105 protein-coding genes and 2 riboswitches (2 of these 107 cut by a window edge) are annotated in these 114559 nt (G+C 68.0%); of the genes, 59 read left to right on the forward strand and 46 right to left on the reverse strand.

Features of this window, described 5'->3' with window-relative positions:
- A protein-coding gene (locus QFZ53_RS08040; protein ID WP_307295268.1) for an NCS2 family permease crosses the window boundary here: on the reverse strand, positions 1-96 show its 5' end (the start). Its footprint begins 1326 nt before the window's first position; the window shows 96 of its 1422 coding nt (coding positions 1-96); it begins with the start codon at positions 94-96; the stop codon falls past the left edge of the window.
- 92 nt (positions 97-188) lie between these two features.
- Here QFZ53_RS08040 and QFZ53_RS08045 point away from each other — a divergent pair, with 92 nt between their 5' ends.
- The 9 genes from QFZ53_RS08045 (at position 189) to QFZ53_RS08085 (ending at position 11855) form a co-directional block, all read left to right on the forward strand.
- A complete protein-coding gene (locus QFZ53_RS08045) occupies positions 189-1541 on the forward strand; it encodes a cell division protein PerM (RefSeq protein WP_307295270.1) in 1353 nt (450 codons plus the stop codon).
- 43 nt (positions 1542-1584) lie between these two features.
- Complete coding sequence (gene purN / locus QFZ53_RS08050) at positions 1585-2172, forward strand: phosphoribosylglycinamide formyltransferase (RefSeq protein WP_292910351.1); 588 nt, start codon at positions 1585-1587, stop codon at positions 2170-2172.
- 28 nt (positions 2173-2200) lie between these two features.
- A complete protein-coding gene (gene purH, locus QFZ53_RS08055; protein WP_307295273.1) occupies positions 2201-3808 on the forward strand; it encodes a bifunctional phosphoribosylaminoimidazolecarboxamide formyltransferase/IMP cyclohydrolase in 1608 nt (535 codons plus the stop codon).
- A gap of 82 nt (positions 3809-3890) precedes the next feature.
- Complete coding sequence (locus tag QFZ53_RS08060) at positions 3891-4811, forward strand: class I SAM-dependent methyltransferase (protein WP_307295274.1); 921 nt, start codon at positions 3891-3893, stop codon at positions 4809-4811.
- Positions 4812-4896: 85 nt separating this feature from the next.
- The gene (locus tag QFZ53_RS08065; RefSeq protein ID WP_307295276.1) at positions 4897-6423 is read left to right on the forward strand and encodes a DNA-3-methyladenine glycosylase 2 family protein; all 1527 of its coding nucleotides are present in this window, start codon (positions 4897-4899) and stop codon (positions 6421-6423) included.
- Positions 6420-6917 carry a methylated-DNA--[protein]-cysteine S-methyltransferase gene (locus QFZ53_RS08070; protein ID WP_307295278.1) on the forward strand — a complete coding sequence of 166 codons (498 nt, stop codon included), beginning with the start codon at positions 6420-6422 and terminating at the stop codon, positions 6915-6917. The genes QFZ53_RS08065 and QFZ53_RS08070 overlap by 4 nt, the downstream gene beginning before the upstream one ends.
- A gap of 321 nt (positions 6918-7238) precedes the next feature.
- Positions 7239-9137 carry an ABC transporter ATP-binding protein gene (locus tag QFZ53_RS08075; RefSeq protein WP_307295280.1) on the forward strand — a complete coding sequence of 633 codons (1899 nt, stop codon included), beginning with the start codon at positions 7239-7241 and terminating at the stop codon, positions 9135-9137.
- Positions 9134-10948 (forward strand): ABC transporter ATP-binding protein, encoded by a 1815-nt coding sequence (locus tag QFZ53_RS08080; protein WP_307295282.1) that lies wholly within the window; start codon positions 9134-9136, stop codon positions 10946-10948. Before QFZ53_RS08075 ends, QFZ53_RS08080 begins: the two co-directional genes overlap by 4 nt.
- A gap of 97 nt (positions 10949-11045) precedes the next feature.
- Positions 11046-11855, forward strand: coding sequence for a hypothetical protein (locus tag QFZ53_RS08085; RefSeq protein WP_307295285.1), 810 nt, complete (start codon positions 11046-11048; stop codon positions 11853-11855).
- A 128-nt stretch (positions 11856-11983) separates the two neighbouring features.
- Here the strand turns inward: QFZ53_RS08085 and yicI are convergent, their stop codons facing one another.
- The 6 genes from yicI to QFZ53_RS08115 form a co-directional block, all read right to left on the reverse strand.
- Positions 11984-14215, reverse strand: a complete 2232-nt coding sequence (yicI, locus tag QFZ53_RS08090) for an alpha-xylosidase (RefSeq protein WP_307295287.1) — start codon at positions 14213-14215, stop codon at positions 11984-11986.
- Positions 14215-15096, reverse strand: coding sequence for a carbohydrate ABC transporter permease (locus QFZ53_RS08095; RefSeq protein ID WP_307295289.1), 882 nt, complete (start codon positions 15094-15096; stop codon positions 14215-14217). Before QFZ53_RS08095 ends, yicI begins: the two co-directional genes overlap by 1 nt.
- Positions 15096-16058 carry a carbohydrate ABC transporter permease gene (locus QFZ53_RS08100; protein WP_292910368.1) on the reverse strand — a complete coding sequence of 321 codons (963 nt, stop codon included), beginning with the start codon at positions 16056-16058 and terminating at the stop codon, positions 15096-15098. The genes QFZ53_RS08095 and QFZ53_RS08100 overlap by 1 nt, the downstream gene beginning before the upstream one ends.
- Positions 16059-16118: 60 nt before the next feature.
- Entirely contained in the window at positions 16119-17426 is a 1308-nt protein-coding gene (locus QFZ53_RS08105; protein WP_307295293.1) for an ABC transporter substrate-binding protein, read from the reverse strand.
- A gap of 123 nt (positions 17427-17549) precedes the next feature.
- Complete coding sequence (locus QFZ53_RS08110) at positions 17550-18560, reverse strand: LacI family DNA-binding transcriptional regulator (protein WP_292910372.1); 1011 nt, start codon at positions 18558-18560, stop codon at positions 17550-17552.
- Between the two features lie 212 nt (positions 18561-18772).
- Entirely contained in the window at positions 18773-19231 is a 459-nt protein-coding gene (locus QFZ53_RS08115; RefSeq protein WP_292910374.1) for a GNAT family N-acetyltransferase, read from the reverse strand.
- Between the two features lie 162 nt (positions 19232-19393).
- On the opposite strand from QFZ53_RS08115, the gene QFZ53_RS08120 reads away from it, so the two are divergent.
- Positions 19394-21613, forward strand: a complete 2220-nt coding sequence (locus QFZ53_RS08120) for an NADP-dependent isocitrate dehydrogenase (RefSeq protein WP_307295298.1) — start codon at positions 19394-19396, stop codon at positions 21611-21613.
- Positions 21614-21747: 134 nt separating this feature from the next.
- Here the strand turns inward: QFZ53_RS08120 and QFZ53_RS08125 are convergent, their stop codons facing one another.
- Both QFZ53_RS08125 and QFZ53_RS08130 read right to left on the reverse strand, forming a co-directional pair.
- Complete coding sequence (locus QFZ53_RS08125; RefSeq protein WP_307295300.1) at positions 21748-23238, reverse strand: L,D-transpeptidase family protein; 1491 nt, start codon at positions 23236-23238, stop codon at positions 21748-21750.
- Positions 23239-23342: 104 nt separating this feature from the next.
- The gene (locus QFZ53_RS08130) at positions 23343-23747 is read right to left on the reverse strand and encodes a RidA family protein (protein WP_307295302.1); all 405 of its coding nucleotides are present in this window, start codon (positions 23745-23747) and stop codon (positions 23343-23345) included.
- Between the two features lie 81 nt (positions 23748-23828).
- Between QFZ53_RS08130 and QFZ53_RS08135 the strand changes: the two genes are divergently transcribed.
- From QFZ53_RS08135 to nagB, 4 genes are all read left to right on the forward strand, one after another.
- On the forward strand, positions 23829-27074 hold the full coding sequence (locus QFZ53_RS08135; RefSeq protein ID WP_307295304.1) for a family 20 glycosylhydrolase: 3246 nt from the start codon (positions 23829-23831) through the stop codon (positions 27072-27074).
- A 75-nt stretch (positions 27075-27149) separates the two neighbouring features.
- On the forward strand, positions 27150-28337 hold the full coding sequence (locus tag QFZ53_RS08140) for an ROK family transcriptional regulator (RefSeq protein ID WP_307295306.1): 1188 nt from the start codon (positions 27150-27152) through the stop codon (positions 28335-28337).
- A complete protein-coding gene (locus tag QFZ53_RS08145) occupies positions 28334-29275 on the forward strand; it encodes an ROK family protein (RefSeq protein WP_307295308.1) in 942 nt (313 codons plus the stop codon). The genes QFZ53_RS08140 and QFZ53_RS08145 overlap by 4 nt, the downstream gene beginning before the upstream one ends.
- A complete protein-coding gene (gene nagB, locus QFZ53_RS08150; RefSeq protein ID WP_307295310.1) occupies positions 29268-30047 on the forward strand; it encodes a glucosamine-6-phosphate deaminase in 780 nt (259 codons plus the stop codon). Before QFZ53_RS08145 ends, nagB begins: the two co-directional genes overlap by 8 nt.
- A gap of 9 nt (positions 30048-30056) precedes the next feature.
- On the opposite strand, the gene QFZ53_RS08155 is transcribed toward nagB, so the two are convergent.
- The 6 genes from QFZ53_RS08155 to QFZ53_RS08180 all read right to left on the reverse strand — a co-directional run bounded on the left by QFZ53_RS08155 (position 30057) and on the right by QFZ53_RS08180 (position 37359).
- Positions 30057-30455: an NUDIX hydrolase gene (locus tag QFZ53_RS08155; protein WP_307295312.1), complete on the reverse strand. Its 399-nt coding sequence runs from the start codon at positions 30453-30455 to the stop codon at positions 30057-30059.
- Complete coding sequence (locus QFZ53_RS08160; RefSeq protein ID WP_292910392.1) at positions 30448-31812, reverse strand: FAD-binding oxidoreductase; 1365 nt, start codon at positions 31810-31812, stop codon at positions 30448-30450. Before QFZ53_RS08160 ends, QFZ53_RS08155 begins: the two co-directional genes overlap by 8 nt.
- Complete coding sequence (locus QFZ53_RS08165; protein WP_292910394.1) at positions 31809-32180, reverse strand: YrdB family protein; 372 nt, start codon at positions 32178-32180, stop codon at positions 31809-31811. Before QFZ53_RS08165 ends, QFZ53_RS08160 begins: the two co-directional genes overlap by 4 nt.
- 27 nt (positions 32181-32207) lie before the next feature.
- Complete coding sequence (locus QFZ53_RS08170) at positions 32208-34190, reverse strand: sigma-70 family RNA polymerase sigma factor (protein WP_307295316.1); 1983 nt, start codon at positions 34188-34190, stop codon at positions 32208-32210.
- Positions 34191-34678: 488 nt separating this feature from the next.
- Complete coding sequence (gene nagA, locus QFZ53_RS08175) at positions 34679-35851, reverse strand: N-acetylglucosamine-6-phosphate deacetylase (protein ID WP_307295319.1); 1173 nt, start codon at positions 35849-35851, stop codon at positions 34679-34681.
- Positions 35848-37359 carry a beta-N-acetylhexosaminidase gene (locus QFZ53_RS08180; protein WP_307295321.1) on the reverse strand — a complete coding sequence of 504 codons (1512 nt, stop codon included), beginning with the start codon at positions 37357-37359 and terminating at the stop codon, positions 35848-35850. Before QFZ53_RS08180 ends, nagA begins: the two co-directional genes overlap by 4 nt.
- 83 nt (positions 37360-37442) lie before the next feature.
- A riboswitch (ZMP/ZTP riboswitch) is annotated at positions 37443-37527 on the forward strand.
- 40 nt (positions 37528-37567) lie between these two features.
- Between QFZ53_RS08180 and glyA the strand changes: the two genes are divergently transcribed.
- Positions 37568-38842, forward strand: coding sequence for a serine hydroxymethyltransferase (gene glyA / locus QFZ53_RS08185; protein WP_307295323.1), 1275 nt, complete (start codon positions 37568-37570; stop codon positions 38840-38842).
- Positions 38843-38985: 143 nt separating this feature from the next.
- Positions 38986-39864: a bifunctional methylenetetrahydrofolate dehydrogenase/methenyltetrahydrofolate cyclohydrolase gene (locus QFZ53_RS08190; protein WP_307295325.1), complete on the forward strand. Its 879-nt coding sequence runs from the start codon at positions 38986-38988 to the stop codon at positions 39862-39864.
- Positions 39865-39888: 24 nt separating this feature from the next.
- Here QFZ53_RS08190 and QFZ53_RS08195 read toward each other — a convergent pair whose 3' ends face one another.
- The 4 genes from QFZ53_RS08195 to QFZ53_RS08210 all read right to left on the reverse strand — a co-directional run bounded on the left by QFZ53_RS08195 (position 39889) and on the right by QFZ53_RS08210 (position 43591).
- Entirely contained in the window at positions 39889-40440 is a 552-nt protein-coding gene (locus QFZ53_RS08195; RefSeq protein ID WP_307295327.1) for a hypothetical protein, read from the reverse strand.
- Positions 40441-40486: 46 nt separating this feature from the next.
- On the reverse strand, positions 40487-41209 hold the full coding sequence (locus QFZ53_RS08200) for a DUF6882 domain-containing protein (RefSeq protein ID WP_307295329.1): 723 nt from the start codon (positions 41207-41209) through the stop codon (positions 40487-40489).
- A gap of 42 nt (positions 41210-41251) precedes the next feature.
- A complete protein-coding gene (locus QFZ53_RS08205; protein WP_307295331.1) occupies positions 41252-42475 on the reverse strand; it encodes an MFS transporter in 1224 nt (407 codons plus the stop codon).
- Between the two features lie 117 nt (positions 42476-42592).
- Complete coding sequence (locus QFZ53_RS08210; RefSeq protein WP_307295334.1) at positions 42593-43591, reverse strand: LacI family DNA-binding transcriptional regulator; 999 nt, start codon at positions 43589-43591, stop codon at positions 42593-42595.
- 148 nt (positions 43592-43739) lie between these two features.
- Here QFZ53_RS08210 and QFZ53_RS08215 point away from each other — a divergent pair, with 148 nt between their 5' ends.
- The 5 genes from QFZ53_RS08215 to QFZ53_RS08235 are packed head-to-tail and all read left to right on the forward strand — an operon-like array spanning position 43740 to position 50816.
- Positions 43740-45032 (forward strand): ABC transporter substrate-binding protein, encoded by a 1293-nt coding sequence (locus tag QFZ53_RS08215; protein WP_292910412.1) that lies wholly within the window; start codon positions 43740-43742, stop codon positions 45030-45032.
- 29 nt (positions 45033-45061) lie between these two features.
- On the forward strand, positions 45062-46057 hold the full coding sequence (locus QFZ53_RS08220; RefSeq protein WP_307299373.1) for a carbohydrate ABC transporter permease: 996 nt from the start codon (positions 45062-45064) through the stop codon (positions 46055-46057).
- On the forward strand, positions 46054-46941 hold the full coding sequence (locus tag QFZ53_RS08225; protein WP_292910414.1) for a carbohydrate ABC transporter permease: 888 nt from the start codon (positions 46054-46056) through the stop codon (positions 46939-46941). Before QFZ53_RS08220 ends, QFZ53_RS08225 begins: the two co-directional genes overlap by 4 nt.
- Positions 46942-46944: 3 nt before the next feature.
- On the forward strand, positions 46945-49272 hold the full coding sequence (locus QFZ53_RS08230; RefSeq protein ID WP_307295337.1) for a beta-xylosidase/alpha-l-arabinosidase: 2328 nt from the start codon (positions 46945-46947) through the stop codon (positions 49270-49272).
- Positions 49269-50816 carry a glycoside hydrolase family 43 protein gene (locus QFZ53_RS08235; protein ID WP_307295338.1) on the forward strand — a complete coding sequence of 516 codons (1548 nt, stop codon included), beginning with the start codon at positions 49269-49271 and terminating at the stop codon, positions 50814-50816. Before QFZ53_RS08230 ends, QFZ53_RS08235 begins: the two co-directional genes overlap by 4 nt.
- A gap of 7 nt (positions 50817-50823) precedes the next feature.
- Here the strand turns inward: QFZ53_RS08235 and thiE are convergent, their stop codons facing one another.
- Positions 50824-51507 (reverse strand): thiamine phosphate synthase, encoded by a 684-nt coding sequence (thiE, locus tag QFZ53_RS08240; protein WP_292910420.1) that lies wholly within the window; start codon positions 51505-51507, stop codon positions 50824-50826.
- Between the two features lie 11 nt (positions 51508-51518).
- A riboswitch (TPP riboswitch) is annotated at positions 51519-51619 on the forward strand.
- Between thiE and thiO the strand changes: the two genes are divergently transcribed.
- The 4 genes from thiO (at position 51611) to QFZ53_RS08260 (ending at position 55080) form a co-directional block, all read left to right on the forward strand.
- On the forward strand, positions 51611-52798 hold the full coding sequence (thiO, locus tag QFZ53_RS08245) for a glycine oxidase ThiO (protein ID WP_307295341.1): 1188 nt from the start codon (positions 51611-51613) through the stop codon (positions 52796-52798). (Overlaps the previous riboswitch by 9 nt.)
- The gene (gene thiS / locus QFZ53_RS08250) at positions 52798-53046 is read left to right on the forward strand and encodes a sulfur carrier protein ThiS (RefSeq protein ID WP_307295343.1); all 249 of its coding nucleotides are present in this window, start codon (positions 52798-52800) and stop codon (positions 53044-53046) included. Before thiO ends, thiS begins: the two co-directional genes overlap by 1 nt.
- A 28-nt stretch (positions 53047-53074) precedes the next feature.
- A complete protein-coding gene (locus QFZ53_RS08255; RefSeq protein ID WP_307295345.1) occupies positions 53075-53890 on the forward strand; it encodes a thiazole synthase in 816 nt (271 codons plus the stop codon).
- Complete coding sequence (locus QFZ53_RS08260) at positions 53887-55080, forward strand: ThiF family adenylyltransferase (RefSeq protein WP_307295347.1); 1194 nt, start codon at positions 53887-53889, stop codon at positions 55078-55080. Before QFZ53_RS08255 ends, QFZ53_RS08260 begins: the two co-directional genes overlap by 4 nt.
- On the opposite strand, the gene QFZ53_RS08265 is transcribed toward QFZ53_RS08260, so the two are convergent.
- On the reverse strand, positions 55054-56304 hold the full coding sequence (locus QFZ53_RS08265; protein ID WP_307295349.1) for an MFS transporter: 1251 nt from the start codon (positions 56302-56304) through the stop codon (positions 55054-55056). The genes QFZ53_RS08260 and QFZ53_RS08265 overlap by 27 nt on opposite strands.
- 133 nt (positions 56305-56437) lie before the next feature.
- Between QFZ53_RS08265 and QFZ53_RS08270 the strand changes: the two genes are divergently transcribed.
- Positions 56438-57316, forward strand: coding sequence for a winged helix-turn-helix transcriptional regulator (locus QFZ53_RS08270; RefSeq protein WP_307295351.1), 879 nt, complete (start codon positions 56438-56440; stop codon positions 57314-57316).
- A 67-nt stretch (positions 57317-57383) separates the two neighbouring features.
- Here QFZ53_RS08270 and QFZ53_RS08275 read toward each other — a convergent pair whose 3' ends face one another.
- The 6 genes from QFZ53_RS08275 to QFZ53_RS08300 all read right to left on the reverse strand — a co-directional run bounded on the left by QFZ53_RS08275 (position 57384) and on the right by QFZ53_RS08300 (position 64027).
- Positions 57384-58187, reverse strand: coding sequence for an HpcH/HpaI aldolase family protein (locus tag QFZ53_RS08275; RefSeq protein WP_307295353.1), 804 nt, complete (start codon positions 58185-58187; stop codon positions 57384-57386).
- On the reverse strand, positions 58172-58957 hold the full coding sequence (locus QFZ53_RS08280) for a fumarylacetoacetate hydrolase family protein (protein ID WP_307295355.1): 786 nt from the start codon (positions 58955-58957) through the stop codon (positions 58172-58174). Before QFZ53_RS08280 ends, QFZ53_RS08275 begins: the two co-directional genes overlap by 16 nt.
- 142 nt (positions 58958-59099) lie before the next feature.
- Positions 59100-60236, reverse strand: coding sequence for a 3,4-dihydroxyphenylacetate 2,3-dioxygenase (gene hpaD / locus QFZ53_RS08285; RefSeq protein WP_307295357.1), 1137 nt, complete (start codon positions 60234-60236; stop codon positions 59100-59102).
- A gap of 133 nt (positions 60237-60369) precedes the next feature.
- Positions 60370-61866: a 5-carboxymethyl-2-hydroxymuconate semialdehyde dehydrogenase gene (gene hpaE, locus QFZ53_RS08290; RefSeq protein ID WP_292910435.1), complete on the reverse strand. Its 1497-nt coding sequence runs from the start codon at positions 61864-61866 to the stop codon at positions 60370-60372.
- Positions 61863-62549 (reverse strand): GntR family transcriptional regulator, encoded by a 687-nt coding sequence (locus QFZ53_RS08295; protein WP_307295361.1) that lies wholly within the window; start codon positions 62547-62549, stop codon positions 61863-61865. Before QFZ53_RS08295 ends, hpaE begins: the two co-directional genes overlap by 4 nt.
- Positions 62546-64027 (reverse strand): fumarylacetoacetate hydrolase family protein, encoded by a 1482-nt coding sequence (locus QFZ53_RS08300; RefSeq protein ID WP_307295363.1) that lies wholly within the window; start codon positions 64025-64027, stop codon positions 62546-62548. The genes QFZ53_RS08295 and QFZ53_RS08300 overlap by 4 nt, the downstream gene beginning before the upstream one ends.
- Before the next feature lie 142 nt (positions 64028-64169).
- On the opposite strand from QFZ53_RS08300, the gene QFZ53_RS08305 reads away from it, so the two are divergent.
- Positions 64170-65549, forward strand: a complete 1380-nt coding sequence (locus QFZ53_RS08305; RefSeq protein ID WP_307295365.1) for an MFS transporter — start codon at positions 64170-64172, stop codon at positions 65547-65549.
- Between the two features lie 184 nt (positions 65550-65733).
- Here the strand turns inward: QFZ53_RS08305 and QFZ53_RS08310 are convergent, their stop codons facing one another.
- Positions 65734-66456, reverse strand: coding sequence for a TetR/AcrR family transcriptional regulator (locus QFZ53_RS08310; RefSeq protein ID WP_307295367.1), 723 nt, complete (start codon positions 66454-66456; stop codon positions 65734-65736).
- Between the two features lie 86 nt (positions 66457-66542).
- Between QFZ53_RS08310 and QFZ53_RS08315 the strand changes: the two genes are divergently transcribed.
- Positions 66543-67724: an FAD-dependent monooxygenase gene (locus tag QFZ53_RS08315; RefSeq protein WP_307295369.1), complete on the forward strand. Its 1182-nt coding sequence runs from the start codon at positions 66543-66545 to the stop codon at positions 67722-67724.
- Here the strand turns inward: QFZ53_RS08315 and QFZ53_RS08320 are convergent, their stop codons facing one another.
- Entirely contained in the window at positions 67725-68429 is a 705-nt protein-coding gene (locus QFZ53_RS08320; RefSeq protein WP_307295371.1) for an IclR family transcriptional regulator, read from the reverse strand.
- Between the two features lie 131 nt (positions 68430-68560).
- Here QFZ53_RS08320 and QFZ53_RS08325 point away from each other — a divergent pair, with 131 nt between their 5' ends.
- From QFZ53_RS08325 to QFZ53_RS08355, 7 genes are all read left to right on the forward strand, one after another.
- Positions 68561-70408: an FAD-dependent monooxygenase gene (locus tag QFZ53_RS08325; protein ID WP_307295373.1), complete on the forward strand. Its 1848-nt coding sequence runs from the start codon at positions 68561-68563 to the stop codon at positions 70406-70408.
- Between the two features lie 90 nt (positions 70409-70498).
- Positions 70499-71422: an ABC transporter ATP-binding protein gene (locus QFZ53_RS08330; protein WP_307295375.1), complete on the forward strand. Its 924-nt coding sequence runs from the start codon at positions 70499-70501 to the stop codon at positions 71420-71422.
- Positions 71423-71425: 3 nt separating this feature from the next.
- The gene (locus QFZ53_RS08335; protein WP_307295377.1) at positions 71426-72181 is read left to right on the forward strand and encodes an ABC transporter permease; all 756 of its coding nucleotides are present in this window, start codon (positions 71426-71428) and stop codon (positions 72179-72181) included.
- 9 nt (positions 72182-72190) lie between these two features.
- Positions 72191-72898, forward strand: a complete 708-nt coding sequence (locus tag QFZ53_RS08340) for a hypothetical protein (protein ID WP_307295379.1) — start codon at positions 72191-72193, stop codon at positions 72896-72898.
- Positions 72898-73347: a sensor histidine kinase gene (locus tag QFZ53_RS08345; protein ID WP_307295381.1), complete on the forward strand. Its 450-nt coding sequence runs from the start codon at positions 72898-72900 to the stop codon at positions 73345-73347. The genes QFZ53_RS08340 and QFZ53_RS08345 overlap by 1 nt, the downstream gene beginning before the upstream one ends.
- Positions 73341-73958 (forward strand): response regulator transcription factor, encoded by a 618-nt coding sequence (locus QFZ53_RS08350; protein WP_307295384.1) that lies wholly within the window; start codon positions 73341-73343, stop codon positions 73956-73958. The genes QFZ53_RS08345 and QFZ53_RS08350 overlap by 7 nt, the downstream gene beginning before the upstream one ends.
- A gap of 97 nt (positions 73959-74055) precedes the next feature.
- The gene (locus QFZ53_RS08355; RefSeq protein ID WP_292906466.1) at positions 74056-74445 is read left to right on the forward strand and encodes a VOC family protein; all 390 of its coding nucleotides are present in this window, start codon (positions 74056-74058) and stop codon (positions 74443-74445) included.
- A gap of 24 nt (positions 74446-74469) precedes the next feature.
- On the opposite strand, the gene QFZ53_RS08360 is transcribed toward QFZ53_RS08355, so the two are convergent.
- Together QFZ53_RS08360 and QFZ53_RS08365 are read right to left on the reverse strand one after the other, a co-directional pair.
- Entirely contained in the window at positions 74470-75324 is an 855-nt protein-coding gene (locus tag QFZ53_RS08360) for a PhzF family phenazine biosynthesis protein (protein WP_307295387.1), read from the reverse strand.
- Positions 75325-75349: 25 nt separating this feature from the next.
- Entirely contained in the window at positions 75350-77068 is a 1719-nt protein-coding gene (locus QFZ53_RS08365) for a thiamine pyrophosphate-binding protein (protein ID WP_307295389.1), read from the reverse strand.
- 205 nt (positions 77069-77273) lie between these two features.
- Here QFZ53_RS08365 and QFZ53_RS08370 point away from each other — a divergent pair, with 205 nt between their 5' ends.
- The 4 genes from QFZ53_RS08370 to QFZ53_RS08385 are packed head-to-tail and all read left to right on the forward strand — an operon-like array spanning position 77274 to position 81274.
- Positions 77274-78953: a circularly permuted type 2 ATP-grasp protein gene (locus QFZ53_RS08370; protein WP_307295391.1), complete on the forward strand. Its 1680-nt coding sequence runs from the start codon at positions 77274-77276 to the stop codon at positions 78951-78953.
- Positions 78947-79873 (forward strand): alpha-E domain-containing protein, encoded by a 927-nt coding sequence (locus QFZ53_RS08375; RefSeq protein ID WP_292906474.1) that lies wholly within the window; start codon positions 78947-78949, stop codon positions 79871-79873. The genes QFZ53_RS08370 and QFZ53_RS08375 overlap by 7 nt, the downstream gene beginning before the upstream one ends.
- A complete protein-coding gene (locus QFZ53_RS08380; protein WP_292906475.1) occupies positions 79870-80715 on the forward strand; it encodes a transglutaminase family protein in 846 nt (281 codons plus the stop codon). The genes QFZ53_RS08375 and QFZ53_RS08380 overlap by 4 nt, the downstream gene beginning before the upstream one ends.
- 49 nt (positions 80716-80764) lie before the next feature.
- Complete coding sequence (locus QFZ53_RS08385) at positions 80765-81274, forward strand: phosphoribosyltransferase (RefSeq protein ID WP_307295394.1); 510 nt, start codon at positions 80765-80767, stop codon at positions 81272-81274.
- A gap of 137 nt (positions 81275-81411) precedes the next feature.
- On the opposite strand, the gene QFZ53_RS08390 is transcribed toward QFZ53_RS08385, so the two are convergent.
- The 14 genes from QFZ53_RS08390 to QFZ53_RS08455 form a co-directional block, all read right to left on the reverse strand.
- Entirely contained in the window at positions 81412-82935 is a 1524-nt protein-coding gene (locus tag QFZ53_RS08390; protein WP_307295395.1) for an ATP-dependent DNA ligase, read from the reverse strand.
- Between the two features lie 181 nt (positions 82936-83116).
- On the reverse strand, positions 83117-83887 hold the full coding sequence (locus QFZ53_RS08395; RefSeq protein ID WP_307295396.1) for an enoyl-CoA hydratase/isomerase family protein: 771 nt from the start codon (positions 83885-83887) through the stop codon (positions 83117-83119).
- Positions 83888-83896: 9 nt separating this feature from the next.
- Positions 83897-85057 (reverse strand): 1,2-phenylacetyl-CoA epoxidase subunit PaaE, encoded by a 1161-nt coding sequence (gene paaE, locus QFZ53_RS08400; protein ID WP_307295398.1) that lies wholly within the window; start codon positions 85055-85057, stop codon positions 83897-83899.
- Between the two features lies 1 nt (position 85058).
- On the reverse strand, positions 85059-85574 hold the full coding sequence (paaD, locus tag QFZ53_RS08405; protein ID WP_307295400.1) for a 1,2-phenylacetyl-CoA epoxidase subunit PaaD: 516 nt from the start codon (positions 85572-85574) through the stop codon (positions 85059-85061).
- Positions 85568-86389, reverse strand: coding sequence for a 1,2-phenylacetyl-CoA epoxidase subunit PaaC (gene paaC / locus QFZ53_RS08410; protein WP_307295403.1), 822 nt, complete (start codon positions 86387-86389; stop codon positions 85568-85570). Before paaC ends, paaD begins: the two co-directional genes overlap by 7 nt.
- Positions 86386-86712 carry a 1,2-phenylacetyl-CoA epoxidase subunit PaaB gene (gene paaB / locus QFZ53_RS08415; RefSeq protein ID WP_292906485.1) on the reverse strand — a complete coding sequence of 109 codons (327 nt, stop codon included), beginning with the start codon at positions 86710-86712 and terminating at the stop codon, positions 86386-86388. Before paaB ends, paaC begins: the two co-directional genes overlap by 4 nt.
- The gene (gene paaA / locus QFZ53_RS08420) at positions 86712-87683 is read right to left on the reverse strand and encodes a 1,2-phenylacetyl-CoA epoxidase subunit PaaA (RefSeq protein WP_307295405.1); all 972 of its coding nucleotides are present in this window, start codon (positions 87681-87683) and stop codon (positions 86712-86714) included. The genes paaB and paaA overlap by 1 nt, the downstream gene beginning before the upstream one ends.
- Before the next feature lie 85 nt (positions 87684-87768).
- The gene (locus tag QFZ53_RS08425; RefSeq protein ID WP_307295408.1) at positions 87769-88188 is read right to left on the reverse strand and encodes a pilus assembly protein CpaE; all 420 of its coding nucleotides are present in this window, start codon (positions 88186-88188) and stop codon (positions 87769-87771) included.
- 39 nt (positions 88189-88227) lie between these two features.
- Positions 88228-88773, reverse strand: coding sequence for a hypothetical protein (locus QFZ53_RS08430; protein ID WP_045258051.1), 546 nt, complete (start codon positions 88771-88773; stop codon positions 88228-88230).
- Positions 88770-92705 carry a type VII secretion protein EccCa gene (eccCa, locus tag QFZ53_RS08435; protein WP_307295412.1) on the reverse strand — a complete coding sequence of 1312 codons (3936 nt, stop codon included), beginning with the start codon at positions 92703-92705 and terminating at the stop codon, positions 88770-88772. The genes QFZ53_RS08430 and eccCa overlap by 4 nt, the downstream gene beginning before the upstream one ends.
- A complete protein-coding gene (locus QFZ53_RS08440) occupies positions 92702-93394 on the reverse strand; it encodes a hypothetical protein (RefSeq protein ID WP_307295414.1) in 693 nt (230 codons plus the stop codon). The genes eccCa and QFZ53_RS08440 overlap by 4 nt, the downstream gene beginning before the upstream one ends.
- Positions 93391-94704 carry a type VII secretion integral membrane protein EccD gene (gene eccD / locus QFZ53_RS08445; RefSeq protein WP_307295415.1) on the reverse strand — a complete coding sequence of 438 codons (1314 nt, stop codon included), beginning with the start codon at positions 94702-94704 and terminating at the stop codon, positions 93391-93393. Before eccD ends, QFZ53_RS08440 begins: the two co-directional genes overlap by 4 nt.
- Positions 94701-95222 (reverse strand): hypothetical protein, encoded by a 522-nt coding sequence (locus tag QFZ53_RS08450; RefSeq protein ID WP_307295418.1) that lies wholly within the window; start codon positions 95220-95222, stop codon positions 94701-94703. Before QFZ53_RS08450 ends, eccD begins: the two co-directional genes overlap by 4 nt.
- Positions 95219-95923: an FHA domain-containing protein gene (locus tag QFZ53_RS08455; RefSeq protein ID WP_307295420.1), complete on the reverse strand. Its 705-nt coding sequence runs from the start codon at positions 95921-95923 to the stop codon at positions 95219-95221. The genes QFZ53_RS08450 and QFZ53_RS08455 overlap by 4 nt, the downstream gene beginning before the upstream one ends.
- 184 nt (positions 95924-96107) lie before the next feature.
- On the opposite strand from QFZ53_RS08455, the gene QFZ53_RS08460 reads away from it, so the two are divergent.
- The 19 genes from QFZ53_RS08460 to QFZ53_RS08550 all read left to right on the forward strand — a co-directional run bounded on the left by QFZ53_RS08460 (position 96108) and on the right by QFZ53_RS08550 (position 111781).
- Positions 96108-96449 carry a hypothetical protein gene (locus tag QFZ53_RS08460; protein ID WP_307295422.1) on the forward strand — a complete coding sequence of 114 codons (342 nt, stop codon included), beginning with the start codon at positions 96108-96110 and terminating at the stop codon, positions 96447-96449.
- Between the two features lie 34 nt (positions 96450-96483).
- Positions 96484-96792 carry a pore-forming ESAT-6 family protein gene (locus QFZ53_RS08465; RefSeq protein ID WP_045258057.1) on the forward strand — a complete coding sequence of 103 codons (309 nt, stop codon included), beginning with the start codon at positions 96484-96486 and terminating at the stop codon, positions 96790-96792.
- Positions 96792-97169: a DUF6507 family protein gene (locus QFZ53_RS08470; RefSeq protein WP_307295428.1), complete on the forward strand. Its 378-nt coding sequence runs from the start codon at positions 96792-96794 to the stop codon at positions 97167-97169. The genes QFZ53_RS08465 and QFZ53_RS08470 overlap by 1 nt, the downstream gene beginning before the upstream one ends.
- A 200-nt stretch (positions 97170-97369) precedes the next feature.
- Entirely contained in the window at positions 97370-99118 is a 1749-nt protein-coding gene (locus tag QFZ53_RS08475; protein WP_307295429.1) for an alpha/beta hydrolase, read from the forward strand.
- Positions 99115-99768, forward strand: coding sequence for a hypothetical protein (locus QFZ53_RS08480; RefSeq protein WP_307295431.1), 654 nt, complete (start codon positions 99115-99117; stop codon positions 99766-99768). Before QFZ53_RS08475 ends, QFZ53_RS08480 begins: the two co-directional genes overlap by 4 nt.
- Before the next feature lie 92 nt (positions 99769-99860).
- Complete coding sequence (locus QFZ53_RS08485) at positions 99861-100415, forward strand: hypothetical protein (RefSeq protein ID WP_307295434.1); 555 nt, start codon at positions 99861-99863, stop codon at positions 100413-100415.
- 89 nt (positions 100416-100504) lie between these two features.
- Entirely contained in the window at positions 100505-101074 is a 570-nt protein-coding gene (locus tag QFZ53_RS08490) for a hypothetical protein (RefSeq protein WP_307295435.1), read from the forward strand.
- 692 nt (positions 101075-101766) lie between these two features.
- Entirely contained in the window at positions 101767-102108 is a 342-nt protein-coding gene (locus tag QFZ53_RS08495) for a hypothetical protein (RefSeq protein WP_307295437.1), read from the forward strand.
- A 34-nt stretch (positions 102109-102142) separates the two neighbouring features.
- The gene (locus QFZ53_RS08500; RefSeq protein ID WP_307295438.1) at positions 102143-102451 is read left to right on the forward strand and encodes a pore-forming ESAT-6 family protein; all 309 of its coding nucleotides are present in this window, start codon (positions 102143-102145) and stop codon (positions 102449-102451) included.
- Complete coding sequence (locus QFZ53_RS08505) at positions 102451-103497, forward strand: DUF6177 family protein (protein ID WP_307295439.1); 1047 nt, start codon at positions 102451-102453, stop codon at positions 103495-103497. Before QFZ53_RS08500 ends, QFZ53_RS08505 begins: the two co-directional genes overlap by 1 nt.
- Positions 103497-103832 carry a hypothetical protein gene (locus tag QFZ53_RS08510; RefSeq protein WP_307295440.1) on the forward strand — a complete coding sequence of 112 codons (336 nt, stop codon included), beginning with the start codon at positions 103497-103499 and terminating at the stop codon, positions 103830-103832. The genes QFZ53_RS08505 and QFZ53_RS08510 overlap by 1 nt, the downstream gene beginning before the upstream one ends.
- A gap of 26 nt (positions 103833-103858) precedes the next feature.
- Positions 103859-104230 carry a DUF6507 family protein gene (locus QFZ53_RS08515; RefSeq protein WP_307295441.1) on the forward strand — a complete coding sequence of 124 codons (372 nt, stop codon included), beginning with the start codon at positions 103859-103861 and terminating at the stop codon, positions 104228-104230.
- A 3-nt stretch (positions 104231-104233) separates the two neighbouring features.
- Positions 104234-106555 carry a hypothetical protein gene (locus QFZ53_RS08520; RefSeq protein WP_307295443.1) on the forward strand — a complete coding sequence of 774 codons (2322 nt, stop codon included), beginning with the start codon at positions 104234-104236 and terminating at the stop codon, positions 106553-106555.
- A 5-nt stretch (positions 106556-106560) separates the two neighbouring features.
- The gene (locus QFZ53_RS08525) at positions 106561-107274 is read left to right on the forward strand and encodes a hypothetical protein (RefSeq protein WP_307295444.1); all 714 of its coding nucleotides are present in this window, start codon (positions 106561-106563) and stop codon (positions 107272-107274) included.
- Positions 107275-107979: 705 nt separating this feature from the next.
- Positions 107980-108690, forward strand: a complete 711-nt coding sequence (locus tag QFZ53_RS08530; RefSeq protein ID WP_307295446.1) for a hypothetical protein — start codon at positions 107980-107982, stop codon at positions 108688-108690.
- Between the two features lie 91 nt (positions 108691-108781).
- Positions 108782-109321, forward strand: coding sequence for a hypothetical protein (locus QFZ53_RS08535; protein WP_307295448.1), 540 nt, complete (start codon positions 108782-108784; stop codon positions 109319-109321).
- Between the two features lie 99 nt (positions 109322-109420).
- A complete protein-coding gene (locus QFZ53_RS08540; protein ID WP_307295450.1) occupies positions 109421-110716 on the forward strand; it encodes a GH-E family nuclease in 1296 nt (431 codons plus the stop codon).
- The gene (locus QFZ53_RS08545; RefSeq protein WP_307295452.1) at positions 110716-111342 is read left to right on the forward strand and encodes a hypothetical protein; all 627 of its coding nucleotides are present in this window, start codon (positions 110716-110718) and stop codon (positions 111340-111342) included. Before QFZ53_RS08540 ends, QFZ53_RS08545 begins: the two co-directional genes overlap by 1 nt.
- Before the next feature lie 37 nt (positions 111343-111379).
- Complete coding sequence (locus QFZ53_RS08550; protein ID WP_307295454.1) at positions 111380-111781, forward strand: immunity protein Imm33 domain-containing protein; 402 nt, start codon at positions 111380-111382, stop codon at positions 111779-111781.
- A 539-nt stretch (positions 111782-112320) separates the two neighbouring features.
- Here the strand turns inward: QFZ53_RS08550 and QFZ53_RS08555 are convergent.
- A complete protein-coding gene (locus QFZ53_RS08555) occupies positions 112321-113268 on the reverse strand; it encodes a hypothetical protein (protein ID WP_307295456.1) in 948 nt (315 codons plus the stop codon).
- A gap of 108 nt (positions 113269-113376) precedes the next feature.
- Here QFZ53_RS08555 and QFZ53_RS08560 point away from each other — a divergent pair, with 108 nt between their 5' ends.
- A protein-coding gene (locus QFZ53_RS08560; RefSeq protein ID WP_307295457.1) for a RecQ family ATP-dependent DNA helicase crosses the window boundary here: on the forward strand, positions 113377-114559 show its 5' portion. Its footprint extends 923 nt past the window's final position; 1183 of the gene's 2106 nt are visible here — the first part of the coding sequence; its start codon is at positions 113377-113379; the stop codon falls past the right edge of the window.

The raw sequence follows: 114559 nt of genomic DNA on the forward strand, positions 1-114559 counted from the left end.
GATCGTGGACCCGCGGCGGCTGATCTCGAAGAAGCGATCCAGGGCGTTCACGGGCTCGGCAGTCGGTGCGGGAGCGGGGGACGGGGCAGTTGTCATCGGGGGAACCTCCGCAGGAGACGATATCGTGTCGCGCGTGCCGCGCGCGTCCCCAGGAAAGCCGCCGCCCCAGGTCGTAGTCTCGATTCGATATGCAACGCCTCCTCGTCGCGCTCCTCGCGGCCTTCGACGCCGCCATCGCGGCTGCGGTCGGACTCGCCGTGCTGCTCGCGCCCCTCACCCTGCTGTGGATGCTCGCCTTCGGCGTCACGGCGGACTGGGGTGCGCTCTGGCCGCTCACCGGCACGCTCTGGCAGTTCGGCCACGGCGTCCCGATCGACATCTCGCTGCCCACCGAGACGCTCTCGACGGTCGGCCTGGCGCCGGAAGCCGCCGTCTTCACACTCTCGGTGACCCCGCTCGCCTTCCTCGTGTTCACGCTGCTGTTCGCGGCGCGTTCGGGTGCCCGCGCTGCGCGCGCCGGGGCCTGGCTGCTCGGACCGCTCGTGGGAGCCGGGTCCTTCGCGCTGATCGCGGTCGGAATCGCGCTCACGTCCCGCATCGAGGCGGCACAGACCTCCCTGCCGCTCTCCATCGCGCTTCCCGCGGCGGTCTACCTCGTCGGATCCCTCTGCGGAGCGGTGCGCGTGGCCTGGGAGGACGGCGACGGCGGGCTCCTCGACCGCCTGCACGACGTGGTCGACGGCTGGGGCGACTGGGGCCCTGTGCCGGCGTCCGCTGTGCGTGGTGCGGCCGTCGCCCTCGTCGGAGTGATCGCGGTCTCCGCGGTCGCCGTCGCCGTGATGGTGGCGCTGCGCGCGGGCGAAGCAGTGGCCCTCTTCGAGGCGGCGCGCGTGGACGTGCTGGGCGGCGCCATGATCACCCTGGGACATCTCGCGTACCTTCCCACGCTCATCGTGTGGGCGGCGTCCTGGATAGCCGGTCCCGGCTTCGCGGTAGGCGCCGGCACCGCCGTCTCACCGGCGGGAACTCAATTGGGCGTCGTGCCTGGGCTTCCCGTGTTCGGACTTCTGCCGGAACACGCCTCGATCTGGATGCTGATCGTCGTGCTCCTGCCCATCGCAGCCGGAGCGTTCGCCGGCTGGACCGTCCGTTCGCGGCTGGTCTGGGAAGGCACACCGCTCGGCGTCGCCGCCCGTGCCGTGATCGCACTCGGCATCGGCGTGCTCACAGCGGCGGTGGCCGCGATCGCCGCCGTCCTCGTGAGCGGATCGATCGGCCCGGGCCGGTTGGCGGATGCCGGACCCTCCGTCCTGCCGTTCGCTCTCGCTCTCGGCGGGGAGGTCCTGCTCGGGGCCGCGATCCTGCTGCTGTCTCCTCGGCATCGCGACGAACTGGCGGAGGAGCGCACCGACCGCTGGATCGCCGAGATGGCGGCATCCGATCTCCCGCTGATCGATGCACCTGCGGCCTTCCCCACAGGTGGGGACACGAATGACACGGCACCGCTCGAGGACCTTCCGCCGCGGGGCCGTGGCGCCTGACATGCGGCTCAGGTCGGCCTTTCCTCCCCGGTAGACTGGGCGCGTGCTCACGGTCGCCGTTCTCATCTCGGGCACCGGCTCGAATCTTCGTGCCCTCCTCGAGGCAGCTCGCCATCCCGATTTCCCCGCGCGGGTCGTCGTGGTCGGCGCCGACCGCGACGCGGACGGCCTCGCGCATGCCGAGGAGTTCGGAATCCCGAGCTTCACAGTGCCGTGGCATCTGCACGAGAGCCGCGAGACGTGGGGCGAAGAGGTGAGCGCGCAGCTCGCCGTCTGGAAGCCCGACCTCGTCGTGCTCAGCGGTCTCATGCGGCTGCTGCCGCCGGCGCTCGTCGCGGAGTACTCGCCGCGGCTCATCAACACCCACCCCGCGTACCTTCCCGAGTTCCCCGGCGCACACGGCGTTCGCGATGCGCTCGCCGCGGGCGCGTCGCAGACCGGCGCCAGCGTGATCGTGGTCGACGACGGCGTCGACACCGGGCCGGTTCTCGCGCAGGAGCGGGTGCCGATCGTCGAGGGCGACACCGAGCACAGCCTGCACGACCGCATCAAGCCCGTCGAACGCCGTCTGCTCATCGACGTGGTGCGCCGCATCGCGACCGGCGAGCTCGAGCTGTCCGCCGCATCCTGAACCAAACCCCGCCACGAAGGAGCCCACCATGGCCGGCCCCCGCCACGACCCCTCCCTGTACCGCGATCGCGACTCGGTCCCCGTCCGTCGCGCGCTCGTCTCGGTGAGCGACAAGACCGGCCTGCTCGAACTCGCCGCAGCCCTCGCCGACGCCGGGGCGGAGATCGTCTCGACGGGGTCGACGGCGGCCACCATCCGCGACGCGGGCTTCGCCGTGACCGACGTCGCGACCGTGACGGGCGTCGCCGAGATGCTCGACGGTCGTGTGAAGACCCTGCACCCGAAGATCCACGGCGGTCTGCTGGCCGACCTGCGGCTCGAGGACCACGAGGGCCAGCTCGAGCACCTCGGCATCGAGCCGTTCGAGCTCGTCGTCGTGAACCTGTACCCCTTCGTCGAGACCGTCGCCTCGGGCGCCCTCGGCGACGATGTCGTCGAGCAGATCGACATCGGTGGCCCCGCCATGGTGCGCGCCGCTGCGAAGAACCACGCGAACGTGGCGATCGTCGTCTCTCCCGAGTCCTACCCGTCGATCATCAGCGCCGTGCGCGAGGGCGGGACCACGCTGTCGCAGCGCCGTGAACTGGCAGCCCGCGCATTCGCGCACACCGCAGCCTACGATGCGGCCGTCGCGTCGTGGTTCGCCGAGGGCACCCTGATCGACGAGGGCGATCTGCCCGCGCATCTCACCATCCAGGCCGAGCGTCTTGCCACGCTGCGCTACGGCGAGAACTCCCACCAGCGCGGCGCGATCTACACGCGCGCCGGCGGGCACGGCATCGCTCAGGCCACGCAGCTGCAGGGCAAGGAGATGTCGTACAACAACTACGTCGACGCCGACGCCGCCCTGCGTGCCGCCTACGACATGGTGCTGCCGGCCGTCGCGATCATCAAGCACGCGAACCCGTGCGGCATCGCGACGACGGCGCCGAACGCACTCGACCCGATCGCCAGCGCTCACCTGCGCGCGCACGAGTGCGACCCGGTGTCGGCCTACGGTGGCGTGATCGCCGCGAACGGCACGGTCACGCTCAAGATGGCTGAGAACCTCAAGGACATCTTCACCGAGGTCATCGTCGCCCCCGCCTTCGAGCCGGCGGCGCTCGAGGTCTTCAAAGCCAAGAAGAACCTGCGTCTGCTGCAGCTGCCCGAGGACTGGCAGCAGGAGCGGATGGACGTGCGCCTGGTCTCGGGCGGACTGCTGCTGCAGGATGCCGACCGCTTCCCCGACGACATCGAATCCGTCGCGAAGAACTGGGAGCTCGTCTCGGGCGACCGCCCCAGCGAGGAGGAGATGACGAACCTCATCTTCGCCTGGAAGGCCTGCCGCGCCGTGAAGTCGAACGCCATCGTGCTCGCGAAGGACAACGCGACGGTCGGCGTCGGCATGGGCCAGGTCAATCGTGTCGACTCGTGCCGCCTCGCCGTGGAGCGCGCCGGAGAGCGGGCGGCCGGGTCGGTCGCGGCATCCGACGCCTTCTTCCCGTTCGCGGACGGCGCCCAGGTTCTCATCGACGCCGGCGTCAAGGCGATCGTGCAGCCCGGCGGGTCGGTGCGGGACGAGGAAGTGGTGGATGCTGCGCGTAAGGCGGGCGTCACCATGTTCTTCACCGGAGAGCGCCACTTCTTCCACTGAGTTCGCCGCGCCTCGGCCATTCGCATCATGCCTCGCCACGGATACCTATACTTGACGGAATCTGGGGCGATGGAGCGAAGGCATGACGCGGACGAGTGTGGGGCCGGGCGATGACACGCCTGTGGCCTCGTGGTTGAGCCCTACGGCGTACTGGCTGCCGACGCATCTCGTTGACTCGGCCTGGCTGACCCACGGATCATTCGCAGCGTGGATCATCGACGTGCTTCGTCCGCGTGATGTCGTGGAGCTCGGCACGCACAACGGATTCTCGTGCTTCGCCTTCGCCGAGGCGGCCCAGCGCCTCGGGCACTCGCTCACGATCAACGCCCTCGACAGCTGGGAGGGCGACGATCAGGCGGGGTTCTACGGGGATGCCGTGTACGAGTCCGTCCGCGACATCGCGGCTCGAGACTACAGCTCGTCGGTCGTCCTGCATCGTGGATACTTCACGAACACGCGTGCTGATTTCTCACCGGCATCCGTCGATCTCCTTCACATCGACGGACGTCATGGCTACGACGATGCTCGCGAGGACTACGAGCAGTGGCGTGACACGGTGCGCGACGGGGGAGTGATCCTCTTTCACGACATCGCGGAGCGCAGCGAGGGCTTCGGCGTCTGGCGTCTCTGGAACGAAGTCGCTGAACCGGGGCGCTCCTTCGCCTTCGAGCACGGCCACGGGCTGGGGGTGCTCGCGGTCGGTGATGTCGCGCGAGAGCCGCTTCGCGTGCTGTTCGAGGCGGATGAAGCGGTCGCGAACCGTATCCGTGCCGATTTCGAGCGGTTGGGCGGGGTCATCGCGGACTTGGCGCGTATCCCGCATTTCGAAGCCGAGGTCCGTTCGCTGCACGAGGTCGTGGACATGCTGCAAGCGGAGAGGGCGCGTTTGACGCAAGAGATCGTCGCCCGCGACGCGCTCGTCGAGTCCGTGCGCAACAGCTCGAGCTGGACGCTCACGGCCCCGCTGCGCGCCATGGGCCGCCTGCTCCGGCGCCGCCGCTGAGTCCGGCGACAACGAACGGATTCGCGGTCACAGCCGTGTCCGATTTCCGCCAGCCGGTGTCGGCGCCTGGTGGCAGAGTGGAGTCATGAGCTTCCCCGTGATCGACTTCGACGAGCGCTATCGCGCGATCAGCGCACGCGACACCCGCTTCGACGGGCAGTTCGTCACCGCCGTCCGCTCGACCAGGATCTATTGCCGGCCGAGCTGCCCCGCTCGCACGCCCAAGCCAGAGAACGTCACGTTCTTCCCGACCAGCGCGGCCGCGCACGAGGCCGGGTACCGCGCGTGCAAGCGGTGTCTTCCGGAAGCGGCGCCCGGCTCGCCTGCGTGGGATCTGCGCAGTGACACCGCGGCGCGAGCGATGCGATTGATCGCGAACGGCGTCGTCGAGCGCGAAGGCGTACCGGGCCTGGCCGCGCGGCTCGGTTACTCGAGCAGGCACCTGACCCGGCTTCTCACCGCTGAGTTGGGCGCGGGTCCGCTCGCCCTCGCCAGAGCGCACCGCGCGCACACGGCCCGGATGCTCCTGGTCGGCACCGACCTGGCCGTCTCCGATGTCGCGTTCTCGGCAGGATTCTCCAGCATCCGCCAGTGCAACGACACGGTCCGTGAGGTCTTCGGCATGGCCCCCGGCGAGCTGAGGCTGCGTCGTTCCTCGACCGGCGCGGGGGCCAGGGGCCCCGCGCCGACCGTCCCGGGGACGATCGATCTGGTGCTGCCGTACCGGGGCCCGCTCGACGCCGACGGGATCTTCGCGTGGATGGCGGGGCGCGCCGTGCCCGGGGTGGAGCATGCCACGACGACGTCGTTCTCGCGTCATCTGCGGATGCCCGGGGGGCCTGTCTGGTTCGAGGTGAGCCAGGACGCCGCGTCGCGCCTGCACCTGCGCGCCACCGTCACCGCCCTCGGCGACCTCGCCCCGCTCGTGGCGATCGTTCGTCGCATCTTCGATCTCGACGCCGATCCTCTCGCGATCGACGCCGCGCTGAGCATGCACCCGGAACTCGTCCCTCTCGTGGCCAAGACTCCCGGCATCCGCGTACCCGGCTCCGCCGACCCGCATGAGATGCTCATCCGCGCGATGGTCGGACAGCAGATCACCGTGGTGGCCGCGCGCACGGCGTTGACCTCGCTCACCGAGGCGCTGGGGGAGCGCCTCGCCATGCCCCCGCACCTCGGAGAGGGCCTCTCCGAGGGTGGCCTGCTGTTCCCGACGATGTCGGCCATCGCCGAGCGCGGGGCCGAGGTGCTCCGGGGGCCGGCGGCGCGCATCCGGGCCATCACCGGCGCCGCCGCGGCGCTCGCCGACGGGTCGCTGACGCTCACGGTCGGCGATGACGGCATGGCGCAGCGCGAAGCTCTGCTCGCCATGCCCGGCATCGGTCCGTGGACGGCCGACTACGTGCGCATGCGCGTGCTCGGAGACCCCGACATCCTGCTCCCGGGCGACGTGGCGCTGCGTGCGGGAGCGGCGGCATCCGGTCTACCAGGCGACGCACGGCCTCTCACCGAATGGGCCGCACGCACGGCGCCATGGCGCAGTTATCTCAGCGCCCATCTGTGGCGCGCCGCGCCCCTCCGGCCCTCACGAATCACGAAGGAGAAATCATGAACGCCATCATCCAGACCATCGACACCCCAGACGGCGCCTTCACGATCCTCGCCGACGACCGTCAGCGGGTGCTGGCGTCCGGATGGACCGACGACCACGAGGCGATCCTGAACCGCCTCGCCGTCGGGCGGCGCCCCGAGTCGGTCGTCGAGCGGGAGACGGATGCCGCGGCATCCGCCCTGGCGTACTACGCCGGAGAGCTCTCGGCCATCGACGACGTCGCCGTGACGCAGACCGGCACGGCGCTGCAGCTCTCGGGCTGGGCGGCGCTGCGCCGCATCGAACCGGGGGAGCCGCTCACGTACACGTCGTTCGCGGCGCGGCTCGACAACCCGAGGGCGGTGCGGGCGGCCGCCTCGATCTGCGCTCGCAACGCACCGGCCCTGTTCGTGCCGTGCCACCGCGTGCTCCGCACCGACGGCACCCTCGGCGGCTTCGCCTGGGGGCTCGGCGTCAAGGAGAGCCTGTTGGCACGGGAGGCCGCGCCGGTGTGAGCCGGTCTCTCGACGAGACAAGAAGCGGATGCCCGTGGCATCCGCTTCTTCTCGTTCGGGAATTCCTCTTGCCTTCAGCTGGTTCACAGGAATAGGCTGGAGGGCTGTCGCGCCGACCGGTCGACACCACCGAGCCCCTGAGGAGGACACCATGACCACGATCGCCACCGCGCGGATCGCAGCTCTCGGCTCGACCCCGGCGCGCCCGCTCTTCTTCTAGAGCCACCCGCCTCATCCGCATCGGATGCCGGGCTCTCAGAGCCCGCTCTCGCATCCGCCTCGTTCAGCAACCGCTTTCCATACGAAACTCGTCTGAGAGACATGTCTTCCTCGCCCTCATCGCAGAACTCCGATTCCTCCTCCTCGCTCTCCACCCCCGCCGCTCTGTGGCGGCTCAAGCCCTTCGTGAAACCGGTCATCTGGCGTCTCGCCGGGGGCGCCGCGAGCGCGCTCGTCGCGGCGATCATCGCGCTGATGATCCCGCTCGTGCTCGAGCAGATCATCCGCGGTCCGGTGAAGTCCGGTGAGTTCGGCGCCATCGCCTGGGGCGCTCTGGCCGTCTTCGGGCTCGCGGTCGGCGAGGCGGTGATGGTGTGGCTGCGGCGTCAGTTCGTGCTCAACCCCGCGACCGAGGTCGAGTACCAGATGCGCACGCAGCTCTATGCGCGACTGCAGACCCTTCCGGTCGCCTTCCACGACCGCTGGCAATCCGGCCAGCTGCTCAGCCGCATGATGCAGGACATCGGCCTCATCCGCCGCTGGCTCGCGTTCGGCCTCGTGCTGCTCGTCGTGAACATCCTCACGATCATCATCGGATCGGTTCTGCTGTTCCGCTGGCACTGGCTGCTGGGTGCGATCTTCCTCGTCACCGCGATTCCCCTCTGGATCCGCGGCTACCTGTTCGAGAAGCGCTATGGCGCGCTCACCCGGCGCAGCCAGGATCAGGCCGGCGACCTCGCCACCAGCGTCGAGGAGAGCGTGCACGGCATCCGCGTGCTCAAGGCGTTCGGCCGCGGCAAGCACGCGCTCAGCCGCTTCAGCCGTCAGGCCGAGACTCTGCGCGAGACCGAGATGAGCAAGGCCGGCGCGATCGCGTCGATCTGGTTCTGGCTCGACCTGATGCCGCAGATCGCCTTCGGGCTGAGCCTGATGTCGGGCATCTGGCTGATCTCCCAGGGCGCGATCGAGGTACCGGAGCTCTTCGCGTTCTTCGCGATGGCTGTCGTGCTGCGGTGGCCGATCGAGTCGATCGGGTTCCTGTTCTCGTTCATGCTCGATGCGCGTACGGCCACAGACCGCGTGTTCGACATCTTCTCCGAGACGAACACGATCACGGACCCCGAGAACCCGGTGCGCATCGCCGCGCCCCGAGGCGAGCTCGTCTTCGAGAATGCGCACTTCCGCTATCAGGACGCCGGTGCTTCCGAGCGCGACCTGCTCGACGGCATCGATCTCGTGCTGCGTCCGGGTGAGACCATGGCGCTCGTCGGACTCACCGGTTCGGGCAAGACCACTCTGACCACGCTGCCGGCGCGGTTGTACGACGTCACCGGCGGGCGAGTCACGCTCGACGGCGTCGACGTGCGCGACCTCACGCTCTCCGAGCTGCGGCAGCACATCGCCATGGCGTTCGAGGATGCGACGCTGTTCTCGGCATCCGTCCGGGAGAACGTCCTGCTGGGTCGCGCCGATCTCGATGTGCACAGCGAGGAGGCCGAGCGGGTGCTGCGCGAGGCACTCGACGTCGCGCAGGCGGCGTTCGTCGACTCGCTGCCCGACGGCGTGGAGACGATCATCGGCGAGGAAGGCCTGAGCCTCTCCGGTGGCCAGCGTCAGCGACTCGCTCTCGCCCGAGCCGTGGCGGCGAATCCGAGGGTGCTCGTGCTCGACGACCCGCTGTCGGCCCTCGACGTCGACACCGAGGCGCTCGTCGAGGAGGCGCTGCGTCATGTGCTCGCCGACACGACAGCGATGATCGTCGCCCACCGTCCGTCGACCGTCGCACTCGCAGACCGCGTCGCCCTGCTCGAAGCAGGGCGGATCACCGCGGTCGGCACGCACAGCGAACTGCTGAAGTCCAGCCGGCACTACCGGCACGTCATCTCGAGCCTCGAGGCGGAGGAGGCTGCTCGCACCGGCGCGATCCCGGTGATCCGAGAGGATCCTGACGACGACGACCGAGACGATATGCGCGAAGACATGAAGGAGGTGCAGGCATGAGCTCCGCGATCACCGGAACACAGAACGAGGACCGCTCGAACTACACCCGTGAGGAGAGCCGCGAGATCAGGCAGCGCTCGCTGCGTCTGCTGGGATCGCTGGTGCGCCCGCTGAAGGCGCAGGTCATCCTCGCGGCCGTGGTGCTCGTGGTGTCCACGGCGCTGCAGGTGGCAGGCCCGATCCTCATCAGCATCGGTCTGGACAGGGCGCTGCCGGAGGTGATCGAGCACGCGAACTGGATGCCGACGCTCGTGGTCGGCTTCGTGTATCTGTTCGCCGGCGCGGCGGCAGCCGCACTCATCGCGTGGTACGTGATGATCGCCGCCCGAATCACCCAGGCGGTGCTGCTCGACCTGCGCAAGCGCATCTTCCTGCACACCCAGAAGCTGAGCCTCGAATTCCACGAGTCGTACACGTCCGGCCGAATCATCTCGCGTCAGACCAGCGACCTGGACTCCATCAAGGAGCTGCTCGACGGCGGGCTCAACGAGCTCGTCTCCGGTGTGCTGTTCGGCCTGTTCACCTTCATCGCGCTGTGCGTGTGGGACTGGCAGTCCGGTGTGATCCTCGCGCTCGCCGGCGTGCCGCTGTTCTTCCTGATGCGGTGGTTCTACACGCGGTCGCAGCTGGTCTACCGCGAGTCCCGTGTGATCAGCGCGAAGGTGATCGTGCAGTTCGTCGAGACGATGACGGGCATCCGTGCGGTCAAGGCCTTCCGCAAGGAGCCGCGCAACGACGAGGCCTTCCAGAAGGTGGCAGGCGACTACCGCGACGTCAACCGCCGTTCCATGCTGCTGTTCGGCACGTTCGAGCCCGGACTCATGGGGGTGGCCGCGCTCACCTTGGGGCTCGTCGTGCTGTGGGGCGGGATCCGCGTCTCGACGGAGGTGCTCAGCGTCGGCGTGCTGCTGTCGGCCGTGCTGTACGTGCGCAACTTCTTCGCGCCGATGCAGGAGATCGCGATGTTCCTGAACTCCTACCAGTCCGCCACTGCGGCTCTGGAGAAGGTGTCCGGCGTGCTCGAGGAGGTTCCGACGGTTCCCGACCCCGAGAAGCCCGTCGACCTCTGGGAGTCGCGCGGCCACATCGAATTCGACGAGGTCACCTTCGGGTACAACGGCGAGAAGACGATCCTGCCGAACTTCTCGCTCGACATCCCGGCCGGTCAGACGATCGCCCTGGTCGGCACCACCGGCGCGGGCAAGTCCACTCTCGCGAAGCTCATCTCACGCTTCTACGATCCCTCGAAGGGTCGCGTCACGCTGGATGGCGTCGACCTGCGCAGACTGCACCCGAAGGATCTGCGCCGCGCGATCGTGATGGTCACGCAGGAGGCGTACCTGTTCAGCGGCACCGTCGCGGACAACATCGCGCTCGGCAAGCCCGACGCGACGCTCGACGAGATCAGGGCCGCCGCACGTGCGGTGGGCGCCGACGGGTTCATCGAGTCGCTGCCCGACGGCTACGGCACCGATGTGAACAAGCGCGGCGGCCGAGTGTCGGCGGGGCAGCGACAGCTGATCTCGTTCGCCCGGGCGTTCCTCGCCGACCCGGCGGTTCTGATCCTGGATGAGGCGACGGCGTCGCTCGACATCCCGTCCGAGCGGTTGATCCAGGACGCCCTGCAGACGCTGCTGAAGGACCGCACCGCGATCATCATCGCGCACCGGCTTTCGACGGTCGCGATCGCCGACCGCGTGCTGGTGATGGAGCACGGACGCATCATCGAGGACGACTCGCCTGACGCGCTGATCGGCGGCAGCGGCAAGTTCGCCCAACTGCACGCCGCGTGGCAGGAGACGCTCGTCTGATCCGTCGTGCACGCCGCGAGCGGCGACCGGCGCTCCCTCCGGAGCTCGGCCGCCGCTCGTCTCGGCGCGCTCGGCCTCGACTGGATAGCATCGAGACATGGACCCCCTGCTGATCGTCGCCGAATGGTGGTGGCTCGCGCCGACCGCTGCGGCGGCAGGCGCTGCGGGGGCCGTCGGGGCGGCAGGGCTGCGTCGTCGCGCTCGGCGGTCGGGGAGGCGCCTCGCTGTCGACGCCGCGCGCCACGACCTCAAGACGGCGCAGCAGACGGTGGCCGAACGCCGCCTGGAGCTCAAGGTGGCCCGAGCCGAGTTCGCGCGGATCGCGGCCGAGCGCGATGCGGGCAGGGTGAGCGCGGACCGCGTCGCCGGAGCTCGCCGCATGCTGCGAGAGCGGGAGCGCGACATGAAGGCGGTGCACGCCGAGGTCCGGGTCAGAAGAGTGCGGCTCAGCGCAGCGAAGGCCGCCCTGCCTCAGGGATCCGCTCCGCGCCCGCTCGAGCGTCTGCGGGCCGAGCACGAGACGATCACCGCCCGGTGGATGCGGTACGAGACGGACCCGGCTCTGCAGATCTCCTACCCGGCGATGACGGACGTGCGTCAGCCGGCCACCGCCGCCTATCTGCGGGCCGCCGGTCGCGCCAACGACCTGCGTCGGGAAGCCGAGCACACTCCGACCCCGGCCGCGTTCTCGGCGTACCGCGACGCGGTCGCGGACCTCGAGGGCGCGCTCGAAACGGCGGAGCACCGGGCCCGGGTGCTCGCGGGTGAAGCGCCGCCGACGGCATGGCAGGAGGCGGCACAGGACGTCCTGTCGAAGTCTGCCGAGGCCATCGACCAGGCCGCCGGGGCCGTGTCTGCGGCGTTCGCCGCCTGGTCCGCGCGCAAGCGCCCGCGCGACGACCGCTGAGGGCTGCCGGCATCCGAGTACCCGATGGGACGGACGCCGAGACCCCCGCTTGTCGGCGAGACCCCCTGCTGCTGCAGGGGGTCTCGCCAGTGGGCGGGGGTCTCGGCGATCGCGACCTCAGAACCGCATCACTCCGTGGGCGTCTCCAGGTCGGCCGTGTAGGTGCGCGCCACGCCGTCGGGGGAGGTCACGACGACGGATGCGTCGCCGCTCCCACCGGGGAACACCCGCAGCACGAGACCCTCGTGGTAGTCGTAGTCAGGGCGATCTGTGCGTGCTCCCCAGGGCAGGAGCGTGCCCGCGCGCACATAGAGCGGCAGCGAATCGAACCCGTGCGTCTCGCGTCGCCAGCCCCCGCCCGTCACGGTCTCGCCGCTGAGAAGGGACGTCCACTCGCCGGCCGGCAGGTAGAACTCCACATCACCGCCGGCGCTGAAGACCGGGGCGACGAGCAGCGAGGAGCCCAGCATGTACTGCCGGTCGAGATAGCCGGTGGCCGGATCGTCGGGGAACTCGAGCACCATCGGACGCATCAGCGGAATGCCCGTCTCGACGGCATCGAGTCCCTGCTGGTAGAGATACGGCATCAGCCGCATCTTGAGGTGAGTGAAACGACGCGTCACCTCGACGGCTTCCTCGTCGAACGCCCACGGCACCCGATACGAGCTCGAACCGTGGAACCGCGAGTGCGAGCCGAGCAGGCCGAAGGCCGTCCAGCGCTTGAACACCCCGGCATCCGGCGTGCCCTCGAATCCGCCGATGTCGTGGCTCCAGAACGCGAAACCGCTCAGCGCGAGCGAGAGCCCTCCGCGCAACGTCTCGGCCATCGACACGTACGTGGAGGTCGAGTCACCGCCCCAGTGCACCGGCATGCTCTGGCCGCCGGCCGTCGCCGATCGTGCGAACAGCACCGCGTCGCCCTCGCCCCTCGCCTCGACGAGCACGTCGTGCACCGCCCGGTTGTACAGCTGCGTGTAGAGGTTGTGCATGCGCTCGGGGTCGCTGCCATCCGCCCACTCGACATCCGTGGGGATGCGCTCGCCGAAGTCGGTCTTGAAGCAGTCGACGCCCTGATCCACGAGCGCACGGAGCTTCGACTGGTACCAGGCCGTGGCATCGGGATTCGTGAAGTCGACAAGGCCCATGCCCGACTGCCACTGGTCCCACTGCCACACCGAGCCATCGGGGCGCGTGACCAGGTACCCTAGGTCGGCTCCCTCGCGGAACAGCGCCGAACGCTGGGCGATGTAGGGGTTGATCCACACGCACACGCGCAGATCCTTGTCGTGCAGACGCGCCAGCATGCCGTCGGGATCCGGGAACACGCGGGAATCCCACTCGAAGTCGCTCCAGTTGAACTCGCGCATCCAGAAGCAGTCGAAGTGGAACACCGAGACGGGGAGTTCCCGGGCGGCCATCTCGTCGATGAACGAGTTCACGGTCTGCTCGTCGTAGTCGGTCGTGAAGCTGGTCGACAGCCACAGGCCGTACGACCAGGCGGGCACGACGGGAGGGCGACCGGTCAGCGCGGTGTAGCGGCGCAGCACGTCCTTCGGGGTGGGGCCCGCGATGACGAAGTACTCGAGCGCCTCGCCCGTGACCGAGAACTGGACGCGCTCGACGGCCTCCGAGCCGATCTCGTACGACACGTGACCCGGGTCGTTCACGAGCACGCCGTAGCCGTGGCTCGACACGTGGAACGGCACGCTCTTGTAGGCCTGTTCGCTCGAGGTGCCGCCGTCGGCGTTCCAGATGTCGACGGTCTGCCCGTTCTTCACCAGCGGACCGAAGCGCTCGCCGAGACCGTAGACGAGCTCGCCCACTGCCAACTCCAGCTGCTCGTGCACGTAGGTCGACGCGGCGGGGATGCCGGCGTCGTACTGCGTGTTGCTCACGACGCCCGCGTCGACCGCGGCGTCCGCCGAGAGGCGCACGTACCCCTGAGAGCGGTGGCCGCTGCCGGTGACGCGGCGCCCGTCGACCTCGAACGAGAGGTTCCACGGTGCGCCGGGTGCGATCCGGGCGACCAGCGAGCCGGCATCCAGTACGCCTCCGGCATCCGACACCGAAGCGGATGCCGTCGCCGAGCCCGCACCGGGCAGATCGAACCCGCCGTGCCCGACGGCCCCCTCGTGGTGCACGATGCGCACCCGGATGACGCCCTCGGCGGGGGAGGAGAGCGTCGTGGTCAGCACCGCCCTGTTGAGCGTGTCGCCGCGCCCTGAGATGACCTTGGTCGGAGCGGTGATGACGAGACCGTCTCCATCAGGCGTCGTCGTCCGGTCGATGTCGTACGCCTCCTGCGCGTACAGCGCGTCGACGCCGGGTCGGAGCTGCCAGAAACCATCGGTGAACTTCATTACTTGACTGCTCCTGCGGTGATGCCGCGCGTGAGGGTGCGCTGGAAGATGAGGAAGAAGATGAGCGTCGGGATGATGCCCAGCAGAGCCGAGGCGCTCGTCGTCGTGACGTCCATCAGCCGATCGCCCTGCAGCACGCTGATGGCCACGGGGACGGTCTGATTGTCGTTCGACGCGAGGAACGTCAGCGGGATGAGGAACTCGTTCCACGTCCAGATGAAGAAGAAGATGAGCAGCACCGACAGGGTCGGGCGGCTGATCGGGAAGACGACCCGCCACAGGATCTGCCAGCGGCTCGCCCCGTCGAGGGACGCAGCCTCGAGGACCTCCTTGGGGAAAGTCCCGTACACGCTGGAGAGCAGGTACGTGCCGAACGCGGCCTGGATCACCGTGAAGATGATGATCACGGAGAGCACGTTGTCGTACAGTCCGACCGACTTGAACATGTAGTACAGCGGGTACAGCAGCGCCTCCTGCGGGAGCAGGTTCGCGAGCAGGAACAGCAGCACGATCCAGGTGCGTCCGCGCACGCGTCCGATGCCGATCGCGAAGGCGTTCAGCATCGAGATGACCACGGCGAGCACCGCGACCGCACCCGAGATCAGGATCGAGTTCCACACCTTCTGGGGGAAGTCCACCCGCTCCCAGAACTTGACGATGCCGGTGAAGTCGAGTTCGTGCGGCAGCGCCAGGGGGCCCGAGGTCGCGTAATCGGTCGGCGACTTGAACGAGTTCACGATCACCAGGTAGAAGGGCGCGACGACCAGCACGGCGCCGATGACGACGAGGGCGAGCATGAGCCAGTCGATGCCGCGCTTCTTGGTCATGCCGCCTCGGGCCCTCTTGGCCTTGCCGGTGACGATCAGAGTGGTGGCGCTCATCACAGGCCCGCCCTTTCCTTGCGTTCGATCGAGTTCTGCACGCGGATGAACACGATCGACACGATGACCACGACGATCGTGAGCACGGTGGCGATGGTGGCGCCGTAGCCGACGTTCCGCTTCGTGAAGAACTCCTGGTACGCGTAGAACGCGGGGACCAGGGTGGAGCCCGCGGGGCCGCCGCGGGTGATGATGTAGACGGGGCCGAACACCTTGAGGGCCGCGATCGTGCAGGTCAGGGTGACGACGAAGATCTCCGGGCGGATGATGCTCATCGTGATGGCGGAGAAGCGCTGGAACCAGTTGGCGCCGTCGAGCTCGGCCGCCTCGTACAGCTCGGGGTCGACCCGCTGGAGCGCCGCCATGAACACGACGACCGGATAGCCGAGCTGCACCCAGACCATGACGACCATCAGCACGATCAGGGCCGACGGCATCTGGCCGAGCCAGTCGTAGGCGGGCATGCCGAACCAGCTGAGGATCTGGTTCAGGGCGCCGTCCTTGCCAGGGCGCACGATCCAGCCGATCACGATGCCGGCGACCGCGATCGGCAGGATCTGCGGGAGGTAGTACGTGGCGCGCAGGAAGCTGCCGACCTTGCCGCCGAACTTGCGGCCGATCACGTCGAACAGGAGCGCTGCGACGATGAGTCCGACGATCGTCGGCACGACGACCATCGCGATGATCATCCACACCGAGTTCTGGAACGACGTCCAGAAGTCCTCGTCGGTGAACAGCTTCTGCCAGTTCTCCAGGCCGATGAACTCCGGGGTGCGCACGCCCTTCCACTTGGTGAAGGTGAGGTACACGTTCCAGAGGAGGGGGACGATCACGACGATCAGCAGCAGGGCGAAGCCGGGGAGCAGGTAGAGCCAGTAGGCCCCCGTCCCGCCTCTGCGCTGCGGGATCAGCGGCTCTTCGGGCGGCAGCGCGGTGCGGCCCGATCGTGTTGCAGATGACATGTTCATGCTCCAGGAGGGGAAGGGGCGGCATCCGGTCGGACACCGCCCCCGATCAGCGGATCAGCGGAAGTCCGCGGTTCCTTCGTCGTAGGCCTTGCCGAGGTTGTCGTCCGTGGTCTCCACGTCCTGGCTGCCGGTGATGAGACCCTGCAGCTCCTGCACGATCACGTCGTAGAAGCCCGGTGCGGGCCAGTCCGGATAGAAGGACAGACCGTCCTGGTCGAGGATGCCGTTGAACGTCTCGATCAGCTCGGAGCTCTTCGGGTCGGTGATGTCGGCGGGGTCGGCCGCGACCGGGAGGCCGCCGTTGTTGCCGATGATCGCCTGGATCTCGGGGCGCATCGTGATGTCGATGAACTTGTAGGCGAGTTCCTTGTTCGCGGCGTTCTCGGGGACGACCCAGAGGTTGCCGGAGGACCCGAGCGAGAGGTCCGCTCCAGGGAATGCCGTCATGGTCCAGTCGAAGCCGGTGGCCTCGTTGACGAAGCGGCCGTACCACCATGAACCCGAGACGAAGATCGGCGAGGTGCCGTTGATGAAGGAGACTCCGGCGTCCTCCGCCTTGATCGACGAGACGTCGGAGGCGATGTACCCCTTGTCGACGTACTCCTTGAGCGTCTGGGTGGCCGAGGTGATCTCAGGGCCCTGCCAGTCGACCGGATCCTTGTACAGCTGGTAGTCGTCGACGAAGCCGCGGTCGCCCTCCATCAGGGCGAGCTGGTACCAGAGCTGGCCTAGCGGATACTCTGCGCCGGCTTCGGCCAGAGGAGTGATGCCCTTCGCGACGAACGCGTCGAGCACGTCGACGAACTCGTCGTAGGACGTGGGGATCTCGAGGCCGGCCGCGGCGAAGGCGTCCTTGTTGTAGTACACCCCGACGAACTCGCCGTAGTTCGGGATGCCGTACCAGGCGTCGCCGCCCATCACGCCGTCGTCGGAGTACTTGGCGGTCGTCTGCAGCGACGGAGCCAGCTTGTCGGCCCAGCCGTACTCGTCGACGGCGTCGGAGATGTCGGTGATGAGGCCGGTCGAGGCGAGGAAGCCCGCTGTCGCGTTGCCCTTGTTGAACTCCATGAGGTCGGGGGCGGCGTCTGTGTCGAGCACCTGGCTCGCGGTCTTCTGGATCTGCTCGAAGGACTTCTCTTCGAACTCGACCTTGGCGCCGGTCTCCTCCTCGAAGATCTTGATGGCCTCGGTCCAGGCCTTGCCCATCGCGCTGTCTTCGCTCTCGTAGTGCCAGAGCTTCAGGGTCTGGCCGTCGCCGCCCTCGTCGGATCCTCCCGGCGTGCAGCCGGCCAGGGCGAGTCCTGTCGCGGTGAGCGCGGCCAGCGCGGCGAGCGTCTTGGTCCTGCGTGTGTTGCGTGCCATCGTCGGCACTCCTTTCTCGGTGGCCCTGGGGCCGGACACTGCGTTGTGGTTCGGGTGTTCAGTTGGTCTTTGTCGAAGCGTTTCGATAGCGCAGACGTCGATGCGCCGTTGCGGAGTCGCCGTCTATCCCGGGGGAGCGACAGAGCCGGCGGTGCGGTACTCGGGCGGAAGAAGGTGGATGCCGGTCGAGGATGGTCCGTCCTCGAGGTGCCGCACGGCGAGTTCGACGGCGAGCTCGCACGACTGCTGCGGGATCAGCGGAATCGTGTCGATGGGGGCGGACAGCGTGGACGTGTCGAAGGACGCCGCCGCCGAGACGATCGACACGTCGTGGCCGACGCGCAGCTCCCGCTCGGCGAGGACCGACAGGAGCGCCTCGTGCACGTCGTCGACGGCGTGCACGATGAAGGCGCGGTGGCCGCGATCGAGAGCGGATGCCGCCGCCTCTCGGACGGCGGCGACGTCGGTTGCGGCCGTGCCCGTCGTGACCCAGTCGACAGCGACGCCCCGCTCGAGGGCCCGATCCTCCACTCCGTGCAGGAGGCGGCGGGGGAAGTTGGACTTGCGGTACGCGACCTCGGTCTGGCCCAGCAGGGTGATGCGCTCGTGCCCGGCGTCGGCGAGGCGGTCGACCGCGATGCTTCCCGCCGCCTCGAAGTCCAGGTCGACGCAGGTGAGTCCCTGCGCGTCGTCGGGGATGCCGATGAAGATCGTCGGGGTGCGCATCGTGCGAGCGATCGCGGCCCGTTCATCGTCGGGGGCCACATCGAGCACGAGGATGGCGTCGACGAGGTTGCTCGCCGTGACTCTGTTCATCCCCTCCGAGGTCTGCTCGTCCGTGAGAAGCAGGATGTCGTACCCGCGACGGCGCGCGGCGACCGCGGTGGCGAGGACGAACGCCATGTGCGTCGGCGCGTGCGTGTCGGCGCGCAGCGGCTCGGTGAGGGCGAAGATGTGCGTGCGGCGGCCCGCCAGCATCCGCGCGCCCGCGTCGGGCTGATACCCCAGCGACTGGGCAGCCTCTTCGATACGGCGACGCGTCTTCTCGGAGATCGGCCTTTTGCCGCTCAGCGCGTACGACACGGTGCTGATCGATACGCCGGCGGCCTGGGCCACCTCGTGGATCGTCGTCATCGGGACTCCGTCGTCGCTTCGCTCACTGGTCGTCGAAGCGCTTCGCCTGCGCCTCTTCAGTGATGATAGATCGACGGCGACGCCGAGCGCAAGGCTTTTGTGGTCCATTCCAACAAATCACCGGGCGGGCGGCGTGCAACTGCCGAGGGTGGACCAGCGGAGAGGGCGACGAGGTCTCGATGGGGGAGGGGATTCGAGACCCCGCCGCCGGTCTAGGAAGAGACTCGGATCTCGGCGATGACTTCGCCGTAGGCGGTCTCGCCGACAGGCGTGAATCCCACGCGGCGGAAGAAGTTCTCGGGGCCGCCATCGCCGGCCTCGTAGATGACGTTGACGTGCTCGACGCCGCGTTCGTGCGCCTCGGCGATGAGAGCCTCGACCGCGAAACGGCCCACGCCACGACCCTGGTCGTCGGCATCGACGTTGATGCGCCACAGCACGGAGCGGAAGTGCTCCTCCGGCGCCTCGGGGTCGAAGTTCGCGCTCACGAAGCCGACCACCTCATTGCGATCGAGGATGACGCGCTGCCACGAGGTCTTCGGGTTCACCACGGTCGCGGCGATGCCATACGACACGGGAGCGAGGAACTGTTCCTGCCCGGGCTTGAGCGACAGGTTGTTCACGGCGACGATCGTCGCGGCGGAGAGTTCGACCAAGCGCAGTTCGGACATGATCCCAGGCTAACCCCTTGCGAGCACCTGCACACGCAGCAGCGACATAATTCGCGGGGGCGATGCCGGGGACCGCGACGGGGCTCGCCGGCCCAGCGGGGGTCGAGCCGCTCAGGTATCTTGGTATCGAGACAAATCACCCCGCGAACGGAGAACCTCCCGGTGACCGACGACGCCATCATCTACACCTACACCGACGAGGCTCCGGCTCTCGCCACCGCCTCCTTCCTCCCGATCATCCAGGCCTACACCGGCCAGGCGGGCATCGAGGTGGAGACGCGCGACATCTCGCTCGCGGGCCGCATCCTCGCCGCCTTCCCGCAGAAGCTCACGCCCGAGCAGCAGGTCGGCGACGCGCTCGCCGAACTCGGCGGTCTCGCCACCCTTCCCGAGGCGAACATCATCAAGCTGCCGAACATCTCGGCATCCATCCCTCAGCTGAAGGGCGCGATCGCCGAGCTGCAGGCGGCGGGCTACGACATCCCCGACTTCCCCGACGAGCCGAACTCGCTCGAGGAGAAGGATGTCCGTGCGCGCTACGACCGCATCAAGGGTTCCGCCGTGAACCCGGTGCTGCGCGAGGGCAACAGCGACCGTCGTGCTCCGCTCGCCGTGAAGAACTACGCCCGCAAGCACCCGCACCGCAACAAGGCCTTCGCCGAGGGCTCGAAGACTCGCGTCGCCACTCTCGGTCATGACGACTTCAAGAGCAACGAGCGCTCATGGGTCGCGGCCCACGACGACGTGCTGAGCTTCCGCCACACGGCGGCCGACGGCACCGTCACCGTGCTCAAGGAGGGACTGAAGGTCCTGCCGCGCGAGATCATCGATGCCACGTTCCTGTCGGCGTCCGCGCTCGACGCGTTCCTCACCGAGACCCTCGAGACCGCCAAGGCCGACGACGTGCTGTACTCGGTGCACCTCAAGGCGACGATGATGAAGGTCAGCGACCCGATCATCTTCGGTCACGTGGTGAAGGCGTTCTTCAAAGACGTCTTCGACCAGTACGGCGCCCAGCTCGCGGAGGCGGGTCTCAGCGCGAACGACGGCCTCGGCTCGATCCTCGCGGGGCTCGTCAACGTCACCGGCGGCGCCGAGATCGCGGCGGCCTTCGACAAGGCCATCGCTGCAGGGCCTCGCCTCTCCTACGTGAACTCCGACAAGGGAACCACGAACCTGCACGTGCCCAGCGACGTGATCGTCGACGCCTCGATGCCCGCATTGGTCCGCAACGGCGGCAAGCTGTGGGGCAAGGAGGGCGAAGAGGCTGACACGCTCGCCGTCATCCCCGATTCGTCCTATGCCGGCGTCTATCAGGCTGTGATCGACGACGTGATCGCGAACGGCCCACTCGACCCGGCCACGATCGGCACCGTTCCGAACGTCGGGCTCATGGCGCAGGCCGCCGAAGAGTACGGCAGCCACGACAAGACCTTCGAGATCGCATCGGCCGGCACCGTGCAGGTGCTCGACAGCGAAGGCACCGTGCTCATCGAGCACGAGGTCGGAGCAGGCGACATCTGGCGCGCGACGCAGACCAAGCACATCCCCGTCATGGACTGGGTGAAGCTCGCGGTCGGCCGTGCCCGTGCGACCGGCGACCCCGCAGTGTTCTGGCTCGATGCGAATCGCTCGCACGACGCGCAGATCATCGCCAAGGTGCACCAGGGTCTCGCGACCCTCGACACCAAGGGCCTCACGATCACGATCCTCGCGCCGGAGGAGGCCACCCGCTACACGCTCGCGCGCATGCGACACGGCCTCGACACCATCTCGGTGACGGGCAACGTTCTGCGTGACTACCTCACCGACCTGTTCCCGATCCTCGAGGTCGGCACATCGGCGAAGATGCTCTCGATCGTCCCGCTGCTCGCGGGCGGAGGCCTGTTCGAGACCGGCGCGGGCGGATCCGCGCCGAAGCACGTGCAGCAGCTCGTCGAGGAGAACTACCTGCGCTGGGACTCGCTCGGCGAGTTCTTCGCGCTCGCAGCCTCGCTCGAGCACTTCGCCGACCGCACCGGCAACGAGAAGGCCCGAGTCCTCGCGGAGACGCTCGACGCCGCGACCGGCATCTTCCTCGAGGAGGATCGTTCGCCCGGCCGCGCGCTCGGCATGATCGACAACCGCGGCAGCCACTTCTATCTGAGCCTGTACTGGGCGCAGGAGCTGGCGAAGCAGACGAAGGACGCCGATCTCGCCGCAGCTTTCGCACCGGTGGCCGCGACTCTCGCCGAGAACGAGGAGAAGATCGTCTCCGAGCTCAACTCGGTGCAGGGTCACAAGGTGGAGATCGGCGGATACTACCGCCCGGACGATGCTCTCGTCACCGCCGTGATGCGCCCCTCGGCGACGCTGAACGGCATCATCGACGCGCTCGCGTGATCTGATGTGACGAAGGGACCGGATGCCGACGGCATCCGGTCCCTTTTCCGTGCGTCCGGTTGTACGGGGTCTGGGTAGACGCCGAAGGCGCCCGCCGGCACGAGGTCGGCGGGCGCCTTCGGCGAATCCGTGGATCAGTAGTGGACGGAGACCTCGACGCCGTCCGGCGCCCAGTCGTAGACCCACTTCGCGGCCGAGATCGGCATGTTCACGCAACCGTGGCTCATGACATGACCGAAGTTGCTGTGCCAGTACGTGCCGTGGAAGGCCTGGTCGCCGTTGAAGTACGTCACCCACGGGACGTCCTTGGTGATGTAGTCGGCGCCCTTCATGTCCTGGATGCGCACGTGCGCGCGGATCGTGAAGTTGCCCGTCTGGGTCGCGTGGCCGGCGGCACCGGACGAGATCTTCCACGAGTTGACCAACTGGCCGTTCTCGTAGAAGCTCGCGGTCTGAGTGCTGAGGTTCACATCGGCGGTGCGGACGAGGTTGACCGATGCGAACGGCGTCTCCGTCACGGTGATGTCGTAGATGCCGTCGCCGTTCTCGAGCTGGGCGGCGAAGTCCTCGGCGATGTTCGACGTGTCGCCGATCGTCCGCCCGTTGACGCCCTCGGTCTCGGCGCGGAGAACCTTGCCGGAGGAGTTGACGACGTTCGCCGCGTTCACCGGTGCGCGGTCCACCAGGGCGGGCAGGGTATCGACCGTGGCCTGGATCGCGGCCTGGTCGGCGACGATGCCGAGCTCGCCGTCGGTGTCGACGACCGTGAGCCAACCCGCGGCCGTGGCGGCATCGACGGGCACGGTGCGCTCGTCGCCGATGTAGAAGCCGATGCTGCCGAGCATCGTGTTGAGCGAGGTCGCTACGGTCGTGGCGTCTTCGTCGGAGACCGAGGCGATGGCCGGACTCGGGTCCCCTGAGAACTCGAGGCTCTTGCCGCCGTCGGCGATGGTCTCGGTGATCGCGTCGGTCAGCTCGGCGACGTTGATCGCTGTGCCGGTCTCCGAGGGGACGACGACATAGGCGCCGGTCGCCGCGTCGAAGGTGACGGCGGCATCGACGGGGTCGTCGAAGCTTGTGGGAACGGCGTCACGCAATGCCTCATCGGCCTTCGCCGGGTCGAGCGTGATGCCACCGGGCAGGGCTGTTCCCCATGCGCTGACGTTCCACATCGGGTTCGAGGCGAAGGCCTCATCAGCCAGGGCGCGCGAGTCGATCGAGGCGCCGAGATCGGCACCGGTCAGCACGACGTCGTCGCCGGCGCCCGTGAGTGTGACCGTGGTCCCTGCGAGGTGGTTGCTGATGGCGTCGGCTGCGGCACCGGGAGTCATCCAGCCGACCGGGACGCCCGCGACAGTGGTTCCCGGTGCGATGAGTACCATCGAGGCGGCACCCGCGCCGAGCGCGATGACGCCGAGACCCAGGCCGATCCACAGTCCCAATCGCTTCTTCTTGGGTGCGGGCTCGATGGGGGCCCACGCCAGGGGCTGCTCGCCGTCGACCGGCGGCATCGCCGCGGTGTCGGCGTCGTTCGCGAGCACAGCAGTCGCGGACGCGTCAGCCGGAGACGACGCCTCAGCGGTCTTCTCGGTCGCAGCGTCCGGTGCAGAAATCAGATCAGTCACGAACTTCACCCCCCGGCGATCAACGTGTTTGGTATATCAATCGTACGCGATAGCAGGTAACGAGGAGGCAACGGAGTGAAGTTGCCCCGCGCGTCGGCCCCGGCTCAGTCGACGACGGCGATGCCGTCGATCTCGACGAGCATCTCCTCACGGGGCAGACCCGTGAACACGGTCGTACGCGAAGGCAGGACTCCGCTGGGGGTGTGGGCGGTCACGAAGGCGCCGTAAGCCTCGTTCATGGTCGCGAAATCCTCGCGCGCCGTCAGATACACGCGCAGCATGACGACGTCATCGAAGGTGGCCCCCGATGCTTCGACGATCGCCTTGACGTTCTCGAGCGTTCTGATGGTCTGGGCGGCGACATCTCCGATGTGCAGATACTCGCCGGTCACCGGGTCGACCGGACCCTGGCCGGAGACCTGCACGAACGGCCCCTTGCGCACGCCCTGCGAGAAGGTGTGGGCCGGAGCGGGGGCGGCGTCGGTCGATACGCGGGTCTTCACAGTCATGCGGCAAGCCTAGTAGCGTTGTTAGGTGCCTGTACTAATTGCGGATGCCGCAGATTCCCTCGACACGCGGGCGGTGCGCTCGTGCGACTGAGCTCGGAGAAGCCCGTCCGGGTGTACCGCGGAGCGACGGTCGTCGACGGCACGGGAGCCGAGAGGTTCGTCGCCGACGTGGCCGTCGAAGGCGCGCGGATCGTCGCCGTCCTGCGTGCGGCGGATCGCACCGAGCTCGAACTTCCCGCCGCAGCGGCGGAGATCGATGCGGCAGGGCTCGTGCTGGCCCCCGGATTCATCGACATGCACGCCCACAGCGAGCTCGCCGTCCTCACCGGTGCTGCACATGACGCGAAGATCATGCAGGGCGTCACGACCGAGGTCCTCGGCCAGGACGGCCTCGGCTACGCACCGCTCGATGACGCTTCGGCATCCGTGATCCCCGCTCAGATCGCGGGCTGGAACGGCACGCCCGCCGATGTTCCGTGGCGCACGATGGACGACCTCCTGGCGGCCGTCGATGCGGCGACGGTCGCGAACGCGGCTCTGCTCGTGCCTCAGGGGAACCTGCGGATGATGGCGGTCGGTCACGAGAACCGTGCGGCGACTCCCGCCGAGATGGCCGAGATGTGCGAGTCGCTCGGGGCCGCCCTCGACGCCGGCGCGTTCGGGATGTCGAGCGGTCTCACCTACACGCCCGGAATGTACGCCGACACGGCCGAACCGGAAGCGCTCTGCCGGATCGTCGCGGAGCGCGGCGGGTACTGGGCTCCGCACACGCGCGGTTACGGAGGGGCAGCCCTCGACGCGTATCGCGAGGCGATCGAGATCGGACGGCGCACCGGGTGCGCCGTGCACCTCACGCACGCGACCATGAACTTCGCCCCGAACCGTGGCCGCGCCGCTGAACTGCTCGCGCTCGTCGATGAGGCGCTCGCCGCCGGTGTCGACGTCTCGCTCGACAGCTATCCCTACCTGCCGGGCGCCACCACGCTCGCCGCGCTCCTGCCCTCGCGGCTCGCGGAGACGGGAGATCTGATCGCGGCGATCTCGGCGCTCGATGCCGAAGGACGCGAGGGTGTGCGCATCGAGCTCGAGGAGCGCGGCTGCGACGGCTTCCACGGCGAGAAGGCCGACTGGAGTGCGATCCAGATCTCCGGGGTCGCGAACCCGCAGCTCGAGGGTCTGGTCGGTAGAACGATCGCCGACATCGCAGCCGACACAGGTCGCCGCGCGGTCGACCTGGTGCTCGACACGATCGTCGCGGATGCGGCGGCCACCGGCGTCCTCATGCACATCGGCCACGAGGAGAACGTTCGGGCGATCATGAGGCATCCGCGGCACAGCGGCGGGAGCGACGGCATCCTGGTCGGCACGCGCCCGCACCCGCGCGGCCGGGGGACCTTCGCGCGCTACCTCGGCCACTACTCCCGTGATCTCGGCATCCTGTCCCTGGAAGAGGCCGTGCGTCATCTGTCGGCCAACCCGGCGGCGCGCCTGGGACTGGATCTCGGCGATGCTCCCCGCGGGGTGATCAGGGAGGGGGCGACCGCCGATCTCGTGCTGTTCGACCCGGAGACGGTCGCGGCGGGCGCCACGTTCGAGTCGCCCTTCGAGCGGCCGATCGGCATCGTGGAGGTTCTCGTCTCGGGTGTGCCCGTCGTGGCAGGCGGAATGGTCACGGGCTCCACGCCGGGCGCCGCATTGCGCAAGCCGCCGCCTGCTCACCGCGCGGTCGTTCCGCATGTTCGAAGCGAGATCGACCCGGGCGCCGAGCCGTTCCTCTGGCGGGCGTCGACCCCGGTCATCGGCGAGGGCGAGGCCTTCGGCCGGCTGTCCGACGGCCGCGCGGATCCCGCGCTGCCGCCCATCCGTCTCACGGTCGACGAGTCGCTGGCCGCAGAAGCGCGTGCCGCGGGGCGCGTCGGCGACGAGGCGTTCCGGGTGACCGTCGCAGCGTCTGGCATCGAGGTGCGAGGGGCGAGCGCCGCGGGCGTGTTCCGAGGCGCCACCGTTCTTCGTCAGCTCAGGGTGCCCGGGGCGGTGGAGTCCCGAGTCCCCGCCGGCACGTGGGCGGGGGCACCGGCGTACGCCTGGCGAGGGGTGATGCTCGACGTCGCACGGCACTTCCACCCGGCCGATGACCTGCGCCGGCTCGTCGATCTTCTCGCCGACCACCAGCTGAACGTTCTGCATCTGCATCTCACCGACGATCAGGGCTGGAGATTCGAGGTCCCCGGCTATCCGCGGCTCACCGAGATCGGCTCCCGACGGTCGGCGACGCAGCTCGGTCACGGCCCTCTCTCGACCGTCGAGCCGGGGGTGCACGAGGGCTTCTACACCGCTGCAGAGCTGCGCGAGCTGGTCGCCTACGCGAGAGCCCGCTTCGTGACGATCGTGCCGGAGGTCGAGCTGCCGGGGCACGTGCAGGCGGCACTGGCCGCGTACCCCGAGCTCGGAAACGTCGATGTCGGCGAGGCGCCGGAGGGGCCGTGGGAGCGCTTCGGGGTGAACCCGCGCACCTTGGCGCCCACCGAGGCGTCGCTCGCCTTCGGCTGCGCCGCGATCGACGCCCTGGTCGAGATCTTCGACTCTCCGTGGATCGGAATCGGCGGGGATGAGGTGCCCGTGACGGAATGGGCTCTGAGCGCCGCCGCGGGCGAACGCATGCGTGCTCTCGGTCTCGCGACGGCGCGAGACGTGCAGCCGTGGTTCACGAGGAAGTTCGTCGAGCGGGTGCGCAGCCATGGGCGCACGGCGCTCGCCTGGGACGAGGTGCTCGAGGGAGACGTGCCCGACGGCGTCGAGATCCTCGCGTGGAGGGGGCCGGTCGCGATGCGCGAGGCGCTGCGGCGGGGCATCCCGGTGATCGCCTGCCCCGATCTCGAGGCGTACCTGGACTACCCCCAGTCGGATTCCGAGGAGGAGCCGATCAGGGTGGGGCCACCGCTGACGATCGAACGCGCCTATTCTCTGCGCGTCGAGCCCGGTGCGCTGGGAGGCCAGGCGAACGTCTGGACGGAGCATCTGCCCACACGCGACCGGGTGGATTTCGCGATGTTCCCTCGGCTCGCGGCGATCGCCGAGCGGCTCTGGGACGGGGGAGGCCCCGGCGTGGTCGCGGATCTGCTGCGCCGCCTTCCGACGCATCTTCGTCGGCTGGCCGAGGCCGGCGTGCGATATCGTCCTCTCGACGGTCCTGCCCCCGCGCAGCGGAGGCCGGGGATCCCCGGCAAGCCGCTCACGATCGAGCAGCGCGAGGAGATCGTGGCCGGCCTCGTCGAACATCTTCTCCGGCGGTCGGATGCCGGGGTCGTGGCGTCGCAGGTAAGATAACGTTTCGGTAACCCTGACCCTCCGTCTCCGCGCGGAGGGTTGCATTAATTTTGTTCGTAAGGTCTACTAACAAACATGTCCGCATCGGATGGAACGCGTACCGCATCGTCGCCAGATTACGCCGGGGCGAACACGCACGCCTTCGGGCCCGGACGTCATCTGCGTTCGCGCGCCAAGGTGCTCCCAGAGCACGCACGCGGGCACAACCGCGCGCTGGTTCTGCAGACCCTGTACCACGCCGGTGCGATGAGCCGAGCCGACCTCTCACGCGAGACCGGTCTCACGCGAGTGACCATCTCGGATCTCGTCGCCGAGTTCATCGCCGACGGCATCGTCGTCGAGATGGGAGTACGCGAGACGGTCGGCCCCGGCAAGCCGCCGATCCTCATCGACATCGACCGCGTCGGCCACCAGATCGTGGGCATCGACCTGTCCGGACCCCGTGACTTCGTCGGCGCGGTTCTGAGCCTCGACGGGGAGGTGCTCGAACGGCGCGAGGTGCCGAGACCCGACACAGCCGACGGCGACGCCGTCTACGCCGCGACGCTCGAGCTCGCGCGAACGCTCGTCGGCTCGGCGACTCAGCCGGTGCTCGGCGTTGGCCTCGGCACTCCCGGGGTCGTGCGGCCGGACGGCTACGTGATCAGCTCGCCGAACCTCGGCTGGAGCAACCTGCCTCTCGAGGCGAAGCTCGCCGTCGATCTCGACCTTCCGGTGCTGGTGCGCAACGACGCCAACGCGGCCGTGCTCGCCGAGTACACGTTCGGCGAGGCGAAGGCCGACTTCATGCTCATCAAGATCGGACGAGGTGTCGGCGCCGGCCTCATCACCGGCAGCCAGCCGCTCGTCGGCAGCCGATTCGCTGCAGGTGAGATCGGTCACGTCGTCGTCGGCACCGACGGAGGGCCTCGTTGCGCCTGCGGCAAGGAAGGCTGCCTCGAGGCCTGGCTGAGCGTCAGCCGTCTGAGCGCCTCGATCGACGCCGCACCCGATTCGCGAGACGAGATCCTCCGCGACGCCGGAACTCGCATGGCCATCGGGATCGCACCGATCGTGGCGGCGCTCGACCTGTCCGAGGTCGTGTTGTCAGGGCCGGCGGAGCTGCTCGACGGCATCCTCATCGAGTCGGCCATCGCCACGCTGCACGCGCGCACCCTGGAAGGGGTCTTCGAAGACGTGCAGATCCGTCTCACGCGACAGAACGACATCGTGCTGCGCGGCGCTGCGGTCATGGTGCTCTCGAGCCAGCTCGGCGTCTCGTGAGCGGCCGACGCATCCGCGTCGGCCTCGACGTCGGCGGCACCAAGATCGACGCCGTCGCGGTCGACGACGCCGACGAGATCGTCGGGCGACTGCGTCGGGAGAGCGGTTGGGGAGAGCGAGAGGTCGTCGCGAACATCGTCGCCGCCGTGCGAGCGCTGGCGCACGAAGCCGAGTTCGAGATCGACGAGGTGGACTCTGTCGGAGTCGGCATCCCCGGACTCGTGGACGCCGACGCCGGACGGGTGATCCACGCCGTGAATCTCGGGGTGGAGTCGCTCGATCTCGCCGATCTCGGTCGCGCGCAGCTCGGCATCGCGTTCCGTGTCGAGAACGACGTCAAGGCGGCAGCGCTCGGCGCTGCGGTCCTGCGCGGCATCACGGGGTCGATGGCCTATCTGAATCTCGGTACCGGCGTCGCCGCGGGCATCGTCGTCGACGGACGCATCTGGCGCGGGTCCCACGGAACGGCCGGCGAGATCGGGCATCTCTCCGTCGATCCGAACGGTCGTGTCTGCGGCTGCGGTCAAGTCGGGTGCATCGAGACCCTCTGCGGCGGGGGAGCCCTCGCCAGAGCCTGGGGTCGCCCCGGTTCGCTGCCGGTGCGCGACATCCTCGACGCTGCGGAAATCGGCGACGCGGATGCCGTGGCGCTGCGCGCCGACCTCTTCCGCGGTGCTGCTGCCGCGACGCGCGCGCTCGTGCTGTCAGCCGACGTCGAACGCGTCGTCATCGGGGGCGGTCTCACCGCACTCGGCGACCGCCTCGACTCGGGGATCCGCGAGGCCCTCAGGCAGGATGCCGCGACGTCGGCGTTCATGCGCTCGCTGCGTCTCGATGAGAGAATCGAGGCGCTTCCCGCCGGATCCCCGGCGGCCGCTTTCGGGGCCGCGCTCGTCGGCGCCTCCGAATCATCGAAGGAGATCGTGTCACATGGCTGAAGTCGTCATCGTCGAGAACAAGGATGCCGCCGGTGCGCTGGTCGCCGAGGAGATCATCGCACTGATCGAGAGCCGGCCGGACGCTGTTCTGGGGCTCGCCACAGGCTCGACCCCGCTGCCGGTCTACCAGGCGCTGCGCACGCGGATCTCCGGAGTCGACGTCTCCCGCGTGCGCGGATTCGCGCTCGACGAGTACGTGGGAATCGATCCTGCGCATCCCGAGAGCTACCGCTCGGTGATCACGCGCGAGGTCGTCGAACCGCTGGGACTCGACCCGCAGCGCATCCACGTGCCCAACGGGGCAGAGGCGACGATCCAGCATGCCGGTGAGGACTATGAGGCGGCGATCGCCGAGGCTGGGGGAGTCGACCTGCAGATCCTCGGCATCGGCACCGACGGCCACATCGGCTTCAACGAGCCGGGCTCGTCGTTCGCCTCGATCACCCGTGTCAAGACGCTCACCGAGCAGACCCGCGAGGACAACGCGCGCTTCTTCGACTCGATCGACGACGTGCCCATGCACTGCATCACGCAGGGCCTCGGCACGATCCTGCGGGCGCGGCATCTGGTGCTCCTCGCCTTCGGCGAAGGCAAGGCGCAGGCCGTGGCGGATGCTGTGGAAGGGCCGCTGTCGGCGATCCTGCCGGGCTCGGCGATCCAGCTGCACCCGCATGCGACCGTCGTCGTCGATGAGGCTGCAGCATCGAAGCTGAAGCTCGCGGACTACTACCGCTATACGTTCGCCAACAAGCCGTCGTGGCAGGGCATCTGAGCCCTCAGATCAGCGGGACCAGGCGATCGGCAGCAGATGCTCCGTGCTCAACGGAGCGAGCGGAAGGTCGATGGCATCCGCGCGAGTGATCCAGCGCAGTTCGGCGAGCTCTGCCTGCACGGTCACCGCGGTGGGCGCGATCGAGGTCGCGAACGCCTGAGCGACGACGCGATGACCGGGTTCGTTCGCCGCCTCCGAGATGAAGGTGCCGAGCGGCTCGAGGTCCGCTTCGTCGAGCACGACGCCGAGCTCTTCGTGCAGCTCCCGGATCAGCGTCTGCGCGGCCGTCTCCCCGACCTCCGGCTTTCCTCCCGGCTGCATGAACCTGACGGTGTCCTTCTTCCGGACGACGAGGACCCGTCCTTCGTCGTCGACGATCACGGCCGCGCTCACGTGGATGTCAGGCATGTGCAGCGAACACCTTTCCCTGGTTCAGGATGCCGAGCGGGTCGAACACACGAGCGACCTGCCGCTGGATCTCCCATTGATCCGCCCCCAGTTCCTCGGCCAGCCAGCGGCTCTTGAGGGTGCCGATGCCGTGCTCGCCGGTGAGGGTTCCACCGAGCGCGATGGCCGCTCGGAACAGCGCATCGGCCGCCGCCCACACGTGCGGCGGGGTCTCGGGACCTTCGAAGATGAAGTTCGGATGCAGATTGCCGTCTCCCGCGTGTGCGACCGTGGGAATCGTCAGCGCGTACTCGCGCTCGATTCGCGCGATCTCATCGAACATGGCTGGCATCGCGCTGCGGGGGACCGACACGTCTTCGATCAGCGTCGTGCCGAGCGCGGCCATCGCGGGGTGCATCGAGCGCCGGATCGTCAGCAGCCGCTCGCCCTCCTCGCGATCGTGCGAGACCTGAACGACTCCGTCGTGGGCTGTGAGCACGGCGACCACGGCATCCGCTTCGGCGGCGGCCGCAGGTCCGTCGGTCTGGATCGTGAGCTGCGCGGTGCCGGACGGAGGAGAGGGAAGACCGAGCAGCGACGCGACGGCGGCGAGGCTCGCCGCGTCCATCAGCTCCATGATGGCGGGCTGGATGCCTGCGGCGGTGACCGCGGCGGATGCTGCGGCCGCTGTCCGCACACCGGGAAAGGTCGCCGCGATCGTGCACGTCGTGCCCTCGACGAGACGGCGCAGCTTCAGAGTCGCACCGACGATCACGCCCAGGACGCCCTCCGACCCGATCACCAACGAGGTGAGGTCGAGGCCGGTCACGCCTTTGACGCTGCGATGGCCGAGATGCAGGAGCCGTCCGTCGGCGAGGACGAGGTCGACGCCGAGCACCGCGTCTCGCACGACGCCGTACTTTGCGCAGAGCAAGCCGCCGGCGCCGGTGGCGATGTTGCCGCCGACCGTCGAGATGCTGCGGCTCGCGGGATCCGGCGCCCACCAGAGGCCGTGCGGAGCGAGCATGTCGTTGAGGTCGGCGTTGAGGATGCCCGGCTCGACGACCGCGAGCAGATCGTCGGTGCGGATCTCATGCACCGCCGTCATCCGGGCTGTGGACAGCACGATCTCGCCGGATCCGGCGTTCGCGCCCCCGGCGAGACCTGTCCCCGCTCCGCGGACCACGATCGGCGTGCGGGTCTCCGTGGCGATACGGCATACCTGCTGCACGTGTTCGACGGTCAGTGCATGCACGATTGCGAGCGGGGCTCCCGATGCCATGTGACCGGATCGGTCGCCGCGGCAGGCCTCGAGCGCTGCGGAGTCGGTGTCGACGATGTCGCCGAGAGCGGCACGCAGCTGCTCGATCACGGTCATGACAGGCTGCGACGCCCGCTGACGACTCCTGCGCCGACGGCGACGATCGCGAATGCGAGGCCGATGAAGGGCTGGTCCATGAGCCACCAGGCGATCGTCACGCCGACGTAGATCAGCAACTCGACCGCCGCACGCAGGAACGGGTGCAGTCGCAGCACCGCTTTCGGCGAGAGGAAGAGCGCCCAGACGAGGAGCACGACGACCGGCGCCCCGATGCCGAGGACGATGTTCCACGGCATCGGCCATGTGGCGAAGCCCCAGAGAGCCAGCGTCCCGATCGCGACCACCAGGACGATGGCGCGGATGACGTCGAGAACGGTGACGTTCGGACGGTCGACGCCGGGTACGGGTGCGGATTGCTGGGACATGCTCCCAGTCTATTCGCCGCCCGGAGGCTACTCGGTCGGTGTCGCAGCGGGGTCGAGGACGCCGGTGGTCGCGTCGACGACCGGCTCGACGGGGCCCTGCTGCTCGGGGGCGGCGGGCTCGGTCGGGGCGGGGACCGTCTCGACTGCGGGTGCAGGCTCGACGAGTACCGGTTCGGTGGGTGCAGACTCGATCGGTGCGGTGTCGTCGGCGACGCTATCGACGGGGGCCGGGTCGGTGACTGCTGGAACGACCGGCTCGGCGGGTGCGGTTGCCGGGACGTCAGCCAACAGGCAGAACAGGTCCCCTGGATAGAAGCTGTTCAGGTCCTGCAGTGTGGTGGAGACCGCGGTGCCGTTCAATCCGTCGGCGGTGTAGAAGAAGTCGACGGTCGCGTTGCTGCAGATCTGCGCGAGAGTGGGTCGCAGATCGATGGTGCCGTAGCCGATGGTGGGATCGGCTTCCGTCTCGACGAGCTCGGTCTCGCCGTTGCCCCCCGTGCCGCCGTCGATCAACGTCGTCACGGTCATTCCCGGCGTGCCCGAGACGGGAACGGTGTAGTGCGTGACGAGGCCTTCGAACCGCACATCTGCGTCGGCCACAGTCGGCGTCCCTGCGGGGGGTGCCGGGTCCACCGGATCTACCGGATCCACCGGGTCCACCGGCTTCTCCGGGTCGACGGGCTTCTCCGGATCGGTCGGCTTCTCCGGCGCCACCGGGGGAGTGGTCGGCGCGGTCGTGACCGGCGCCTCCTCGACGAGCGGCTGCTCCTCGGCGGGATCGGTCGCAGGCGGAGTCGGCTCCTCCGCAGGCGGCGTCTCGATGACGAGAGGCGATTCCGTCGTCATCGAGTCGTCGGGAGCGATGTCGGTCGAGATCGACGATGACGAGTCGGCTGCCGCGGCATCCGGCAGCGACGTTGCCGGGCTGGCGCCCGAGAGCGCAGGCAGGATCGTCGACGCGGCGACGACGCCCGCCACGATGAGAACCGCCGACCCGGCGCCCACCAGGGCGCCGATTCCGGTGAGCGCTCCACCGGCCGTGCTGCCGGCTGCTCCCGCGGAGCCGCCGGCCCCCGCGGAACCGGCGCCGCTGCCTCCGGTCGATCCGCTGCCGGCCGAGACTCCGCCGACCGTCGCGCCGCCGGCGACGACGCCGCCCTGGATGACGCTCGACGGCATCGCGGCGAGTGCGACGATCGGCGTGCCGCCGCCCTGCAGCGTTGCGAGATAGCCGGCCGAGCCGGCGATCCCGAGGACGAGGGGGAGCAGTACGAGGGCGAGACGAGTGGAGACGTCCTTCGCCTCGGCCGCGACGATCATGCAGCGGGCGCACTCGTCGAGGTGCTGTTCCAGGCGCTTGTGATCGCGCGTGCCGAGGTTGCCGCGAGAGTAGGCGCCGAGGTGCTCGATGGTCCACTGGCATTCTGAGCCGGGCTCCGCGCTGCGCAGATGAGCCTGGATCCATGCCTCGCGCAGACCTTCACGTGCGCGGAAGGCGAGCTGAGACACGGCACCGGCCTTCATGCCCAGCAGCGGCGCCACCTCGTTCGGCTTCATCTGCTCGATCTCGGTGTACCAGAGCACCTCCTGCCAGCGGGAGGGAAGACTGCGGAACGCCTGAGCAGTCAGGCTGCGATCGAGCGCCTCGTTCGACGCCTGCTCGGTGCTGTCGGGATCGGCGACCGAGTCGAGCTCGTCGATGGCGGATTCCCGTCGCGAGCGACCCCAGGCGGCAGCGGTGTTGCGGATGCTGGTGAACAGATAGGCGCGGAAGGACCCGTTCGGACCGCCGCCCTTGATGATCGCCTGGTAGATGCGGGTGTACGACTCCTGCACGAGATCGTCGGCGTCGATCGACGAGGTGATCGATCGCGCGACCGACATGCCAGAGGGGTAGTGACGTCGCCAGAGTTCGCCGAACGCCTCCGCATCACCCGAGCGGGTGCGCAGAACCAGTTCGGCATCGGCGATCGTGTCGTCGTGCAGGGTGTTCTCGTCGTCCACAGCCATCCATCTGTCGTGAAAGGCGGATGCGCCTTCACAAGAAGAGACGCGCAAGCGTCGTCTTCATCACGCGTCTTTCCATTCTCACCCGAAATTCTCAGCCTGGCCACCCCTCAACCCAATTGACCCGAAATCCGCAGGATCGGGAGAATCCCTGTTCGCGAGGGAAACTGAGCCGGCGGCGAGCTGGAGTTCGGAAGATTCTCGAAAAACTTCTGAGAACTCGCGTAATGAATCGAGTGGCGCGTCGTCTCATCATGCAGAGACAGCTGATGGAACGCCACCGGGGGGCGGGGTTCCTAGGCGCTGGTGCGAGGGGTAACAGCACCGGCAGGGCGGGTCGGGAGCCTCGGGGGAGGAGTTCCCGGCCGCCCTCTCTGAAAAACGGGGATGTGGGGATGAGGCCGCCGATCTGGGGACCGGTGGCCTCCCACTCCCGCAGAACAGAATGATCGGAGTGCGCAGAGCTGCGCGTCGCTGCGCGAGGCGTGGTTTCAGAGAGTCGGCCGCTCTCCCACCCATACGTGCACGACGCGCAGCTCCGCATCCATGAGCACGGCATCGCCGCAGCATCCGATCTGCAGCGATCCGAACGCATCACCGACGCCGATCGCCCGTGCCGGCGTCTCCGTCAGGGCGCGTACGACCTGGGGCAGTGCCACACCTGCGCCGACGGCGCGCTGCAGCGCCACGTCCTGGGTGAGGGTCGAACCGGCGATCGACCCGGTGTCGTCAGCGCGGGCGATGCCGTTCTCGACGGTGACGCTCACCGCTCCCAGGTCGTAGTGCCCGTCGGAGCTGCCCGCGGCGGCCATCGCATCCGTGATCAGGGCCACCCGACCCGGTGCCGAGTCGAACAGAAGCTTGATCACGAACGGATCGAGGTGGACGTCGTCGGCGATGCCTTCGAGGACAACCCGGTGGTCTGCGGCCGCGGCCAGGACAGGGCCGGGTGCGCGGTGATGGATGCCGGGCATCGCGTTGAAGGCGTGCGTGAGAATCGACGCACCCGCTTCGAAGGCCGCGTTCGCCGTTGCGGCATCGGCGTTCGTGTGCCCGACAGCCGCGGCGGCTCCGGCGGCGACGATCTGCCTGACGGCGTCGAGGCCGCCGGGCAGCTCGGGGGCGACGGTGACCTGGCGCACGGTGCCGCGCCCGGCCTCGAGCAGGCGAGCGACGTCGGCCGCCGCCGGTTCGCGCAGCAGCGAGGGCTCATGCGCGCCGTGGTGCCCCGGATCGAGGAAAGGCCCCTCGAGATGCGAACCGAGGATGTCGGAGTCGGTCTTCATCAGGTCGGCGATGGCGGATACGCTGCGGGCGAGATCGTCGAGCGACGCGGTGACCAGCGAGACGACCGCGCGCGTCGTGCCATGGGCGCGATGAAGTTCGCGGCCGGTGCGGATCGCGTCGACGCCGTCGTCGAAAGCGGCGCCGGCGCCGCCGTGTCCGTGGATGTCGACGAAACCGGGCGTGAGTACGGCATCCGCTCCGGCGAGCTCCCGCGCATCGACGACCACGTCCGCAGGCGACCAGGTCGCGCCCGTGCCGCGAGCGGCAACGACGCCCTTCTCGATGCGCACCCAGCCGTCTTCGACGATCTCTCCGCGGTCGACGATGCGGGCGGAGTGGATGACGAGCGAGCCCGTCGTGGTGCGGTGAACCGTCATCGTTCGCTCCAGGAGACCTCGGCGCTGCGGTGGAAGGCGATGCCCTCAGCATTCCACAGGGGAGCGAGAGTGCCCAGACGCGAGCGGAACGACTCCCAGGTGCGCGCAGGGCTCTCCCGCGGCGACCACCCGATCTCGGCGTGCGCAGCGGCGCGCGGGAAGACCAGTTGCTCGACATCGGAGTAGTTCGGGGTCGTCTCGCTCCACAGCGGGGTCTCGATTCCGAGGATCGCCGCGGCGGGCACGTCGAGGACGGCGGTCGGGTCCCATTCGTATGCGGTCCGCACATCGATGATCCCGGCCCAGTCGAGGCCGAGGGGGAAGTCGGGCGCGTACTTCATGTCGAGATAGGCGGCGTCGGACGGCGACATGATCAGTGCGCCGCCACGATCGACGAAGCGGGCGGCCTCATCGGCATGCGTGCCCTGCGGCGAGATCGAGCCCCAGTACTGTCCGACGGTTCCCTGGGCGATGTTCTCGGCGGAGCCCATCTCGTGCCAGGCGACGGGTGTCTTGCCCGCTTCGACGACGATCGCGGTCGCTCGCGACGCGAACAGATCGAAGTCCGCCTGGGGTGTGCCGAGCGATTCGTCTCCGCCGACATGGATGTACGGTCCGGGAGTCATCTCCGCGAGCTCTCGTACGACGTCGCGCACGAAGTCGTAGGTGCGCTCCTCGTGGATGCGGACGCTGGAGTGGCCGACGCCCCACCCCGTGTACGTCTCGCCAGCGACGGGCAGCGGCTGCCCGAGGCGTGCGGAGTCGGCGATCAGGTCGTCGTTGAGCACCGGCGCCTCCACGAGCTCGGGATAGGCGACGCCGATCGCGTGCGTGTGACCGGGCAGGTCGATCTCGGGGATCACGATCATGTGGCGCGATGCCGCGTAGGCGACGATCTCGCGGTAGTCGTCCTTCGAATAGAAGCCGCCGGGGTCGCCGTCGGCGGATGTCGACGACGACAGTTCGGTGAGTCGGGGCCAGGAATCGATATGGATGCGCCATCCCTGGTCGTCGCTGAGGTGCAGATGCAGGTGGTTGAACTTGAGGGCGCTCGTGCTGTCGATGAACCGCTTCACATCGTCGACCCCGAAGAAATGGCGGGCCACGTCGAGCATCACGCCGCGGCGGGGGAACCGTGGAGCGTCCGTGATCTGCACGCGGAGGAATCCCCAGGTGCCGTCCTCGTCTTCGCGCAGCAGCTGCAGGAGCGTCTGCACGCCATAGAAAAGCCCTGCCTCGTCGGCGCCGACGATCTCGGCGGAGTCGGCGATCGCGAGGGAGTATCCCTCGGGCGAGCCGTTCGCCGGATCGATGCGAAGGGTGATCTCCGCCGGGCCGTCGGTGGACGGCAGGCGGATGCCGCTGCGCCGCTCGACCGCATCGATCAACTGCGTGGTTGCGTCTGCCGGCCCGGTGACACGGAGGGCCCGGGTGACCGGCATCCGTCCTTCCCCTGCGGTCGCGGACACGGGTGCCGGCACGAGCGGCAGGGGATGGGGAAAGACCATGAACAAAACCTATCGTGCGGGTGTACGGCCTGAACAGGGCGGATGTCATCCAGGGCGCTTCGCGCTGCAGCATCCGCTATGCTCGTAACCGTCGCGACTGGCGTCTGGGTGGACTACCACCGGGGAGCGACTGACCACGGAATTCGACCGCGCGCCTGGGCCGATGGAAGCACCCCCTTTCGAATCCGTTGTCAGAGGAGCACGTCACATGACCGACCGTTACTTCAACGCCCCGCTCGCCGAAGTCGATCCGGAGATCGCTCAGGTCCTCGACCGCGAACTCAAGCGCCAGCAGACGTTCCTCGAGATGATCGCATCCGAGAACTTCGTGCCCGTCTCCGTGCTGCAGTCGCAGGGCTCTGTGCTCACGAACAAGTACGCCGAGGGCTACCCCGGCCGCCGCTACTACGGCGGCTGCGAAGAGGTCGACGTCGCTGAGGAGCTCGCGATCCAGCGCGCGAAGGATCTCTTCGGCGCCGAGTTCGCCAACGTCCAGCCGCATTCGGGCGCCTCCGCGAACGCCGCAGTGCTGCATGCGATCGCCCGCCCCGGCGACACGCTGCTCGGCCTCTCGCTCGACCAGGGCGGTCACCTCACGCACGGCATGAAGATCAACTTCTCGGGCCGTCTCTACGACATCGTCGCCTATGGCGTGAACCCCGAGACCTCGACCATCGACATGGATGAGGTCCGCCGTCTCGCGATCGAGCACAAGCCGAAGGTCATCATCGCCGGCTGGTCGGCCTACCCTCGCACGCTCGACTTCGCCGCCTTCCGTGCGATCGCCGACGAGGTCGGTGCGCTCCTGTGGGTCGACATGGCGCACTTCGCCGGTCTGGTCGCCGCGGGGCTGCACCCGAACCCGGTGCCGCACGCGCACGTGGTCTCCTCGACCGTGCACAAGACGATCGGCGGCCCGCGCTCGGGCTTCATCCTCACCAACGACGCCGACATCGCGAAGAAGATCAACTCCGCGGTCTTCCCCGGCCAGCAGGGCGGGCCGCTCATGCACGTGATCGCGGCGAAGGCGACCGCGTTCAAGCTCGCGGGCACCCCCGAGTTCAAGGAGCGCCAGGAGCGCGTGCTGCGCGGCGCCGCGATCCTCGCCGAGCGCCTCTCGAAGCAGGACGTGAAGGATGCCGGCATCGGCGTGCGTTCGGGAGGCACCGACGTGCACCTCGTGCTCGTCGACCTGCGCGACGCCGCGATCGACGGCAAGCAGGCGGAAGACCTGCTGCACGACATCCACATCACGGTGAACCGCAACGCCGTGCCGAACGACCCTCGTCCGCCGATGGTCACCTCCGGCCTGCGCATCGGCACCCCGGCTCTCGCCACCCGCGGCTTCGGCGACGCCGAGTTCACCGAGGTCGCCGACGTGATCGCACTCGCGCTTCTGCCGGGTGCTGACGTCGAAGGCCTGCGCGCCCGCGTCGACGCGCTCGCCGCAGCCTTCCCGCTGTACCCCGACCTGCAGCAGTAAGCCCGTCCGCCGTCGCGCCGCGTCGAGTGCACGGGCTCTCGGCGAGTGCACGGCTTCTCGACGTGAAGAAGCCGTGCACTCGGTGCGAATCCGTGCATTCGACGAGTGACGATGCACGTAGGACAAGTAGGAAGAGAAACGACATGACCGCGAAGATCCTCGACGGCAAGACCGCCGCAGCATCCATCAAGGCCGAGCTCACCGAGCGCGTCGCCGTGCTCAAGGACAAGGGGATCGTGCCCGGCATCGCCACGGTGCTCGTGGGCGCCGATCCGGCGTCGCAGCTGTACGTCGGCATGAAGCATCGTCAGTCCGAGGCGATCGGCATGAACTCGATCCAGCGCGAGCTCCCGGCCGATGCCACGCAGGAGCAGGTCGAGGCGCTGATCGACGAGCTCAACGCCGACCCCGACTGCCACGGCTACATCGTGCAGCTGCCGCTGCCCAAGCACCTCGACACCGACGCCATCCTCGAGCGGATCGACCCGGCGAAGGATGCCGACGGCCTGCACCCGACCAACCTCGGACGCCTCGTGCTGAACGTGAACAACCCGATCACGACGCCGCTGCCGTGCACGCCGCGCGGGGTCATCGAGCTGCTTCTGCGTAACGACTACGACCTCAAGGGCAAGCACGTCGTGGTCGTCGGGCGGGGCGTCACGATCGGACGCCCCATGGGGCTGCTGCTGACGCGTCGCGACATCAACGCCACGGTCACGCAGGTGCACACTGGCACGCCCGACATGTCGCCGTACCTGCGTCAGGCCGACGTGATCGTCGCCGGCGCCGGGGTCAAGCACCTCATCACGGCGGCTGACGTCAAGCCCGGCGCTGCGGTGCTCGACGTCGGCGTGACCCGCGAGTCCGACCCCGAGACGGGCAAGAGCCGGGTGTTCGGAGACGTGCACCCCGACGTCGCCGAGGTCGCCGGCTTCCTCTCTCCGAATCCGGGCGGAGTCGGCCCGATGACCGTCGCACTGCTGATGACGAACGTGGTCGAGGCGGCAGAACGGCTCGTCTGAGCGAGCCTCGTCGGGTCGGGGAGATCAGCCGAGTTCGTCGAGCATGCGACGCTGCTCTGCGGTGAGACCGTCGTTCAGCTCGCGGCGCGCCTCGGCGGTGGCCGGAGAGTCGGACGCGGGGGAGGATGCCGCCGCATCCGGCTTCCTGGAGATCCTCGCCGATACCGAGTCGTAGACCTCTGACGCCTTGGCGTGCAGCCGATCATCGATCCGGTCGTAGATCACCCAGCCGATGAGAAGGATCAGGGGCGGCAGGGCGAAGGCCCAGAATCCCGACGCGCGCACGGCGCTCAACCACACCGTGAGCACCCAGATGATGAGTTCCACGACATAGACGAGCGCGTACTGCACGGTCTTCTCGCCGACCCTGGTGCGGTCGGCCGCAGACTTCGCCGCGGAGCGGGCGAACGCGGCCCGGAGCGCCGGTTTCACGAACAGCGCAGCGAGTGTGAGGATCACGGCCGCCCAGAGCGCGTGGAGTCCGACGCTGACCCTGCTGAATACGATGCCGATGAGCAGCAGCACGACGACGTTGAATACGTAGAGCGCTGCGAACCGGACGATTCCGTTCTTCATAAGTCCAGAATTCCACATCCGCACGGCGCGCGGCATCCGTTCGTGTTCACCCCTGTGCGCCGAGCGATCCCTCGAAACCGATGATGCGCGCCTGCTCGTCGAAGCGGAAGGTGGCCGACCCCGACGCGTCGACGACGGACGCCCCGGTGTAGTTCTCGTCCGCCCAGGTCAGACTCCACCCGGCCAGGCGGGCGAGATCCCACACGGCGGTCCGTGCGTCGGCCAGGGCCAGGCCCGAGAGGATGCGGGGGAGGGCGATGACGGCCGCGGCCACGGTGAGATCGGGGATCGGCGCGTCGAGCAGGAAGACCGCGCGGGTGCCGCCGCCGATCGGTGCGGAGTAATACGGTGAACGCCCGGTGATCTCGATCGCGGCTCCGCCGACCGTGTGGGCGGCCGCAGCGATCCAGGATTCGTCTCCGGGCGCATCGGCGGGGAACGGAAGCTCAGGGTCGAACAGCTCGGCGATGCCCTGCTCGAGTCCGTGCGCGCGCAGCTGCGCCGCGAGTCCCTGGGCGTCGCCCTGAGGATGCGCCCATGCCCACAGCAGCGAGCGCGGGCCCGGTGCGATCGTCGCGATCAGCTGGGCGCGCGTGACGACCTGTCGCGAGGGGTCCGCATTCGCCGTGAAGGTGATCGTGCCGGCGTTCATGTCGGCGTCCCAGCGGTGGTCGCCGAGGTCGTCGGTCGCGCTGACCAGGGCATCCTGACGGAGAGCGGTGAACAGGGCGGCGCGGTCGGCGAGCGACTGGAGGGCGGCGAAGGTCATGCGCTCAGTCTTATCGGGGATGCTATGAATCCGCCACTTCCGTCAGCTCGTGAGCGCCCCCTCGATGCGGCCCATCCGCCACACGCTCGGCACCAGCATCGTGCCCAGCGCGATCGCCGCGTAGACGATCGCAGAGCCGATGAGCAGCGACGACACGTCGACGTGCCCGATCAGCCAGCCGAAGGCGAGAGTGCCCAAGGGCATCGCGACGAAGCTCGCCAGCATGTCGTAGCTCGCGACACGCGACAGCTTGTCACCGGGGATCTGCTCCATCTCGGTCACGTTCCAGCCTGTGTTGAACACCTCGACGCCTGCGCCCGCGACGAAAGCGGCGATCGCCACGATGAGAGCCTGCGGATAGAGCCCCATCACCGCCAGCGGGATCGCGAGGGCGCTGACGGCCAGCATGCCCCACCGCAGGGGTCTGCGCAGCGGAAGCCACATCATCACCAGGGTCATCAGGAGGATGCCGGCGCCTTCCGCGCTGAGCACCCATCCCCAGCCCGTGATACCCAGGCGCGGGTCGTTCTTCGCGATGAACGGACCGGCGACTCCCCATGCGCCGATGTGGAACGCGTTCATCACCATGAACGCCAGGCAGATGCTCCACATCCAGGTGCGCGACCAGAACTCGTGCCACCCGGTGCGCAGATCGCGGAAGAAGCTCGACCTCGACGGGTCGGGCGCGGGCAGCTTCACCAGCGCCAGGAGCACGATCGCGACGATCCAAGCCCCGGCCTGGATCACCATGACCCAGGCCGGCCCTGCTGACGCGACGAGGGCGCCGGCGATGATCGGGCCGCCGATCGTCGTCGCCGAGCGCACGAACGAGAGCATCGCGTTCGCCTGTTGCAGATGCTCCGGCGTCGTGAGCTGCGGGATGATGCCCTGCATGGCAGGCATCACGAAGGCGGATGCCGCGCCGTTCACCGCCGACAGCGCAGCGAGCAGCGGGATGGTCGCGGTGCCGCTGAACAGGAGAGCCGCCGTGGTGCCGATCGAGAGGATGTCGATCACGTAGCAGCTCTGGATCACGAGTGCGCGCGGCAGTCGGTCGGCGACCACGCCGCCGAAGATCAGGAACACGACGTTCGACAACGTGAACACCGTCAGCACGATCGCGAGGGACTCCGGGGCGTTGTCGATCCCCAGCACGGCGAAGGCCAGGGCGATCGACGACATCGAACCGGCGATCATCGTGATCGCCCGCGAGAGGAAGAACCAGCGGAAGCCGGTGTCGCGCATCGCCGCCAGGCCGCGAGTCATCGGCTGGCTCCGCGTCTGTGCATCCGTTCATCCTGCCACGCCCGCGCGCTCGGTCGAATCGTGCAGACCCGCCGTCGGGACGTGGATCGGCCCGTCACCCGATTCGAAAGCAGGGAATCAGGACGCCGGGGCCGCGGTCGAGGAGCGGACGACGAGCTCGGCGGGCATCCGCACGTGCTCGGCGTCGCCGCCGTCGAGCATCGAGAGAAGCACGCGGACGGCGGAGGCGCCCATCTCGATGAGCGGCTGACGCACAGTGGTGAGCTGAGGGATGCTCGAGGCGGCTTGCGGCACATCGTCGAACCCCACGACCGACAGATCGCCGGGCGTCGTGAGACCGCGTTCGGCGGCGACGCGGATCATCTCGATCGCGCTGAGATCGTTCGCGGCGAACACCGCGGTGGGGGGATCGGACAGCTCGAGCAGAGCGTTCGCGCCGGCTGTCGCGGAGGCCGCGCGGTAGCCGCCGTCGGCGATGAGCGCAGGGTCGACGGGCAGCCCCGCATCCTCGAGGGCCCGTCGGTAGCCCGCCTCGCGCTGATGCGCCGACTCGAGGTCGGTGCGTCCTCGCAGATGGCCGATGCGGCGGTGGCCCAGCGAGATCAGGTGCTCTGTGGCCGCTCGGGCGCCGTCGACGTTCTGCACGGCCACGGTCGCAGGCCCGTCGGGTCCCGTGTGCGGGTCGACGGCGACGATGGGCACGGGGGAATGCGCAGGCGTCGTGGTCGGTGTCACGAGGATCGCGCCGTCTATCAGAGTGCCGCCCAGTCGTGACAGGGAGCGGCGTTCCCAGCCGACGTGCTCTCCGGCCGAGACGGTGCCGGCATAGGCGAGCACGTCGTAGGGCGTGTCCTGCAGCGCGGTCGAGACGCCCTGCAGCAGCTGCAGCGCGAAAGGCTCGAACTCGGCGACGAGCACGCCGATCACGTGTGTGCGGCCCCGTCGCATGGAAGTGGCGACCAGCGAGCTCTCGTAGCCGAGCTCCGCGACGACCTTGAGCACATGGGCATGGGTCGATGCCGAGACGCCGTCGCGGTCGTTGATCGCCTTCGACACGGTGGCGACGGAGACCCCGGCTGCACGGGCGACGTCGGTGATCGTCGGTCTGCGGTTCATGGGATCCAGTCTACGTTTGGAAAACGTTATCGATATCGTTTGACACGCTCGGGTGGGGAGTGTCAGAGTGGGCGGAGCACATTTGGTGTGGGCGGCAACAAATCAAGGCGGATGCCGCGCGAGAACTCGACGAAGAGGAGAACACAGCATGAAGATGCGCAGAGCATGGGCGACCGGCGTGAGCGTCGTCGCACTGGGGTCGCTCGGCCTGACCGGGTGCACCGCCGGCGGATCCGACGCCGCAGATGACGGCACCGTGACGTTGACGGTCTGGCAGAACTCCACGACGGGTGACGGCAAGCAGTTCTGGGAGGATGCGGCCGCGGCATTCCACGAGGAGAACCCGGACGTGACCGTGAAGGTCACCTCGATCCAGAACGAGGACATGGACGGCAAGCTGCAGACCGCCGTCAACTCCGGCGACATGCCGGACGTCTTCATGGCGCGCGGCGGAGGCAAGCTCGCCGACATCGTGAGCGCAGGCAAGGTCAAGGACCTCACCGACCTCATCGACGACGACGTGAAGACCGCGTTCGGCGACGCGCCGTTCAGCGCGTTCACGATCGACGGCAAGATCTATGGCATGCCGAGCGCCGTCCTTCCGGGCGGGATCTTCTACAGCAAGGACCTGTTCGCCCAGGCCGGCATCACGGAGGAGCCGAAGACGCTCGACGACCTCGAAGCCGCGGTCGACAAGCTCAAGGCCGCCGGCGTCGCTCCCATCGCGCTCGGCGCGAAGGACGCCTGGCCTGCAGCACACTGGTTCTACTTCTTCGCGGTGCGCGCCTGCAGCCAGGACATCGTGCAGAGCCTCTCGACCGACCCCGACTTCTCGGACCCGTGCTGGCTGGACGCGGCCGAGAACCTCGCCGACTTCGCGGCGGTCGAGCCGTTCAACGACGGCTTCCTCACCACGACGGCGCAGCAGGGCGCGAACTCCTCCGCGGGCCTCCTCGCCAACCACCAGGCGGCCATGGAGCTCATGGGCGCGTGGGACGTGGGCGTGATCGCCAGCCTGACCCCCGACGAGAAGCCGCTGCCCGATCTCGGCTGGTTCCCGTTCCCAGAGGTCGACGGCGGTGACGGCGACGCAGGGGCGATGATGGGCGGCGTCGACGGCTACTCGTGCGCGGTCGATTCGCCGAAGGAGTGCGAGGAGTTCCTCAACTTCATCTCGTCGAAGACGTGGCAGGAGAACTACGCCACCGCATTCCAGACGATCCCGGCCAGCCAGGATGCGAAGGGCGCCGTGACCGACCCGTCGCTGACCCCGCTGATGGAGGCGTACAGCTCCGCCCCGTACGTGTCGCTGTGGCTCGACACCGCCCTCGGGCAGAACGTCGGCAACGCGCTCAACGCGGGTGTCGTCGAGATGCTCGCAGGGCAGGGCGACCCGCAGAAGCTCGTCGACGGCATCGCCAACGCGGCAGCGCGAGGCTGATCCGCGACATGATCGACACACAGACGCAGATGGAATCCTCCGCGTCTGAGAAGAGCACCCGTACCGGAGCCGACCGCACGTCGGCTCCGGTACGGAGACCGCCGCGGGCCGACTGGCGCAAGCGCGGCGAGATCGCGCTCCTCTCAGGCCCCGCACTTCTCGTGTTCCTCGGCTTCGTCATCTTCCCGGTGATGATGGCCGCGTTCTACGGCTTCTTCAAGTGGAACGGCTTCGGCTGGCCCACCGAGTTCGTCGGACTCGACAACTACGTACTGATGCTGCAGGATCAGACCTTCCGCGACGCGGTGGCGCACAACTTCGCGATCGTCGTGCTGTCCCTGGTCATGCAGGGGCCGATCGCCATCCTGTTCGCGCTCCTGCTGAATCAGAAGATCCGCGGACGCTCGCTGATCCGCGTGCTGATCTTCACCCCGTACGTGATCGCCGAGGTGGTCGTCGGCACCGGGTGGAGCCTGATGCTCCAGGATGCCGGCGCGCTGAACTCCCTGCTCGAGAAGTGGGGCCTCGGCGCCCTGCAGAACTCGTGGATCGCCGATCCGTCGATCGCGATCTGGTCGCTCATGATCATCATCACCTGGAAGTACATCGGCTTCGCCGTGATCCTCATGCTCGCGGGCATGCAGTCGATTCCGGAGGAGCTCTACGAGGCGGCCGCGATCGACGGCGCCGGGTTCTGGAAGACCCAGTGGAGCATCACGATGCCGCTGCTCGGACCCACGATCCGGATCTGGGCGTTCCTGTCGGTCATCGGCTCGCTGCAACTGTTCGACCTCGTCAACATCATCTGGGGTCAGTACATCGCGGCCACCGCCGGAACGTCGACCATGGCCACCTACATGTATCAGAACGGGCACCTGGCGGGGAACTACGGCTACGGAAACGCCGTCGCCGTCATGCTCTTCCTCATCTCGCTCGTCGTGGCGCTGGTGTACCAGCGGTTCGTGCTGCGTCGAGACACCGAAGGCGCCCTCACGGGCGACAGCGGAAAGGCGCGCAGGCGATGACCGACACCCTCAAGACCTCGGTCGCGATCCCGGTCGCGACGATCCGCGGGCGGCGCAACGCCGCCGGCATCCGCTGGGGGAGCCCCGGCGTCTACCTGCTCGCTCTCGTCCTCATCACGATCTGCATCACGCCCGTGCTGTACATCGTGGTCGGAGGCTTCCGCACCAACTCGCAGATCACCGCCGACCCCTCGGCATGGCCGTCGCCGTGGGTGATCGCGAACTACACCGACGTGCTCGGCAGCGAGGCGTTCTGGAACGCGATGCGCAACTCGGTGATCTCCGGCGTCGGCACGACGCTCGGCGCGGTCGTGCTCGGGGTGATGGCGAGCTATGTCATCGCCCGCTACGAGTTCAGCGGCAAGGCGGTGATGTACTCGCTGTTCGCGGCCGGACTGATGTTCCCTGTGACCGTCGCCATCACGCCGCTGTACCTGCTGATCCGCAATCTCGGACTCGTGAACAATCTGGCCGGCATCATCCTGCCCCAGATCGCGTTCGCGCTGCCGACCACGATCATCATCCTCGTGCCGTTCCTGAAGGCGATCCCGAAGGAGCTCGAAGAGGCGGCCTCGATCGACGGCGCATCGCGCCTCGGGTTCTTCTGGCGCATGGTGATCCCGCTGAGCCTGCCAGGTGTGATCACGGTCGGAATCCTCGCGTTCATCGGCGCGTGGAACGGCTACATGCTGCCGTTGTTCATCCTGAACGACCAGAGCCTGCTCACGCTGCCGCTGGGCGTGCAGAACTTCGCATCGCAGTACTCGGTCGACACGGCGCGCGTGCTCGCATACACCTCGCTGTCGATGCTGCCCGCGCTGGTCTTCTTCAGCCTGTTCGAGCGACGCATCGTCGGCGGACTGACCGGAGCCGTCAAGGGCTGACCCATGCAGACATACACGGAGAAGACAGTGATCCCCGCTTTCCCCCAGGCATCGGCTCGGGTACAGGCGCTCCTGGCGCAGATGACGATCGAGGAGAAGGCCGCGCAGCTCGTCGGCTACTGGCTCGACCAAGGCGGCGAGGTCGTCGCTCCCATGCAGAGCGAGATGAGCGGATCCGCCCCCTCGGGCGCGCTGGCCGACATCACCAGGCATGGCATCGGCCACTTCACGCGGGTGTACGGCACAAGGCCGGTGGACCCTGCCGAGCGCGCGGCATGGCTGTGGTCAGAGCAACGACGCCTGCAGACCGAGACGCGTCTGGGCATCCCCGCCCTCGTGCACGAGGAGTGCCTCACGGGTCTCGCGGCGTGGAAGGCCGCGACCTTCCCGACACCGCTCGCGTGGGGCGCCTCCTTCGACTCGGGCCTGGTGGAGGAGATGGCGCTCTCGATCGGCGACTCGATGCGCGAGCTCGGCATCCACCAAGGGCTCGCCCCGGTTCTCGACGTGATCCGCGATCCCCGTTGGGGCCGCGTCGACGAGTGCATCGCAGAAGATCCCTACGTGGTCGGCGTGCTCGGCACGGCCTATGTGAAGGGCCTCCAAGCGGCCGGCGTGCACGCGACCCTCAAGCACTTCGTCGGTTACGCCGGTTCGCGTGCGGGGCGCAACCACGCCCCGGTCTCGGCCGGACCCCGCGAAGTCGCCGATGTCTTCCTGCCGCCCTTCGAGATGGCGGTCATCGACGGGGGAGTGCGCTCCGTCATGAACTCTTACGCGGAGATCGACGGCGTGCCGCTCGGCTCGAGCGCCGAGTACCTCACCGAGCTGCTGCGGGAGCGCTGGGGCTTCGACGGCGTCGTGGTCGCCGACTACTTCGCCGTCGCCTTCCTCGAGATCATGCACCGCATCGCCTCCGACCGGGGTGAGGCGGCTCAGGCGGCGCTCACGGCGGGCATCGACGTCGAACTTCCCACCGGGGACGCCTATCTCGAGCCGCTGATCGAGCGGGTCGGAGCAGGACTCTTCGACGAGGCCTTCATCGATCGCGCGGTTCTGCGCGTGCTCACGCAGAAAGAGGACCTCGGACTCCTCGAGGCGGGTGCCTTCGCGCAGGGCCCTCCCGCCGAGATCGACCTCGACTCGCCTCGTCATCGCGATATCGCGCGACGGCTCGCAGAGGAATCGGTCGTGCTGCTGTCGAACGACGGCGTGCTGCCGCTCACGGGAACCTCATCGACCGTCGCCGTGATCGGACCGAATGCCGATCGCGCCGAGGCGCTGATGGGCTGCTACTCGTTCGCGAACCATGTTCTCGCACATCATCCGGAGTACCCGATCGGCTTCGAGATCCCAACCGTCGCCGACGCCCTCACCGCGGAGATGCCGGACGCGCGAGTGATCGGCGCCCGCGGCTGCGACGTCGAGGGTGACGACCGGTCGGGTTTCGCGGAGGCCGTGGATGCTGCCCGCGCCGCCGATGTCGCGATCGTCGTCGTGGGCGATCAGGCCGGACTGTTCGGTCGTGGCACGGTGGGTGAGGGCAACGACTCCGAGTCGCTCGAGCTGCCGGGCGTGCAGCGCGAACTGGTCGAGACGCTCATCGCCACCGGCACCCCGGTCGTCGTGGTCGCCCTCACCGGCCGCCCTTATGCGATCGGATGGGCGCTCGACGGCGAGCATCGTGCCGCTGCCGTGCTGCAGGCGTTCTTCCCCGGCGAGGAAGGGGGGTCCGCGCTCGCCGGAGTCATCACGGGCCGGGTGAATCCTTCGGGCCGGCTCCCGGTCTCGCTGCCGCGCTCCGCCGGCGCCCAGCCGTACTCCTACCTGCATCCGCGCCTTGGTGGGCCCTCGGACGTCACCGCGACCGATCCCACACCCGTGCGCCCGTTCGGTTTCGGCCTGTCTTACACGACGTTCGTCCACGACCTGCTCGCGGTCGATGAAGAGGTCTCTGCGGGCGATGCCTTCCGCGCGGTCGTGCGCGTGACCAACACCGGCTCCGTGCCGGCTGATCACGTGCTCCAGCTGTACGGGCACGACGTCGTGGCATCCGTCACCCGCCCTGACGCGCAGCTGCTCGCGTTCCACCGTCTCACGCTCGACGCGGGCGAATCCGCCGACGTCGCGTTCAGCGTGCCGACACAGCGTTTCGCGTTCAGCGACCGATCGATGGTGCGCATCGTCGAGCCCGGCGATGTGCAGGTGTGGGTCGGTGCGGATGCCGCGACGGATGTCACTCGCCGCGCGGCCGTGCGGATCACGGGGGCCGCCCATGCGCTGACGCCCGTGGACCCGCGGTCGGTGAGCTCCGAGGTCATCCCGGGATGACCCTGGTCCGCAACCCGATCCTGCCGGGCTGCCATCCCGATCCCTCGATCTGCCGGGTGGACGGCGAGTACTTCGTGGTCACCTCGTCGTTCGAGTACCTGCCAGGGCTCCCCATCCATCGGAGCACCGACCTCGCCCGCTGGGAGTTGATCGGTCACGCCGTCGACAGGCCGGGGATGCTCGACATGGCGGGCATGGCGTCGTCGAGCGGGCTCTACGCGCCCACGCTGCGCCACCATGACGGCCTCTTCTGGGTGATCTGCACGCTCGTCGACCAGAACGATCCGGCACGCGGTGGGAACTTCGTGATCACGGCGACCGACCCCGCAGGTCCCTGGAGCGAGCCGACGTGGCTGGGCGCCGACGGCATCGACCCCTCGCTCTTCTTCGACGACGACGGGAGGGCGTGGGTGCAGGGGACAAGGCTCGCCCGAAGTCCGCAGTGGCACGATCAGACCGAGATCTGGCTGCGCGAGTTCGATCCCGAGGCCAGGGCGCTCACCGGTCCCGAGCATGTGATCTGGCGGGGCGCGCTGATCGGGGCCGTCTGGGCCGAGGGGCCGCACCTGTACAAGGTCGACGGGCGTTATCACCTCGTCGCGGCGGAGGGCGGCACGGAGATGCATCATGCGGTCTCGGTGGCGCGGGCGGATGCCGTGACCGGACCTTACGTCGGGAACCCGGCGAATCCGGTGCTCAGCCACCGCCAGCTCGGTCGCACGGCGGACGTCGTCGCGGTCGGCCACGCCGATCTCGTGCAGGCTGCTGACGACAGCTGGTGGGCCGTGCTTCTCGGCATGCGGCCGTATGGCGGGCTCCATGCGAATCTCGGGCGCGAGACGTTCCTGGTTCCGGTCGAGTGGGAAGACGGCTGGCCGGTCTTCGCGCCGGGAGAGGGGCGCGTACCGGACCAGGTCGAGGTGCCTTTCGCGGGCGAGGGGCGTCAGGAGCGCTCTGCGACGATCGCCCCGGACGACGGACGCTGGACCTCGGTGCGCGCGCTGCCGGGTGAGGTCGCCGATGCGGTGGACGGCGAGTGGCTGCTGCCGATCCGTCCGGAGGGGCCGACGGACCCGCAGCCGTTCGCGTTCCTCGGCGTCAGGCAGCAGCATCCGGATCTCGACTTCACTCTGAGGCTGTCCGGACGGCTGGCCCCCGGCGAGGAGACCGGCTTGCTGATCCGGCAATCCGAGCGCGATCACGTGCGCCTGGCTGTACTCGGCGGGGGAGAAGCGGATGCTGCACGGATCACGGCGACCCTAGTGCGTGCAGGCGAGTCGGCCGAGCAGGGGACGATCACGCTGACGGGTCCTCTGGCCGAGGGCGTCGAGCTGACGTGCCGGGCACGAGGACAGGACTACGAACTGCTCGCAGGCGTCGAAGGATCACAGCCGTTGCGCGTCGCGACGGTCGACGGCACGAGCCTCGACTCCTTCTCGTCCGGAGGATTCCTCGGTCTGTGGCTCGGCGCGTACGCCACGAGCGTCGCAGCGGAGACCGACAGCGTCATCCGTGTCGCGCGCGTCGAGTACCACCCGCGCTGAGCGGGCGTCAGCGCAGCCGCGCGCGCAGCGATGCGGCCGCCCCGGCGGGATCGAGTGCCTCGGTCACCGCCCGCACGACGACGATGCGTGACGAACCGGCCTCGACGACCTCGTCGAGGCGAGGACCTTCGTCGATGCCGCCGATAGCGAACCAGGGCCGGCTCGTCCCGGATGCGGCGACCGCGCGCAGGGGACCCGTGCCGATCGCCGCGCGTCCGGGCTTCGTCGGCGTCTCCCACACCGGGCCGACGCAGAAGTAGTCGAGGGCGGTGTCGGCGTCCGCCTCCGCGGCCTGTGCGATCGAATGCGTCGACCGCCCGATGATCACGTCGTCGCCGAGCAGCCGCCGTGCCTGCGCGGTGGTCAGATCGCCCTGACCGATGTGGAACACGTCGGCGCCGACGAGAGCGGCGACGTCGGCGCGGTCGTTCACCGAGAACAGCTTTCCGTGTCTGCGCGCGACGGCGGCGAGGATCTCGAGCGCCTCGATCTCGGCGCGGGCTTCGAGGTCCTTGTCACGCAGCTGGATGATGTCGACCCCGCCCGCGTAGGCCGCATCGAGGAACTCCTCGAGGTCGCCGGTCGCCGTGCGAGCGGTCGTGCAGACGTACAGCCGTGCTGCGTCGAGCAGGGCGAGGCGCTCCTCGCGGGTCGGGCGGGGTGCGTCGACGAGGGGGAGAAGCGCGGTCATAGCCCTAGAGTAGAGGGGTCCGCGGGAGCCCACAGGGGCTGAGAGGGCCACGTGCCGACCGCTGAACCTGAAACGGATAATGCCGTCGTAGGAAAGGGCACGCATGCGCATCGCTGTGATCGGCGCCGGGATCATCGGTCTGGCGACCGCCGAGGAACTGGTCGTGCGGGGCCACGAGGTGACGGTCTTCGACCCTGAACCTGCCCGCGGCGCGAGCCTCGCCGCCGCCGGGATGCTCGCTCATGCCGCCGAGATGGCATGGGGGCAGGACGCGCTGACTCCGCTCATGCAGGCATCGGCCGAGAAGTACCCGTCTTTCGTCGAGCGTCTGTCGGCGACGAGCGGGCGATCGCTCGGGCACCGCACGGACGGGACGCTCTCGGTCGGCGTGGATGGCGCGGACCGTGAGGCGCTCGGCGCCGCGGCCGAGCTTCAGCGCACGCAGGGGCACCGGGCTGAACGGCTGACGGGCACGGCCGCTCGCGACCTCGAACCGGCGCTCGGCCCCGCCGTCACCTCTGCCGTGTTCACTCCGGACGACCATCAGATCGATCCGCGGCAGCTCGCAGCGGCGCTCCTCGACCTCCTCGGCGACCGCGTCCGCAGAGAGGCCGTGACCGCGGTGACCCGGACGCTCGAGGGAGCCAGCGGTCTGCTGTCGGCATCCGGCGAGCATCACCGCGCGGACGTCGTCATCGTGGCCGCCGGCCTCGGGGCGGCCCTGATCGGCGGCATCCCCGCGCTCCCGCTCCGGCCCGTGTGGGGCGACGTCCTCCGCCTGCGCGTCCCGCCGGCGCTGCGTCCGCTGATCACGCGCACCGTCCGTGCGCAGGTGCGGAGGCGTGCTGTGTACCTCGTCCCGCGGGACGACGGCACGATCGTGCTCGGAGCCTCCGTGCGGGAGGGCGGCGTCGAGGGAGTGCACGCGGGGTCCGTGCTCGCCCTGCTTCGCGACGCCGACACGGTCGTCCCCGGCGTGAGCGAGTGCGAGATCGTCGAGATGCTCGCACGTCCTCGCCCGGGGAGCCCCGATGCCGTGCCGCTTCTCGGCGTCGTCGAGGAAGGCGTGCTCGTCGCCACGGGGTTCGACCGGCACGGAGTGCTGCTCGCTCCTCTGGCGGCGGCGGTCGCATCGGATCTGGCCGAGGGGCGCCCGATCGACGAGAACCTCCGGTCCGCCATGAACCCGTGGCGCTTCACGGCCGCCACGGCGGGCGGACCGCGAGAGGCCGCCGCCTGGACACCTCCCGCTGTCGTCGACCTCGTCGGCGCCCGACCGAAAGGCTCATGATGACGACTCTGCAGACCGTTCGCCTGAACGGCGCCGACCGCGAGGTGGCCGCGGGCTCCACACTGCGCGATCTCGTCTCGGACCTCACCGGACACGTGCTGCGAGACGACGGCTCTCGCGTCGACGGCGGCCGACTGGGTGTCGCCGCAGCTCTCGGCGGTGCCGTGGTCCCGCGCAGCCGGTGGGCCGTCTGCACGGTCGCCGACGGCGACGAGGTCGAGATCGTCACGGCCGTCCAAGGCGGCTGAGCCGCCCGCACACGAATCGGAGCACATCATGAGCCTCACCGCACAGGCCGCCGTCGTCGACCCGTTCATCGTCGCAGGGGAGCAGTTCTCCTCGCGACTGATCATGGGAACCGGCGGTGCCACGAGCCTCTCGCTGCTGGAGAACGCGCTGGTCGAGTCGGCGACGGAGATCACCACGGTCGCCATCCGCCGCTTCGCCCCGGAGGCGCGGGACTCGGTGTTCGCGATGCTCGATCGGCTCGGCATCCGTGCCCTGCCGAACACCGCCGGCTGCTACACGGCCCGAGACGCGGTTCTCACCGCGCAGCTGGCGCGGGAGGCCCTCGAGACCGACTGGGTCAAGCTCGAGGTGATCGCGGACGAGGAGACGTTGCTGCCCGATCCGGTCGAGCTCTTCCGGGCCTCCGAAGAGCTGGTGGCCTCCGGCTTCCGCGTGTTCGCCTACACGAACGACGATCCCGCCCTCGCCCGGCGCCTGGAGGACGTGGGCGTGACCGCCGTCATGCCGGCCGGTTCGCCGATCGGCAGCGGTCTCGGCATCCTCAATCCGCACAACATCGAGACGATCGTCTCCCGCGCTGCGGTGCCGGTGATCCTCGACGCAGGCGTGGGCACCGCCTCGGATGCTGCCTTGGCGATGGAGCTCGGAGTGGACGCCGTGCTGCTCGCGAGCGCCGTCACACGGGCGCAGGATCCGGCGAGAATGGCCCGAGCGATGCGTGCCGCGGTCGACGCCGGCCGTCTCGCTCGTGCGGCGGGACGCATCCCGCGGCGTCCGCTGGCACTCGCCTCGTCGGCGGCCGACGGACTGATCTCCGCGCGGCCGTCCGAGGCCGACCTGTGAGCCTGCCCGCGCTCGTCGACCCCGGCCCGCCTCTGGCACCGCACCGGGCGGCACGGTTCGCGCGCCACCTCACACTCCCCGGTGTGGGGGATCACGGTCAGCGGCGCCTCGCAGCGGCTCGGGTGCTCGTTATCGGCGCCGGCGGCCTGGGCGCCCCCGCCATCCAATACCTCGCGGCGGCGGGCGTGGGTCGGCTCACCGTGATCGACGACGACCGTGTCGAGCTCTCGAACCTGCAGCGACAGGTGCTGCACACCGAAGGCGATCTCGGTCGCCCGAAGGCGCAATCGGCACGCTCGGCAGTCGCGCTGCGCGACCCAGAAGTCGTCGTCACGGCCATGGCCGCGCGGCTGGATCCGAGCAACGCCCTCGCGCTCTTCCGAGAGCACGATCTCGTGCTCGACGGCAGCGACAACTTCGCCACTCGCTATCTCAGCAACGACGCCGCCGAGCTCACCGGCACGCCGGTCGTGTGGGGCAGCATCCATCAGTTCGCCGGCCAGGTCAGCGTGTTCTGGCCTGGTCGCGGACCGATGCTTCGAGACCTCTTCCCCGACATCCCTGACGCCGATTCGATCGAGTCGTGCGCGACCGGCGGCGTGTTCGGCGTGCTGTGCGGTGCGGTCGGCTCCGCCATGGCGGCGGAGGCGCTCAAGCTGCTCTGCGGAATCGGAGAGCCGCTCATCGGGCGGCTCGCCCGCTACGACGCGCTCTCAGCTCGGTGGGACGAACTGCGCTTCCACGCCGACCCGGACCGCCCACCGGTGCTCGATCTGGAGGAGGTCGCGGTCGCGTGCCGGGCGCAGTGGCCGCACGGCAGAGCCGACGACATCTCCGCCGGAGAGGTCGCAGCGCGGCTCGAGCGCGGGTCTGCCGGGCTCGTGGTGGTGGATGTGCGCAGCACCGCCGAGCGTGAGGCCTCCCGCATCGACGGATCCTTTCACGTGCCTCTCGAGCGGATCCTCGCCCGTGGGTGGGCGGCGGTCGCCGAGGTGCTGGCGGAACGAGCCGTCGACGGACGCGACATCGTCATCGCCTGCCAGGCCGGCATCCGCTCGGCGCGTGCGATCGACGCGCTCACCGCGTCCGCACCGGCAGGGCTGCCGGTGCGCAACCTGGCGGGCGGGATGAACGCCTACCTCGCGCTGGCGCCAGCCCGCTGGTCAACCCGCCGCGATCTCCACCGATGAATCGAAGTCCTCTAGATCGCGCAACCGACGCACGACGCTGAACCTGATGACGACGGGACCGATCAGCAGCACGAACGCCGAGGCGAGCAGCACGGCGCGACTTCCCACGTGTGCGGCGAGGATCCCGGCAGCGAGCGATCCGAGCGGGATCATGCTCCACGACGCGAACCGCACGGTGGCCATGACGCGGGAGAGCAGTTCGGGAGGGCTGGCCACCTGCCGGTAGGTGCGTGTCACGACGCTTCCCGGTACCACCGACGCTGCGAAGACCATCGTGCCGACGGCGAAGCACATCCACCCCGTCGCCCCCTCGCCAGCAGGGATGAGCAGTGCTCCGACGAAGCCGACGAGGCCGCCGAACAGCAGTATTCTCGCGGAGCCGAACCGACGCACCAACCACGGAGTGGCCGCCGCCGCGAGCAGCGAGCCGACGCCATCGGCCGCGAGCAGCACACCGACCATGGCTGGTGGGGCGTCGAGGTCGCGAACCAGGTAGAGGGCGAACAGTCCAGCCTGAACGCCGCACACCAGGTTGACGACGCAGGCCCACCACATACCGGGTGCCATCACGGGGTGCCGCACCACGAACCGCCAGCCCTCTGCGATCATCTGCCCCATCCCCGGACGAGCATCGGCGTCACCGAGAGCAGGCTCGCGACGTTCGGGGAGTCGTCGAAGCAGCACGGCCGACACGACGTACGACACAGCGTCGACCAGCAACGCGGGGACAGCGCCCACGGCCTGCACCAGCAGGCCGGCGACGGACGGTCCGCCGAGCTGAGTGGCGGCCTGGGTTCCGGACACCAGGCTGTTGCGATTCGTCAGCTCGTGCTTCGGCACGACGGACGGCAGGAAGGTGGTGTTGGCGGTGAAGAAGAACACCTCCGCGACGTTGACCACGAGCGCAGCCACTACGAGGTGGACGAGTTTCAGCTCTCCAAGCCACCAGATGAGCGGGACGGCGAGCATCGCTGCGGCCCGCACCAGGTCGGCGGCCACCTGAGTGGCGCGCAGTGGCAACCTGTGCACGATCGCTCCGGCGGGCAGACCGAGCAGCGCCCAGGCGAGGTATGACGATGCGGCCAGCAGCCCGGTCTCGATAGGACCCACGTCCAGCACGGTCACGGCCGCCAGCGGCAGCGCGACCGTCGTGACGGCGGTGCCGACGCCGCTCGTGGTGCTCGCAGCCCAGTATGTCCAGAACGGGTGTGCGCTCGTGGCCACCGGCCACCTCCTCCGCTGGTGTGACGACGCCGCGAATAGTCGGAGAGGCGTCGTCGTGATGTAAGTTCCAGAATGGAACTTACATCACGAGCCGGGGTGGACGCACCCCTGGGCTCTGCGAGAGGATGACCTCATGCGTCGTGAGGACCTTGCTGACAGCGACTGCGGCATCGCGCAGTCGCTCGGCGTCATCGGCGACTGGCAGAGTCTGCTGATCGTGCGCGAGGCCGCCGCCGGCGTCACGCGATTCGAGGGGTTCGCCCGCGAACTCGGGCTCTCCCGTCGTGCCCTCGCAGAGCGGTTGAGTCAGCTCGTCGAGCACGACGTGCTGGTGAAGGTGCCGTACTCCGAGCACCCGCCCCGTCACGACTACCGGCTCACAGCGGCCGGAGAGGGCCTGCTGCCGGTGCTGCTCGCGCTTCAGGAATGGGGCACGCGGTTCGTCCAGGGCGACGGCGAGGTCAGTGGCGCCCTCGGCGGCGGTGACCTCGCCCGCGCCCGTGCGCTGGAGGGCGGCCGGGTGCCCGACATCTCTCTCTCGGCGCACGACGGTTCCACGGTGCAGCTCGTCGACCCCGATCGGTGGACCGTGCTCTTCTTCTTCCCCGGCGCGTACGCACCAGGCACACACGGATACCCGCCGCGCTGGGGAGAAGTGCCCGGCACGGCCGGATGCACCCTCGAGTGCGTCACCTACGGTCGCCGCCATGCCGCCCTAGATGCGGCCGGGGCCCGTGTGCTCGGAGTGAGCACTCAGCACCTCGAGCAGCAGGCGGCCTTCGCCGCCCATGCCGAGCTGCCCTACCTGCTCGCCTCGGACCAGGACGGGCTCGCGGCATCCGCTCTGCGGCTGCCCGTGTTCCGCGCAGGCGGCGCCGACCGGCTCAAGCGCGTCACGCTGTTGGTGGACCCTCTGGGCGTGGTGCGGCACGTGCAGGCTCCTGTGACCGATCCGGCGCAGTCCGTCGACGACATGCTCGAGGTCGTGCGGTGCCTGGCGGCCGGCGCCTGAGAGCACGGGCCGGCCATACGGCTCGGCGCGGACGACGGAGGTCTCGCGGGCACGAACCGTCGTGGGCTCAGTAGCTGGCGCGGTGCGAGTCGTCGGACGCCGGGACGAAGCGTGCGGCGAGAGCCTCGGTCGCCCGTGCGAGCAGCGCGACGTCCGCCCCGACCGCGACGAAGTCCGCCCCCGCAGCGATGTACGCGTCGGCGGCGACCGGATCGAAGGCGTTCACGCCGACCGGTTTGCCGGCGCCCTTGACCGCGCGGAACACGCTCTCGACGGCTGCGACGACCTCGGGGTGGGTCTGCTGGCCCAGCAGCCCCATCGACGCCGACAGGTCTGACGGGCCGACGAACACGGCGTCGACGCCGTCGACCGAGGCGATCTCGGCGGCGGCATCGACGCCCGCCGCGGTCTCGATCTGCACGGTCAGCGAGGTGTGCAGCGCCGACTCCTGCAGGTAGCGCTCGACCCGATTCCAGCGGGCGCTGCGGGCGAGGGCGCTGCCGACACCGCGCACGCCTTCCGGCGGATAGCGGGTGGCGGCGACCGCCGCGCGGGCCTCGTCGGCCGAGGACACCATCGGCACGATGAGATTCTGCGCACCGAGATCGAGCACCTGCTTGATCGCGACGGCGTCGTTGGACGGCACCCGCACGAGCGGGGCCACCGGGTATGCGGCCGCGACCTGCAGCTGCAGCAGCGTGCTCTCCAGGGTGTTCGCCGAGTGCTCCATGTCGATGAGCAACCAGTCGACGCCGGATCCTGCCGCCACCTCGGTCACGAGCGGGCTGCCCGAGCAGGCCCACACCCCGATCAGCGAGCGGTCGGATGCCGCGATCTGCTCGCGGAAAGAGGAATCTAGACGAAGCGGCATGCGATCGTTCCCATCGGTCCGTAGTCGCACAGCACCTCGTCGCCGCGCGTCACCCACATCGGGCGCGTGAACGATCCTGCCAGGATGATCTCCCCTGCCTCGAGACGCGCGCCGTGCTGATGGAACTTGTTCGCGAGCCACGCGACGCCGGTGGCCGGATGATTGAGGACCCCGGCGGCGACTCCGGTCTCTTCGATCTCGCCGTTCTTGAAGAGCAGACCGGGCACCCAGCGCAGATCGATCTCGTCAGGACGCTTGTGCACGGTGCCCAGCACCATCGCGCCGTAGGCCGCGTTGTCGCTGATCGTGTCGACGATCGTGCGGCCCTCGAGCTCGATGTGCGAGTTCAGCACCTCGAGAGCGGGCACGGCGTAGTCGATCGCCGCGAGCGCGTCGTCGAGAGTGCAGTCGGGGCCCTCGAGCGGACGCTCGAGCACGAACGCCAGCTCGACTTCGATGCGCACGTTCGAGAAGTGGTCGACGGGGATCTCGGCGCCTGATTCGTACACGGTGTCGTCGAACATCACACCGTAGTCGGGCTCGGTGATCCCAGTGGCCTGCTGCATCGCCTTCGACGTCAGCCCGATCTTGCGTCCGACGAGCCGGCGTCCCGCGTCGATCTGAGAATCCCGCCATACACCCTGGATCGCGTACGAGTCCTCGACCGTGGCCTCGGGGTACCGGGCGGTGATGCGCGGGATCACACCGTGCGTGCGGTCGGCCTCGGCGAGCTCCGCCGCGATCTGCGCGATCGTGTCTGCTGACAGCATCCGTTCCTCCTTCGTCCTTTTTCGGTCGTTGAGCGAGGGAGCGGAGCGACCGAGACGAAACGCTTCATGGTTCGCGTGACCCGAGGTCGTGCCGGTCCTCACCGCGTTTCGTCTCGCTCCGCTCGCTCAACGACCAGTGGTCCTACAGCTGGTTGCCGAGCTTTCCCTCACGCTCGTCCGCGCGGGTGTAGCTGAACCCGTCGGCGCCGATCGTGACGGCCATCTCGGAGGAGTCGGTGCGCGCGACGACCGGCTGAGGGTTGCCGTCGAGGTCGAGCACGAGCGATGCATCCGTGTACCAGCTCGGGACGACCGGGTTGCCCCACCAGTCGCGGCGCTGGTTGTCGTGCACGTCCCACGTGATGACCGGGTTGTCCGGGTCGCCCGTGTAGTAGTCCTGCGTGTAGACCTCGACGCGGTGACCGTCGGGGTCTCGCAGGTACAGGTAGAAGGCGTTGCTCACGCCGTGGCGACCGGGGCCCCGCTCGATGGCGTCGGAACGGCGGAGGGCCCCGAGCTTGTCGCAGATCGCGAGGATGTTGTGCTTCTCATGCGTGGCGAAGCACACGTGGTGCATGCGCGGCCCGTCGCCGCCCGTCATGGCGGTGTCGTGCACGGTGGGCTTGCGACGCATCCACGCGGCGTAGACGGTGCCCTCCTCGTCCTGGATGTCCTCCGTGACGCGGAATCCGAGGTCCTGCATGAACTTCACCGCGCGGGGGACGTCGGGGGTGACCTGGTTGAAATGGTCGAGGCGCACGAGCTCGCCGGGGATGTGCAGGTCGTAGCGCCACGACATCCGCTCGACGTGATCGGTCGCGTGGAAGAACTCGTAGGGGAAGCCGAGCGGGTCGACCACGCGCACGGAGTCGCCGATGCCCTTGACGAACCCGTCGGGGTTGCGGCGGACGTCGCAGCCGAGCTCCGTGTAGAACTCGACGGCGCGGTCGAGGTCCTCGGCCGAGCGGACCCGGTACGAGAACGCCGCGACGGCCGCGACAGGTCCCTTGCGCAGCACGAGGTTGTGGTGGATGAACTCCTCGGTGGATCGCAGGTAGATCGCCTCGTCGTCCTCCTCCGTCACGTAGAGACCGAGCACGTCGACGTAGAACACGCGAGACGCGGCGAGGTCGGTGACCACGAGCTCCATGTACGCGCAGCGCAGCACGTCCGGAGGCGTGCTCGTCGGGGTCGGCGTCGGGTTGTCGGGATGGATGGGCGCCTCCTGGCTCACGTAGAAGCCTGAGGAGGTCAGCGTCATGTCATCGCGGTTGGTCATGTCAGCGTCCTTGCGTGGATGTCGGATGCCGGTCGTTGAGCGAGGGAGCTTGCGACCGAGACGAAACGCAGTTTCCTGCAGGATCGACGCGTTTCGTCTCGCTTCGCTCGCTCAACGAACGGGGGAAGATGGATCAGTTCTTGCCGAACGTCGGGTTGTGGGCTCCGCCGAGCGTGATGTGCACGCTCTGCTGGTCGGTGTAGAAATCGATCGAGCGGTAGCCGCCCTCGTGGCCGAGACCCGATGCCTTCACACCGCCGAACGGGGTACGCAGGTCGCGCACGTTGTTCGAGTTCAGCCACACCATGCCGGCCTCGACCGACTGCGCGAAGTTGTGCGCACGGGTGAGATCGTTCGTCCAGATGTAGGCGGCGAGTCCGTACTTGGTGTTGTTCGCGAGCGCCAGAGCCTCCTCGTCGGAGTCGAACGGAGTGATCGCGACGACCGGTCCGAAGATCTCCTCCTGGAAGATGCGCGCGTCGGGGGAGACGTCGGCGAAGACCGTCGGGGCGACGAAGTTGCCCTCGTCGAAACCTTCAGGGCGCCCGCCGCCGGCGACGAGGCGACCCTCGCTCTTGCCGATCTCGACGTAGCTCATCACCTTGTCGTAGTGCTCGGGGTGCACGAGCGCTCCCACCTCGGTCGCCGGATCGTGGGGGTAGCCGACCTTGACGCGCTTCGCCTGTGCGGCGTATCGCTCGACGAACTCGTCGTAGATCGAGCGCTCGACGATGATGCGCGAACCGGCGGTGCAGCGTTCGCCGTTGAGCGAGAAGACGCCGAAGATCGTGGCGTCCACCGCGGCCTCGATGTCGGCGTCGGCGAAGACGACGGCGGGCGACTTGCCGCCGAGCTCCATCGAGAGGCCCTTGAGGAAGGGCGCGGCGTTGCCGAAGATGATCTGCCCGGTGCGGCTCTCACCGGTGAACGAGATCAGCGGAACGTCGGGATGCTTCACGAGCGCGTCGCCGGCGTCCTCGCCGAGTCCGTTCACGAGGTTGAAGACGCCCTTCGGGAGACCGGCCTCTTCGAAGATGCCAGCCCACAGGGATGCCGACAGCGGGGTGAACTCGGCGGGCTTCAGCACGACCGTGTTGCCGGTCGCGAGTGCGGGGCCGAGCTTCCACGATTCGAGCATGAACGGGGTGTTCCACGGCGTGATGAGGCCGGCGACCCCGATCGGTTTGCGGTTGACGTAGTTCATCTGCTTGCCGGGTACCTTGAAGGCGTCATCGGACTGGGCCACGATCAGGTCCGCGAAGAAGCGGAAGTTCTCGGCGGCGCGGCGGGCCTGGCCGAGCGCCTGGGTGATCGGAAGGCCGGAGTCGTAGGATTCGAGCTCGGCGAGGCGGGCGTCGCGCGACTCGACGATGTCGGCGATCCGGTGCAGCACGCGGCTGCGTTCGCGCGGCAGCATCCGCGGCCAGGGTCCCTCGTCGAACGCTCGCTTCGCTGCGGCGACGGCCGCCTCGATGTCGGCCTTCTTGCCGGCGGCCGCGGTCGTGTAGGTCTGATTCGTCACCGGGTCGAGCACGTCGAAGGTGTCGCCGTCGATCGAGTCGACGAAAGCGCCGTCGATGTAGTGCTGGATGTGGTCGGGCAGGTCTGCGGGGATGCGGGAATCGGTCATGAGCCTTCTCCAGGAGTGTGGGCGATGCGGGTGTGCAGCGCGTCGAGGAAAGCGTCCCTCGTGCGCCAGCGATGGTTGCGGGCGGCGAGCTCGATCTCGAGGGGGTCTGCGCCCTCGCGGATGAGCTCGAGGATGTGGGTGTGCTCGTCGACCGAATGCCGGGCGCGCCCCGGCACATAGGCGAAGGTCGAGTCGCGGATGCCGGAGAGCCGCGCCCAACCGCGGTGGACGAGGTCGAGCAGGTGCGGGTTCGGGCATGGCTCGAACAGCACGGTGTGGAACTGGCGGTTCAGCTCGGTGAAGGCATGGGCGTCGAGATGATCGAGCATCCGCGTCATCCGTTCGTTCACCTCCGCTGCCTGAGCGAGCGCCGTCGCGTTGAGGAAAGGAGCGGACAGCGCGGTCGCCGCGCCCTCGACGAGTCCGAGCGTCTGCATCGTGTGGGCGTATTCGCTCTCATCGACCAGGGTCACGCGCGCGCCGACGTTGCGTTCGAAGGTGACCAGGCCCTCGGCCTCGAGACGCCGGATCGCCTCGCGGACCGGTACGACGCTCATGTTCAGTTCGTCGGCGATCGAGCCGAGGACGAGGCGGTAGCCGGGCCCGAAGGCGTGCGCCGAGATGCGTGAGCGGATCCAGGCGTAGGCCTGCTCCGACTTGCTGGCGTTCGCGACGGCCGTCACTTCTGGGTCCCTGAGCTCGTCGAAGGGCCCGTCGCCGCGTCGTACTTCGCTCGCCACTCGGCGTTCATCGGGAACAGGCCGTCGACCGGATGGCCCGCGGCCACCTGCTCGGCGATCCAGGCATCCTCGATCTCCTGTGCGAGGGCGTCTTCGACCACCGCCTCGGCGAGGGCGGGAGGGATGACGATCACACCGTCGCCGTCGCCCACGATGATGTCGCCGGGCTGCACGGTGGCGCCGCCGCACGAGATCGTGACGTCGACGTCCCAGGGCACGTGTCTGCGCCCGAGCACCGAGGGATGGGCGCCCTGCGAGAACACCGGCAGGCCGATCTCCGCGACGGCGTCGAAGTCGCGGACGCCGCCGTCGGTGACGACTCCGGCAGCGCCCCGAGCCTTCGCGCGCAGGGCGAGGATGTCGCCGAGGGTGCCGGTGCTGTCGTCGCCGCGAGCCTCGATCACGATGATCTCGCCCTCGTTCACCGCATCGAAGGCGCGCTTCTGCGCGTTGTAACCGCCGCCGTGACGTGCGAACAGGTCTTCGCGGAAAGGCACGAAGCGCAGCGTCTTGGCTGTGCCGACGATCTTCGTGCCCGGGATGTTCGCCGAGACGCCGTCGATGAAGCAGGAGTGGTGACCGCGCTTGCGCAGCTGGGCGGAGAGCCCGGCGGTGGGCGCCTCGAGCAGCTTGGCGCGCAGCTCGGGGGAGAGCGCGGGCTCATCATCGACCGGCGGGAGCCCCGCGGCCTCGCGTGAGCCCCACGCCTCGGTGCGCTGCAGGTCGTCGACGGCCGGGAGCGAACCGATCCGGTCGTCGAAGGGCACCTCGCCCTGTGTCACCGTCGTGACGAGCGCTCCCGAGGACGGGGTGCCCGGCGCCGTGGGAGCGTCTACCTCGATCTCGACCACGTCGCCGGGCACGATCACCGATGAGCCGGCGGGGGTGCCGGTGAGGATCACGTCGCCGGGTTCGAGCGTGAAGTGCTGAGAGAGGTCTGCGACGAGCTGCGCGAGCGGGAAGATGAGGCCCGCGGTCATGTCGTCCTGGCGGAGCTCTCCGTTGACCCAGGCTCGCACTCGCAGAGCCGCCGGATCGACCGTGCTCGCGTCGATGTACTCGGGACCGAGCGGCGTGTAGCCGTCTCCGCCCTTGGAGCGGACGTTCGACCCCTTGTCGTTCGCGCGAAGGTCGTAGAGGCCGAGGTCGTTCGACGCGGTGACCCAGCCGACATGCGACCAGGCGTCGTCCAGGGCGACACGACGGGCGGTGGTGCCGATCACGAGGGCGATCTCGCCCTCGAAGGCCAGCAGTTCGGTGCCCGCAGGGCGTTCGACGACGCCGCCGGAGGTGCCGAGCGAACTCGTCGGCTTGAAGAAGTACGAGGGGAATGCGGGGCGCCGGCCGCGCTGGTCGGCGCGGGAGGCGTAGCTCAGATGGATCGCAATGATCTTGCCGGGGCGGGGGATGGATGCCGTCACGGATGCGCCTCCTCGCGCTCGTCGTCGATGCCTTGTGCGTCGTATTCGAAATCATATATCATCGCTTCATCCCTCGGCAAGCACCTCGTTTCCCCTTCGGAAGTGCGCCGTGACAACGCAGTCACCAGCAAAGGAGACACCCATGACAGGGCAGTCATACGGCGGGTTCACCCCCACCGGCACCATCGCGACAGCGGCCGATCGCCGCCGCGTCGTCTTCGCTACCGTCGTCGGCACCACGGTCGAGTGGTACGACTTCTTCATCTACGCCACGGCCGTCGGCCTGGTCTTCGGACAGCTGTTCTTCGAACCGCTCGGCGCGAACAGCGGGCTGATCGCCTTCGCGACGGTCGGCGTGAGCTTCCTGTTCCGTCCGCTCGGCGCGTTCCTCGCCGGTCATTTCGGCGACAAGCTCGGGCGCAAGACCGTGCTCATGTGGACCCTGATCCTGATGGGAGCGGCGACCGCCCTGATCGGCGTCCTTCCGACGTATCAGGCGATCGGCATCACGGCCCCTGTTCTGCTGGTGCTGCTGCGCATACTGCAGGGCATCTCCGCAGGAGGGGAGTGGGGCGGAGCCGTGCTGATGGCGGTCGAGCACGCGCCCAAGACCCGGCGAGGAGTGTTCGGCGCATCGCCGCAGATCGGTGTGCCGCTCGGCCTGCTGCTGGCGTCGGGCGTGATGGCGCTGATGACGATCGTCGCCCCGGGCGACCAGTTCATGGCCTGGGGGTGGCGCGTACCGTTCCTGCTCAGCGTCGTGCTGATCCTGGTCGGCTACTACGTGCGCCGCAAGGTCGAGGAGAGCCCGGTGTTCCAGGAGCTGGCGGAGCGCAAGGAGAAGGCGAGGATGCCGATCGTGCAGCTCTTCGCCAAGCACTCGCTTCTCGTGATCATCGCCGCGCTGGTGTTCGCAGGCAACAACGCCGTGGGCTACATGACCACGGGCGGATACATCCAGGGGTACGCGACGAACCCGGAGGGGCCGATCGGTCTCGAGCGGGGACCCGTGCTCTGGGCGGTCGCCGGATCGGCCGTGACGTGGCTGATCTCGACGCTCTTCGCAGGGTGGATCTCCGATCGGATCGGACGCCGCACGACCTACATCATCGGCTGGGTCCTTCAGCTGATCGGCGTGTTCGCGCTCTTCCCGCTCGTGAACACGGGCCAGATCGGTGCGCTGTTCGCGGGACTCGCCATCCTGACGATCGGCCTCGGCTTCACGTACGGCCCGCAGGCGGCGCTGTACTCGGAGCTGTTCCCGGCGAGCATCCGCTTCTCGGGCGTCTCGATCTCCTACGCGATCGGTGCGATCGCCGGCGGCGCGTTCGCGCCCACGATCGCGACGGCGATCGTGCAGGCGACCGGCTCGACGCAGGCGGTCACGTGGTACCTGGCCGGCATGACGCTCATCGGACTCGTGGCGACGCTGCTCCTGCGCGATCGCTCGGGAATTCCGCTGGGGCCCGACCACGAGGCCGAGCAGTCGGTGAGCCCGATCTACGGAGTCGCGAAGGCCTGATTCGATCGCGGTCGGCCCGGACGCGCACGGCGTGCGTGTCCGGGCCGGCGCTTTCGCGGAACGTGCGTTTCGTCGGGTCGATTCCCGTTCGTCGGGCCGATTCGCCGCGACGCGCCGGGAGGCCGGCTGCTGCTCCCGACGAGATGACGCGGGCAGCTGCTCTCGACCGGCTGCACGCCCGGGATCAGGCGCTGCGCTGCGCTGCGAGGGCCGCGACGCCCGCGAGGACGCGCTGCACTCCGAAGTCGAGGGCCTCGTCGCGGCCGCTGCCGCCGTCTTCCGCAGCCTCGGCGAAGGCCGCGGCCGTCTGCGGAAAGCGGTCGGCGTGCGCCGCGAGCAGTGGGGTCAGGCGGGTGGATAGATCCGTCTCCGGCGTGGCGGAGCCCGCCTGCTGTCGAACCAGCGACAGTGCGTGTCCCGAGAGCAGCGCGAGAAGGTCGAGGCGCTCGCCGCCGGTGAGCGGCAGGCCGACCGTCGCTTCGAGACCGGCCTCGTACCAGGTCAGTTCCTGCGGACCCGGCACATGCGGGCGCTGCGCGAGTTCGACCGACCACGGGCGTTCGAGCGCGCGGGCGAAGAGAGCACGGGTCCAGGCGGTCAACGACTGCTCCCAGCCCTCTGGCACGCGTGACGGAGGTGCGCCGAGCGCCCGATCGAGCATCGCCGCGTCGAGATCGGCGCGGGCCGGAAGGTAGCGGTACAGCGCCATCTTCGTCGTGCCCAGGTCTGCGGCCACGCGCTGCATGGTGACCGCGTCGAGCCCTTCGGCATTCGCGAGCGCGACGGCTGCGTCGGTGATGCTCTCACGCGTGTGCCGTGGTTTGGGCCCGCGTCGAGCGGGTGCGGGTGTGTTCCAGAGCACGCCGGCGTCGGATGCCGGTGCCTGGTTCGTTTCGGGGACGGTCACGTGTGAACTCCTCCATTAATTGCGTCCATGGTACGCGATTATGTATTGTGTCCGTAGGACGCAGTTAATTCGTGAAGGAGTCCAACATGACCGCCCCCAGGATCCTCATATCCGGCGCGAGCATCGCCGGTCCCGCGCTCGCGCGCTGGCTCGGCCGCAACGGCTTCGACGTCACCGTCGTGGAGAAGTCGTCGGCTGTGCGGCCCGGCGGGCAGGCGGTCGATTTCAAAGGGCGCACGCACCTCGAACTTCTGACACGTATGGGGATCCTCGACGACGTCCGGGCTCAGCAGACCGCGAAGACCGACTGGCGACTGGTCGACGCGGATGATCGCGTGCGCGCCGTCGTGCCTGGTGAGTTCATCGGCGGAGACATCGAGATTCTCCGGGGCGATCTCGCAGGCATCCTTCATCGCTCGACCGGGGGCGACGCCGAGTATGTGTTCGGCGATGAGATCGTCTCGATGACCGAGCAGTCCGACGGCGTGGAGGTGGCGTTCGCGAGCCGGGCCGCCCAGCGGTTCGATCTGGTTCTCGGTGCGGACGGCGTGCACTCCGCCGTGCGCCGCCTCGCCTTCGGGCCAGAGGAGGAGTTCGTCGACGCGCGCGGCCACTATTACGCGGTGGCGAGCGGTCGGGTGCCGTTGGGCGGGCTGGAGACCGTCCTCCCGAACGGCCGCGCCGTGGCATACGGATTCACCACGCCGAATCGGCTCCTGCTTCTCGGGGGCCAGAAGGCGCCAGCCCTCTTCGTGTTCCGGGCACCGCGCGCCGACTACGATCGCCGTGACCTCGAGTCGCAGCGCGCATTCCTCGAGGCGGCCTTCGAGGGACAGGGCTGGCGCACCGCCGCAGCCCTCGAGGCGGCGCGCACCGCACCGGACTTCTACCTCGACGCACTGACCCGCACGCGGATGTCGGCGTTCACGCGGGGTCGAGCGGCACTCGTCGGCGACGCCGGATACGCGAACACCCTCGGCGGTTTCGGCACCGGTCTCGCCTTGCTCGGCGCCTATGTGCTCGCCGGCGAACTCGTCGCGGCGCGCGGCGATCACGAAGCGGCGTTCAGCGCCTACGACCGCCGGATGCGCAAGCCCACGAGGATCGCACGGACGGGCAACGCGGGGTCGTTCCTCGCGCCGCCGTCGGTGTCGCGCATCCGGATGAGGGACTGGACCTTCAGGAACCCGCTGATGCTCCGGACGATGATGTGGATGACCGATGCGTTCGCGACAGATGACAGCATCCCCGACTACCGCCTGGTCTGATCAGCCTTCGAGCGCTTCGCGGATCGTGATCGCCGAGCGCTGCAGGCGGGCGGCGATCTCGGCGTCGTCGATGCTCGTGGCGACGTGCACGACGGCGATCGCGGCGGGCCGCTGGCCACGAAGGGCTAGTGGTACCGCGACCGACTGCACGGTCGGGATGACCTCGTCGTGACTCGTGGCGTAGCCCCGGGCTCGGGCGGCTTCGACCTCGGCGTGCAGGCTGGTTGCGGCATCCGACGGCCATTCCGCGACCCTCAACTGCATCAGGATCGCCTTCCCCGGGGCGCCCACCGTGATCGGATGCCGGGCTCCGGGCCGCTGGGCGACGCTCGCGACCGCGTGGCGCGGCTCGATGCTCGCGAGGGTGATGCAGTCGTCGCCGTCGAGAACGGCGAGGAAGCAGGTCATCCCGAGTTCGTTCGCGATCGCCGTGATCTCGGGGAGGGCCTCTGCCTGGAGATCGTGCGCGACTCCGGCGGCGAGGGCGGCCATGCGGGCGCCGAGCAGAACGGCGCCGGTGGTGTCCCGGCTGACGAGTCGATGATCCTCCAGCGTGCGCAGCAGCCGGTACGCGATCGAACGGTGCACGCCCAGACGGCCCGCGATCTCGTCGATCGTGAGCGAGGTGCGTGCATCCGCGAGCTCTTCGAGGATGCGGATGCCGCGGCTGAGCGTCTGCGAGGCGGGGTTCTTGGCTTCAGGCATGCGGGCTTCCTTGCGCTCGGCGGCGACGCTCTCTAAGCTGTGTTCAATAGTAGAACAGCCTGTTCGAATATAGAACAGAACGTTCGGCAGTGCAAGACCTCGACAGTGACGTCCGGAAGGAATCGACGACGATGCAGTTCCACCACCACGGTTATGTCTCGGGTGATCCCCGTGTGCTTCCTGCCGGCGTCTCCGATCGCCCCGTCGATCTTTCCGATGAGGTCGACGTCCTCATCGTCGGATCCGGCCCGGCGGGCATGCTGCTCGCGGCCCAGATGTCGCAGTTCCCTGGCGTGACCACGCGCATCATCGAGAAGCGCGAGGGCCGACTCGTGCTGGGTCAGGCCGACGGCATCCAGCCTCGCAGCGTGGAGACCTTCCAGGCCTTCGGCTTCGCGGAGCGGATCATGGCCGAGGCCTACAACATCGGCTGGATGAACTTCTGGGGACCGAACCCCGAGAGGCCCGACGAGATCATCCGCACTGCGCGCACAGCCGACTACGCGTACGACATCTGCGAGTTTCCCCACCTCATCGTGAACCAGGCGCGCGTGCTCGACTACTTCGCCGAGGCGGCCGCCGACGGTCCAGGCCGCATCGTGCCCGACTACGGGGTGGAATTCCTCGGTCTCACGGTCCACGAAGAAGGGGAGTACCCGGTCGAGGTGGCCGTTCGTCAGAACGGGGCCGAGCGCATCGTCCACGCCAGGTACGTCGTGGGCTGCGACGGCGCACGCAGCGGCGTACGTCAGGCCATCGGCCGCACCCACGTCGGCGGCAGCGCCGCGCACGCGTGGGGTGTCATGGACGTGCTCGTGAACACCGACTTCCCGGACTGGCGCACGAAGTGCGCCATCAACTCGGAAGCGGGCAACATCCTGCACATCCCGCGCGAGGGCGGATACCTCAGCCGGATGTACATCGACCTCGGCGAGGTCGCGCAGGATGACGATCATCGGGTCAGGCAGACTCCCGTCGAGGAGATCATCCGCAAGGCGAACGCGATCCTGCATCCGTACTCGATCGACGTGAAGCAGGTCGCCTGGCACAGCGTGTACGAGGTCGGGCACCGCGTCACCGACGGCTTCGACGACGCGACGGGCACGGATCGGAACCCGCGCGTGTTCCTCACCGGCGACGCCTGCCACACGCACAGCGCCAAAGCAGGACAGGGCATGAACGTCTCGATGCAGGACGGCTTCAACCTCGGCTGGAAGCTGGGTTCGGTGCTGACGGGCCGGGCCGCCGCGTCGCTGCTGGCGACCTACGGAGCCGAGCGCCGCCCTGTCGCGCAGCAGCTCATCGACTTCGACCGCGAGTGGTCGAGCCTGATGGCGCGCAAGCCCGAGGAGATCTCGGACCCCAACGAACTCGCCACCTTCTATCTCGGAACCGCGGAGTTCCCGTCCGGGTTCATGACGCAGTACACCTCGTCGATGATCACCGGCACCGATGCGCACCAGGATCTCGCCGCGGGCTTCCCGCTGGGCAAGCGGTTCAAGTCGGCCGAGGTCGTGCGGGTCGGTGACGGCAACGTCATCCACCTGGGCCATCACGCCAGGGCCGACGGCCGCTGGCGCGTGTACGCATTCGGCGACCGTGACGGTTCGTCGCTGGAAGCCTGGGCGGATGCCGCGGCTGCGGTGTTCGATCGGTTCACGCCGGCCGATGGCGACGTCGACGCGGTGTTCGACGTCAAGGCCGTGTATCAGCGGCCGTTCGAGGAGCTCGAGGTCACGTCGGCCCCTGCGCTGTTCCAGCCGAAGACCGGGCCGCTGCGGCTCACCGACTGGGAGAAGGTGTACGCGGCCGGCCCGTCGAAATGGACCGAGACCGACATCTTCGAGGCTCGAGACCTGTCTCGCGACGGTGTGGTCGTCGTCGTGCGGCCAGACCAGTACGTCGCGGCGATCCTGCCGCTGGAGGACGTCGACGGACTGGCCGAGTTCCTCGGTGGTGCTTTCCTTCCCGCATCCTGACGGGCCTAGGCGACGGTCATGACAGATGTCATGGCGAAGACGTGACAGCATCCCGAGGCGGACCGAAGCCCACCTCGGGATGCTGGAGTCATGAAGACATCAGGTGCAGCATCCGCCGTGATCGAACTGATCGACGTGCGGCGCCATTTCGGTTCCGGAGACCGGCGGGTCCAGGCGGTCGACGGAGTGACGCTCCGCGTCGAGCGCGGCGAGGTCGTCGCCCTGCTCGGACCGAACGGCGCGGGGAAGACGACCACCCTCGACATGCTGCTCGGCCTCACCGCACCGAGCTCCGGCTCGGTCGCAGTGCTCGGAGGCCACCCCGATGCGGCCGCGAAGTCGGGATCCATCGCGGCGGTGCTCCAGACGGGCGGCCTGCTGGGTGACCTCACCGTGCGCGAGACCGTCGAACTCATCGCCTCCCTGCACGGACGGGCGGCCCTCAGCAGGGTTCCCGACGTCATGAGCCGCGCCGATCTCACGCACCTCGCCGCACGAAAGGTGTCGAAGTGCTCGGGCGGGGAGCAGCAGCGCGTCAAGTTCGCGCTCGCGATGGTGCCAGATCCCGACATCCTGGTCCTCGACGAGCCCACCGCCGGCATGGACGTCACCGCGCGTCGCCACTTCTGGGACGTGATGCGGGCCGACGCGGATGCCGGTCGCACGATCGTGTTCGCCACCCACTACCTCGAAGAGGCCGAGCAGTTCGCGCGGCGCACCGTGGTGATGCACCGCGGCACGATCGTCGCCGACGCAGCCACCGCGCGGCTTCGAGCGAATCTGGGCGAGCGCACGGTCGCGGCGACGCTGCCGTCTGGAGACCGCGACTCGATCGTCGCGCGCGTGGCGGCGATCACGGGGGTCATCGGCATCCGTCTCGACGCTGATCGGCTCAGTCTGCGGGCCGCCGACTCCGACACCGCGGCGCGCGCCCTTCTCGAGGCCGGCGCGCACGACCTCGAGATCGCCGCGCCCACTCTCGAAACCGCTTTCACCGCTCTCACGGAGGACTGACCGATGCTTCTCTCACCCACCATGCTGCGCATCGAGGCCGTGCGCCAGCTGCGCAACCCCTACACGCTCGCCTTCACGCTCGCGATGCCGATCGCGATGTACCTGCTGTTCGGCGCCACGTCGAGCTACGGCACGCTGTCGGCAGGGAACGGCAACGTCGCGTTCTACGTGATGACCTCGATGGCCGCGTACGGATGCGCAGTGGCCATGAGCTCACTGACATCCCTCGCGGCGACCGAGGCAAAGCAGGGCTGGGGGCGCCAGCTCGCGATGTCTCCGCTCACGACGACGGGCTACGCGCTCACCAAGCTGCTCACCGCCGTCGCCTACGCGGCGTTCTCCGTGCTCGGTGTGTTCATCGCCGGCATGCTGACCGGAGCCGAGGTCGACGACGCCTGGCGCTGGCTCGCGACGGCGGGGATCATCCTCGGGCTCGGACTGATCTACGGCCTGTGGGGCCTCGGCGTCGGCTTGTACTTCAACGGCGACTCCGCCACAGCCCTCGCATCGATCTCGATGACGTTCTTCGCGTTCTTCGGCAACGTGTTCATGCCGCTCGACGGACTCATGCTCGACATCGCGCGCTTCGCTCCGCTGTATGGATTCGTGGCGCTGAGCAGATGGCCGCTCACGGAGGGGCATCTGACGACGGGTCAGACCGATCAGCCGTGGATGCTGGTGCTCAACGTCGTGGTGTGGGTCTCGCTGTTCTCCGTGCTCGTCATGGCGGGGGCGAAGCGGTCGCGTGCGCGTCAGTAGGTTGGACGCATGAGCTCTCATCGAGACGACGTCGCCAGGTTCGCCGCGGGCGGTGCGCCTCCGGCCGCCTGGGCGATGCCGGGCACACGAGCCGCATTCGTGAAGGATCCGTGGGCGCGGTTCGGGTGGCTGATGGCCGTGATCTGGCTGGTGTTCCTGGCGTACCCCGTCCTCGCTCTGATCGGCTCTGATGCGTCGACGGGGTGGGTCGTGGTCGGCTGGGTCGCCCTCGGAACCTTCGTCGTTCTGTACGTGGCCGGCTTCATGTACGGCATGCGGCACGGCCGGCTCGGGGGGCCGGTGGCACCCCGCCAGTGGGTCACCTTCGCGCTCCTGATCGTGTGCACGCTCGCATCCGTGCCGGCGGAGGGCGGATCGGCGCTGAGCTTCCTCCCCTTCATCATGTCCTTCGCGTCGTACGGGCTCACCCGCCTCTGGCACTGGATCACGGTGATCGCGTGCGTCACGGTGACCGCGCTGTGCGTGTTCCTGCTTCCCGGCGGCATGAACTATCTGTCGGTCCTCGCGATCGTCGCACTGCTGGGCACGGTGAACACGGTCTCGACCTGGCTGATCCTGCGTTCGTCCGAGGCCGACCGGCTCGGACTCGAACTGGCCACGAGCGAGGGGCGGGAGGCGGTCGCCCGCGACGTGCACGACCTGATCGGCCACTCGCTCACGGTCGTCGGGCTGAAGCGCAGCTCGCGCGGCGTCTGATGGACACCGATCCTGAGCGTGCGAAGGCCGAACTCGCCGATATCGAGGCGCTCACGGCGGAGGCCATCGCCGGTGTGCGGTCCACGGTCGCGGGCGCGCGGGCCACGACGCTCGTCGAGCAGCTCGCGTCGAGCCGCGACGCCCTGCAGGCGGGGGAGGTCGCGCTCACGATCGAAGGGACGCCAGGCGCGCTGTCTGCGGCGCAGGCGCTCACCGCGGCCTGGATCCTGCGCGAAGCCACGACGAACACGCTGCGGCACGCCAGCGCAAGCCGTGTCGAGGTGCAGATCGCGCCGGGACGATTCGCGATGATCGACGACGGCCCAGGGCCGGGGACGCGCGAAGGCAACGGAATCCGTGGCATGCGGGAACGGGCGTCGGCGTCGGGGGCGTCGTTCGTCGTCGCCCCCGGAGAGTCCGGCGGCACCCGGGTGGAGGTGACATGGTGAGCGGCAGCATCCGCCTCGTCATCGCCGACGACCAGGCCCTCGTGCGCGGAGCGCTCGGCGCACTGCTCGATCTCGAGGCCGATCTCGAGGTGGTCGGCCTCGCCGCCGACGGCGCGCAGGCGCTGCGCCTCGTGGATGAGCTCGCCCCCGATGTCTGCCTGATGGACATCCAGATGCCCGGCCTCGAGGGCGTGGAGGCGACGCGCGCTCTCCGTGCGACGAATCCGGGCACGCGGGTGCTGATCGTCACGACGTTCGCGCGGCCGGGCTATCTGCGCTCTGCGCTCGACGCGGGCGCCAGCGGGTTCATCGTCAAGGACAGCCCGGCCGAGAAGCTGGCGGATGCCGTGCGCCGCGTGCACGCGGGCATGCGCGTGCTCGACCCGGCGCTCGCCGAGGAGAGCCTGTTCGACGGGGCGAACCCGCTCAGCGAACGCGAACGGCAGGTGCTGAGGCTGGCGGCGGACGGCCGATCGGCGGCGGCGATCGCGGCCGACGTGTTCCTCTCCGCAGGCACCGTGCGAAACCATCTGTCGGCCGCGATCGGCAAGACCGGTGCAGGCAACAGGGCTCAGGCGGTACGGATCGCCCTCGACAAGGGGTGGATCTGAGCGGTTCGCACGCTCGCGGCGGATCCGATGCGATGTCGGTGACACGGCGTACCCTGTCACCCAGGCGGGAGGCTCCCGCGATGGAGGTGCGCGAGATATGACGTGGAAGATCGAACTCATCTTCGTCCCGGTGACCGATGTCGACCGGGCGAAGGATTTCTACACGAAGATCGGGTTCAACCCCGATCACGACCAGACGCCGCAGGAGGGTCTGCGGTTCGTGCAGATGACCCCTCCCGGCTCGGCGTGCTCGATCGCGTTCGGAACGGGGCTCGACATCCCGCTCGAGCCGGGGCAGCAGAAGACGATCCAGGTGGTGGTGCCGAACGCCGATGAGGCGAAGGCGCAGCTCGAGGCGGTCGGCGTGGCGACGAAGGGCGTCGAAGATCTCGGCTGGGGCCGGTTCGTGTGGTTCGACGACCCCGACGGCAACACCTGGACCCTGCAAGAGCTGCCCGATTACGCGGCGGCGAACCAGCAGTCCTGAAGCGGTCAGGGCGGGGCGCCCGTGTCAGACGATGCGCGTGGCCCCGCCCGACACCTCGATGCCGCCCGTTTTCGGAATGTCGACGACGAGTTCGCTCGGGCGTCCGACGTGCGCGCCCTGGCGGATGCGGATCGTCTGTCCTGCGAGGCCGCGCTCGCGCAGATAGGCGCCTGTCGAGGCCGCCGCCGAGCCTGTCGCAGGGTCTTCGGTGATGCGTCCGACCGGGAACAGGTTGCGGGCTTCGTACTCCGAGGGACTCGTCGCGTGCAGCACCGTCACCGTGCCCAGCCAGCCCTGTTCGCGCATCAATGCCGCCACTTCGGCGGGTGAGAATCGGAACTGGTGGAACAGCTCGCGATCGGCGAGGAAGACGATCGGATGCCAGTTGCCCGCGAACGCCTCCTGCACGGGAAAGCGCGAGTCGACGTCGGAGTGGGCGAGGCCCAGCAGTGCGAGCAGCCGGTCGCGCACCGCGGGGTCCAGATCGCGCACCTCGGGTTCGACGCTGGTGAACGACACAGTGAAGCCCCCGGCCGCATCGGCGGAGGATCGGAGGGCGACGGCGCCGGTGTTCGTGTCGAAGACCACGGCACCCGCGCCGTCGCGCTCGGCCAGAGCGATCGCCGTGGCGACCGTGGCATGACCACAGAACGGCACCTCTGCGGCGGGCGACCAGTACCTCACTCGAAAGCGCTGCTCGCCGTCGGCGTCGCTGCGGCCGACGACGAACGCCGTCTCCGAGTAGCCGACATCCGCTGCGATGCGCTGCATATCCGCGTCGTCGAGGCCTGAGGCCTCCAGCACCACTCCCGCCGGGTTACCGCCGTCCGGCGTCGCCGCGAACGCGCTGTAACGCAGGACTTGTGGAGCATCTGCCATGCCGAGGAGCCTAACCGATGCCGCCTCAGGAGTTCACGCGGATGATCTCCTGCTGGTACGGGGCGATGACATCGCCCGAGATGCGCAGGTCGAGCAGCAGGAACCGACGGGTCGCGGCATTCTCCTGCGCCCACTCACCGAGCCTGTCGAGATCGGCCAGAGTGCGCACGACGACGCCTTCGGCGCCCACGGCTGCACCGAACGCGGCGAAGTCGACCTCGGGGATGCGCATCGGGCCTTCGGCGAGGCCCTTCAAGCCGTACAGGTTGACCTCGGCGCCGTAGGCGGCATCGTTCCAGATCACCGCGATGCCGCGCCCCCCGGCCGCACGCACCGCGGACTCGAGGTCGGCGATCGCCATGAGGCCGCCGCCGTCGCCGCTGGTGAGGACGATGGTCGAGTCGCGCCGCGCGAGGGCGGCGCCGACGACGCTAGGCCAGCCCTGACCGATCGACTGGAATGCGGTGCCGACCATCATCATGCGGTCGGGCGCAGCGACCGGCCAGTACATGTTCGCCCACCCGATGAAGTGCCCGCCGTCCGAGACGACGACCCGATCCTCCGGCAGCAGCTCGGCGATCCTTCGAGCGGCGGAGCGCGGGTCGAGGCGCCCGTCGGCGGCGAGGTCGTCACCGGTCTCGTAGGCGCGCGACCCGGCGACGTCGACCGTCTCCCGCCACGGCGACAGATGGAGGTTTCGGGCCCCGCGCGCGTCGGCAGCCTCAGTGACCGAGACAGTGGTCCGGGCTTCTGCGCTCGTCGAAGGGCGGCCGAGCCGTTCGACGAGCGCTTCGGCCGCGACGCGCGCGTCGGCCCGCACGTATCCGCCCACGTGCGGATGCGTCGCCGTCGGCGCGGTGTCGATCTGGAACACGCGAGTGCCGGGCGCGAACAGCTCTCCGAAGCGCATCGTGAACTGGTTGAGCGAGGCGCCGAAGACGACGGCGACGTCAGCCTCGCGGATCAGCTCCATCGCGCCGTCGGCGCCGAAGCCGCCCGTCACGCCGAGGTCGTACCGGCTGTCGGGGAAGACTCCACGACCGAGCGCCGACGAGGCGGTCAGCGCGCCGGTGAGGGCCGCGAGTTCGCCCAGCGCCGAGCCGGCATCCGCGAGCCAGGCTCCGCGGCCGGCCAGGAGGAACGGGCGGGAGGCCCCGCGCAGCGCGGCGGCGATCTCGTCGAGCATCCCCTCGGCATACTCGCCGCGAGGAGCGAGCGGAGCGGGGATCCGCGGCGAAGGAGCCGAGGGCACGACGCCCGCCTCAAGGGCGGCGACGTCGTAGGGGATCGCCAGGACGACGGGAACCCGATAAGTGAGAGCGTGCTCGATCGCGATGACGGTCGTGGCGGCGGCGTCCGTTCGCCCGACCGTGTAGGTGCGGGCGCCGACGGCCGACGCCAGCGCGATCTGGTCGACGTCCCACGGGCGGGGGCCCGATGTCGGCTCGTCACCGACCACGAGCACGAGCGGCACGTGCGCCTGCACGGCCTCGGCGAGCGCGGTGATGGTGTTCGTGAAGCCCGCGCCGTAGGTCGACGTGCCGGCGGCGATGCGCCCGGAGGCGCGGAAGTGCGCGTCAGCGGCGACGACGGCGCCCTGTTCATGGCGGACGGCGGTGAAGACCGCATCCGTCTGCTTCTCGATCGCGTCGAGGAAGTAGGCGTTCCCGTTGCCCATCACGCCGAAGACGGCGTCGATGTGCTGGGCGAGCGTGAGGGCGACGTGTGCGGAGACGGTGGGCATGCAGAAGCCTTTCGAGACAGGGACGGAGACGGTGCGGATTCCGTATGTGTCTCGCCCGCGCGACCGTGCGAGGGGCTTCGTGCCTCTTTTTCAGGCACCGGCCTGTGTGAAGACCGGACCCCAGCATCTTACCGCGGCGGGGCTTGTCGCGGGGCTGTCGCGGGGTCGTAACACCCGCGAAACCGCGACAGGGAAGCATGCGGACATGGAGCCGCTGTTCAACGGATACACCTCACGTCGAGTCACGGGGCGATCCGGGGCGCAGCCCTGGGACGAGATGTTCCGCACGCCCACGCCGGACCAAGCGGACGTGCGCACCCCGTATCGCGACCTGTTCCCGGCGCTCGCCGGCATGGACGGCGCCGAGCTTCGGGCACGGACGGATGCTCTGGCCAGTTCGTATCTCGCCCAGGGCGTCACTTTCGACTTCGCCGGCGAGGAGCGGCCGTTCCCGCTCGACGTGGTGCCCCGGGTGATCGCCGCGGATGACTGGCGGTACGTCGAGTCGGGGGTGAAGCAGCGGGTCAGGGCACTGGAGGCGTTCCTCGCCGATGTCTACGGCCCGCAGCTCGCGGTCCTCGACGGGATCATCCCGGCATCCCTGATCAGCTCGTCCTCGCACTTCCACCGTCAGGCCGCCGGGATCGTGGGAGCGAACGGAGTGCGCATCCACGTCGCCGGGATCGACGTCATCCGCGACGAGCGCGGCGACTGGCGCGTGCTCGAGGACAACGTCCGGGTGCCGAGCGGCGTGAGCTACGTGCTCGCGAACCGCCGGGTCATGGCGCAGACGCTCCCCGAACTGTTCACGAGCCTGCGCGTGCGGCCCGTGGTCGACTATCCGGGCCGCCTGCTGCAGGCGCTGCGCGCCGCAGCCCCCGACGGCGTCGGCGACCCCAATGTCGTCGTGCTCACCCCGGGGGTGCACAACTCGGCGTACTACGAGCACACTCTGCTCGCCCGCATGATGGGGGTCGAGCTGGTCGAAGGGCGAGACCTGTTCTGCTCGGGAGGGCGGGTCTGGATGCACACGACCGCGGGCCCCACCAAGGTCGACGTGATCTACCGGCGCGTCGACGACGAATTCCTCGATCCGCAGCACTTCCGCCCCGACTCCGTCCTCGGCGCTCCGGGGCTCATGCTCGCGTCGCGCCTCGGGAACGTCACGATCGCGAACGCCGTGGGCAACGGCGTGGCCGACGACAAGCTCGTCTACACCTACGTGCCCGAACTCATCCGCTACTACCTGGGCGAGGAGCCGATCCTCCCGAACGTCGACACCTGGCGATTGGAGGAGCCGGCTGCGCTGGAGGAGGTGCTCGACCGGCTCGACGAGCTCGTGATCAAGCCCGTGGACGGCTCCGGCGGCAAGGGCCTCGTGGTCGGCCCGGACGCCTCTCGCGAGACGCTCGAGTCTCTGCGCCGTGCGCTGCTGGCCGACCCTCGCGGCTGGATCGCACAGCCGGTCGTGCAGCTGTCGACCATCCCCACGCTCGTCGAAGACGGATTCCGGCCGCGGCACGTCGACCTCCGCCCGTTCGCTGTCAACGACGGCCAGGACATCTGGGTGCTCCCCGGCGGGCTGACGAGGGTCGCGCTTCCGGAAGGTCAGCTCGTGGTGAACTCCAGCCAGGGCGGCGGCTCCAAGGACACCTGGGTACTCGACCCGTCGTTGTTCACAGGCCCGGCGAGCACGATCGCCGCGGAGGAGGCCGCGGCCGACGAGGTCTCGCTCGCCACAGGGGCGATCGCGGTCGTCGCGCCGCCTCGGGAGGACCCGCACCCGCCGTTCCTCTCGTCGCCGCAAGACGAGGATCTCGAGGCCCGTCACCAGCAGCAACAGCAACAGCAGCAGCAACACCAGCAGGGTGGTGCATCATGCTGAGCCGCATCGCTGAGGCGCTGTTCTGGATCGGTCGCTACGTCGAGCGGGCCGACGGCACAGCGCGCATCCTCGATGTGCACCTGCAGCTCCTGCTCGAAGATCCCTGGGTCGACGAAGACACCGCCTGCCGCGCGCTGCTGTCGGTGATGGGTACGACGGCGGAGTCGGACGCGGCGCTCGGACGCGATGACGTCGTGCGGCTGCTCGCGCTCGACCGTGAGCACTCCGCCTCGATCGCGCATTCGATCGCCGCCGCGCGCGAGAACGCCCGGCGCGCCAGGGAGATCATCTCGACCGATCTGTGGGAGACGCTCAACGAGTCGAACGCGCGGATGCCACGACGCATCCCCTTCGACAAGACGCACCCGTTCTTCCGATGGGTGCGCGACCGTTCGGCGCTCGCTTTCGGCGTCGTCGACTCCTCGATGAGCCGCGACGAGGCGTGGCAGTTCTTCGTGCTCGGGCGCTCGATCGAGCGGGTGGACATGACGGCACGTCTGCTCGCGACTCGTTCGCTGACCGACGCCGCCGGTCCCAGCTGGACGACTCTGCTGCGCAGCTGCGGCGCGTACGAGGCGCATCTGCGCAGCCACCGCGCCATGCCGTCTGCGGCATCCGCTGTGGAGTTCCTGCTTGTCGACCGGCTGTTCCCGCGGTCGGTGCTCTCCAGCATCCTCCAGGCCGAGGAATGCCTCCGCGGCATCGATCCCGCGAGCGCCTTCGGTGCGCCGGACCGCGCGCATCGCGTGCTGGGACGGATGCGCTCAGAGCTGGAGTACCGGCCGATCGGAGACATCGTGCACGGCCTGTCGGAGAGCATGGAAGAGGTGCAGGTGGGCATGTCGATGGCGAGCGATGCGATCAGAGAGCGGTACTTCCCGTCGATCGCGATGCCGGTGTGGATCGGAGAGGCGCTGTGAGCCGGCTGCGGGTCGTGCACCGAACGGGATTCCGGTACGAGCGGCCGGCGACGGCCTCGTACAACGAGGCGCGGATGCTGCCGCACTCCCGGGAGGGGCAGTTCGTGCTGCAGGCGGCACTCGAGATCTCACCGCCGGCGACCCAGCACTCCTATGCCGACTTCTGGGACACCAGGGTGTCGACGTTCGAGGTGCTCACACCTCACGAGCTGCTCTCGGTGACGGCGACGAGCATCGTGGACGTGCGCCCGGTGCCGCAGACCACGACCGCGATCGACTGGGACGAGCTCGCCGCGCGGATCCCGCTCTCGCTGTCACTGGCCGAATGCGTCACGCAGACACCCGCGACCGCTCCGGACGAGGAGATGCGCGAACTCGCACTGCGCATCGAGGCGGAGGGCGGCGACGTCGACGACACCGCCTTCGAGATCTGCCGCGTCGTCGGCGAGGCGATGGAGTACCGAAGCGGTGTGACGGGGGTGAACTCGACGGCCCGGGATGCCTGGCCCGCGCGATCCGGCGTCTGCCAGGACATCGCTCATGTCGCGCTCGGAGTGCTCCGGGCCGCAGGCATCCCGGCCCGCTACGTCTCGGGTTACCTGCATCCCGACCCGACGGCGGCGATCGGTCAGCCGGTCATCGGGGAGTCGCACGCGTGGGTCGAGTGGTACTCGGGGGAGTGGCGCGGATACGACCCGACGAACCTCGTCGAGATCGGTGAATCGCACGTGTACGTCGGACACGGCCGCGACTACGGAGACGTCGCGCCGCTGCGCGGCGTGTACGCCGGGCCCAGCGCGTCGGAGCTGTTCGTCGAGGTCGAGGTCACCCGCCTCGACTGATCGGCGGACCCGGGCGTTTCCGCACTCGTCGATGCAGGAGAATAGGACGATGACGGATGCATCGAACGAGCGCGAGACGCTCACGTGGGACGGCTTCGGAATGGCGACGAGAGATCTCGCGCGCAGCATCCTGAGCAGTGGCTTCGAGCCCGAGGTCGTCGTGGCGATCGCCCGGGGCGGTCTGCTGCCTGCCGGCGCGATCGCCTACGGACTCGGCGCCAAGAACTGCGGCGCGATCAATGTCGAGTTCTATACGGGCATCGGCACCGTGCTCGATGCGCCCGAGGTGCTGCCTCCTGAGCTCGACATGGCATACCTCGACGGTCGCCGGGTGCTGCTCGTCGACGATGTCGCCGACTCGGGCAAGACGCTCGCGCTGGCCGTGCAGCTGCTGAAGGACAAGGGCGCCAATGTGCGCTCGGTCACGATCTACACGAAGCCCACGACGATCATCCAGCCCGACTACGCCTGGAAGGACACGGACCTCTGGATCAACTTCCCGTGGTCGTTCCAGGGCACTGTGCGCGAAGAAGACCTGGGGCTGCCGCCGACTGCGTGACCACTGTCGCCGCATCCTGATGCGCGTGAAAAGTCGGACTTTCACCCCGACACGGCGCCTCTGCGCGCTCGCGTGCGGCGTGTCGGCAGCGAACTCCGACTTTTCGCACAGGCGCGACGGTGGGTCCGGGGCGAGTGTCAGCCGCGCAGCAGCGCGCGCAGCGACTGGATCGTGTCGGCATCGGCCGGTGTCTTGTCGGGCCGGTAGCCCTTGACACGGGCGAAGCGCAGGGCGATGCCGCCGGGGTAGCGCGGCGAGCGCTGCACGCCGTCGATCGCGATCTCGACGACCAGGGCAGGCCGCAGGAAGACAGCGGATGCGGTGCGCCGCTCCTCGTAGTCGGGGAACGTCTCGGTCTGCCAGCGCAGCAGCTCGTCGGTCAGGCCCTTGAACGTCTTGCCGACCATCACGAATCCGCCCGGCTCGACGAACTCTCCGTCGGCGTCGCGCGCGCCGAGGTGGAGGTTGGAGAGCCAGCCGCGGCGGCGGCCCGATCCCCACTCGGCGCCGAGCACGACCAGGTCGAACGTGAGCACGGGCTTGACCTTCACCCAGGACTTGCCCCGGCGGCCTGCAGCGTAGGGTGCGTCGACGCCCTTGACCACGACCCCCTCGTGTCCTGCGGCGAGGGCGTCGCGGGCGAGCCGCTCTGCGGCTGTCGCGTCGTCCGTCACGATGCCGGGCATGCGCCACTCTGAGGCGAACCGATCGAGTTCGGCGAGGCGCGTGGCCAGCGGCTCGTCGAGAAGATCGCGGCCGTCGACGTGCAGCACGTCGAAGAACCACGGACGCAGCACGAGCTCGCGCGATACATCGGCGCCGAACCGCGACATCGTCTCCTGGAACGGACGCGGGCCGCCGTCTTCATCGAGCGACAGCGTCTCGCCGTCGAGGATCACATCGTGCACCGGGAGCCCGCGCACGATCTCGACGATCTCCGGCACGCGATGGGTGACGTCGGCGAGGCTGCGCGTGAAGACGTGCACCTCGTCGCCGTGGCGGTGCACCTGGATGCGGGCGCCGTCGAGCTTGTACTCGACTGATGCAGGGCCCGTGATCTCGAGCGCAGCGCTCGCCGTGGCGGCGGTCGACGCCAGCATCGGCAGCACCGGACGGCCGACGACGAGCCCTACCGCCTCGAGCTCCTCCGCGCTTCCGGTGAGGGCGATCGCCGCCGTGACGCCGAGGTCGCCGGAGAGCATGGCGGCGCGGCGCACGGATGCGATCGGGCGGTCGGATGCGCGTGCGATCGCGTCGAGCAGCACTCCCGCGAGAGCGCCGGTGCGCAGCTCTCCGAGCATCGCCCGCATCACGAAGTCCCACTCGGCGGCGGTCGCCCTGCCCGCGAATCCGGTCAGGATCTCTGTGCGTGCGGCCGTCGAGCCCGTTCCGGATGCCGCGGCCAGCGCCTCGAAGAACTCGTCGACGTCGGCGACTGCGAGCGTGTCGTCGTCGGCCGGCGCGACCTCGAGAGCGCTGAGTCCGCGCCAGCCCACGCCGAGGCGGCCCTGGCGCGGAGCCGCGAGCAGGATGCCGACGAGCGGCAGGATCTCGTCGCCATCCGCTCTTTTCAGCAGCTGCGCGAGAGCGTCGATCTTCGCGAGTCGTGACGGTGTGGCCGCGACCTCGTCGGCCGTGGCGACCACCTCGGAGAGCCTCATGCACGCATTGTCCCACCGGCATCCGACATCGGTGCTCGTTTTTCTGTTCACGCTGCGTGCGCTCGGGGCCGCGCGCCCGTCCCCGCTTCGGTCGGCGGTCAGAATCGCTTCTGAGACGGGCCTTTCGATGCGTTTTCGACCACCCACCGAACGGCGGATGGGTTTTCGGGCGGCCCGGCCGTCAGCGCCCGCGGAACTCGGGCCGTCGCTTCTCCTGGAACGCGGCGAAGCCCTCGCGGTAGTCGGAGGTGTCGCACAGAGCGGCTTGCGCGGCGTTCTCGATCGCGACCGAGTCCCAGAGGGAGAGCCGCTCGTCGCGGATGCGTGAGATCAGCTGCTTACTCGCCAGGAAGGCGGCAGTGGCGCCGCGAGAGGCAGCGGACGCAGCATCCACCGTCGCCTGCACGACCTGGTCGTCGGGGAGCACCCGCGAGAACAGCCCCGCCTCCACCGCCTCCGTGCCGCTCATGAGCCGGCCGGTGTAGATGAGATCGAGGGTCTTGTGGGCGCCGAGCCGGTCGAGGAAGAACGCGTGCCCGCCCGAATCGAGTGTCGCGCCCAGTGCAGCGAAGGGCGATCCGATCTTGGCCGACTCCGCGACATAGACGACGTCTGTCGCGATCAGCAGCCCCAATCCGACACCGAGGCAGGCGCCGTGCGCGACCGCGAACGTCGGGGCGGGGAACCGCGACATCCTCTGCAGCAACGGGGTCACGAGCCCGCTGAGGAAGCCGATCACATCGTCATCCCGCGGATCCACTCCCGAGATGTCGCGGCCGGCGCAGAACGCGCGCCCTTCGCCGCGCAGCACGAGGGCGCGCACGCCCGATGCCTCCGCGTCGTCGTACGCGGCTGCGAGTTCGAGCAGAGCCTGCTCATCGAGCGCGTTGAGCTTCGCGGGGGCGTTCAGGACGACGGTGGCGACATCGTCCGCGATGGCGAGATCGATCAACGGTGCTCCTCAGACGTCGTAGTCGACCACGACGCGGTCGCTGGTGGGGTGGGACTGGCAGGTGAGCACGAAGCCGCGCGCGATCTCGTCGGGTTCGAGGGCGTAGTTCTCGGTCATCGTCACGCTGCCCTCGATCACCCGCGCACGACAGGTGCCGCAGACTCCGCCCGCGCACGCGAACGGGGCGTCGGGGCGCACCCGCAGCGCGGCGTTCAGAACCGACTCGTGGGCGCCGACGGGGCTCTGCACCGTGGATGAGACACCGTCGAGCGTGACCTCGATCCGGACGGTCTTCTCACCCTCCCGAGCCTGCACGGGGCGAGCGGTTCTGAGCGGTTCTTCGCCGGTCGTGAAGAGCTCGAAGCGGATGTGCTCGCGGGCGACGCCGAGGTCGGCGAGCACATCTCTGCATACATCGACGAGCGCCAGCGGCCCGCACAGGAACCACTCGTCGACGTCGTCCGGGGGGATCAGCGCGCCGAAGATCAGCCGCAGTCTGTCCTCGTCGAGCCGACCCGACAGCACCGGCGCCGCGCGCTGCTCGCGGGAGAGGACGTGGTGCAGGGTGAGGCGCGTGGGGTAGCGGTCCTTCAGGTCGGCGAGCTCTTCGAGGAACATCACGTCGAGCGTCGATCGGTTCGTGTAGAGCAGCGTGAACCGCGAGGTGTCGGACCGTCGCAGCACGGTCTGGGCCAGAGCCATCAGCGGAGTGATGCCGGATCCGGCGGCGACGCCGACGATGTGACGGTGGTCGAGCTCGTCGAGCACCGACGTGAACGTGCCCTGAGGGCTCATCACATCGATCTCGAAGCCCGGGTGCAGGCCCGTCTGCGCCCAGGTCGAGAACGCGCCGCCTTCGTCGCGCTTGACCGCGACGCTGAAGCTCGTGGCTTCGCCGTCTGCGCGATGCGCGGGTGGACTGCACAGCGAGTACGAGCGCCGTACCTCGACGCCCTCGAGATCGATGCGCAGCGCGACGTGCTGCCCGGGCAGATGGTCGTACTCGTCGGCGAGCTCGGGAGGCACCGTGAACGTCACCTCGATCGAGTCCTCCGTGAGCGGGCGCACCGCGGCGACCGTGAGCGTGTGGAAGCGAGCGCGGGAACGCGGCGCGCTCCTGGTCGGTTCGGGGAGCGGAGCGGATGCCGTGACCGAGGTGAACAGAGACATCTCAGTGCACCTTGAAATGGTCGAAGGGCTCGAGGCAGGCGCGGCACTCGAACAGAGCCTTGCAGGAGGTGGAGCCGAAGCGTGAGACCTCGCGGGTGTCGAGTGAGCCGCACCGAGGACACCGAACGCTGATCGCGAGACGGATGGGGCCGTTCGAAGAGCCGAGCGCTGCGCGCCCGGAAGGAGGCGCGATCCCGTACTCCTCGAGCTTGCGCTTGCCGGCATCCGACATCCAGTCCGTAGTCCACGCGGGGGAGAGCACCAACCGCACGTCGACATCGGCCCAACCCGCGGCGGTGAGCGCCAGCACGAGGTCGTCGCGGATGGTGTCCATCGCCGGACACCCGCTGTACGTCGGCGTGATCTCGACGCGGACGCGCTCCCCGCTCACCTCGAGGGCGCGCAGCACGCCGAGATCCTCGATCGTGAGCACGGGCACCTCAGGGTCGGCGACGGATGCGGCGATCCGCCAGGCATCCTCCTGTGTGAGTCCCTGAGCCCGGCGAAGGGTCACCATGTCGCCCCCGGATGCCGTCGGGCGAGCACCTGCATCTCCGCGAGGAGATGTCCGAAGGGCGTGGCGTGCGCGCCGCGCCGGCCGCCGGCCGATGAGGCCGCGACTGCGGGGATGTCGAGCTGCGCTTCGACGAACACGGTGTTCACGACGGCGTCGAACCCGGGTCGCAGTGTCGACGGCCGCGCCGCCGCATCGCCAAGACGCTCGATCAGTTCGTCGTCGCGGAACAGCTCGTCGACGTAAGGCCAGACGTCGGTCGTCGCCCGAATGATCCGGGCACGCGATTCCTCCGTACCTCCCGCGAGGCGCAGCATCCACTGCACCGCATGGTCGCGGTGGTAGTCGACCTCTTTGAGCGCCTTCTCCGCGACGGCGGAGAAGGTTCGATCGGTACTCATCCGCAGCGCGGAGTACAGCTCGAACATGTAGGTCGAGACGACGAACTGCCGCGCGATGGTCTGCGCGAAGCCCCCGTTGGGCTGCTCCACGATCCAGGCGCTGCGGAACTCCGGCTCGTCGCGGAAGTAGGCGAGATCATCCTCCGTGCGTCCGTCGAAGGCACCCGCGTAGCGCAGCAGCGAGCGGGCATGCCCCAGCAGATCGAGTGCGATGTTGGCCAGGGCGACGTCCTCTTCCAGCTCGGGCGCACGGGATATCCAGGCGCCGAGCTGCTGCGAGAGGATGAGCGCGTCATCGCCCAGCCGGAGGGCGTACTCGGCGACGTCGGCGGATGCCGGGATCTCGCCGGTTCCGGTCAGCTCGTCGCTGAGCTGCAGCTCGTCGACGGAGACGTCTCCGTGCACGTCACTGTTCACAGGTGCGGCACCCCCTCGGACGCGGTGTAGTACACCGCGTGACGGTAGTTCTTGCCCGCGGAGCTCTCGAAGTAGGCGCCCTTGGCGTCGGGATCGCTCGTGGTGATCGCGTCGGCGGGAGCGACCCAGATCGACACGCCTTCGCCGCGGCGCGTGTACAGATCGCGTGCGTTGCGGATCGCCATCTCGGCATCCGGCGCGTGCAGCGACCCCACGTGCACATGGCTGAGTCCACGGTTCGCGCGCACGAACACCTCCCACAGCGGCCACACTTCTTTCCGGGTCCCTGAGCCTGCCGAAGGGGCCGCACCCGGTGTCGCCATCACGCCACCGCCTTGGCAGCCTGCTTGTCGGCGTACGCGGCCGCGGCCTCGCGCACCCAGGCGCCGTCTTCATGCGCGGTGCGGCGCCGCTCGAGGCGCTCGGCGTTGCAGGGGCCGTTGCCGCGGAGCACCTCGAAGAACTCGTCCCAGTCGATCTCGCCCATGTCGTACCGTCCCGTCTCCTCGTTCCACCGCAGCTCGGGATCGGGAAGGGTCACGCCGAGGATCTCGGCCTGCGGCACGAGCATGCCGACGAAGCGCTGGCGCAGCTCATCGTTCGAGAATCGCTTGATCTTCCACTTCATCGACTGGGCGGAGTTCGGGGACTGGTCGTCGGGAGGGCCGAACATCGCGAGGCTCGGCCAGTACCAGCGGTTCACGGCATCCTGAGCCATCTGGCGCTGTTCGTCGGTGCCTTGCATGAGAGTGAGCAGGATCTCGAAACCCTGCCGCTGGTGGAACGACTCCTCCTTGCAGACGCGCACCATCGCCCGGCCGTAGGGGCCGTAGGAGGCGCGGCACAGCGGCACCTGGTTGCAGATCGCTGCGCCATCGACGAGCCAGCCGATTGCGCCCATGTCGGCCCATGTCGGGGTCGGATAGTGGAAGATCGAGGAGTACTTGGCACGACCGGTGATGAGCTGCTCCATCATCTCGTCGCGAGTGATGCCCAGAGTCTGCGCGGCGGAGTAGAGGTACAAGCCGTGACCGGCTTCGTCCTGCACCTTCGCCATCAGGATCGCTTTGCGCTTGAGGCTCGGAGCTCGGGTGATCCAGTTGCCCTCCGGCTGCATGCCGATGATCTCCGAGTGCGCGTGCTGGCTGATCTGGCGGATGAGCGTCTTGCGGTACGCGTCGGGCATCCAGTCACGCGGCTCGATCCGCTGCTCGTTCGCGACGAGTTCGTCGAACAGGCGCTCCTCTTCGCTGAGCTCGCCATCCACGAGAGACAGGTCTGCGGGGCTCGTCATCGTCGACTCCTCAACTCTCGATCTGTTTACTGACCGATCGTTAGGTAATTCTGACACGAGGGCCCGCGCCGTGCAAGGGGTGGGGTCAGTGCGAGCGCGAGATCAGCTCGAGGAGCGCTCGGCCGTAGGCCTCCGAAGGGTCGGGATGCTCGTACCGCAGCGTCTCGCCGGCGATCTCGACCACGACCTCGAACGCGTCGTCGAGACGGCTGAGGCGGCGGAACGTGCCCCGCAGGAGTTCGCGGAGCTGATCCTCTCGCGGCAGCCACACGGCGTCGGCCAGAGTCACCGCGTCGAGCGCCCACTCGGTGGTGCCGTTGAAGGCGAGGTCGGTGCCGCTGGGCGTCTGGCGCGCCTCGATCGTCATCTCGCTGACCGTGAACACGTCGGCCTCGGCTTCGAGTTCGACGTCGTCGGGGAGGTCGAGCTGGAAGCGGTCGCCCTCGGCGGGGTGCCAGGCCAGCCCGGCGTCGCGAAGGGCGACGGCGAGTTCACGGGTGATCATGCGTCCACGCTAGACGACGGGCGAGGGATCATCGCCCGGTCAGCGAAGCGCGAACGTCTCCAGGACCCATCGTGTCCATCGTTGCGCCAGCGCTGCGCGCGCGCGGGCGCTCAGGTGCGGCATGGCGGCCGACAGGGGTCCGCCCGCCGCGAGTGCGCTGTCGTATGGCAGGCGCATCTGAACGGGTACGTCGTGAGAGGAGGACCTGCGTCGTCCGAACGCAGAGGTGATCACGGGCAAGGTGCGCGGCTCCGCTCCGAGGCCGAAGCGGGCAGTGACGTCGGTGACCCGCTCATGGAGGGCGTTCACCCCGTGGGTCGATTGAGCGCCGACCAGGACGAGGTAGCCGTTCGTGAGGGCGGAGGCGGCTTTGCGCTCGTCGTAGCGTCCCCCGTCGATGAGCTGGTGTGCGCTTGCCGGGGCAGGCGGGAGCGCGAGCCCGAATCGTCGGTCGAACGCTGCCGAGTCTTCTGCGATGACGGTGGGCAGGCGGACGCCATGGCTGATGAGGAGGTGCAGGCTGAGCGCGGCGAGCGTGGTGGTGCCGGTGCCGCCGCTCGCACCGAGGAAGGTCACGGTCGTCATCGTGTCTGCTCGGTTCTCCCGGGCATGTGGGCGACCTGGACGACGTGCGGGGACTCGCCGCGGCGGACGTAGCGGCCACGTCCTGGGGGGAAGCGTTCGGCGTGCACGCGGGGAAGGATCTGTCCCTCGCTGCGGTCGCCAGACAGGAGCAGGAGGGCCCCGCCGGTGTCTCGGATCCCCTGAAGGAACGGGCTGTACATCGCTCTCACGGATCCGGCCACCGGGCGGGACAGGATGATGTGGAAACGGGTGTCCCGGGCGGTGGGCAGGTGCGCGGCGAGGGCCGTGAGGTGTTCGATGCCGCCGGCGCTCATGATGTCGTGGTCGTCGACGATCAGGACGACGCGGGGTGCGGCCGCGAGGGCGGCGGGGTCGAGGCTCGGGCGGCGGGAGAGCTCGGTGGCGATGGAGGATGCGAGCCCTGACGTTTGAGCGGTGGTGCGGGCGTGCGCCGCGAGATAGGCGTCGGGGATCGTCTCTCCGACATGCCCACGGGAGTCGACGACGGCGATGGCGAGTTCGTCCGGAGTGAACCGCTCGATGAGCCCAGCGACGATCATGCGGAGCGTGCTGGATTTGCCGCTGCGGGCGTCGCCGAACACGAGGAGGTGCTGGTCGGAGCGGGTGAACTCCCAGAACGCGGGTTCCATGGTGTCCTGCCGGAGGCCGAACGGGACGGAGTCCGGCTCGTCGACGGCCTCGGGGAGCTGGTCCGGGTCGAGGTCCTGCGGGAGCAGTCGGATGGGCGCCGCGGATGGGCCGGACCAGGAAGCGGCGACGCGGTGCCCCAGCGTCTCGACGGCGTCTCCGAGTTCGCCTTCGTCTGCGGCCTCCAGGACCGGAAGGGCGACCTGGCCGATGAGTCCGTTGTCGCTGAGGGCGCGGCCGGGAGCCGCAGCGCGGATGGTGCGTGCGAGGTTCCGGTCGACCTGGGAATCTCCGGCGTCGTTGAGGCGCATCTCGATCTTTCTGCCGAACAGGGATTGATGAGCGATGCGCAGTTCGCTCCAGCGGGACAGGGCGACGACGATGTGGACCCCGTAGTTCGCGGCACGGATCATGATCGCGGTGAACGCGGCATCCAAGTCATCGAACTCCTGACGCAGGGCGCCGTACCCGTTCACGAGGACGACGATCTCGGCAGACGCGAGCTGCGGGATCTGTCCTGATGCGTGCCGGGACCGCAGCTGCGAGACCGAATCGATCCCGGTGTCCTTGAAGATCTGTTCGCGGGTGGTGAGCATCGCTTCGAGTTCTTCGATCAGGCGTCGCATCCGAGCGGGGTCGGAGCGGGTCGCGACGCCGCCGACGTGCGGGAACGGCTCCAGACGGCGCAGACCGCCACCGGCGAGGTCCATCCCATAGATGGCGACGTCCTTGGGCGTGCGAGTCAAAGCGAGGGAGACGGCGATGGTGCGCAGGAGCGTGCCGCGTCCCGATTGCGGGCTGCCGATGATGGCGAGGTGTCCGCCGCCGCGGGTGAGATCGAGGATCCACGGGGACTGCGTCTGATGCGCGGGGTCGTCGATCAGCCCGATGGGCAGCTCGAGATCCGTCGCGGCATCCTGCTCGCCGAGGATCTGTCCGAGGGCGAGTCGTTCCGGGAGCGGCGGCAACCACGCCGAGGTGACTGTGCGGTCGTCGGCTCGCAGGCGTGTCACGGCCTCGTCGATGAACAGTTCACCCATTTCCGGTGCGGAGAGCGCGGGGGCCGGGACCGGACCGTCATCCGTGTCCTGGGAGATGCCGTTGTACAGCGGGAGACGGAAGACCCGATTCCGCTCGCCGTCGGTGGTGACGGGCGCGGACCGGGCGGGTACCGGTCCGGAGACGAATCCAGCACGGAACCGCTGGTACACCGATGTGTCGACTTTGAGGATGCCGTAGCCGGGGAGGGCTGGGAGGCGATACGCGTCGGTGGTGCCGAGGACGACGTGGGATTCGCTCTCGCTGAACGTACGCAGACCCAGCCGGTAAGACAGGTAGGTGTCGAGGCCGCGGAGCTTGCCGGCTTCGATGCGCTGGCTGGACAGTAGCAGGTGGATGCCGATGGAGCGTCCGATGCGTCCGATCTGCAGGAACAGGTCGATGAACTCCGGTTCGGCGGTCAGCAGCTCACCGAACTCGTCGATCACCATGAACAGATGCGGCATCGGATCGAGGTCGGGACGGGTCTTGCGCAGCTCGCGATAGTGGGTGATCGAGGGGGAGGAGTCGGCGTCTTTCAGCATCTGCTGGCGCCGGAGCACCTCGCCCTGCAGAGACGCACGTGCACGCGTGGTCAGCTGCGGGTCGGCGGCGAGGTTGTCGATGAGTCCTGCGACGTGGGGCAGCGACTGGAACGGGGAGAACGCTGCGCCGCCCTTGTAGTCGACGAGGAGGAGGCTGAGATCCTCGGGCGGGTGCACGAGAGCGAGGGACAGCAGAAGCGTGCGGAGCATCTCCGATTTGCCCGACCCGGTCGCGCCGACGCAGATCCCGTGCGGGCCCATGCCTTCCTGAGCGCTCTCCTTCAGGTCGAGGAACACGGGCCGCCCGTTGTCGTCGGTGCCGAACGGCACGCGCAGGAATGCGCTGGGGGAGCGGGGCGCCCACAGCGCGGTCGGGTCGATGTCGGCGACGTCGGTGATGCCGAGGAGACGGGTGATGTCCAGGGGATCCGTGGTGCCGCTGTCGGCGCGGGCGGCGACGTGGACGGTGCGGAACGCCGCCATCGACCGGGCGAGCGCGACCAGCGTGTCGCTGCGCGTGTCGTCGGGGATGAACGCCACCGGCACGGGGGCGGCAGAGGATGCGCGATGGGTGACGATCGCATCGTTCTCTGCGATCGTGATGCGCACGTCGACATCGTCGGGTTCGTGCAGCCGGTCGGCGAGGAGGTGGACGACGGTGACGTTCAGGTCCTGCAGCCGCAGGTGCGGGTCGGGGCTGCTCAGGCGGGACGCCGCCCGTCCGTGATCATCGATGACGACGATCAGGCGCGCCCGCTGGATCTCGCCGCTGCCACGACGCTGGACTCCGGTGGCCGAACCGGCGCGCGCGGTCAGCTCGCCCGCGAGGACGTCGCCGAGAAGGGCGAGGTCGGGGGCGATGCGACGCGCGGGCAGGGGGCCGTCGAACAACGCTGTGTCCTGGACGTGGGGAAGCAGGTCGAAACCGGCCCAGTCGCCGGCGTGCTCCGGCGAATAGGCGGCGGCGAGGGCGAGGTCGTCGGGGGTGTGGGCGGTGGCGAGCTGGGCGATGAGGGAACGGATAGCGGACATGCCGCGGTCGCGCTCGGCGACGACCGACACGACCCAGGCGTCGTCGAGGTCGGCGGTGATCGGCATCTCGGGAACAGCATCGAGGGTGCGGGCGACGATCTCGGCTTCCCGTTGCAGGATCGGATCAGCGGGCTCCAGGGGAGACTCCGGGGTCGCGATGCTGAGTGCGAACCAGGGGCGCGCGGCGAGCCCGATCCGGGCGGACAGGTGGTCGGCGTCGGTGCGTCTCCGTTCCCACCGACGAGCGGGATTCCGCATGATCTCGACCAGGCCGTCCGGGGCGGGGTGCACGGCGAGAGCGGCGGCACGGTCACGGTCTCCGCGTTCGCGCAGCTCGGTGCGGAGCCGCTCGAGATAGTCGAGGTACAACTCGCGGCGGGTGCGGCCCTTGCGGGCGGCGCGGCCCCGCGACGACAGCGCGAATCCCAGCCCGCCGACGACGGCGACGACGAAGATCACGGCGGCGAGCACGAGGAACAGCGGCTGGCCGTTGCGGAGCACGACCATCATGATCACCGATGACAGGGCGCCGATCAGAGGCAGCAGGAACTGTAGGGGCATCGCTCCGCCCTGATCTTCCAGGGACGGCGGTGCGGGGATGAGCTCCGCGTCCGGCGGCATCGGCGGGGCGGTGATGCGAGTGGGACGGTGGAACAGCGATTTCGTCACGCGGCGCTCCCGAGGTGTCGCGGGGCGGTGCACAGGCGGACGATCTCTGCTCCGAGAACAGACGCTGCGAGCGTGCTCGCACCGGACGGGTGGGCGTGCCGGTCGTGGGGGAGCGTGACCTGGGGGATGGGTGACGAGGCCAGCATCCGCTTTGCCGCCGCAGTGATCCGTCCGCGGAGTCCGGACGCGACGATCAGCGTCGGGGTTCCGGCGGCGATCAGGGCGGCGGCGACATCCACAGCCTGCTGCACCGCGAGGCGTTCTACTCCGGTCGTCAGACACAGCACATGGGAGTGTGCGGCGACCGCGGTCAGCTCAGGCGCGCCGAGCACACCCCAGTCGGTGATCGTGATCTCCCTCTCGCGGTACTCGGGTTCGCACCGTTCACGCCAAGCGTCGACGCCGCCGGGCCACACCGGGGCGGGGAGCGTCACCGGTCCAAGGACGGGGGCTGCGCTCGGAGTGGTGCGGCCCGTCGCATCGACGAAGAGGACGCCACGGTCACGACGGCCGGCGAGCATCGACGTCGCTGCGTGTGCGGCGGTCGTGCAGCCGGTGCCGCCATGCAGGGACGCGAATCCCACACGGCGGATCACCGGCAGCGGTGAACGTAGCGTGCGTTCCGCGTCGATGCTGCGCCGGTGATGCTCGCCATCCCACAGCTGCGCGATCATCTGCAGCCGAGTCACGAGAACGTCCCCAGCAGGTCGCCGAACACGCCCATGATGCCGAGCAGCAGCGGAATCATCGCGATCACAGTCAGCGCTTCGAGCACACCGAGCAGGCGACGCAGGCGAGCCTGCGCGGCGGCAGACGGGCTCAGCAGGGCGACGACCACGTGGACCGCGCAGACAACGACTCCGATGCCGGCGCGCGTCGTCGAGTCGGCGGTCCCGCTGAAGAGCGTGAGACCGAGCGGGACCAAAGCGGCGGCCAGCAGTGCGGCGCGGGCGATCGCTAGGGGGAACAACCGACTGCGGGTCAGGAGGAACAGGGCCAGCGCGGCGGCGAGGCCCGCCTGCCATCCGTCCCCCGCACCGAGCAGAGCGATGGAGACCGCTGCGGGGACGGCGAGGGCGAGCACCAGCGCCGTCTGGGCGGTGAACGCGACGTCGATGGCCTCGTCGATGTCTCCACCTCGCACCGGCGACCCGGACATGGCGGTGTCGTCGAGACGCCCGACGCCGGCGGCGGCGAGAGCGAGTGCGGGGACGAGGCCGAGACCGATCACCGCGACGATCCCGCACACGGCGGCGGCGACCATGACTGGCGCCCCGCCGGCGGCAGCGACGACGACCGCGGCGCCGAACGCGACGGCGACCGCCGCGCCGGGGACCACGCCGCGGCGTCGGGAACCCGCGCCCATGACGATCCCGACAGCCACCCACAAAAGCACCCCGCTGGCGGCGACCGAGACGAGCAACTCGCCTGCCGCAGCGGGCAGGACCGCGGGTGTGCCGAGCATGCTGAGGGGCACCGTCAGCCCCAGGCTGAGACCGAGCAGCGCGTTGCGTCCCGCGATCACGCCGCGACGTGCGAGAAGCGCGGAGCCTACGACCGCGCCGATGAACGTGACGAGCAGGCCGGTGAGGGTGCCCGGTGTCGCGGGGAGGAGTGGCCCGGTGATCGCGGCCGTGACCGCGACGACGGCCGAGAGGGCGAGGGAGGTGAGCGCGGGGGTCCACCGATCGGCCCGGCGGCTGGCGGCGTCGCTGACGGCCTCCGTGACATCGGCGACGTCCGGGGGCTGCGGGGCCTCGTCGTGGGTGACGAGTCGCAGGATCGAACCATGGTCGATTCCCTGGGCGGCGAGAGTCTCTCGAGAGCTTACGGGCTGCCCGAGCAGCGAGGTGAGGACGAGCGGTGAACCGTCGCCCACCGGCTCGTCCAGCAGATCGACGATCTCCGGGAGGAGTTCGTCGAGGGGGTGGTCATCGGGGAGGACGAGATCTGCTTTCTGGCGGGTGCCGATCACAGTGACGCGTGTGTACTCCATCATTTGTTCCCGTCTGACTCGGAATCCACGACGTCGAGTGTGTCCGGGTCGATGGTCACCCCGGTGGCGGGGTCGGTGCGCAGGCCGGTGTCCGGGTCGACGAACCACCCGGTGCGGGGATCGATGATCCGGCCTTGCGGGTCGGTCGCCCAGCCCGTGTCGGAATCGATCACGAATCCGGTGCGGGGGTCGATGAGCGTTCCCGTCGTCGTGTCGATCAGCAGGCCGCTGTCCTGATCTTCGGCCAATCCCTCACCGGGTTCCAACGGGCTCGCGGCGATCGCGGCACGGTAGGCGGCGACGGCTTTGTCTTCGCGTTGGGTCTGCAGGATGTTGAGGACGAAACCGGTGCCCAGGCATGCGGCGCACAGCACGGCGCCGAGCACGATCGACCCGGTGAGCCGACGGAGATTGGAGTTCACGGTGCGGCGGTTGCGCTGTTCGCCGTGCACGAACGCGGCCGTCAGCCGTTCGCGGTGCGTGCGGGTCGATTCGAGGAGCGTCTGGTCGTAGTCGATCATGCGGCCTCCCCGCTGCGCCGGCGTTGCTCGAACACGATACGGCGTGTTCCGAGAACGAGAGCTGTGCCCCACGGGATCGGCGTCGGCACATGCCGGGGCAGTTCCTCATCGGTGTCGAGCAGGGTGCCTCCGCTGGATCCCAGGTCGGTGACGACCACCCCGCCTTCGGCGATCTCGACCTGCAGGTGGGTACGTGAGATGGTGCGCGTGAGATCGGGAATCGCGATCAGTGCAACCGCCGGATCCTTGGTAGTGGGATTGCGGCCGATGATCGCTGTGTTCTGCACGAGATGGGTGGTGCCGTCGTCGATGAGCAGCCGCAGGTGCGACCCTTCTGATTCCCTGCGTCGCGGTTCCGGCAGCGGCTTCGCGAAGACGACCGGGTGAGCGCGCAACGCGAACGGGTCGCCGTCACCGCCCCGGCGCACAGTCGCAGTGCGCATCACGCGGAACGACGGCAACCCTGTGATCGTGTCGATGCTGCGCAGCCGCATGATCGAATGACCTATGCCCCCGCCCAGGATCCCACGCCAGAGCACGAGACCGACCAGGGCGATGGCTGCCCCCACGGGGGCCGTCACGGCGGCGTTCTCCGGGGAGAGCAGCGCGGCGATGAGGGCGATGAAGAGGGCTGCCAGCACGTCGATGACGAGCGAGCCGACAGAAGCGGCACGCGGCGGTTCGACGATGGCAGAGGACACGTCGGTCATGGTACACAGCCGCACGTACACGTGGCGTCCACGCCCACCAACGCGGGGGCACTACGTAGAACGGCTGGGGTGTACGTGGAATCACGTACACAAGTTGTGACGGGGTGCCATTTTGGTGCGGGTGGCTTAGCCTTGGTGTGTTCGGAGTAGACAGGGGGGCGATATGAAGTTCGCTATGGAGGAGCAGACGCTGGTTCGGCTGGGGCAGCGGTCGCAGAGCGAGTCGGAGGATCTGACGGCGTTGGTGCGCGAGCTGATCGATGCGGCGGAGCCGCTCGAGGGTGTGTTCAATGGTGCGGCGAAGGCTCGTTTCAACGATTTCAAGGCCAACACTGATCAGATCACGAATGCGTTGAACAATGCGCTGTCGGGGATCGTCACGTCGATCTCGGGGCAGAATCTTGCGTTCGTCACGGCGGCGGAGGATGGTGCGGCCGCGCATGATGCGGCGCAGGGTGCTGCGGATTTCAGTGGTGAGGCCGTGTTGGCACGGATCTCGGGCCAGGCGTCGGCCTGAGGCTCGCGCGTAACGACGGTACGGAGGGTTTGTCATGACCGGTAACCAGATCGACCGCAACGATTACAACGTCGGTGCGTCTCAGTCGGTGCAGTCCAATTTCGAGAACGTCGCGGCTCGCCTGGAGGCGGCGCTGCAGCGTCGTGATCAGGATGTTCGCGCGGCTCTCGCCGACTATCAGGCTGACGGTGTCTCTGAGGAGTACGGGGCACTCGAGCAGCAGTGGACGCAGGCGGGTGACCAGGTGCGTGGTGTGATCGCCGCGATCCGTGGTTCGCTCGAGCAGAACGACGACATCGCCCTGCGCGCCCTCGCCCAAGGCCGCGCCGCGCTGCCCATCTGATGAGTCAGTGGCGAGTCGATCCTGACGGGGTTCTCGGAGTGCTCGCAGGCATCGACGACCTCGGTCCGGATTTCGAATCGGCGCAGAACGGCATCAGCGAGGCGGCGTCTGCCACGTCGACGCTGTCCGTTGACGGGCGGACGGTTCTGTCGAGCGCGTGGGCGGCGTTCATGGAATCACGGTCGCTCGTACCGGGAAAGATCATGCACGAGGTCAGCGCGGCCGCATCCGGGGTCGGAGCTGCGACGACGGCGATCATCGCGGGTGATGAGGAGATGGCCGCCGATACACAGGCAGCGCAGTCGCGTGCTGAAGACGCTTGGGGCATCGCGCTCCCGTCTGCGTATCTGACCGATGGGGTAGCGAGGGCACTATGAGTGCGATCGATCCATCCACCGTCCCGAACGTCCTCGACGCATCGCTGGTCGAGAGTCTCGGTGACGGCGTCGTGACGTCGGCGAGCCTGCTCGAGACCACGATGGCGAGCGCGCATGATCGCTGGCAGCACCTGCCGGAGGTGTTCGACATCACCGGCGCCGAGGGTGCTGTCGCGATGCTCGATCCTGCACGAGGTGCTGTGAGCGAGTTCGTGACGGCGATGATCGAGGCGCGCCGTGTCCTCAGTGACGCGACGATGAACACGCTGCCAACGTTGAAGAAGAGACGCGAAGAGCTGCTCGAACGCATCACGACGGTGAATCAGCAGCACGCCGATGCGGTCTCAGCCTCATCGGATGCGGATTCCGCGTACTGGATCGCGTACCGTGACGATCCTGACTCGGATGCAACGTCGACGGCGGCAGATGAGCGCAGCGCCGCATCGGATGCCGAGGACGCAGCAGACACGGCGGTCACTGATCTGAAGCGGGATATCGAGCAGCTGCGATCTGACATCGAGGCCGAAGAAGCGTGGATCGCCGGGGAGCTCGGGCGGATTTCCGGTGGTGATGTCGTGCGCGGTGCGCGGGGCGAAGAGGTTCGTGTTTCGCAGACGTACTGGGGTGAGGCGGAAGCCGTGTATCCGGGCGGTCCGACTATCACTTCGGGTCTTGCCGAGCATCTGCGGGAGTCGATCTCGGATGCCGTGGCGGACCGTATCGCCTGGCTCAGCGCTGCGAGCGGCTCCAAGGCAGAGAAGTGGATGGCTGCGCACCCTGACTTCGCATCTGCCGTCGGTTTCGTCGACCCGCAGCGCGCGGTGTACCTCTTCGAGAACCTTGAAGATCAGTCCACCCTCGACGCGGACGGCGCCTGGGCGACCGGGCCGCTCGCTTCCCTGTTCGCGGTCGCTCCTGCTGCGATCGGCAACCTCAACGGCATCCCCGCCACAGTGAAGAACCAGTTCAACCGGGAAACACTGAAAGACCTCCTCGCCGGCGACCTCTCGGTCGAACAGCGGAAGCAGCTCGCGGCGTTGCAGAACTTGCTGGACTCCGCCGGGGAGAAGGGCCAGCCTGACACTAGCCTTTTGTCTCTGTTCCTTGAGACAGATGACAGCAGCCCTCGGGCGAGCGTGGGTTTCGGCGATGTGGACACGGCCAGCCAGATCACCACGCTCACCCATGGCATCGAGACAGACATGGGAAATCTCGGCGAGTGGTCTGATAGCGCGATCTCTATGAAGAGCGCGTTGGACAAGGAACTGGCGGATCAGGGTGTCACGGGGAGCACGGCTATGGTGCTGTTCATGGAGTGGGACTCGGGCGGGACTGGCAACGTGTGGAACATCGAACGCCCCGACAGCGGTGCCGAACGCATCGCTCAGCTGCTCGGAGGATTCCAGACGACCAACCCCTCAGCCCAACGCAACCTCGAACTGCACTCGCTGGGCACAACCGCGGGTACGCAGATGATCATTGACAATCCTGGCCTCGTCGACAACGTCTGGCTTTACGGATCGGCCGGCGTCACGGAGCAGACGGCTGCGGACCTGGAGAACCTGATCAGACGCAATCTCGTCACCGTCAACGCCACCCACGCCTCAGACGACTTCATCGCACCCATCGGACGATGGCCAGTCTCGGAGCACCCTGTCGACCCGCGCACCATCTTGGGTGTGCAAGAGTTCTCTGCAGATGGGGGGTTCGTTTCGGGGTACGGGAGCGGTGACGGCGAGTATGGGGAGCGCACTGAGGGCCACAATTCGCAAGCCAGCACGGAGTGGTACTACCTCATCGATGGGTTCGAAAGTTCGCCGACCGGCGACCCCGTTCCCGTGATGGACGATGAGTCTGTTGGCTACGTCGATCCGCGGTCGCAGTCCTTCAAGCAGACGGTGATGGATCTGGCAACCGCACTCGATCTCGAAGACGGGCGGATGAGGTGACGCACGGCCGACGAACAGCCGCCGTTGCGGTGATGATGGCGGGAGTTCTGTCCATGCTTACAGGATGCGGGGAACCGGCGTTGTTGGGTGACGAACTGTTCGACCAGGCCCGTAAGGTGAATTTTGCCTACAAGGCTGCGGTTGCGGATGTGCAGCTGCAGCTGTTCGATGGGGAGTGGACTCTTGAGGGATACGGCGACAGTCCCGATCAGTGTGGGGATGATGGGTATATGTTCCGGTTGGGGCGTTCGACGCCGTTCGAGTGGCGGTTTGAGGGCTCACCTGCGGAGGCAGGTGAGCGGATCGCTGCCTGGTTGGATGAGAACGGGTGGTCGGATATCAAGACGCGTACGTATTCCGGGGACGTCGACAACGTCCTCGTCGAGGCGGAGAAACCCGACTCGCATGTTGCGCTCTTGACGATCGACTTCAACCCGGGCCAGCGTTCCGACATGATCACCATCAACGCCGATTCCACCTGCGAACCCGGCGACTGGCTTGACCTCATCGAGTCATTCAGGCCGGGCGTCAGTACCGGTGAAAGCGTACCGACGAAGGACGATCGCACTACTGAAGCGCCGACCGACAAACCTTCGTTCGGATACAACGATGACGGAACGCCGAGATTCTGGGGCGACGAGGGCGACTGATTTTGTCGAATCAGCGCCAGTTGCTCGGGGCGTCAAGCCTTTTGTCTATTGCGGTTATCTGCGGCTGCAGTTCTGTGGCGTCGGGTGATGAGTTGTTCGATCAGGCGCGGTCGGTGTATCTGGATTATCGGTCGGCTGTGGCCGAGGTCCAGGTGGAGATCTTTGATGGTGAGTGGGTGATCGACGAGTACGGTGACTCCCCGGATGCGTGTGGTGCAGACGGATACCAGTTCTCGTTCGGGCGGTCGACGCCCGAGGGGTGGAAGATCGACGGTACGCCGTCGGAGGCCGCGGATCGGCTGGCGAAGTGGTTGGACGAGAACGGGTGGTCGGAGATCAAAAAGCGGACCTACAGCGACGGGATCGCCGACGTCGTCGTTGAGGCAGAACGTCCTGACGCGCACGTCGGCCATCTGACGGTCGACATCAGCCCGGGCGAGCTCTACGACTCAACCACGATCTATGTCGACTCGACCTGCGAACCTGGTGACTCGCAGGAGTTAGCAGAGCTTCTGCGCCCAGGGGTCCTCACGGGTACGAGCGCGGAGAGCAACGGTGATCGCACGGCGGAGCGTCCAGGTGATGAACCCTCATTTGGCCGCAACGATGACGGCACTCCAAGGTACTGGAACGACAAGGACAAGTGACGAGATCCGCGCAAAATAGGCTCGCCGCCATCGGGGCTGGTGCGCTGTGCGTTGCGTTGTCGGTTCTGGCCGGATGCGGAGGACCCGCCGTGTCGGGTGAAGAGTCGTTCGATCAGGCGCGTGAGGTGAATTTCGCGTACAAGGCTGCGGTCGCTGATGTCCAGGTGCAGTTGTTTGAGGGGGAGTGGACTCTCGAGGGGTACGGCGACAGTCCCGATCAGTGTGGGGATGACGGGTATATGTTCCGGTTGGGGCGGTCGACGCCGTTTGAGTGGCGGTTTGAGGGTACTCCTGCGGAGGCGGGTAAGCGGATCGCTGCCTGGTTGGACGAGAACGGGTGGTCCGATATCAAGACGCGCACCTACTCCGGCGACGTCGACAACGTCCTCGTAGAGGCCGAGAAACCCGACTCGCATGTTGCGCTCCTCACGATCGACTTCAATCCCGGCCAGCGCTCGGACATGATCACCATCAACGCCGATTCCACTTGCGGACCCGGCGACTGGGACAACCTCATCGAATCGGTGATGCCGGGCATCAGCACCGGAGAAGCTCCACCTGTTCAGGATGAGCGAACGACGGAGCACCCGGGAGATGCGCTCTCGTTTGGGTATACGGCAGAAGGAATGCCTCGCTTCTGGGACGACGAAGGCCAGTGACCCAGCCGATTCAGCGTCTGTTGGCCGCCCCGTCGATACTCGTCTCCACGGTGGGCATCGGCGGGTGCGGTTCCGCTGTGGCTGGAGATGGGCTGTTGGAGCGGGCGCGAGCCGTGTGCATGGATTACCGGGCGGCGGTAGCCGAGGTCGCAGTTGAAGAAGCGCAAGTTCTGGCCCGGTGACGCGAGTTGACGTCGAGACGGCGGCGGAGGGTGTCGATCGCCGTGCTGGCTATCGCGGTCGTGCTGGCACCGTTGACGGGTTGTGGAGGTCCCGCCGTGACGGGGGAAGAGTTGTTCGATCAGGCGCGCGAGGTGAATTTCGCTTACAAGGCTGCGGTCGCGGATGTGCAGCTGCAGTTGTTCGAGGGGGAGTGGACTCTCGAGGGGTACGGTGACAGGTCCCGATCAGTGTGGGGATGACGGGTACATGTTCAGTTTGGGGCGTTCGACTCCGTCGCCGAGAGGCTGTCGCGGCTCCTTCAGGGCTTCGAGGTTGTGAATCCTGACGGCGTTCTTTCCATACGGATCGCTGCGCTGCCTGGTTGGACAACCCGGGCCTGGTCAAGGTTGTCGTGCAGCCACGGGTGTACGTGGAATCACGTACACAAGTTGTGACGGGGTGCCATTTTGGTGCGGGTGGCTTAGCCTTGGTGTGTTCGGAGTAGACAGGGGGGCGATATGAAGTTCGCTATGGAGGAGCAGACGCTGGTTCGGCTGGGGCAGCGGTCGCAGAGCGAGTCGGAGGATCTGACGGCGTTGGTGCGCGAGCTGATCGATGCGGCGGAGCCGCTTGAGGGTGTGTTCAATGGTGCGGCGAAGGCTCGTTTCAACGATTTCAAGGCCAACACTGATCAGATCACGAATGCGTTGAACAACGCGTTGTCGGGCATCGTGCATTCGATCTCGGGGCAGAATCTTGCGTTCGTCACGGCGGCGGAGGATGGTGCGGCCGCGCATGATGCGGCGCAGGGTGCTGCGGATTTCAGTGGTGAGGCCGTGTTGGCACGGATCTCGGGCCAGGCGTCGGCCTGAGGCTCGCGCGTAACGACGGTACGGAGGGTTTGTCATGACCGGTAACCAGATCGACCGCAACGATTACAACGTCGGTGCGTCTCAGTCGGTGCAGTCCAATTTCGAGAACGTCGCGGCTCGCCTGGAGGCGGCGTTGCAGCGTCGTGATCAGGATGTTCGCGCGGCTCTCGCCGACTATCAGGCTGACGGTGTCTCTGAGGAGTACGGGGCTCTGGAGCAGCAGTGGACGCAGGCGGGTGATCAGGTGCGTGGTGTGATCGCCGCGATCCGTGGTTCGCTCGAGCAGAACGACGAAATCGCCCTGCGCGCCCTCGCGCAAGGGCGTGCCGCACTGCCAATCTGATGGCGACGGCCGTCCATCCTCTGGCTGACGAGTGGACGGATGAGTACGCGCTGTTCAAGGTCGAGCACGACCGTGTCGCGTATTCCCGGCCGCTGTGGCATTTCCTTGCGGACTGTCGAGCCAGTGAGATTCGTCCGGTGCTGGTCACCGGGCCGGGTGCGGTGCTGAGCCCGCACCTGTATTCGGCGATGACGCAGAGCGGTGCGCACTGGGCGTTCACGGACGGCGGGCTCGTCTACGATGCACGTTCCGGTACCCGCATCCGCGCTATCTCTGACCTGTGGGCACCGCGAGACACGAGTGAACGCCATCCTGGCGTCGACGCGGCGTCGACGCCGGTGCCGGCGGTGCTGTTCGACGTCTACGCGGCTGACCGTGCTTCCGACGACACCCGGGTGGGGCCGCTGGTGGACTTCCTCGTGGGTGGACTCACGGGCGGCGCCCCTGCTCGATGGGGGCGTGACGAGCCGCTCACCTCAGGGTGGGATCACGTCGCGGTGACCAGGGACGCGCAGCGGAAGATGCCGGCCAGCGACGTGATGCTCGCCTCGTCTGACACGGGAGCGTGGGCGTCTTTGGCGGTCGCTCGTACCCGCGACGGGATCTTGCAGCGCGTGCACGGCGGTGTGCCGCTGCCGATGCTCAGCACCACCCCGCAAGCCTTGCTCCGCGATCGGGTGCTGCCGTTCGTCACATCCACCCTGACCGGACTCGCCACTCAGTTCACTCCTCGCGTCGCGCTGATCTCTGCCGGGATGGTGCATCAGACCGGCGGCCGGTTCGGGTATCCCGTCGGCGGGTATCCGGTCGATGCGCCTCTTGCGGTCCTGATCGGCGCGAGGACGGTCCGCGACCTGCGCTTGGACATCCCGGCCCTCACAGCCTCACATGACGTGACGGTCCTCGGCCCCGGTCGGGTACCGAGCGTCCTCGTGCGGATGACCGGTCGGGAAGGCCTGTGGACGCAGTTGCGGGCGTTCGCGTACGACCTCGACCAGGAACGCCTCGCCGCACTCCTGTCGAACGAGTTCCGAGGGGTGATCTGATGGCCACCGAACTCGTCGTCCTCAGCGACGTCCCATTCACCGAGGAACTCGTCCTCGCCACCGCGCTGCAGGTCATCCCCGACGGCGCGGGCCTGTCGTTCCGCGATGGTGAGATCACGCAGTTCCTCGACACGAACGCCGACCCGGTGCTGACCATGTTCAACACCACGGTCGTTCACGACCCTACCGACGCACGGGCGCTGCTGAAGGACCCACCGATGTCGTTCGCGTTGTGGACCGAGTTCATCCTCCCGTTCACTGGCAGCACCGCCGGCCGGCCGCTGATCGATGCGCTGGCCCGGGCCGTGCAGGGAACCGTGCGGGAGAAGCTCTAGATGTGTGACCGGAAGGTGTGGGGGAAATGACGGAGTGGAAGATGGATCCGGCGCTGCTGTCGACAGCGCTGTCCGACACGAGCACGGCGTTCGAGTCGCTGTCGACCGTGTTCACCGAGGAGAAGGTCACCACGATCTTCGGTGGTCTGACCTGGGGCGGCGGGGTCACTGCCTGCGTCTCTCAGGCGCTCAACGAAGTGCTCACGGAACAGCAGAACATCAACATGGCCACGATCTCCAACCACGTCGCCGCGGGGATCTACGGTGTCGGGAACGCCGCCCGCGCCTTGCAGGAAGGCCAGGAAGACATGGCCGCGACGTTCCAGACCGAGATGGTCGAGTCTGCCGGTGACGGCAACTTCACCTACTTCTTCGACCACGGGTACACGGGGGAGTAGGGCATGTTCGAGAACGAGGTATCGAACTCTGGCGGAGCCGACGACGGGCTGATCAATCCCGCCGGGTTCATCGTCCGCGCGGGTGACCTGGACACCAGCACGATCACTGCAGCCGCAAGCGGCGTCGCCGGAATCGGAACGGGTGTCGTCGGCGCAGTGGATTCCGTGTCGACTGCATGGACGACGGTGAAGGCCCCGGGGGTCTTCGAGACCCCCGATGCCGGGGCCGTGTACACGCTGATGGACCCGGCCGTCGCGGGCGCGGCTGACATGAACGGTGTCACCTCTCGCATCTCTTCCGCTCTGGAGACCTATGCGGCGGAGCTGGAGGCCATCAAACCCGATCTCGAGGATATCGAGCAGGACGCGTGGGACTTCCGCTCGGAGGCCCTCGCCGGGTACGAGGTCACGAACATCGAAGCCCGCGGCTGGCTGGGGAGCTTCACGACCGGCATCGACGGCAACCCGGTGATGATGGACGATTCCTACGAGACGACGACGATCTCGTGGCGAGAGCACGACCCGGCGGTGGCGAAGAACGAGAAGCTCGTTCATCGGTTCGAAGCGATCCTCGCGCGCGTGTCGACCGCGGCGACAACGTGCGCGAACGCAATCCAGGCGGAGCTGCAGCTCGTGTGCGCCGCCCCGTTCGACGCGATCACGGCCGAAGCGCTGGCGAATTCTCCCGAGTTCTCCACCTGGGGTGCTGCGGTCAGCGAGCAACGTAACGTCACCGAATCGATCGGGTTTGGCCTGGCGAACTTCGGGAAGGGCATCTGGACCGGTGGCGAACTGATCACCGGCTACGACGCGCAAACGGGCGTCCGATCCTGGGACACATTCTGGAAGACCGTAGGCGGGCTCGGCGACTTTGTTGGCTCGACGCTCGCCGTGACCAACGTCCCGTTCATGATCGCCGGTATCGCGTCGATGGGGACGAACTCCCCGTTCCGTGACTTCTTCACAGACCGGATCAACACAGTCGCGTCATCCTGGGGCAGCATCGTCGGCTGGGACCAGCAGGCTCACCTCGCCGGCGAGAACGGCTGGCACAAGTGGGAAGAAGACGGCATCGCGGCGGCGACGGAGTCCGTCGCGAACGTGGGCACGTTCTTCATCCCCGTAGCGAACATCGGCAAGGTCGTCGTGGTCGGCACGAAGGTTGGCTCGTTCGTGGTCCGCGGTGTTGCCGGTGTCGCAGAGTTCGTGATCCCTGCGGGATCCCACCTCGTCACCGGAGTTGTCAAAGTCGTCGAACTCACCTCCACCGGAGTCAAGACAGGATTCCGCGGCCTCATCGACGCCATCCGCGACACCCACATCAACGTCACCGTCAAACCGACCACCGTCCCGGGCACCCTCAACACGACCCTCGATATCACCCACCTCGACACCCCCGTGAAGCCCGGAACGGCTGTCTCCGACGCACTCGGACTCGAGACGGTGCGGCCGGAGCCGCTCACGGGTGGGGACGGTTCGGGTACTACCAGCCATGAGGTGAAGCCGCCCCGTGTCATCAACGGGAGCGACCCGGTATCGGTTCCGGAGACCGTCGGCCCCAGCCATGCCCCCGAGTCGTACACTTCCGAACAGCGGGCCGAGGCATGGGAGAACGCATGGCGGAACGAGGACGGTGTGCGCGTCGATCCGCGAACGGGCGCGCCTCTCGTCGAGTTCAACCGCGCAGGTGGTGCTGGGTGGGAGATGCGCTGGGTTCCCGAGTGGAACGAATGGGTCGCTTTCAACAAGGGCGATGGCTGGGGCACGACACCCCGTCCGATCCCTCCAGAGTTCGACGTCGACCTCACCCGCGCCAGCCAATACGCCTCGAACGACGTGCACTACCCGGGCGAGTATCCACCCCACACGCCAGACGCGACCTACACGAAAGGCTCGGACGAGTCCGGGTGGGCTCCGGTGAATCGCGGCGACGACAAGCCCTGGATGCACGCACAGGAGCAGATCTCCGGCATCCTCCGCGACGACAACGGACACCTCCTCGAATGGCACCAAGTCGATCCCGACACCAGTCGGATCGTTGAATTCGACGGGCACACATGGCGCGGAGGGCCCCCACCCGTCGAAGTCTTCCTCGAGGTCAAGGACGGCTACTCGATACTTCACTGGGCGCCGGAGAGTCTGCGTGCATTGTCGCAAGCAGAGAGCATTGTTGATCAGATCGGCCGACAACTCGACTCGCTTCCCAACGGTGCGATCTTGGAATGGCATGTCACAGATCCGTGGGGTGCGGCAGCAATACGCCGTATTCTCCTCGAGAATCAGATCGTTGACGTGGAAGTGGTTTACACGCCACGGATAGGCTGAGAGCGATGGAAACAGTAGACAAGAAGATTGCGCTGGGGTCGTGGGTGTCCACTTCAGAGCCGACTGAGTGGATTGCCGCACGAACTGACCAGCTACTGCAAGGCTTGACGAAGAGCGTTGGTGCCTCGGGCTGGGAACTGTCTCTTCCTTCGGGCGCATCCGAGGATCCCGATGCGCCCATTCGTCGTGTGCCGTGGGAAGGGGACAAGCGCGCATTGGTAGCCAAGTGCCCGGTATCCGCGAGCTTCAGGTCGGCTAGCTTGGACGAAGGATATGCGCTGCATCTGTATGGGCAGACTCCAGATGAGTGCTCGGTTAAGGTGCGTGTGCGCGCAGGCGATTCGAGCTTGGGTAAGCGGACACCGGGGCACACCGTCCACGTCGAGTTCGTTGCGCCGGCCCGGTTCGCGATCCCCGATGATGTTGCGGGCACGCTGGTCCACTCGATTGTTGTCGCCTTCGATCCACAAACGGCTTCCCAAGTGGATGTCGGAATCGTTGAACTGGCTCGGCGCGGTGGTTGGAAGGTCGTGCCTTCGTACCGTCTCTGGCTGCGGCACGATGTCCTTGTCGATGCGGCACTTCCTGCCGGCATGACGTCGGAGCGTGTGGGCGAGGGGTGGCTGTATACGGTTCCCGACGATGTTGCACGGGAGCAAGTCGTTGCCCTTCACGAAGAGTTCCGCGTACTGAATGGGCTGGACACTCTGCCGCACTGAGAGTGTCGGAGCGCGGGATTCGCAAGTGGCAATCAAAGAACTCGAGGACCAGCTCCTGAACGACACCAGCCCTCTCCCAACGCGTGATGGGATCTGGAACATGGGGCACATTCCCACCAAGAAGTACTCTGATCTGCGAGCTCAGTACTTGAACCAGTGGGATCAGTTGGCATCTCGTCCGGTTCTAGGGCAGTAGTTCAGGTACCACAGCCGGATAGACGAATGTCGAACCCCTACCAGTGCCCGCACGTCCAAGCCGGCGGCGTCCCCTTGTCGCCGCCGCCGTCTGTGCGTTCTGGAGTGGGTGTTCATGATGTCGGCAGCGTCCCTCCCTCGTATGCGCCTCCGGGTGCTCCGGGGTCCGTACAAGTTCCTCCGGTAGTACCGCCGCCTGGATATGAGTAGGCTGCGCGTCCAGCGCCGACCGGGATGAAGTCGTGGGCTCTGGGGTTCCTTGCGTACATTCCGTTCCCGCTCGTGAGCGTGCTGATCGCGGCAATCGTGATGGTGTGCGTGTATCCGTCGACGCGGCGGAAGGGAGTGCCGTTGGCGACGCAGAATGCGCGGATCGCGGCGAACTGGGGCGATCATCGCCTACTATGCAGTCTCCGCGCTGTACATGGTTGGTCTGTCTTGGGTGTTCCCTGAGACAGCGGTTCCCAGGAAGGTGGCGGGGACCAGTTCTGCGGGCCGTCGTTGGATGACATGGAGACAGCGGCGACGGTGTTCTCCGTCGCGGTGCCGGGTCAGACGAACAAGGCTCAGATCGAGAATCGTCTCGCTCTGATCGAGAAGATCGAGGCGCCGGCCGATCTGGCAGACGACCTTGACGTCTGGACGGGGTACCTCGAGGCCGTGGCCGGCACGATCGACGCCGAGGATCCGTCAGAGGCGCTCGCGGCGTACCGTGACGACCTTGCAGTCAAGCCTGCCGGAACAGCGCTGTTCGACCAGTATGTCGACGGGCGCATGAAGTCGGAGTTACACGCGGCCAGGTCGGAGTCGAATCGGGATACCTGCATCTCGAAGCGCGCTGAGGATGGTGTGGGGTGCATATTCCAGGCATCGCCCGATAGTCATAGCAGACTCGCCGTTCGCGTAGAGCTTCGCAGCGTGCGCCGCGTCAGCGTCGCTCATCCTGCATACCGTCTCGATACCCCGCGCGGCCAGGTGCTTCCCCGCGCTCTGTCGACTGATCCGGAAATCGTCCGCCACCACCTTGGCGCTGCGCACCTCTTGGAACCGACCCGCCAGCTGGTCGATCTCCTCTTCACGCAGTTGCCGGGCACGGATCGCCATCGCAGGGCGGATCGACTGAGACCGATGCGATCGCTGCACGTTGTCGATCAGAACCTCTGGACTTCCTGCTCAAGGCGGACCAGTTCGACATCGTCGTTCGGACGTCGAGGGCACTAGATGGGTTGTGTCGGAAGATCGCTACGGTGGTAGAGATCCACGCCGATGGCACTGTGATCACCCACCCCGCACTCTGAGGAGAGACCGAAACATGATCGAATGGCGTTTTTGTGGTCGGTTTTCCCAGAATGTTCAGGATGCGTTCCCGGAGGACACAGGGCTTTCGTGGATCGATGAAGCTGAGGCTCGTCGCCGCTACCACGATCCTGCGAAGGAGTTGACGGTCGTTCCGGAGGAGGACGCTACTACGGGTATCGTTCCCTGGTTCATCACGGTCACGACCAAGGAATTTCCTTCGTTCACGGTGACTTATCAGCAGCCTCCTGGAGTGCCGAGCGTCCGGGTTTGGTGGAAAGATCTTGAGGATGGTCGTCTGTTCGCCCATCGCACGGAACTTTGGGATTACCCGACTGAGCACAATCCGATCGTGCGGTTGCGTCAGAGTGATGCGTTGATGCATTTCGTCACGCGGAACAAGGAAGATGGCACTGGGCGCCTTACGATTCACGAGAAGGGCAGCACTCGGGTGACGACGGCGGATCGGAAGTTTGATGCTGCATTGCTCTATGCGCCTGTCCCGGAGTGGGGGCAGTGGGATCAGTTGGCATCGCGGCCGGTTCCAGGGCAGTAGTTCAGGTACCAGAGTCGGATAGACGAATGTCGACCCCTACCAGCGCCTGCACGTCCAAGCCGGCGGCGTCCCCTTGTCGCCGCTGCCGTTAAGGTCGTCGTGGTCGGCACGAAGGTTGGCTCGTTCGTGGTCCGCGGTGTTGCCGGTGTCGCAGAGTTCGTGATCCCTGCGGGATCCCACCTCGTCACCGGAGTTGTCAAAGTCGTCGAACTCACCTCCACCGGAGTCAAGACAGGATTCCGCGGCCTCATCGACGCCATCCGCGACACCCACATCAACGTCACCGTCAAACCGACCACCGTCCCGGGCACCCTCAACACGACCCTCGATATCACCCACCTCGATACCCCCGTGAAGCCCGGAACGGCTGTCTCCGATGCGTTCGGACTCGAGACCGTCAAGATAAAGCCTGATGTGCCTGACGCGCCCGTAGACACGAAGCCGCACTCTTCGGTGGACGTCAAACCTGATGTGCCCGAGCCCGTGCGTCCGGCCGAGCCTGTTGACGGCGGAGGAACGAAGCCGCAGTACGACCCAGATGCGCCGGTGAGCAAGACCGTCAACCAGGCGGACTCTCCCGGCGGCAAGGGGTCCTACTCGAACCAGGACATCATTGATGCGTACAACCGTGCGCCGGTGAACGAACAAGGCGTCCCCGTCGATCACCGCACAGGAGAGCCGCTGTACCCGGACGGCGAGAACGGCCGTGGTTGGCACATGAAGTGGGATCCGAACGCCGAAAGGTGGGTCGCCGAGAACCCAGGCCTCGGCCCCGGAGAATCCGGATACCTCCCGCCCCGTGCGCCCGAGAGTATCTGGAATGAGTACCAGGACGCACTCAAGACTGACCCGGCCATCGACCCGCCCTATGGGTACGACCACAATGGCAACCGCCTCCCGTACGCCAACTATCGGCCGCCGGTGTCCGATCGCACCGTCCGGGAAGTCTGGTGGGAGGCCGTTAAGCGCTGGGTTATCGACGACGGTGCCGCCGAAGTCCGTGTGACGGATATCAACGACCTAGAAGTTGACGTGCGCTGGGAGAACAACTCGTCCTACCGTGACATCCTGGATCAATTGAAGACGCGCATCGATGAGTTCGCGGATGGAAAGATAACCGAAGTTGACTACGAAGCGGCAATCAAAGAACTCGAGGACCAGTTTCTGAACGACACCAGCCCCCTCCCAACGCGGGACGGGATCTGGGACATGGGGCACATCCCTGAACAGAAGTACTCCACGTTGCGCGATGATTACTTGAATCACCGGATTGACTTGGAGAAGTTCCTTCAGGAGGCCACTGGTACCAAGAGCTTCCAAGTTGAAGACCCCCTTCGCAATCGATCCCATACAGATGAGTCCGGTTCGGCGACGAGCGTCGAGGAAGAATGGTAATGACCAAGCCCCACCCGTGGTACACCGCCCAGGGCGAGTCGTACGAGGATTTCTTGGCCGTCTATGATCCGAGTTGGGCTACCAGCGTCGAACCAGATGGCCGGACTGCTTTGGCTGGTGCCGTTGCAAACAACGACCCGATTGCGCGAGTCGCGATAGCCAACCGTCTGTTGGATGACGGCGCAAACCCGGCTGTACATCAGCCGTTCAGTAGCGTTCTCCACAACCTCCTCAGTAAGAAGAATCTGGATCCTGTTCGGGATGCGGCGCTGCTTCGCCGTCTGCTAGACGGAGGCGCTGATGTGAACCTCTCCGTGCCGAAGCACGGACGCCCGTTCAGCGTCTTTCTGCAGCAGTCTGGGCTTCGTCCGGCGGACCGTCAGCCGTTCTATGACGTGTTGTTCTCTCGCGATGACCTTGATTTGGCGAGTAGGCGTAAAGACACGGGGCTCACGTATGGGGCGTACTTGGTCTATTGGGCTGCGAATCGGAGCTTGCGGGTCGGTGGTTCTGATGGGATCGAGGATCGCATTCGAGCGCATCTGACCGCACATGGATACGATCCGGAGCAGATCCTGCACCCTACCGCCGCGGAGGTATCGGAGAATCGGTCCCGAAGCAGTTGAACACGCTGGTGTCAGTGCTTGGATGGAGGATGGTGTGATGGCGTTCTGGAACAAGAAGAGTAGCGAGTCGAGCGACAGCGACGTGATTGAGTTCGTCCCGAACGCGGGGTTGTGTCTTGTATCGCGGAAGGTGCTGGATCGTGAAGCCCCGGTGCGGTGGATGACGCGGGGAAAGCCGCAGGGTCGGGGCGATACGGGGTGGCAGATCCTCAGCATCGCTGATACCCCGGAGTATCTCAACACGCGGGGCAACCTGGTGATCGCGGATTTCAACGCGGTCTGCATGGTCGAACCTGCGCTGATCGGGATCTGGGACTTCCCTGAGGGCAGCGATCTTATGTTGCACAAGGACGCTGCTGGCATTCATGTCATCGACGTTCCCACGAACAGGGAGATCCCGGTCGACCGGTTCTTCGTCCCGCCGCAGTTCCGCGCCTGACAGCCTCCGTCGCGGCTAGGAATCAGAGTTCGGGCACCACGAATTCGGTCTGGTCGTGGGACGCCCCGGCCTGCACGCGATCATGCCGTTGTCATCTCGGCTTCGGTGATGCTCACCCCTCTTTTGCGAAGTGGTAGGGGGACGAGCTCTTCTGCAACGGTTGTCCTTCCGAAGGACCAGGGGTCCCAAACCCACGACGGGTCTCCGAAGACGCCATCAGTCCACCCCGGAACGGCCAGGTCGCACTTGAGGAGCGCGAGTTCGACTATGCCGGCCAATGCGGCATCCCAATGCGGTTCTACCGCTCCTGGCGCTTCCCTGACAACGACTGAGACGGCATCGGCGCTGAGGAACATTAGGTCAGCAAATACCTGGACCAGAACTTGAGCGGCGCCAGGATCCCCGACCGGATGCTGGGCACTGGGCCCTACAGTCGTGGAGGTGCCGGTGATTCGGTCACGGAGAGATTGAACACGTTGGCGTCGGTGCCTGGTGGCTAGACGGCATCGGTCCCTTCCGCTCGCAAAGCCCTGAGCCGATCAGGCCGCCTGCGTCCTCTGTGCTGCGCGCCACTTGAGCCACTCCCGCGCCGATCGGCGAAACACGAGAACCGTGGTTACCACAGCCAGGATCAAGAGGAGATTCACGATCGGCAGAGAGGGGAACCCGGCCATCGCTCCAGTTCCTATGACCACCACGGCGAGATACACCCAGCGTGCCCAGCCGTATCCGCCGCGCACGAGAACCATGCACGCCGCGCGCAGCACGACGGTCACACTCACGATGAACATCGCCAGGAGGAAGTTGGATGGTGGCTGGTTTCCGGCCGCGATCGCCGACATGGTGATCACCACGATGAGCAAGATCGTCAGCGCCGCCGCGACCGTCTCGATGATCAAGGCCGCGGTGATGCTCCCAGCCACAGGACGAACGGATGCGGTCGGCATGCCGGGCGCGTAGCCCGCAGGCGGCCCAAAGCTCGCGTGCGCCCCATAGGACGCCACTGGTTGGCCCGGAGCGGGCGTCTGCTCGTATGCCGGTGGTGCGCCATACTGGGTCGGCGCGCTGTATGCAGGCGGCGCGCTGTACGTCAGCGACTGCGAGGCCGCGGCGGAGACCGCAGCATCCACGCCCAGCGACGCCGCGGGTTCGGCGATGATGTCGAATGCACCGCTGTCGAGCACGTGCAGCCCCAGACCGGCGAGCACGTCGATGACTGGGCCATCCGGCCGGGAGACAATGATGAATCGCACCTGCCCGCCGTCGTCGGTGCCCAGCGAGATGTCTGTGACGTCCTCGGGGACGAAGAGTCCCGTCGAGGGCGATTCCGCGCCGGAAAGCCCTCGACGACGGAAGGCTGCGTTCACGGCAGTGCGAACCTGCTCGACCGTTCCCAAAGACGGCATTGCCGCGATATCGCCTGTGACGAAAGCGGCGCGATCGTGGACGGACGGCGGTAGACGGAGCGCAGTGACGGAGAGACCCATGCATCGACCGTATCGTTCGCTCCACCACCCTGCTCGCAAGGTGAGCCAGCCTGTGGATAACCTCAGCTCGCGGAGCGCGATGTCGCCGGGGTGGGGCAGAGTGGGGACATGACTTCGCAGCTCTCCTCGGCCACTCGCGACGCGGCGCTCTCCGCGCTACGCGAACTCGTCGGGCGCCCGGATGCCGTCTTCCACGACGGTCAGTACGAGGCGATCGAGGCGCTGGTGGAGCAACGCCGACGTGCGCTCGTCGTACAGCGGACGGGGTGGGGCAAGTCGGCGGTGTACTTCGTCGCCACGCTGCTGCTGCGGAAGCAGGGCTCAGGTCCCACGGTGCTGGTGTCTCCACTGCTCGCGCTCATGCGCGATCAGATCGCTGCCGCCGAACGCGCAGGGGTGCGCGCCGTGGCGATCAACTCGACCAACGCCCACGAATGGTCTGACGTGCTCGCCCAGCTCGACCGCGACGAGGTCGATGTGCTGCTCGTATCGCCCGAGCGCCTCAACAATCCATCGTTTCGCGAGGAGCAGCTGCCCGCACTCGTGCGCCGCATCGGCATGCTCGTCGTCGACGAGGCGCACTGCATCAGCGACTGGGGCCATGACTTCCGCCCCGACTACCGGCGACTGCGCGACCTCATCGGGCAGATGCCCGCCGATGTCCCGGTGCTCGCGACCACCGCAACGGCGAACAGCCGCGTGGTCGCCGACGTGGCCGAGCAGCTCGGCGCAGCATCCGACGCCGACGTTCTCACGATCCGCGGCCCTCTCGCCCGCACCTCACTTCGGCTCGGCGTGCTGCGGCTGCCCGACTCGGCGAGCCGGCTCGCGTGGCTGCTCAGTCATCTCGACGACCTCCCCGGCTCCGGCATCATCTACACGCTCACCGTGGCGGCCGCCGTCGATACTGCTCGACTGCTGCGCGAGCGCGGCCACGAGGTGCGCGCCTATACGGGGCAGACCGACACCGATGAGCGGGAGGAATCCGAGGGGATGCTCAAGCGCAACGAGGTCAAGGCGCTCGTCGCGACCAGCGCCCTCGGGATGGGCTTCGACAAGCCCGACCTCGGGTTTGTCCTGCATCTCGGAGCGCCGTCGTCGCCCGTCGCGTACTACCAGCAAGTCGGACGTGCGGGGCGCGCGAGCGAGAGCGCCGACGTGCTGCTGCTGCCGGGGGTGGAAGACCGCGACATCTGGCACTACTTCGCGACCGCGTCGATGCCCGACCGTGACCGCGCGGAGCGGGTGATCACGGCGCTCGGCGACCGCCCGGTGTCGACACCGGCGCTTG

The sequence above is a fragment of the Microbacterium natoriense genome (genome assembly GCF_030816295.1).
In the GTDB taxonomy this organism is placed as follows: Bacteria; Actinomycetota; Actinomycetes; order Actinomycetales; family Microbacteriaceae; genus Microbacterium; species Microbacterium natoriense_A.

Excerpts from the sequence above, each read along its gene's own strand:
- QFZ53_RS08045 (WP_307295270.1), top strand. The coding sequence starts at position 189 with ATGCAACGCCTCCTCGTCGCGCTCCTCGCGGCCTTCGACGCCGCCATC.
- purH (WP_307295273.1), top strand. The coding sequence starts at position 2,201 with ATGGCCGGCCCCCGCCACGACCCCTCCCTGTACCGCGATCGCGACTCG.
- QFZ53_RS08060 (WP_307295274.1), top strand. The coding sequence starts at position 3,891 with ATGACGCGGACGAGTGTGGGGCCGGGCGATGACACGCCTGTGGCCTCG.
- QFZ53_RS08065 (WP_307295276.1), top strand. The coding sequence starts at position 4,897 with ATGAGCTTCCCCGTGATCGACTTCGACGAGCGCTATCGCGCGATCAGC.
- QFZ53_RS08070 (WP_307295278.1), top strand. The coding sequence starts at position 6,420 with ATGAACGCCATCATCCAGACCATCGACACCCCAGACGGCGCCTTCACG.
- QFZ53_RS08075 (WP_307295280.1), top strand. The coding sequence starts at position 7,239 with ATGTCTTCCTCGCCCTCATCGCAGAACTCCGATTCCTCCTCCTCGCTC.
- QFZ53_RS08080 (WP_307295282.1), top strand. The coding sequence starts at position 9,134 with ATGAGCTCCGCGATCACCGGAACACAGAACGAGGACCGCTCGAACTAC.
- QFZ53_RS08085 (WP_307295285.1), top strand. The coding sequence starts at position 11,046 with ATGGACCCCCTGCTGATCGTCGCCGAATGGTGGTGGCTCGCGCCGACC.
- yicI (WP_307295287.1), bottom strand. The coding sequence starts at position 14,215 with ATGAAGTTCACCGATGGTTTCTGGCAGCTCCGACCCGGCGTCGACGCG.
- QFZ53_RS08095 (WP_307295289.1), bottom strand. The coding sequence starts at position 15,096 with ATGAGCGCCACCACTCTGATCGTCACCGGCAAGGCCAAGAGGGCCCGA.
- QFZ53_RS08100 (WP_292910368.1), bottom strand. The coding sequence starts at position 16,058 with ATGTCATCTGCAACACGATCGGGCCGCACCGCGCTGCCGCCCGAAGAG.
- QFZ53_RS08105 (WP_307295293.1), bottom strand. The coding sequence starts at position 17,426 with ATGGCACGCAACACACGCAGGACCAAGACGCTCGCCGCGCTGGCCGCG.
- QFZ53_RS08110 (WP_292910372.1), bottom strand. The coding sequence starts at position 18,560 with ATGACGACGATCCACGAGGTGGCCCAGGCCGCCGGCGTATCGATCAGC.
- QFZ53_RS08115 (WP_292910374.1), bottom strand. The coding sequence starts at position 19,231 with ATGTCCGAACTGCGCTTGGTCGAACTCTCCGCCGCGACGATCGTCGCC.
- QFZ53_RS08130 (WP_307295302.1), bottom strand. The coding sequence starts at position 23,747 with ATGACTGTGAAGACCCGCGTATCGACCGACGCCGCCCCCGCTCCGGCC.
- QFZ53_RS08140 (WP_307295306.1), top strand. The coding sequence starts at position 27,150 with ATGTCCGCATCGGATGGAACGCGTACCGCATCGTCGCCAGATTACGCC.
- nagB (WP_307295310.1), top strand. The coding sequence starts at position 29,268 with ATGGCTGAAGTCGTCATCGTCGAGAACAAGGATGCCGCCGGTGCGCTG.
- QFZ53_RS08155 (WP_307295312.1), bottom strand. The coding sequence starts at position 30,455 with ATGCCTGACATCCACGTGAGCGCGGCCGTGATCGTCGACGACGAAGGA.
- QFZ53_RS08160 (WP_292910392.1), bottom strand. The coding sequence starts at position 31,812 with ATGACCGTGATCGAGCAGCTGCGTGCCGCTCTCGGCGACATCGTCGAC.
- QFZ53_RS08165 (WP_292910394.1), bottom strand. The coding sequence starts at position 32,180 with ATGTCCCAGCAATCCGCACCCGTACCCGGCGTCGACCGTCCGAACGTC.
- QFZ53_RS08170 (WP_307295316.1), bottom strand. The coding sequence starts at position 34,190 with ATGGCTGTGGACGACGAGAACACCCTGCACGACGACACGATCGCCGAT.
- nagA (WP_307295319.1), bottom strand. The coding sequence starts at position 35,851 with ATGACGGTTCACCGCACCACGACGGGCTCGCTCGTCATCCACTCCGCC.
- QFZ53_RS08180 (WP_307295321.1), bottom strand. The coding sequence starts at position 37,359 with ATGGTCTTTCCCCATCCCCTGCCGCTCGTGCCGGCACCCGTGTCCGCG.
- glyA (WP_307295323.1), top strand. The coding sequence starts at position 37,568 with ATGACCGACCGTTACTTCAACGCCCCGCTCGCCGAAGTCGATCCGGAG.
- QFZ53_RS08190 (WP_307295325.1), top strand. The coding sequence starts at position 38,986 with ATGACCGCGAAGATCCTCGACGGCAAGACCGCCGCAGCATCCATCAAG.
- QFZ53_RS08195 (WP_307295327.1), bottom strand. The coding sequence starts at position 40,440 with ATGAAGAACGGAATCGTCCGGTTCGCAGCGCTCTACGTATTCAACGTC.
- QFZ53_RS08200 (WP_307295329.1), bottom strand. The coding sequence starts at position 41,209 with ATGACCTTCGCCGCCCTCCAGTCGCTCGCCGACCGCGCCGCCCTGTTC.
- QFZ53_RS08205 (WP_307295331.1), bottom strand. The coding sequence starts at position 42,475 with ATGACTCGCGGCCTGGCGGCGATGCGCGACACCGGCTTCCGCTGGTTC.
- QFZ53_RS08210 (WP_307295334.1), bottom strand. The coding sequence starts at position 43,591 with ATGAACCGCAGACCGACGATCACCGACGTCGCCCGTGCAGCCGGGGTC.
- QFZ53_RS08215 (WP_292910412.1), top strand. The coding sequence starts at position 43,740 with ATGAAGATGCGCAGAGCATGGGCGACCGGCGTGAGCGTCGTCGCACTG.
- QFZ53_RS08220 (WP_307299373.1), top strand. The coding sequence starts at position 45,062 with ATGGAATCCTCCGCGTCTGAGAAGAGCACCCGTACCGGAGCCGACCGC.
- QFZ53_RS08225 (WP_292910414.1), top strand. The coding sequence starts at position 46,054 with ATGACCGACACCCTCAAGACCTCGGTCGCGATCCCGGTCGCGACGATC.
- QFZ53_RS08230 (WP_307295337.1), top strand. The coding sequence starts at position 46,945 with ATGCAGACATACACGGAGAAGACAGTGATCCCCGCTTTCCCCCAGGCA.
- QFZ53_RS08235 (WP_307295338.1), top strand. The coding sequence starts at position 49,269 with ATGACCCTGGTCCGCAACCCGATCCTGCCGGGCTGCCATCCCGATCCC.
- thiE (WP_292910420.1), bottom strand. The coding sequence starts at position 51,507 with ATGACCGCGCTTCTCCCCCTCGTCGACGCACCCCGCCCGACCCGCGAG.
- thiO (WP_307295341.1), top strand. The coding sequence starts at position 51,611 with ATGCGCATCGCTGTGATCGGCGCCGGGATCATCGGTCTGGCGACCGCC.
- thiS (WP_307295343.1), top strand. The coding sequence starts at position 52,798 with ATGACGACTCTGCAGACCGTTCGCCTGAACGGCGCCGACCGCGAGGTG.
- QFZ53_RS08255 (WP_307295345.1), top strand. The coding sequence starts at position 53,075 with ATGAGCCTCACCGCACAGGCCGCCGTCGTCGACCCGTTCATCGTCGCA.
- QFZ53_RS08270 (WP_307295351.1), top strand. The coding sequence starts at position 56,438 with ATGCGTCGTGAGGACCTTGCTGACAGCGACTGCGGCATCGCGCAGTCG.
- QFZ53_RS08275 (WP_307295353.1), bottom strand. The coding sequence starts at position 58,187 with ATGCCGCTTCGTCTAGATTCCTCTTTCCGCGAGCAGATCGCGGCATCC.
- QFZ53_RS08280 (WP_307295355.1), bottom strand. The coding sequence starts at position 58,957 with ATGCTGTCAGCAGACACGATCGCGCAGATCGCGGCGGAGCTCGCCGAG.
- hpaD (WP_307295357.1), bottom strand. The coding sequence starts at position 60,236 with ATGACCAACCGCGATGACATGACGCTGACCTCCTCAGGCTTCTACGTG.
- hpaE (WP_292910435.1), bottom strand. The coding sequence starts at position 61,866 with ATGACCGATTCCCGCATCCCCGCAGACCTGCCCGACCACATCCAGCAC.
- QFZ53_RS08305 (WP_307295365.1), top strand. The coding sequence starts at position 64,170 with ATGACAGGGCAGTCATACGGCGGGTTCACCCCCACCGGCACCATCGCG.
- QFZ53_RS08315 (WP_307295369.1), top strand. The coding sequence starts at position 66,543 with ATGACCGCCCCCAGGATCCTCATATCCGGCGCGAGCATCGCCGGTCCC.
- QFZ53_RS08320 (WP_307295371.1), bottom strand. The coding sequence starts at position 68,429 with ATGCCTGAAGCCAAGAACCCCGCCTCGCAGACGCTCAGCCGCGGCATC.
- QFZ53_RS08325 (WP_307295373.1), top strand. The coding sequence starts at position 68,561 with ATGCAGTTCCACCACCACGGTTATGTCTCGGGTGATCCCCGTGTGCTT.
- QFZ53_RS08330 (WP_307295375.1), top strand. The coding sequence starts at position 70,499 with ATGAAGACATCAGGTGCAGCATCCGCCGTGATCGAACTGATCGACGTG.
- QFZ53_RS08335 (WP_307295377.1), top strand. The coding sequence starts at position 71,426 with ATGCTTCTCTCACCCACCATGCTGCGCATCGAGGCCGTGCGCCAGCTG.
- QFZ53_RS08340 (WP_307295379.1), top strand. The coding sequence starts at position 72,191 with ATGAGCTCTCATCGAGACGACGTCGCCAGGTTCGCCGCGGGCGGTGCG.
- QFZ53_RS08345 (WP_307295381.1), top strand. The coding sequence starts at position 72,898 with ATGGACACCGATCCTGAGCGTGCGAAGGCCGAACTCGCCGATATCGAG.
- QFZ53_RS08350 (WP_307295384.1), top strand. The coding sequence starts at position 73,341 with ATGGTGAGCGGCAGCATCCGCCTCGTCATCGCCGACGACCAGGCCCTC.
- QFZ53_RS08355 (WP_292906466.1), top strand. The coding sequence starts at position 74,056 with ATGACGTGGAAGATCGAACTCATCTTCGTCCCGGTGACCGATGTCGAC.
- QFZ53_RS08360 (WP_307295387.1), bottom strand. The coding sequence starts at position 75,324 with ATGGCAGATGCTCCACAAGTCCTGCGTTACAGCGCGTTCGCGGCGACG.
- QFZ53_RS08365 (WP_307295389.1), bottom strand. The coding sequence starts at position 77,068 with ATGCCCACCGTCTCCGCACACGTCGCCCTCACGCTCGCCCAGCACATC.
- QFZ53_RS08370 (WP_307295391.1), top strand. The coding sequence starts at position 77,274 with ATGGAGCCGCTGTTCAACGGATACACCTCACGTCGAGTCACGGGGCGA.
- QFZ53_RS08375 (WP_292906474.1), top strand. The coding sequence starts at position 78,947 with ATGCTGAGCCGCATCGCTGAGGCGCTGTTCTGGATCGGTCGCTACGTC.
- QFZ53_RS08385 (WP_307295394.1), top strand. The coding sequence starts at position 80,765 with ATGACGGATGCATCGAACGAGCGCGAGACGCTCACGTGGGACGGCTTC.
- QFZ53_RS08390 (WP_307295395.1), bottom strand. The coding sequence starts at position 82,935 with ATGAGGCTCTCCGAGGTGGTCGCCACGGCCGACGAGGTCGCGGCCACA.
- paaE (WP_307295398.1), bottom strand. The coding sequence starts at position 85,057 with ATGTCTCTGTTCACCTCGGTCACGGCATCCGCTCCGCTCCCCGAACCG.
- paaD (WP_307295400.1), bottom strand. The coding sequence starts at position 85,574 with ATGGTGACCCTTCGCCGGGCTCAGGGACTCACACAGGAGGATGCCTGG.
- paaB (WP_292906485.1), bottom strand. The coding sequence starts at position 86,712 with ATGGCGACACCGGGTGCGGCCCCTTCGGCAGGCTCAGGGACCCGGAAA.
- paaA (WP_307295405.1), bottom strand. The coding sequence starts at position 87,683 with ATGACGAGCCCCGCAGACCTGTCTCTCGTGGATGGCGAGCTCAGCGAA.
- QFZ53_RS08425 (WP_307295408.1), bottom strand. The coding sequence starts at position 88,188 with ATGATCACCCGTGAACTCGCCGTCGCCCTTCGCGACGCCGGGCTGGCC.
- QFZ53_RS08430 (WP_045258051.1), bottom strand. The coding sequence starts at position 88,773 with ATGACGACCGTGACCTTCCTCGGTGCGAGCGGCGGCACCGGCACCACC.
- eccD (WP_307295415.1), bottom strand. The coding sequence starts at position 94,704 with ATGATGGAGTACACACGCGTCACTGTGATCGGCACCCGCCAGAAAGCA.
- QFZ53_RS08450 (WP_307295418.1), bottom strand. The coding sequence starts at position 95,222 with ATGATCGACTACGACCAGACGCTCCTCGAATCGACCCGCACGCACCGC.
- QFZ53_RS08460 (WP_307295422.1), top strand. The coding sequence starts at position 96,108 with ATGGAGGAGCAGACGCTGGTTCGGCTGGGGCAGCGGTCGCAGAGCGAG.
- QFZ53_RS08465 (WP_045258057.1), top strand. The coding sequence starts at position 96,484 with ATGACCGGTAACCAGATCGACCGCAACGATTACAACGTCGGTGCGTCT.
- QFZ53_RS08470 (WP_307295428.1), top strand. The coding sequence starts at position 96,792 with ATGAGTCAGTGGCGAGTCGATCCTGACGGGGTTCTCGGAGTGCTCGCA.
- QFZ53_RS08495 (WP_307295437.1), top strand. The coding sequence starts at position 101,767 with ATGGAGGAGCAGACGCTGGTTCGGCTGGGGCAGCGGTCGCAGAGCGAG.
- QFZ53_RS08500 (WP_307295438.1), top strand. The coding sequence starts at position 102,143 with ATGACCGGTAACCAGATCGACCGCAACGATTACAACGTCGGTGCGTCT.
- QFZ53_RS08505 (WP_307295439.1), top strand. The coding sequence starts at position 102,451 with ATGGCGACGGCCGTCCATCCTCTGGCTGACGAGTGGACGGATGAGTAC.
- QFZ53_RS08510 (WP_307295440.1), top strand. The coding sequence starts at position 103,497 with ATGGCCACCGAACTCGTCGTCCTCAGCGACGTCCCATTCACCGAGGAA.
- QFZ53_RS08515 (WP_307295441.1), top strand. The coding sequence starts at position 103,859 with ATGACGGAGTGGAAGATGGATCCGGCGCTGCTGTCGACAGCGCTGTCC.
- QFZ53_RS08520 (WP_307295443.1), top strand. The coding sequence starts at position 104,234 with ATGTTCGAGAACGAGGTATCGAACTCTGGCGGAGCCGACGACGGGCTG.
- QFZ53_RS08525 (WP_307295444.1), top strand. The coding sequence starts at position 106,561 with ATGGAAACAGTAGACAAGAAGATTGCGCTGGGGTCGTGGGTGTCCACT.
- QFZ53_RS08530 (WP_307295446.1), top strand. The coding sequence starts at position 107,980 with ATGGAGACAGCGGCGACGGTGTTCTCCGTCGCGGTGCCGGGTCAGACG.
- QFZ53_RS08535 (WP_307295448.1), top strand. The coding sequence starts at position 108,782 with ATGATCGAATGGCGTTTTTGTGGTCGGTTTTCCCAGAATGTTCAGGAT.
- QFZ53_RS08545 (WP_307295452.1), top strand. The coding sequence starts at position 110,716 with ATGACCAAGCCCCACCCGTGGTACACCGCCCAGGGCGAGTCGTACGAG.
- QFZ53_RS08550 (WP_307295454.1), top strand. The coding sequence starts at position 111,380 with ATGGCGTTCTGGAACAAGAAGAGTAGCGAGTCGAGCGACAGCGACGTG.
- QFZ53_RS08555 (WP_307295456.1), bottom strand. The coding sequence starts at position 113,268 with ATGGGTCTCTCCGTCACTGCGCTCCGTCTACCGCCGTCCGTCCACGAT.